89 protein-coding genes, 3 tRNA genes and 1 pseudogene (1 of these 93 running past the window's edge) are annotated in these 115343 nt (G+C 52.3%); 21 read left to right on the forward strand and 72 right to left on the reverse strand.

Annotated elements, in window-relative coordinates; genetic code table 11:
- Positions 1 to 180: 180 nt before the first annotated feature.
- The 4 genes from HMPREF3192_RS00005 to HMPREF3192_RS00020 form a co-directional block, all read right to left on the reverse strand.
- Positions 181 to 255 (reverse strand) — tRNA-Val (locus tag HMPREF3192_RS00005).
- 128 nt (positions 256 to 383) lie between these two features.
- The gene (locus tag HMPREF3192_RS00010) at positions 384 to 2051 is read right to left on the reverse strand and encodes an alpha-galactosidase (protein ID WP_066304269.1); all 1668 of its coding nucleotides are present in this window, start codon (positions 2049 to 2051) and stop codon (positions 384 to 386) included.
- A gap of 125 nt (positions 2052 to 2176) precedes the next feature.
- Positions 2177 to 2437: a hypothetical protein gene (locus tag HMPREF3192_RS00015; protein ID WP_066304271.1), complete on the reverse strand. Its 261-nt coding sequence runs from the start codon at positions 2435 to 2437 to the stop codon at positions 2177 to 2179.
- Between the two features lie 106 nt (positions 2438 to 2543).
- Positions 2544 to 3644, reverse strand: coding sequence for a glycosyltransferase family 2 protein (locus HMPREF3192_RS00020; protein ID WP_082715475.1), 1101 nt, complete (start codon positions 3642 to 3644; stop codon positions 2544 to 2546).
- A gap of 299 nt (positions 3645 to 3943) precedes the next feature.
- Here HMPREF3192_RS00020 and pfkB point away from each other — a divergent pair, with 299 nt between their 5' ends.
- The 5 genes from pfkB (at position 3944) to HMPREF3192_RS00045 (ending at position 10872) form a co-directional block, all read left to right on the forward strand.
- Positions 3944 to 4855 carry a 1-phosphofructokinase gene (pfkB, locus tag HMPREF3192_RS00025; protein ID WP_066304273.1) on the forward strand — a complete coding sequence of 304 codons (912 nt, stop codon included), beginning with the start codon at positions 3944 to 3946 and terminating at the stop codon, positions 4853 to 4855.
- Between the two features lie 320 nt (positions 4856 to 5175).
- Complete coding sequence (locus HMPREF3192_RS00030; RefSeq protein ID WP_066304274.1) at positions 5176 to 7767, forward strand: C1 family peptidase; 2592 nt, start codon at positions 5176 to 5178, stop codon at positions 7765 to 7767.
- 428 nt (positions 7768 to 8195) lie between these two features.
- On the forward strand, positions 8196 to 8435 hold the full coding sequence (locus HMPREF3192_RS00035) for a hypothetical protein (RefSeq protein ID WP_066304275.1): 240 nt from the start codon (positions 8196 to 8198) through the stop codon (positions 8433 to 8435).
- A gap of 44 nt (positions 8436 to 8479) precedes the next feature.
- Positions 8480 to 8836, forward strand: a complete 357-nt coding sequence (locus HMPREF3192_RS00040; protein ID WP_066304278.1) for an LPXTG cell wall anchor domain-containing protein — start codon at positions 8480 to 8482, stop codon at positions 8834 to 8836.
- 479 nt (positions 8837 to 9315) lie between these two features.
- Positions 9316 to 10872, forward strand: a complete 1557-nt coding sequence (locus HMPREF3192_RS00045; protein ID WP_082715476.1) for a YfcC family protein — start codon at positions 9316 to 9318, stop codon at positions 10870 to 10872.
- 160 nt (positions 10873 to 11032) lie between these two features.
- Here HMPREF3192_RS00045 and HMPREF3192_RS00050 read toward each other — a convergent pair whose 3' ends face one another.
- From HMPREF3192_RS00050 to uvrC, 16 genes are all read right to left on the reverse strand, one after another.
- Complete coding sequence (locus tag HMPREF3192_RS00050) at positions 11033 to 11782, reverse strand: ATP-binding protein (protein WP_197414510.1); 750 nt, start codon at positions 11780 to 11782, stop codon at positions 11033 to 11035.
- Positions 11783 to 11898: 116 nt separating this feature from the next.
- Positions 11899 to 14343, reverse strand: coding sequence for a GAF domain-containing SpoIIE family protein phosphatase (locus HMPREF3192_RS00055; RefSeq protein WP_197414511.1), 2445 nt, complete (start codon positions 14341 to 14343; stop codon positions 11899 to 11901).
- Positions 14344 to 14463: 120 nt separating this feature from the next.
- Positions 14464 to 14554 (reverse strand) — tRNA-Leu (locus HMPREF3192_RS00060).
- A 114-nt stretch (positions 14555 to 14668) separates the two neighbouring features.
- Positions 14669 to 15736, reverse strand: a complete 1068-nt coding sequence (locus HMPREF3192_RS00065; protein WP_066304283.1) for an ABC transporter ATP-binding protein — start codon at positions 15734 to 15736, stop codon at positions 14669 to 14671.
- Positions 15736 to 16833, reverse strand: a complete 1098-nt coding sequence (locus tag HMPREF3192_RS00070; protein ID WP_066304285.1) for an ABC transporter ATP-binding protein — start codon at positions 16831 to 16833, stop codon at positions 15736 to 15738. The genes HMPREF3192_RS00065 and HMPREF3192_RS00070 overlap by 1 nt, the downstream gene beginning before the upstream one ends.
- A 1-nt stretch (position 16834) precedes the next feature.
- Positions 16835 to 17845, reverse strand: a complete 1011-nt coding sequence (locus tag HMPREF3192_RS00075; protein ID WP_231723308.1) for an ABC transporter permease — start codon at positions 17843 to 17845, stop codon at positions 16835 to 16837.
- A gap of 11 nt (positions 17846 to 17856) precedes the next feature.
- Positions 17857 to 18897 (reverse strand): ABC transporter permease, encoded by a 1041-nt coding sequence (locus HMPREF3192_RS00080; RefSeq protein ID WP_066304286.1) that lies wholly within the window; start codon positions 18895 to 18897, stop codon positions 17857 to 17859.
- A gap of 108 nt (positions 18898 to 19005) precedes the next feature.
- The gene (locus HMPREF3192_RS00085; RefSeq protein WP_066304287.1) at positions 19006 to 20637 is read right to left on the reverse strand and encodes an ABC transporter substrate-binding protein; all 1632 of its coding nucleotides are present in this window, start codon (positions 20635 to 20637) and stop codon (positions 19006 to 19008) included.
- Between the two features lie 249 nt (positions 20638 to 20886).
- Positions 20887 to 21135: a preprotein translocase subunit SecG gene (gene secG / locus HMPREF3192_RS00090; protein WP_066304289.1), complete on the reverse strand. Its 249-nt coding sequence runs from the start codon at positions 21133 to 21135 to the stop codon at positions 20887 to 20889.
- Positions 21136 to 21272: 137 nt separating this feature from the next.
- Positions 21273 to 22832, reverse strand: coding sequence for a 2,3-bisphosphoglycerate-independent phosphoglycerate mutase (gene gpmI, locus HMPREF3192_RS00095; protein WP_066304290.1), 1560 nt, complete (start codon positions 22830 to 22832; stop codon positions 21273 to 21275).
- Positions 22832 to 23596, reverse strand: a complete 765-nt coding sequence (gene tpiA, locus HMPREF3192_RS00100) for a triose-phosphate isomerase (RefSeq protein ID WP_066304292.1) — start codon at positions 23594 to 23596, stop codon at positions 22832 to 22834. The genes gpmI and tpiA overlap by 1 nt, the downstream gene beginning before the upstream one ends.
- Complete coding sequence (locus tag HMPREF3192_RS00105; protein WP_066304294.1) at positions 23589 to 24782, reverse strand: phosphoglycerate kinase; 1194 nt, start codon at positions 24780 to 24782, stop codon at positions 23589 to 23591. The genes tpiA and HMPREF3192_RS00105 overlap by 8 nt, the downstream gene beginning before the upstream one ends.
- A 155-nt stretch (positions 24783 to 24937) precedes the next feature.
- Entirely contained in the window at positions 24938 to 25963 is a 1026-nt protein-coding gene (gene gap / locus HMPREF3192_RS00110; RefSeq protein WP_066304296.1) for a type I glyceraldehyde-3-phosphate dehydrogenase, read from the reverse strand.
- Between the two features lie 239 nt (positions 25964 to 26202).
- The gene (gene whiA / locus HMPREF3192_RS00115) at positions 26203 to 27138 is read right to left on the reverse strand and encodes a DNA-binding protein WhiA (protein WP_066304300.1); all 936 of its coding nucleotides are present in this window, start codon (positions 27136 to 27138) and stop codon (positions 26203 to 26205) included.
- Positions 27139 to 27224: 86 nt separating this feature from the next.
- Complete coding sequence (gene rapZ / locus HMPREF3192_RS00120) at positions 27225 to 28133, reverse strand: RNase adapter RapZ (protein ID WP_066304301.1); 909 nt, start codon at positions 28131 to 28133, stop codon at positions 27225 to 27227.
- 113 nt (positions 28134 to 28246) lie between these two features.
- On the reverse strand, positions 28247 to 30301 hold the full coding sequence (gene uvrC, locus HMPREF3192_RS00125) for an excinuclease ABC subunit UvrC (protein ID WP_082715477.1): 2055 nt from the start codon (positions 30299 to 30301) through the stop codon (positions 28247 to 28249).
- A 105-nt stretch (positions 30302 to 30406) separates the two neighbouring features.
- On the opposite strand from uvrC, the gene HMPREF3192_RS00130 reads away from it, so the two are divergent.
- A complete protein-coding gene (locus HMPREF3192_RS00130) occupies positions 30407 to 31762 on the forward strand; it encodes a carboxylate--amine ligase (protein ID WP_066304304.1) in 1356 nt (451 codons plus the stop codon).
- Positions 31763 to 31878: 116 nt separating this feature from the next.
- Here the strand turns inward: HMPREF3192_RS00130 and HMPREF3192_RS00135 are convergent, their stop codons facing one another.
- The 9 genes from HMPREF3192_RS00135 to HMPREF3192_RS00180 form a co-directional block, all read right to left on the reverse strand.
- Positions 31879 to 32559 (reverse strand): N-acetylmannosamine-6-phosphate 2-epimerase, encoded by a 681-nt coding sequence (locus tag HMPREF3192_RS00135; protein ID WP_066304306.1) that lies wholly within the window; start codon positions 32557 to 32559, stop codon positions 31879 to 31881.
- A gap of 29 nt (positions 32560 to 32588) precedes the next feature.
- Complete coding sequence (locus HMPREF3192_RS00140) at positions 32589 to 33563, reverse strand: ROK family protein (RefSeq protein ID WP_066304307.1); 975 nt, start codon at positions 33561 to 33563, stop codon at positions 32589 to 32591.
- 79 nt (positions 33564 to 33642) lie between these two features.
- Positions 33643 to 34563: a dihydrodipicolinate synthase family protein gene (locus HMPREF3192_RS00145; protein ID WP_066304311.1), complete on the reverse strand. Its 921-nt coding sequence runs from the start codon at positions 34561 to 34563 to the stop codon at positions 33643 to 33645.
- Positions 34556 to 35548 carry an acetylxylan esterase gene (locus HMPREF3192_RS00150; protein ID WP_066304312.1) on the reverse strand — a complete coding sequence of 331 codons (993 nt, stop codon included), beginning with the start codon at positions 35546 to 35548 and terminating at the stop codon, positions 34556 to 34558. Before HMPREF3192_RS00150 ends, HMPREF3192_RS00145 begins: the two co-directional genes overlap by 8 nt.
- Entirely contained in the window at positions 35545 to 36561 is a 1017-nt protein-coding gene (locus tag HMPREF3192_RS00155; protein ID WP_066304313.1) for an acetylxylan esterase, read from the reverse strand. The genes HMPREF3192_RS00150 and HMPREF3192_RS00155 overlap by 4 nt, the downstream gene beginning before the upstream one ends.
- Before the next feature lie 18 nt (positions 36562 to 36579).
- Entirely contained in the window at positions 36580 to 37422 is an 843-nt protein-coding gene (locus HMPREF3192_RS00160) for an ABC transporter ATP-binding protein (protein WP_066304393.1), read from the reverse strand.
- 23 nt (positions 37423 to 37445) lie between these two features.
- Positions 37446 to 39458: a dipeptide/oligopeptide/nickel ABC transporter permease/ATP-binding protein gene (locus HMPREF3192_RS00165; RefSeq protein ID WP_082715480.1), complete on the reverse strand. Its 2013-nt coding sequence runs from the start codon at positions 39456 to 39458 to the stop codon at positions 37446 to 37448.
- 1 nt (position 39459) lies between these two features.
- Positions 39460 to 40410, reverse strand: coding sequence for an ABC transporter permease (locus HMPREF3192_RS00170; RefSeq protein ID WP_066304315.1), 951 nt, complete (start codon positions 40408 to 40410; stop codon positions 39460 to 39462).
- A 232-nt stretch (positions 40411 to 40642) separates the two neighbouring features.
- On the reverse strand, positions 40643 to 42217 hold the full coding sequence (locus HMPREF3192_RS00180) for an ABC transporter substrate-binding protein (protein ID WP_066304319.1): 1575 nt from the start codon (positions 42215 to 42217) through the stop codon (positions 40643 to 40645).
- Positions 42218 to 42854: 637 nt separating this feature from the next.
- On the opposite strand from HMPREF3192_RS00180, the gene HMPREF3192_RS00185 reads away from it, so the two are divergent.
- The gene (locus HMPREF3192_RS00185) at positions 42855 to 44708 is read left to right on the forward strand and encodes an FAD-dependent oxidoreductase (protein ID WP_066304320.1); all 1854 of its coding nucleotides are present in this window, start codon (positions 42855 to 42857) and stop codon (positions 44706 to 44708) included.
- A 61-nt stretch (positions 44709 to 44769) separates the two neighbouring features.
- On the opposite strand, the gene HMPREF3192_RS00190 is transcribed toward HMPREF3192_RS00185, so the two are convergent.
- The 9 genes from HMPREF3192_RS00190 to HMPREF3192_RS00230 form a co-directional block, all read right to left on the reverse strand.
- Positions 44770 to 45477 carry an ABC transporter ATP-binding protein gene (locus tag HMPREF3192_RS00190; RefSeq protein WP_066304321.1) on the reverse strand — a complete coding sequence of 236 codons (708 nt, stop codon included), beginning with the start codon at positions 45475 to 45477 and terminating at the stop codon, positions 44770 to 44772.
- A 3-nt stretch (positions 45478 to 45480) separates the two neighbouring features.
- Positions 45481 to 46302 carry an ABC transporter ATP-binding protein gene (locus HMPREF3192_RS00195; RefSeq protein ID WP_066304399.1) on the reverse strand — a complete coding sequence of 274 codons (822 nt, stop codon included), beginning with the start codon at positions 46300 to 46302 and terminating at the stop codon, positions 45481 to 45483.
- An 82-nt stretch (positions 46303 to 46384) separates the two neighbouring features.
- On the reverse strand, positions 46385 to 47596 hold the full coding sequence (locus tag HMPREF3192_RS00200) for a branched-chain amino acid ABC transporter permease (protein ID WP_082715482.1): 1212 nt from the start codon (positions 47594 to 47596) through the stop codon (positions 46385 to 46387).
- 3 nt (positions 47597 to 47599) lie between these two features.
- Positions 47600 to 48481, reverse strand: coding sequence for a branched-chain amino acid ABC transporter permease (locus HMPREF3192_RS00205; RefSeq protein ID WP_066304322.1), 882 nt, complete (start codon positions 48479 to 48481; stop codon positions 47600 to 47602).
- Positions 48482 to 48679: 198 nt separating this feature from the next.
- On the reverse strand, positions 48680 to 49912 hold the full coding sequence (locus tag HMPREF3192_RS00210) for an ABC transporter substrate-binding protein (RefSeq protein WP_066304323.1): 1233 nt from the start codon (positions 49910 to 49912) through the stop codon (positions 48680 to 48682).
- Positions 49913 to 50150: 238 nt separating this feature from the next.
- A complete protein-coding gene (gene murJ, locus HMPREF3192_RS00215; RefSeq protein ID WP_066304325.1) occupies positions 50151 to 51911 on the reverse strand; it encodes a murein biosynthesis integral membrane protein MurJ in 1761 nt (586 codons plus the stop codon).
- A 6-nt stretch (positions 51912 to 51917) separates the two neighbouring features.
- Positions 51918 to 52424: a Cys-tRNA(Pro) deacylase gene (gene ybaK, locus HMPREF3192_RS00220; RefSeq protein ID WP_197414512.1), complete on the reverse strand. Its 507-nt coding sequence runs from the start codon at positions 52422 to 52424 to the stop codon at positions 51918 to 51920.
- Positions 52425 to 52426: 2 nt separating this feature from the next.
- Positions 52427 to 55324, reverse strand: a complete 2898-nt coding sequence (gene uvrA / locus HMPREF3192_RS00225) for an excinuclease ABC subunit UvrA (RefSeq protein WP_066304326.1) — start codon at positions 55322 to 55324, stop codon at positions 52427 to 52429.
- 134 nt (positions 55325 to 55458) lie between these two features.
- Entirely contained in the window at positions 55459 to 55920 is a 462-nt protein-coding gene (locus HMPREF3192_RS00230; RefSeq protein WP_066304327.1) for a NanQ anomerase/TabA/YiaL family protein, read from the reverse strand.
- A gap of 154 nt (positions 55921 to 56074) precedes the next feature.
- On the opposite strand from HMPREF3192_RS00230, the gene HMPREF3192_RS00235 reads away from it, so the two are divergent.
- The 3 genes from HMPREF3192_RS00235 to HMPREF3192_RS00245 are packed head-to-tail and all read left to right on the forward strand — an operon-like array spanning position 56075 to position 60309.
- A complete protein-coding gene (locus tag HMPREF3192_RS00235; protein WP_082715483.1) occupies positions 56075 to 57007 on the forward strand; it encodes an Mrp/NBP35 family ATP-binding protein in 933 nt (310 codons plus the stop codon).
- A gap of 11 nt (positions 57008 to 57018) precedes the next feature.
- Positions 57019 to 58374, forward strand: coding sequence for an NAD(P)/FAD-dependent oxidoreductase (locus tag HMPREF3192_RS00240; protein ID WP_066304328.1), 1356 nt, complete (start codon positions 57019 to 57021; stop codon positions 58372 to 58374).
- 21 nt (positions 58375 to 58395) lie between these two features.
- On the forward strand, positions 58396 to 60309 hold the full coding sequence (locus HMPREF3192_RS00245; RefSeq protein WP_231723309.1) for an NAD(P)/FAD-dependent oxidoreductase: 1914 nt from the start codon (positions 58396 to 58398) through the stop codon (positions 60307 to 60309).
- A 50-nt stretch (positions 60310 to 60359) separates the two neighbouring features.
- Here HMPREF3192_RS00245 and uvrB read toward each other — a convergent pair whose 3' ends face one another.
- The 19 genes from uvrB to polA form a co-directional block, all read right to left on the reverse strand.
- Positions 60360 to 62645, reverse strand: coding sequence for an excinuclease ABC subunit UvrB (gene uvrB, locus HMPREF3192_RS00250; protein ID WP_082715484.1), 2286 nt, complete (start codon positions 62643 to 62645; stop codon positions 60360 to 60362).
- Between the two features lie 35 nt (positions 62646 to 62680).
- Positions 62681 to 63286: a lytic transglycosylase domain-containing protein gene (locus HMPREF3192_RS00255; RefSeq protein ID WP_066304329.1), complete on the reverse strand. Its 606-nt coding sequence runs from the start codon at positions 63284 to 63286 to the stop codon at positions 62681 to 62683.
- Positions 63267 to 63923: a dephospho-CoA kinase gene (coaE, locus tag HMPREF3192_RS00260; protein ID WP_082715485.1), complete on the reverse strand. Its 657-nt coding sequence runs from the start codon at positions 63921 to 63923 to the stop codon at positions 63267 to 63269. Before coaE ends, HMPREF3192_RS00255 begins: the two co-directional genes overlap by 20 nt.
- Positions 63920 to 64696 (reverse strand): gamma-glutamyl-gamma-aminobutyrate hydrolase family protein, encoded by a 777-nt coding sequence (locus HMPREF3192_RS00265; protein ID WP_066304331.1) that lies wholly within the window; start codon positions 64694 to 64696, stop codon positions 63920 to 63922. The genes coaE and HMPREF3192_RS00265 overlap by 4 nt, the downstream gene beginning before the upstream one ends.
- Before the next feature lie 112 nt (positions 64697 to 64808).
- Positions 64809 to 65582 (reverse strand): amino acid ABC transporter ATP-binding protein, encoded by a 774-nt coding sequence (locus HMPREF3192_RS00270; protein ID WP_066304332.1) that lies wholly within the window; start codon positions 65580 to 65582, stop codon positions 64809 to 64811.
- A 75-nt stretch (positions 65583 to 65657) separates the two neighbouring features.
- On the reverse strand, positions 65658 to 66509 hold the full coding sequence (locus tag HMPREF3192_RS00275) for an amino acid ABC transporter permease (protein WP_066304334.1): 852 nt from the start codon (positions 66507 to 66509) through the stop codon (positions 65658 to 65660).
- Positions 66506 to 67165 (reverse strand): amino acid ABC transporter permease, encoded by a 660-nt coding sequence (locus HMPREF3192_RS00280; protein WP_156422799.1) that lies wholly within the window; start codon positions 67163 to 67165, stop codon positions 66506 to 66508. The genes HMPREF3192_RS00275 and HMPREF3192_RS00280 overlap by 4 nt, the downstream gene beginning before the upstream one ends.
- A 209-nt stretch (positions 67166 to 67374) precedes the next feature.
- Positions 67375 to 68352, reverse strand: a complete 978-nt coding sequence (locus HMPREF3192_RS00285; protein WP_066304336.1) for a glutamate ABC transporter substrate-binding protein — start codon at positions 68350 to 68352, stop codon at positions 67375 to 67377.
- Positions 68353 to 68646: 294 nt separating this feature from the next.
- Positions 68647 to 69759 (reverse strand): zinc-binding metallopeptidase family protein, encoded by a 1113-nt coding sequence (locus HMPREF3192_RS00290; RefSeq protein WP_082715486.1) that lies wholly within the window; start codon positions 69757 to 69759, stop codon positions 68647 to 68649.
- A gap of 99 nt (positions 69760 to 69858) precedes the next feature.
- A complete protein-coding gene (pepT, locus tag HMPREF3192_RS00295; RefSeq protein WP_082715487.1) occupies positions 69859 to 71166 on the reverse strand; it encodes a peptidase T in 1308 nt (435 codons plus the stop codon).
- Positions 71167 to 71285: 119 nt separating this feature from the next.
- Positions 71286 to 72563 (reverse strand): ABC transporter ATP-binding protein, encoded by a 1278-nt coding sequence (locus tag HMPREF3192_RS00300; protein ID WP_082715488.1) that lies wholly within the window; start codon positions 72561 to 72563, stop codon positions 71286 to 71288.
- 1 nt (position 72564) lies between these two features.
- A complete protein-coding gene (locus HMPREF3192_RS00305) occupies positions 72565 to 73728 on the reverse strand; it encodes an ABC transporter ATP-binding protein (RefSeq protein WP_231723310.1) in 1164 nt (387 codons plus the stop codon).
- A gap of 13 nt (positions 73729 to 73741) precedes the next feature.
- On the reverse strand, positions 73742 to 74695 hold the full coding sequence (locus HMPREF3192_RS00310; RefSeq protein ID WP_082715489.1) for an ABC transporter permease: 954 nt from the start codon (positions 74693 to 74695) through the stop codon (positions 73742 to 73744).
- Positions 74695 to 75630 (reverse strand): ABC transporter permease, encoded by a 936-nt coding sequence (locus tag HMPREF3192_RS00315; protein WP_066304337.1) that lies wholly within the window; start codon positions 75628 to 75630, stop codon positions 74695 to 74697. Before HMPREF3192_RS00315 ends, HMPREF3192_RS00310 begins: the two co-directional genes overlap by 1 nt.
- Before the next feature lie 174 nt (positions 75631 to 75804).
- Entirely contained in the window at positions 75805 to 77433 is a 1629-nt protein-coding gene (locus HMPREF3192_RS00320) for an ABC transporter substrate-binding protein (RefSeq protein WP_066304343.1), read from the reverse strand.
- Between the two features lie 508 nt (positions 77434 to 77941).
- Positions 77942 to 78112, reverse strand: a complete 171-nt coding sequence (locus HMPREF3192_RS06685; RefSeq protein WP_156422800.1) for a hypothetical protein — start codon at positions 78110 to 78112, stop codon at positions 77942 to 77944.
- A 481-nt stretch (positions 78113 to 78593) separates the two neighbouring features.
- Positions 78594 to 79928, reverse strand: coding sequence for a 30S ribosomal protein S1 (rpsA, locus tag HMPREF3192_RS00325; protein ID WP_066304344.1), 1335 nt, complete (start codon positions 79926 to 79928; stop codon positions 78594 to 78596).
- A 344-nt stretch (positions 79929 to 80272) separates the two neighbouring features.
- Complete coding sequence (gene rnhA / locus HMPREF3192_RS00330; protein WP_082715490.1) at positions 80273 to 80839, reverse strand: ribonuclease HI; 567 nt, start codon at positions 80837 to 80839, stop codon at positions 80273 to 80275.
- Between the two features lie 100 nt (positions 80840 to 80939).
- The gene (gene polA / locus HMPREF3192_RS00335) at positions 80940 to 83786 is read right to left on the reverse strand and encodes a DNA polymerase I (RefSeq protein ID WP_082715491.1); all 2847 of its coding nucleotides are present in this window, start codon (positions 83784 to 83786) and stop codon (positions 80940 to 80942) included.
- 419 nt (positions 83787 to 84205) lie between these two features.
- On the opposite strand from polA, the gene HMPREF3192_RS00345 reads away from it, so the two are divergent.
- The 3 genes from HMPREF3192_RS00345 to HMPREF3192_RS06690 all read left to right on the forward strand — a co-directional run bounded on the left by HMPREF3192_RS00345 (position 84206) and on the right by HMPREF3192_RS06690 (position 86861).
- Positions 84206 to 84466 (forward strand): helix-turn-helix domain-containing protein, encoded by a 261-nt coding sequence (locus HMPREF3192_RS00345; RefSeq protein ID WP_066304347.1) that lies wholly within the window; start codon positions 84206 to 84208, stop codon positions 84464 to 84466.
- A 614-nt stretch (positions 84467 to 85080) separates the two neighbouring features.
- Positions 85081 to 86319 (forward strand): glycosyltransferase family 4 protein, encoded by a 1239-nt coding sequence (locus tag HMPREF3192_RS00355; RefSeq protein ID WP_231723311.1) that lies wholly within the window; start codon positions 85081 to 85083, stop codon positions 86317 to 86319.
- Positions 86320 to 86495: 176 nt separating this feature from the next.
- Positions 86496 to 86861 carry a hypothetical protein gene (locus tag HMPREF3192_RS06690; protein ID WP_156422801.1) on the forward strand — a complete coding sequence of 122 codons (366 nt, stop codon included), beginning with the start codon at positions 86496 to 86498 and terminating at the stop codon, positions 86859 to 86861.
- A gap of 178 nt (positions 86862 to 87039) precedes the next feature.
- Here the strand turns inward: HMPREF3192_RS06690 and rplT are convergent, their stop codons facing one another.
- From rplT to infC, 3 genes are all read right to left on the reverse strand, one after another.
- Positions 87040 to 87399, reverse strand: a complete 360-nt coding sequence (gene rplT / locus HMPREF3192_RS00365; protein ID WP_066304353.1) for a 50S ribosomal protein L20 — start codon at positions 87397 to 87399, stop codon at positions 87040 to 87042.
- Positions 87400 to 87541: 142 nt separating this feature from the next.
- Positions 87542 to 87736: a 50S ribosomal protein L35 gene (gene rpmI, locus HMPREF3192_RS00370; RefSeq protein ID WP_066304354.1), complete on the reverse strand. Its 195-nt coding sequence runs from the start codon at positions 87734 to 87736 to the stop codon at positions 87542 to 87544.
- A gap of 1 nt (position 87737) precedes the next feature.
- Complete coding sequence (gene infC, locus HMPREF3192_RS00375) at positions 87738 to 88364, reverse strand: translation initiation factor IF-3 (protein ID WP_066304357.1); 627 nt, start codon at positions 88362 to 88364, stop codon at positions 87738 to 87740.
- 633 nt (positions 88365 to 88997) lie between these two features.
- Here infC and HMPREF3192_RS00380 point away from each other — a divergent pair.
- A tRNA-Leu gene (locus tag HMPREF3192_RS00380) sits at positions 88998 to 89084 on the forward strand.
- Between the two features lie 404 nt (positions 89085 to 89488).
- Here the strand turns inward: HMPREF3192_RS00380 and HMPREF3192_RS00385 are convergent.
- The 6 genes from HMPREF3192_RS00385 to HMPREF3192_RS00410 form a co-directional block, all read right to left on the reverse strand.
- Positions 89489 to 90244 carry an MBL fold metallo-hydrolase gene (locus tag HMPREF3192_RS00385; RefSeq protein ID WP_066304359.1) on the reverse strand — a complete coding sequence of 252 codons (756 nt, stop codon included), beginning with the start codon at positions 90242 to 90244 and terminating at the stop codon, positions 89489 to 89491.
- A gap of 107 nt (positions 90245 to 90351) precedes the next feature.
- Entirely contained in the window at positions 90352 to 92727 is a 2376-nt protein-coding gene (locus HMPREF3192_RS00390) for a RelA/SpoT family protein (RefSeq protein ID WP_066304363.1), read from the reverse strand.
- Between the two features lie 59 nt (positions 92728 to 92786).
- Positions 92787 to 96752: a single-stranded-DNA-specific exonuclease RecJ gene (gene recJ, locus HMPREF3192_RS00395; RefSeq protein ID WP_066304424.1), complete on the reverse strand. Its 3966-nt coding sequence runs from the start codon at positions 96750 to 96752 to the stop codon at positions 92787 to 92789.
- Between the two features lie 254 nt (positions 96753 to 97006).
- Positions 97007 to 97450: a hypothetical protein gene (locus HMPREF3192_RS00400; RefSeq protein WP_066304365.1), complete on the reverse strand. Its 444-nt coding sequence runs from the start codon at positions 97448 to 97450 to the stop codon at positions 97007 to 97009.
- 123 nt (positions 97451 to 97573) lie between these two features.
- Complete coding sequence (tgt, locus tag HMPREF3192_RS00405; protein WP_066304366.1) at positions 97574 to 98710, reverse strand: tRNA guanosine(34) transglycosylase Tgt; 1137 nt, start codon at positions 98708 to 98710, stop codon at positions 97574 to 97576.
- Positions 98711 to 98834: 124 nt separating this feature from the next.
- Positions 98835 to 99107, reverse strand: a complete 273-nt coding sequence (locus tag HMPREF3192_RS00410; RefSeq protein ID WP_066304367.1) for an HPr family phosphocarrier protein — start codon at positions 99105 to 99107, stop codon at positions 98835 to 98837.
- Between the two features lie 605 nt (positions 99108 to 99712).
- Between HMPREF3192_RS00410 and HMPREF3192_RS00415 the strand changes: the two genes are divergently transcribed.
- Entirely contained in the window at positions 99713 to 101032 is a 1320-nt protein-coding gene (locus HMPREF3192_RS00415; RefSeq protein ID WP_066304368.1) for a coiled-coil domain-containing protein, read from the forward strand.
- An 8-nt stretch (positions 101033 to 101040) separates the two neighbouring features.
- Here the strand turns inward: HMPREF3192_RS00415 and queA are convergent, their stop codons facing one another.
- From queA to pyrE, 3 genes and pseudogenes are all read right to left on the reverse strand, one after another.
- Complete coding sequence (queA, locus tag HMPREF3192_RS00420) at positions 101041 to 102204, reverse strand: tRNA preQ1(34) S-adenosylmethionine ribosyltransferase-isomerase QueA (RefSeq protein WP_066304370.1); 1164 nt, start codon at positions 102202 to 102204, stop codon at positions 101041 to 101043.
- Positions 102205 to 102427: 223 nt separating this feature from the next.
- Positions 102428 to 103006, reverse strand: a pseudogene (locus HMPREF3192_RS00425) (epoxyqueuosine reductase QueH); the annotation flags it as partial.
- 48 nt (positions 103007 to 103054) lie between these two features.
- Positions 103055 to 103696 (reverse strand): orotate phosphoribosyltransferase, encoded by a 642-nt coding sequence (pyrE, locus tag HMPREF3192_RS00430; protein WP_082715493.1) that lies wholly within the window; start codon positions 103694 to 103696, stop codon positions 103055 to 103057.
- Positions 103697 to 103943: 247 nt separating this feature from the next.
- Here pyrE and HMPREF3192_RS00435 point away from each other — a divergent pair, with 247 nt between their 5' ends.
- The 6 genes from HMPREF3192_RS00435 to HMPREF3192_RS00460 all read left to right on the forward strand — a co-directional run bounded on the left by HMPREF3192_RS00435 (position 103944) and on the right by HMPREF3192_RS00460 (position 112668).
- On the forward strand, positions 103944 to 104498 hold the full coding sequence (locus HMPREF3192_RS00435; protein ID WP_066304373.1) for a hypothetical protein: 555 nt from the start codon (positions 103944 to 103946) through the stop codon (positions 104496 to 104498).
- Positions 104499 to 104503: 5 nt separating this feature from the next.
- On the forward strand, positions 104504 to 105280 hold the full coding sequence (locus HMPREF3192_RS00440) for an HAD family hydrolase (protein ID WP_066304375.1): 777 nt from the start codon (positions 104504 to 104506) through the stop codon (positions 105278 to 105280).
- Positions 105281 to 105346: 66 nt separating this feature from the next.
- Complete coding sequence (locus HMPREF3192_RS00445) at positions 105347 to 107368, forward strand: class I tRNA ligase family protein (RefSeq protein ID WP_066304377.1); 2022 nt, start codon at positions 105347 to 105349, stop codon at positions 107366 to 107368.
- A 112-nt stretch (positions 107369 to 107480) separates the two neighbouring features.
- Positions 107481 to 109370 (forward strand): ABC transporter ATP-binding protein, encoded by a 1890-nt coding sequence (locus tag HMPREF3192_RS00450; protein ID WP_197414513.1) that lies wholly within the window; start codon positions 107481 to 107483, stop codon positions 109368 to 109370.
- Between the two features lie 4 nt (positions 109371 to 109374).
- Complete coding sequence (locus tag HMPREF3192_RS00455) at positions 109375 to 111387, forward strand: ABC transporter ATP-binding protein (RefSeq protein WP_082715494.1); 2013 nt, start codon at positions 109375 to 109377, stop codon at positions 111385 to 111387.
- A 270-nt stretch (positions 111388 to 111657) separates the two neighbouring features.
- Positions 111658 to 112668, forward strand: a complete 1011-nt coding sequence (locus HMPREF3192_RS00460; RefSeq protein WP_066304379.1) for an RlpA-like double-psi beta-barrel domain-containing protein — start codon at positions 111658 to 111660, stop codon at positions 112666 to 112668.
- 51 nt (positions 112669 to 112719) lie between these two features.
- On the opposite strand, the gene HMPREF3192_RS00465 is transcribed toward HMPREF3192_RS00460, so the two are convergent.
- From HMPREF3192_RS00465 to HMPREF3192_RS00475, 3 genes are all read right to left on the reverse strand, one after another.
- Positions 112720 to 113418 (reverse strand): HAD family hydrolase, encoded by a 699-nt coding sequence (locus HMPREF3192_RS00465; RefSeq protein ID WP_066304380.1) that lies wholly within the window; start codon positions 113416 to 113418, stop codon positions 112720 to 112722.
- A gap of 96 nt (positions 113419 to 113514) precedes the next feature.
- Positions 113515 to 113889, reverse strand: a complete 375-nt coding sequence (locus HMPREF3192_RS00470; RefSeq protein ID WP_082715496.1) for an ArsR/SmtB family transcription factor — start codon at positions 113887 to 113889, stop codon at positions 113515 to 113517.
- A 403-nt stretch (positions 113890 to 114292) separates the two neighbouring features.
- Positions 114293 to 115343, reverse strand: the 3' portion of a protein-coding gene (locus HMPREF3192_RS00475) for a Sapep family Mn(2+)-dependent dipeptidase (protein WP_066304382.1). 359 nt of this gene lie beyond the right edge of the window; 1051 of the gene's 1410 nt are visible here — the last part of the coding sequence; the start codon falls outside the window, past its right edge; its stop codon occupies positions 114293 to 114295.

A 115343-nucleotide genomic window follows, 5' to 3' on the forward strand; every position in this document is an offset into this window, starting at 1 on the left:
ATTTACAGCAAAGATGAAGATGAGGATTTGTGGCAGAAATGTGTCAGTGGAACAAAGTAAAAAACAATATTCCTCAAGTGCAGCAAACCTAAAATAAGCGAGCAGTTCCTGACCGGATTCCTGACCCATTTTTTGGTCAGGAATTTTTCAATCACGAACTACCCGCTTTACCTGCGTAAATGGTGGGCGATACAAGATTTGAACTTGTGGCCTCTTCCGTGTCAGGGAAGCGCGCTCCCCCTGCGCCAATCGCCCACATACACCACAGAAGCTTATAAAGAACTGCAGCGGGAGTAACTATACGACAATATGCGTCTTCTTGCAAGTGTACATACTGTGTACATATCCACCTCTCTGAACGCATTTGGGGGGTAGGTGCGCGCTTACCGTGCCTCAACACCTTCAACACGAATGCCGTGACGCAGAGCAAATTGCTTCAAACTTAAGCGATACGCCTCTTTTTGCTTATCGGTCCAGCGCTCAAGATTGCCCGCTATAAGCAAAGCGCTGCTCTGCGCGATAAACGCATCAATATAACTTGCGCGATTAGCATCATCAAAGCTCGCGATGGTATCAAAAAGCATGACTCCGGGATTGGCGCCAAACGCCCAGCCATCAAGTGCGCCGCGAGCGGCGATCGCCTGAATTGCCTGCTGCGTACTTTTGCGTTCGCGCGTTTTGACATGACCAAAGCGCGCGCTATCCCACGCAACAGCGCTACCCGCAGAAATCTCGCAGTACTGCGCATGGCCAATCGCCGAAGCAAGAGGCGCGCCACCAAAGTTCAAAAGCACATCTGGACCCGCAGCATCGCGAACGATCGTCAAAATCATGTCGAGCAGCTCTGCCCTATTGTGCCCCGCATGTTCGAGAAGTGCGGCCGCATAAATGTAATCGATCGTCAAAAAATCAAAGCCCCACTGCTGTGTCGCCACCTTCACCACATGCGCAATATACTGCTTGACCTCGGCGTTACACACATCCAAAGCAAATAGACCATTGTGATGCAGACTCACACATTGCGGTTTTTGAGCAATGTCTCGTAGCAGCCAATCGGGATGCTCCAGCGCCAGACGAGAATCCCGCGCGGACGCAAAGGGCGCCAACCACAGCCCCGCAAGCATATGCTGCTCATGAATCGTTTGCACCGCTTGCGCGAGCCCGCAGGGAAAACGCTTTTTCGAGACGTCCAACCAATCGCCTGGCACGCAATAGCCTTCGCCGATCTGAAAAAGCTTACTCAACCCACGCAAATGCAACCCCCGTAGCAGCTCACGATACGCGCGGAGCTGTGAGCGGACGGTCTTCTCGTCAGCCTGCGCTAAACGCTGCTCCTCGCTTACTTTTGTGGGATACATCACGCCATCATACGAGGTCGTATAGCCAATAAGCGGATCTGCCGAGAAGATCGTGTGCTTGCTGCGCTTTACCCAACGGCGCATGACGTTGGAGCGCTTTCCTGTGATGAGGCAGACGGCCATGAGATCGTGATCGACATCGGGCTGCAAGGCTGCGGCAGGAGGCTCCTTCTCGAAGAGGAAGTTATCGAGCTCGCCCTGCTGGCGAATGACGGTGAAGCCTTTTTCTTCGTTAAGCGAACCAAAGAGCGTGTACTGCGGATCACGACGGATGTATCCATACGAAAAGCCGTGCTGGTGGCCAGCGCTACTATCCTGCTTTACAAAGTGATAATCGCCCGCACGGGTGGCCGCCTCGTTGCCAAAGAGGCGCTTGGCATACCACGAAAGGCCAGGTGTGCGCCCATGCAAGGGTGTCTCGCCAGAATTAGTATCGGATTGATAGCCATTCAAAAAGATGCTTTGAGCGCCTTTAGTAGGTATTTTGAGCTGCATGCTGAGTTCATCGATGACGATCCATTTTGTTGGTACCACGTGCACATGCCATTCGTCGTGCTCAAGCTGGACGTAAAAGCCGATCTCACGCGCAAAGGCGACGGGGCGAGCTACTCTATCGGTCGCTAAGCACACTTCAAAGCGTTGGGGATTGCCAGGTATGTGATAAACCAGTCGTAACAACCGCAGCGGATTCATGCATACTCCCTACTGGTATGTGCACAAAGCACACATGCCGCACTCTCTATAGCGCTTGCAGATGTCGCAGGCGCGCTAAAAACAGTTACCTTTATTATTCCTCATGCACGGGTGCTTGCCAAGACTCATGCGGGCGAGCTTGCCAAGGCTGCGAACTTATCTGCTGCACTAAACAGCACGGGAGAGGTCTGTTTGAGAAATTCGTCGCGCCGAGCGCCGCGAGATCCGTGTTCGATAAGGACGAAACGGCCGTGATATTTTTTGAGGCGGGCGTACAGATCTTTGAGCAGGACTGCGGTGGGCTCGAAAGCCTGGTAAGCGGCATTATTTGAGGGCATGTATATAGAGGCAGCAGGTTCATATAACGATAAGGGTCCCGCTGCCATAATGCAATATCGGCTTTTTGGTAATAGCGCACCGCATCCCAATTCTGAGGATCATACATCACAGCTAGGGCATGCTGTTGATGGAAACATGCGAGTAAAACCGTCACTAATTAAATTTAACAAACTTACCAACCAGACGATATGCAGCTAACGTGATGTGTTTTCCAGCCTTGGTGGGCAAATTCGTGCTCGAGCCCACAATGCCAAAACGACAACGACGCCACAGACGTGGATCGTACTCACGTAATTCATTCCACAAAATGTCGAGCTGCTCCATAGCATCGGGTTGCTTCGAGAGTTTCGAGAAGATCGAGCAAATGGCCATCATGATGACAAAGTAATTAACCATGTAGCTGCGCAATTTAATCGATGGGATATCCTCATACAGCTTGTACGAATACATCAGGATGCGCGTAATGCGCCGCTGTTGTTCAATGCGTCCCGCCATGACAGTTTCGTTAACCGATTGATCTTCTCGGCCGATAAAGTAGCGATACAGATCAACGTCCAAATAGTACAGGCGCTTGCAACGAGGCAGAGGCACAAAGGCGTAGATATTATCGACATAAAACGTGTGGGAGGGCAACGGAGTGCCGCCACCAGCGCGCAGAATGTCAGCACGATAGCATAGCGAGTGCATAATGAGGTTTTGCCACATGTGAAAATGGCCGACCTCGTCCCAGCCAAACACGCGGCCCGTGGGCAAAATGTTGCGGTACGAAACGTAATTTTGCGTGTTGTCAGGCACGTGCTCGTAGACATAATTGCTGATAAAAAGGTCCACGTTTTCGTGGACGGCTTCGGAGGCGCGAATCGTATCGACAAGCTTTGCTAACGAAGGAGCATCAAGCCAGTCATCCGAGTCAACGACCTTGTAAAACACACCGTCCGCTGCGGCAAGACCCGCAAGTACAGCAGCGCCATGGCCGCCATTTTCCTGATGGATGGCTTTAATGATGTTGGGATAACACTCGGCCCATTCGTCGGCTTTTTGTGCCGTGGCATCCTTGGTGGAACCATCATCAACCACAATGATTTGAATGTCGGGTGCGTAGTTGGTGCCCTCCAAAATGGAGCTGATACAATGGTCCATGTACGCTGCGGAGTTGTAGCACGGAATGCCAAAGGACAAAATTTTTGATGCCGTTGACGCGACCGTGGATGTCGTGGCTGCGGTCGTCGGCTGTGCGGACAAAGTGTCTGTCATAGTATGTACCATCCCAGGGTAAGTACTCGCGCATACGCCATACATACGTCATACAAAAGGTCTTCTCGGCAGGCAACATACGCGAGCATTCATCATGTGTCATATAACTGCGCTGTTTATTTTACCTGAACGGGTAAGCGAACAAAAAATTTCACGCTATTCGTATAGATTTGCTTAGTTTCGTATTATAACGGCTAACTCTACATGCTACTTCCCTACAACTACGCTATGATTGAAACGCTCTTTGGCGAGCCGTGTTTGGTCGGCGCCCCTCTCGAAAAAGTCTGCAGGTAGAAGCAATGATTTATACCGTCACCTTTAACCCCGCCCTTGATTATGTCATTCGTCTTGACAAGCTCGTGCCCGGCACGATCAACCGCCTGACCTACGAAAACGTCATGCCTGGCGGCAAAGGTATCAACGTTTCTATCGTGCTTAAAAATCTCGATCACGACTCCTGTGCGCTGGGCTTTATTGCGAATTTTACGGGCGATGCCCTTGCAAGCCTAGTAAGTGCTCACGGGTGCAAAACTGATTTCATTCGCTCCCAGCAGGGCATGACGCGCATCAATGTCAAACTCAAGGCAGAAGAAGAAACCGAGCTCAACGGCATTGGTCCGCAGATAAGCCCAGACGAAATCGAACAGCTTTTTGCTAAGCTCGACAGGCTAGTTGCCGATGATATGCTCGTCATTTCGGGAAGCGTCCCCAAAACCTTGCCGAGCGATATGTACGAGCAAATCATGTCTCGCCTTGCGGGACGCGGCATTCGTATTGTGGTCGATGCGGAGCTTGACCTGCTGCTTAACGTGTTGCAGTATCACCCCTTCCTCATCAAACCCAACAATCATGAACTTGGGGCCATTTTTGACGTCGAACTCAAAACGCGCGAGGAAGTTATTCCGTATGCCAAAAAACTGCAGGCGCGCGGTGCGCGCAACATCTTAGTCTCGATGGCGGGCGAAGGTGCCGTGTTCGTATCCGAGAACGGTGAGGTATATACCTCCGTTGCGCCTAAGGGAACCGTCGTTAATTCCGTTGGTGCAGGCGACTCCATGGTGGCGGGCTTCATTGCTGGCTGGATCGAGAGCGGTCGCGACATGCAGCACGCCTTTAAGATGGGTATTTGCACGGGATCCGCAAGCGCCTTCTCGGCTGATTTTGCGACACGTAATGAAGTGCAGGCACTCTTAGCGAGCCTGGCCGAATAATATTCATTTTAGAATAATATTCATTTTAAGTACAAATTTATATATAGAGAAGCCCTGTGTCTTGTTCACGTGGCACCATGCAACGTAAAAATATATCGCTTATCCGCGTATACATACCACTTACCTAAATTCACGTTTTAATAAAAGGTATTTTTTTTACATTCTTCATAAAACTTAAAATAGATTTTGAAAAATTTATCCAAATTCGTGCATACCCACATGTTTTTAACTCAAAATCCACTGTGTGACCTCGCTGGCTTCTGTGGGATTTCGTGTTACAAAATGAGGTTTGTCTGTCACTATCATCTTAAGGAGGATGAATGAACGAGCGCTTTAATTTAAGAGTTCTGAATGCAAAGGCGCATATTCGTGCATGGTCACGACGCCGCACGCTTATAGCCCTTGCAAGTGCAGCCTTAGCAATGCTTTTAGCCTCTCCTTTTACTGCACAGGCTCTCCAGACAGCCACCAAGACTGTCTCCGCCCTGCCTGCTGCCACCGCAGCAGACCCCGCGAGCACCAACGCCACCGCCGATGCCACCGACTCCTACGGTACCAAGGTCATGTTTGACTTCAACGGCGACGGTAAAACGACCGAAGCAGACTGGAACGAATACCTCACCTGGATGCACAACTTTAGGCCATTTGACTTTGACCTGCAAAGTGGTGACCTTGGCGACTCCCACAACGGCGGCGTACAGATTACTGGCGCCACGCAGCTGCTCGTCAATGGACAGCAGGGGACGCTCAAGACGCTCGACAAAAATCTTGATGTCAACAAAATGCCAACCTATTACCTAAACAATATTGGCCAGATTACGCCCGTTAAAAACCAGAGTCCTTGGGGCACCTGCTGGGCCTTCGCGTCAATTTCGGCCCTCGAAAGTGCCATCTTAAAGGCGCAATATCCCAAGGCCTACAATGCTGAAGATCACAAGGAGCCTGTCCTCACCAATCTTGATGACCACGGTGTTGACCTTTCGGAGCTCTCCCTTGCGTGGAAGGCATATGATCTGCAATCTGAGGGAAGCCAAAAGGGAGAAGGTCAGGTAGACGTTCTTCCTCCTGACACCACCCCCGATCGCCTTGCCTGCGGTGGCTGGGCAACCATGGCTCAGACGCTATTCGGTGGCTGGCAAGCGCTAACAACCGAGAAGGCACAGCCCTACTGGCCTACTGGTGTGGCTATGAACTGGGACAATCGTAAGAACCTTAGAGGCTTCCACGATAAATGGGCTATGCACACCGATGCTAATGGCAAAGAGGTTTACGAGGATGCTGGCGCACGCGTCAATGGCACCTACTACCTGCCCAGCCCCAACATTCTAGTTCCCGATAAGAACGACCACCTCGTGTGGAAGGGCTACAACGAAGACGCCAACACCCTTATTAAGCAGGCCCTCGTCAAGCACGGTGGCGTACAAATTGGTTATGGTGCCGACACCTATCGCCCTGGCCAGAAAAGCAAATCTGACTTTATAAACGGCGAGCACTGGGCACAGTATTGCGACGCCACCAATGTCGAGATTACCCATGCCGTTACCATCGTTGGTTGGGATGACAACTTCGATCCCGCCAAATTCAAGGCTGGCAAAAATGACGTCACCAACCTCAAGAAGGGCGCCTGGCTGGTCAAGAACAGCTGGAACTCCGTCGATCTTCTCATGAAGCAATTTGGTCTGAGCAAAGAAGAGGCTCAAAAGCAAACCAAGTGGGGCATCGTCGATAAGGACGGCGCTCACACTGGCTTCTTCTGGCTTTCGTACTACGATCGCTCCATCAACACGCCGTCGTACTTCTCGGTAGACCTCAAGCAGGATGGCTACGACTACGATAATAACTACTCTTACGACTACCTTATTAACCAGTCGCAATCTCCGCTCGTGCTTCGTACTGCCGATAAGGGCACGCTCGTTTCGAACATTTTCACCGCCAAGGGTGACGAGGCCCTGCGCGCGGTTTCGGTCCAGACGGCTGAGCCCAATAGCAAGACATCCATTAGCATTTATATGCTGAACAATGCCGATGCCTTGAAGGACAACGACCCCACCAATGACGGCGAGCCCGTCCTGACCATGAACTACACCGCAAAAGTTCCTGGCCTGCACACCGTCAAACTTCCCCACGCCCTAAACCTGAAAAAGGGCCAGACCTTCGCAGTCGTTCAGAACGTCACAGGCGTCAATGCCGATAAGAGCATCAACTCCTACCTCAACCTCGAGACAGGTATGTCGCAGGATGCTCAGTGGCCCGATAAGAACAACGCCGAGACCAAGGGTCGCGCAATGGGCTATGTCTGGAGTACCGCGGTGGCCAATCCTGGCGAGACCTTCGTCAAGCTGATGACCAAAGACGGTTACAAGTGGGTCACTCCTGCCGAGATTGGCAAGACTTTAGGCGAGAACAAGTACTTCGAGTTTGGTAACGCCCTTATCAAGGCCTTTACCGTTAACGACTTTGCGCAGGACAGCCACTATCAGATGGTTACGAGTTCCAACGTGAAGCAGGGTGAAGAGGTGCTCTTTGCGTCCAACGCGCCGCTGAAGAGCTTTGTTGCTGTTCGCATTGACGGTGCTACTATTGATCCTTCCAACTACAGCGTAGAAGAGGGAACGACTAAGGTAACCCTGAAGGCTGCTTTCACTAAGAGTTTAAGCGCTGGTAAGCACACGATTGAGATCGTTTCTACTGATGGTATTGCTAAAGCAACGTTTACCGTTACGGCGACCGATGCTGTGGATACCCCCAACGATAACAAGACACAAACCGCCACGCAGGTAGTTGCAAAGACTTCCAAGCCTGGCAAGATGCCTCGTACGCAAGACCCCACAACCATAGCACCGATGGTGGCTATGGGTGCAGGTGCGGGACTTGCCGCTTTTGGTGCTGTTGCTCGTCGCAAGAAGAACTAAGCGTTGGCGTGCGGGCGCGTAAGTGTGAGCGCACACATAAGCTAAGCGCAGATAACGCTTAAACTACGTAAGGCCGCTCTCTTTTTGGGGGCGGCCTTTTTCATGCGACATCATTTCATTTTGACGGGCACTCTATCTGTGCCAAGTTGTGCTAAAAAATGTATATAAGTACTCTTATTCTATAAAGTTATACATATTCAAAAATATTATTCGTTAACCGTTCGTAAAAAATTATTCTTCACAAAGCATTCAATTTATTTTCATTATGAGCTAAAAAGAATTTACTTCCTTATATATTCATATTTTGCATATAGCATATATAAACAAATAAGACCAAGTGCGTTTACAAAAATCTGTGCGATTTTTCTTATCATTCGTGATACACCAAAGATGTTGTGTATGCATAACTGACCTCATAAGAAGAATCAATGAACGAGCGCTTTAACCTAAGGGTTCTCAATGCAAAAGCAGATGCCTCATCCAAAAAGCAGGCTTCTGACAAAGCCGCTAAGGCCACGCAAGCTGCAGCTCAGGCCAGTGGTTCCGTTGCTGTTAAACCCCAAGATCCACCCGTAACAACAACGACTGACAAAAAGGACGATAAGAAGGCTGACGAGACGAAGCCAGCAGACAGCAAACCTGCCGATCCTAAGCCAACTTTAGCATAAAAGCTGGAAGCACAAAGGTAACGCTGGCAGACAGCTTCACGAAGTTGCTGGCACTGGATAAGCACGCCATCGAAATCATTTCTGAAGACGGTAGTGCAAAGGCAAGCTTTGTTGTGAACAAGGCCGTTGCTTCTGTCGTTAACGGCAACAGCACCAATGGTGCGAACGCCACGACAACGGGCTCAACAACGAGTGCCACAACGGGCACCCTTGTACAAACCCCGGCTACAGGCTCCAAAGCCAGCGTCGGCACCGCCTTAGCTCCTGCCACTGCAGTAATAGCAAGCACAGCAAAACTTCCTCAAACGGGTAAAGCGAGCGGACCTGCTGGCATGCCCAGCGCATTTGGTGGTAGCGTTCTTGTTGGATTCGGCATGCTTCTTCGTCGTAAAAAGCACTAAGGATCTGCAGGTCACTCTCAGGCTTAGCTTGCACAGCTAAAACAGCCTAGCTTCAAAGCCTCCCAATTCCAAAAGAGTTGGGAGGCTTTTTGCAGCCAGAAGCCACTTATTCTGGTGTAAACACACATTTTCTGGCGCAAGCGATAGGCAATAAAAATTTTTAGCGATACGTTATAGTCGTATGCATAAAATTTTTAGCGGTAGATGCAACAATATACAATAAAAATTTCCCAGCATTGCATTTCCGCCGGCGCGGTGAACAGAATTCCTAAAAAATATTTTATGCTGGCACAAAAGAGAGATTTGCTGGTAGATGACCGAATATATGAGTGTCGTTCACCCCGAACTTCTCACCGTTCACAAAATACCACAATTCTAAACAATCTAAACGAGTATTCTATTAAAGAACCATACTTAATTGGAGCGATCAGCTGATGTGGACAGCTGATTGTCTTTGTTGTCCAGAGAAAGGAACACGTATGGCTGATACAGCTGCTTTACAAGAGCAAGGTTCCCAAGAACCTCCGCAAAAAAAGGGATTTAAGCTTAAATTCCCTAACGCGATTACCGTGTTGTTCATCGTCATGCTTTTTGCACAAGCTTTGACATGGGTCGTACCTGCTGGTAATTACTCAAAGTTTATCTATGATTCAGATAAAGAGTCTTTTGTAGTTACCCATCCCGATGGCTCAACTGAAGATCTCGAGGCCTCGCAGGATACCCTTAAGAAGCTTGGCATTTCGGGTAAGATCGAGGACTACACGAGCGGCGCTATTTCTAAGCCCGTTGCCATCCCTGGTACTTATCAAAAACTTGATGCTAAGCCACAGGGTCCTCTCGACTTTTTGAAGGCACCCGTTAAAGGTGTTTACGACACCATCGATATTATTCTGTTCGTCTTCCTTCTTGGTGGCTGCATTGGTGTTTTGAATAAAATTGGCGCACTGAACTCATCAGTCTTTGCGCTTGCACGCATTACCAAAGGTAAAGAATACATTTTGATTATTGTACTCTCGCTCATTATGATCGTTGGTGGCACCACCTTTGGTCTAGGCGAAGAGACCATTGCACTCTTCCCCATTTTGATGCCCGTCTTTATTGTTGCGGGTTATGATGCTATGACCTGCATCGCCGTTATTTATGTCGGTGCTTCCGTTGGTACCATGTATTCGACACTGAACCCCTTCAGCATCGGTGTTGCTACCAAGGCTGCTGGTATTAGCATGAGTGACCAGATGAACTGGCGCTTTATCGCATTGGTCGTCGGTAGTATTTTTGCCATTGGCTATGTCTTGTGGTATGCCCACAAAGTACACCGCGATCCTTCTAAGTCTGTCTGCTACGACATGAAAGAGCAGATCGAAGAGCGCTGGGTCGACAAAAAGAGTGGTACTCTTGCCTTTACCGGCCGCATGAAGATCTCCCTGCTTGTTTTTGCAGGCGCTATCGCAACGCTTGTCTGGGGTATCGTCACCGAGCAGTGGTGGTTCGACAGCATGACCGCAACCATTTTGTGCGCCTCCTTTATTCTGGCGCTTACCACAGGTCTTGAAGAGGATGACTACATTAGCACCTACATTGCTGGTGCTGGTGACCTCATGAGCGTTGCTCTTGTTTGTGGTGTTGCTCGTGCTGTTAATATCCTGATGGAAGATGGTTTGATTTCGGACACGATCCTGAGCTACTTCTCGGGCGTTGTACAAGGTATGAGCCCCGTCATCTTTATCATTGTTATGTTCTTCGTGTACTGCATCCTCGGCTTCTTCATCAACTCGTCCTCGGGCTTAGCTGTACTGTCCATCCCCATTATGGCCCCGTTGGGCGACGCCGTTAACGTTTCTCGTGCAGCCGTTATCTCAGCATACAACTATGGTCAGGGTCTCATTTCCTACATTACCCCGACTGGCTTGATCTTGTGCTCGCTGGCAATGGTCGATGTTCCCTTCAGCCGTTGGATGAAGTTTGTCACGCCGCTGCTGATTGGTACGGTAGGCGTAAACCTGCTTCTGCTCATAGCACAGGTTATGTTTGGATAATCTCCTGCCGAGAAGACCGACGTGGTGTACTTGCATCGCTAAAGCTGTTGCTTTACAGCTTCGATCAGATGTTGGGATGCACTGCTAAGGTCCTAAGGTAAAACAAAACGGTGGCAGTTCCACACTGTCACCGTTTTTATTGTGGCTGCACTTCCTGTTGCTAGAGCTTGCAACTACGCAAAAGCTTTACCAGGCGCACAAGTGTGCCCGAACTATTCTTTTTCTTCTTGATAGAAACTGAATCAACCAACAGACGCATGAGCTTAATGCCACGACCACGCTCCTGATCGCTTCCCGTACGTGAAACAGGGGTGCTCGTCTCGTCAATCGAATAGCCGCAACCTGTGTCACTCACCTCAATAACCACGCGGTCGGGATACGCAGCCAGGCTTATGTAGACACAATCTTCGCAGCAGGAATGGTCAATGGCATTGCCCAGCGCCTCCCCCGCGGCAAGCGTCATGTCAAAAACATCATCAGCAGAAATGTACATACGCTCGAGCATGTGCGTCGTCCACTGGCGAGCCTTCGAAAGCTCCTCAGCCGAGACAAGCATTGAGCTTTGCCAAATGGGGCGCGCAGATGGATCAAGTGCGGGAATTGAGGCGTGCTTGCCTATGAGCGAGATGGGAATCATATCGACAACGCGCGCCAAACTGAGCGCGTGATACACCCCACGCGAAACCGACTTCAGCGAAAGCAGTCCTCCGCGCGAACACATGCGACGCATTTCACAAAAAAGAAGCGCCATGCCAGCAGAGTCAATATGCTGCACCTCGGCCATGTTAATAATGATACGCTGGCATCCAGCGTCGATAAGGGCATCGATCGTGCGACGCAATTGCGGCACACGCACGACATTCAAATCCCCTTCGAGGGGCACCAGTGCAATGTTAGTTTTGACGGCCATACTCACTTTGTTCCCAAAGCAAAAACCATTCATACCGATAGCGGCGAGTTTTTATTTGCTGCCTTTGGTGTTTTGCGGGCGAGCATAAGCATTTTGCTACTGGTGGACATGAGTTTTTACTTGTCGCCTTTAAACGTCAGCGCGACCATGGCTAAATCGTCGGTCAAATTGCGGTTCGTGTAACTATCCAGTGTATCGAGCAAGCGCTTCAACAAACCACGACTTCCACGAGCAGCCTCGCGCAAGGTTACCTCGCAGAGATTCCGCTCGCCAAAAAAGGCGCCCTCGGCATTACGTGCCTCGGTCACACCATCCGTATAGAGCAGCAAGGTATCACCCGCTTCAAAGCTCACCGAACCATTGCGATAGCTCATCTCTTCGAATGCGCCCACAACCGCCGACTGAACATCAAGCATATCGAGTTTCCTGCCAGCTCCACGCACTAGAAGCGCTGGTGGATGCCCCGCAGAACAATACTGCAACTCCCCTTTTGTCAGATCGATAACCCCAACAAAAAGGCTGGCAAAGGTTTCGAGACGAGAAAATCCCAACAAAAAGCGATTAAGCGTTTGCACCATATGCGCTGGCGATAAGCCCTGCCAAGCGTACGCCGCAAGCGCCGTTTTAACAGCTGCCGAAACAGAAGCTGCCTCGACGCCATGCCCTGACACATCACCCAAAATGACACAGGCACGGCGCTGCGGCAAACGAATAAGGTCGTAAAAGTCGCCGCCAACAAAAGCATCCTCGGTCGCTGAAGAATAAATACCATCAGCGATAATACCGTCTACCTGCTGCAATTCATTACGCAGCCCCAGCTGCAATGCCTGTGCAATATGCTTATCGGCATTGCGCTGCTCGGCGCCAACCACATCTTGTCGTATTTTTGCGACTGCCGACTCTAAGAACGTAAGCTCCAAGTCATCAAGCGGCTCCTGCTGTGGGCCTCGTAACACAAAGAAGACCCAATGCTTTTGCAGCATCGTACCCGCATCAACAACAGCGCCACGGTTGTAGCTCGTATAGCGCTGTATGAGCCCAGCAAGCGTTTGTGCTTGAGGAGAGCTGCTTAATGGGATAATGTGCGCTTCAGTAGGCTGTGATGCGCTCTGCGAGGCGCCCTTCTCGTCGTGAACAGCCTGACCAGTACGGTCAACCCGCGCGGCGACCTCGTCGGTCTTCTCGTCAGCTCCGCGTAACAGTGCTTGCAGCTGCTGAATGATCTCGGCGGACAAAGACGCGTGGGTGTGGTCCGATAGATCAACCGCAACATAGTGGGCATCCAAATACGAGCAGGTCTGTGCCAAGGCCTGGTCAAGTGCAGTTGGCGTGAACTCGTCATGCGCCTGCAGCTGCTCGTGCAATTCAGACAGATGCTGGTCAAGCAGGATGCGGCGCTGGTTGCGCAGGTCGGTCAAGGCTCCCATCAGCTGCACCGATAAGTACTGAGCGATGGAATCCAAAAGGCGCGAGTCGTCGCGGCGAAGACTGCGGGAACGCTCCCAGCCCACCACAATAAGCGCGATGATATGATCCGAAAACCAAATGGGGACCAAAATGCTACTCATAAAGGGAAAGAGTGTCTCGGTGGGAACCGAAAACGTTTCGTTGGTTTCTTCGTTGCGCACGCGGCGGAAGGCGGACTGCGGATGACGCAGATCTTCTCGGTCGAACGAAAGTACCTGGATGCGTATGGCTTTACCTGCGGCAATAGCGTGCGTTTCGAGGCCCTCGCCGAGCGTGAGATAGTGCGGAAGCATCGAAGTTTGCATGGACGACGTCATGCCGCGCAGCACCAAACCATCCGCCTCGGCAAGGTAGAGCAAGGTGCCCGAGGCTTCCATGGTATCGCGCAGCTGCTCCAACACGTTTTCGAAGAGGCTGGCGACGTCGCTCCAGTTCAGCGTCTCGAGCACGATGCTGAGTACGCCCGAAAGACGGCGGTTGGCGCCTTGCAGCTCCGAAATGTGTTCAGCGTCTTCTTCGGTGGTGTGATTGGAAAGCAGAGGTGCGCTTTCCATCACAAGCAGGTAATTTTTGCCAGGAGTTGCAATTTCGTCGCAGCGGACATGCAAAAAGACGTCGCCACCATTCTTGTGCGCTGCCACAACCGTACAGCTCGAACCATCCAGCAAAAACGGCGCTGTAAATTCCATGCCCGCGCGATGACTCGTCTGGGCAAACTGGGCTTCAAAGGATTGCGTGGGATACATAATCTCGTCGATGCGACAACCTACAAGGGTGCGCTCGCCAAGCATGTGAGCTGCGCGCTCGTTGTTATAGACAATGACGCCGCTGGCGGCAAAGACCACCACACCGTTTGAAGTAATGTCCAGCAGGCGCGTGAGGGTGGCCGCGGCGGTCAGGCGCGACCCGAGTGAGTAGGCCTTTTTTATGCTCGTGCTGGGGTTAGTGGCGGCGGGATTTGCGGTCGGCGTGGGGTTAGTGATGGCAGCAGGATCGGGTTCGGACGCCACGAGGTTGGCACCAGCGTCAACAGAACCTGAGGTTGTTTCAGGCCGAGAAGACCAACGAGGCTCGTCTGACGTATGTTCGAGCATAGCACCACTCCTTATAACAAAGCGCAACAAAAGCGTGCTCGTTTTAGCATAGTCCATACGGATCCATGCGATGCATAAGAAAAAACGCGGACCCAACAAAAGGCCCGCGTATCTTTTTCGTGGTGTCGGAGGCGGGACTTGAACCCGCACGACCGTTTAGTTAGTCACTAGCACCTCAAGCTAGCGCGTCTGCCTATTCCGCCACTCCGACGTGTGCGTTACAGCAAGAGAAAATATAACACAAAAACTGCTGCGCGCCAACACCAAAAAGGAGTTTTTTGAAGAGTTCGAGAAAATCGTGCAAGCGCTGCGCACGATCTGCGCATTACAGCTCGATCGATGCCTGCTTAATGGGATTCACGTTCGCAAAGTGGCAGGCACAAAGATGCTTTTTGCCTACCTCGCTGAAGCTTGGCATATCTCCCTGGCTACACACGTCCTTCGCAATGGGGCAACGCGTATGGAAACGACAGCCACTCGGCGGATCGATTGGCGAAGGCACATCACCCTTCAAAATAATGCGTTCACGCGTCTTTTGAATGTCGGGGTCAGGCACGGGCACGGCACTGAGCAGCGACTGCGTGTACGGGTGCTGAGGAGCGTCGTAAAGCGTCTTCCAGTCGGCCGTTTCCATCATATTGCCCAAATACATAACCGCCACACGATCGGAAATGTGCTGAACAACGGACAGGTCGTGCGCAATAAACAGATAGGCAGTACCATATTCCTTTTGCAGGTCACCCAACAAATTGAGAACCTGCGCCTGAATGGATACGTCCAAGGCCGAGACAGGCTCGTCACAGATGATCAATTTTGGCTTGAGAGCAAACGCACGGGCAATACCGACGCGCTGGCGCTGACCACCCGAAAACTCGTGCGGATAACGATTGATATGCTCGGGGTTTAAGCCGACGACATCCAAAAGACTACGCACGTAATCAATGCGCTCAGTCTTATCGGGCATAACACCATGGATAAGCAGCGGCTCCGAAACAATCTCGCCAATGGTCATACGAGGGTTGAGTGAAGCGTAGGGATCCTGGAAGATGAACTGCATGTTGCGGCGCATTTCCTTCAGACCCGCTTTATTGAGCTTACCCACGTCCTTGCCATCAAAAATAACTTTTCCGCGCGTTGGCTGGATCAAGCGCATGATACAGCGACCCGTGGTGGACTTACCACAACCGGACTCGCCGACCAGACCAAAGGTCTCGCCAGGCCAAATATCAAACGAAACGTCGTTGACAGCATGAACGCGCTTTTTGTTCATACGGCTAGCAAACAAGCCCGACTCAACGGGGAATTCCTTGGTCAAATGCTCGACATGAAGGAGCGGTTCACCAGCGTGTTTTGTATCGATTGCATCGACCGTATCGACAGTAGTAACAGCCATTACTCCTCCTTATTTGACGTAGTACGGGTGCTGCGCGAAGTCACGGGCGCATTCTGTGCAACAAAATCGGGGTCGTCCGCATAGTGGCAACGAGAATAGTGGCCCGTCTCACTCACATACAGCTCGGGCTTGTGCTTGTGGCAATACTCGGTCGCAAAAGGACAACGTGGCGAGAAGGAGCAGCCTTCTGGCACGTTTACCAGCGAAGGCGGGTTACCGTCGATGGGCGTCAGCTCGCTCTTCTCGTCAATCGCAGGCTTGGGGATCGAGCGAACCAAACCCCAGGTATAGGGGTGCAGCGAGTTATAGAATATCTCGTCTGCGGTACCAAACTCCACGGGAGAACCTGCGTACATAACCATGATCTTATCGGCAACATCGGCAACGACACCGAGATCGTGCGTAATCATGATGATGGCATTACCGTTTTCGGCCTGCATCTTTTTCATGAGCTCAATAATTTGCGCCTGAATGGTTACGTCCAACGCAGTCGTCGGCTCGTCGGCGATCAAAATGTCGGGGTCGCAGGCAAGCGCCATAGCAATCATGACGCGCTGACGCATACCGCCCGAAAACTCATGCGGATAGCTCTTGATGCGCTGAGCAGCGTTGGGGATGCCCACCATTTCGAGCAGCTCAATAGCGCGCTCGGTTGCCTGCTTTTTTGTGTAGCCACGATGCAAGCGCAGACCCTCGCCAAGCTGGCGACCAATAGTGTAGACGGGGTTGAGCGAGGTCATCGGGTCTTGGAAAATCATCGCGATGTCGTTACCGCGAATATGCTCCATCTCGTGCTCGGACATCTTAAGGAGCGAGCGTCCACGATAGCGTACGTCGCCGCCTTCAATCTTTCCGGGAGGCATGTCGATAAGACCCATGATTGTGAGGTTGGTAACCGATTTACCCGAACCGGACTCACCAACAACGCCAAGAGTTTCTCCACGGTCAAGGGTGTAACTTACGCCATTGACGGCCTTGACCACACCATCCTGCGTGTGGAAATACATCTTAAGATTGTCCACCTCGAGCAGGTGCTGCCCTTCGGGAACGGGCTGCGTCTTTAAATCAACCCAGTTGTCGTGTTTTTTTCTAGCCATCTTATGCATCCTTCATCTTTACATCGAGTGCATCGCGCAGACCGTCACCTAACAAAGTAAAGGAAAGTACCGTCGTAAGAATGGCGATACCAGGCATAACCATAAGCCACGGCTGTGTTGCTAAATACGTTTGACCATCCTGAATCATAATGCCCCATGAAGGCTCGGGAGGAATAACACCCATACCCAAGTACGACAGAGCCGCCTCGGTCAGAATGGCGCCACCGATATTCATTGTGGCATAGACAACGATCGTTGCTACCGAGTTGGGGAAGATGTGGCGCGCGACAATACGCAAGTCCGATGCTCCCATGGCTCGTGCCGCGTCAACGTAGTCATTCTCTTTAACGGTGAGAATAGCGGAACGAAAAACACGGGAAATGGATGGCCAACCCAAAATACCAATAGCGATAAAGACGTTTTGGATACCAGATCCAACTACGGCGAGCAAAGCAATAACAAACAGGATGTACGGAAACGCTAAGAAAACGTCCGCCATACGCATGATGATGGTATCCCAAATGCCGCCGTAATAGGCTGCCAATGCGCCCATGACCAGGCCAATAGCGGTAGAGATCGCCGTTGCCAAAAGTCCAACCGAAAGCGAAACGCGAGCACCATAAATAACGCGGCTCAACACGTCACGACCGAGCGTATCGGTTCCAAAAGGATGCTCCAGCGACGGTGGAAGACGAGACGTCGTTGCCATGTTGGATGAATTGGATTCGGTGGGGCTTCCCAAAGTTTGAGGCACCCACAGATCGGCGGTCAGGGTAATGATCACCATAAAAATGATCCACACCATACCGAGCATAGCAAGTTTATTGCGGCGAAGACGCTTCCATGCGTCGCCCCACAAGGTACGAGTAGGCGCAGCAGGGTTGGTCGCTTTGGCAACCGCAGCCTTACGAGCAACTTCCTCCGTAAAGGAATCTGATTTTTCTTGAGCTTCTTGAGCTTCTTGTTGGGCTTCCAACTTCAAAGCAGCCATAGCTTCTACTGGATATTTCATGACAAACTCCCCTATCCTTCACTCTTACTTGAATCGAAGCGAATACGAGGATCAAGGAAGGCATAACTAATATCAACGAGTAAGTTAATGACCATAACCAACACAACAATAACGGTGACCGAACCCAAGACGAGCGGCCAGTCACGCTGCGAAATAGCGCGATAGGTTTGGAATCCAACGCCAGGCCAGTTAAAGACCGTCTCGGTAAGAATGGCGCCTGCCATCATGCCACCGAAGTCCATACCAATGTAGGTAATAACAGGAATCAAGGCATTTTTAAGGGCGTGGTGCCAAATAACATTACGACGAGACAAGCCTTTGGCGCGCGCGGTACGAATATAGTCTTGGTTCATGACCTCAAGAAGCTGCGAGCGCATAATACGGGCTGTATAAGCTGTCGAAACAGCAGCCAGCGTCAGTGCAGGCAAAATGTAGTACACCCAGCCCTGGAATTCTGCGCTCGGACCACCTGCACCCGAAATAGGCAAATAGATGGCACCGCCCGTAAGATTTTTAAGCGCAATACCAAAGGTGAGTTGCAAAAGCATACCAAACCAAAAGGCGGGCATGGCAACAAGTACGGAGGTTACCAAGGTAACCAAGATGTCCCAGAATGAGTAGCGCTTAATGGCCGAAATCATACCCGCACCAATACCAATGGCGGCTTCGAGAATAATAGCCACGATCGCCAGCCGTATGGTGTACGGATACTTCGCAACCAAAATACTCACCACCGACTGTCCACTACTCTGGTAGGAAATGCCCAAATCGCCTTTGAGCAAGTTTGTCAAATAGGTGGTATAGCGCTTCCACATTGGTGTAGGAATGGTATTGCCATTCGCGTCGAGCACCGCATGACCAGAGTCATCGGTTTCGATAAGACCAAACGAAACACGCAGATTCATTTCGGTGGTCGGGTCGAGTTTCTTCTCGCCCGCCATCAATTTAATTGGATCACCTGGAACGATATTCTCCATCGCAAATAAAATAAGCGTTACACCTAAAAACACCGGTATAAACTGAAGAATACGTTTAATGATGTACTTCCCCATACAGTAACATCCTTATTTGTCGCCAATTTTTTCTCATATAGATGTGTCAAAAGGCAGGGGCTGGAAATCCAGTCCCCGCCTTTTTTGAGCAGTTACGCTGCAAAAATGTTATGCCTTCATTTCGGCTCGAGCGAAGTCAGCGTTCTGTACTGGGCTGAAGTAAACAGAACCAACATTTGCAGAAGCCACGTGGGAGTTGGCATAGAAGAAGATAGGAATGATGGGCACGTCCTCGCCGATCATCTTGTTGATCTTGCGGTATGCCTCACGACGCTTTGCGTCATCGGTGATTTGACGTGCAGCCAAGATTTCCTTATCGACCTCAGGGTTGTTGTACTTGGAGTAGTTGTTCTCGGCCTTGGAGTAGAAGTTCGGGTAAATGAAGTTGTCCATGGTTGGATAGTCTGCATTCCAGCCCAAACGACCAAGAGAGATCGAGCCATCGCCCAGCTTACTCAGATAGGCTGCCCACTCGAGTGTGTTTTGCTTCACCTTGAAGCCAACCTTTTCGAGGTCGCCCAAGATAATGGTCATGAGGTCCTCGTGACCACCACCCGTGTTGTAGGAAAGCACAAGCTCGGTGCCCGTGAGGTTATTGTCCTTAACGATCTTCTTAGCAGCCTCGGGATCATATTTGGCGTAGGGCCAAATGTTGTCCTTGCTATCGTCAATCAGTGAGGGGAACAAACCGTCAGCGACGGTACGAGAGCCCTCGTACAGGGTATCATTGATGTTCTGGCGGTTAATAGCCAGCGAAATAGCACGGCGGACGTTGATGTCGGACATCGTCTTGTCCTGTAAGTTCATCACCAAGTAGTAAATAGAAGCGCAGGTACCCGTCAAGGTCTGCTTACCGGGCGTGGCGGTGTAGCCATCGTCAGCCTTACCATACTGCTTAATGGTCTCCCCGATGCGGCCGGTTGGAATGTGCGTGAAGTCAAGGTTACCAGCGGTGAACTCATTAAAACCAGTGTTGGGGTCTTTTTGAATCGAAAAGTGCACGCCATCCAGCTTGGCCTTCTCGCCATAGTAGTCATCAAAGCGCACGACGTCGATGTACTGACCAGACTCCCACTTGCCCTTCATCTTGAAAGGACCATTGCCGATAGGAGCAAGCAAGAATGCATCGGGGTCATCCAGTGCAGCCTGAGGAACAGGTGCAAGACCAGGGTGAGAAACGATGTAGGGGAAGTCTGCCGTAGGGGCAACCATCTTGACAACAAGGGTGAGGTCGTCGGGACACTCAACACCCGCAAGTTCAGTTGCTTTGCCTTCCTTCATCTCGGCAGCACCAACAATAGGGTCGAGGTGGTAAGCGATCTCGGAAGGAGTTTTCATCTTCGTGTCGAGGATACGCTCCCAAGCACGCTTAAAGGACTTGGAGTCAACGGGTTCGCCATTGTGGAACTTCGCGCCCTTTACCAAAGTAAAGGTGAACTCAGTCGCATCATCGTTCCCTTTCCAAGATGCGGCGGCCATGGGAACAAGTTCCTTCTTCTTCCAGTCAAAGAACGTAAGGGAATCGAAGAGGCAGTGCTCAACCTGGGTGCCCTCGGACTCCTGTACATTGTACGGGTCAATTGCGACAGGCTCGGTAATGAAGAACTTCATCGTTCCACCCTTTTTAGAGCCGCCAGCGGCGCCACCGGTATTTTTGCATGCAGCCAGTGCGGCCAAAGCACTTGCTGCAAGGGTACCTTTAATAAAGGTACGTCGACCAATCATCAACTTGTCAGCCATAGGTTCCTCCTCTTGAATCCAATACGTGGGGATAACCAATTTATCCCTACACATACTTACTGGGTCCATACCTATAATACAGAAGCTGATAAATTCTATGAATTACGATGTGTTTTATGACTCTAAAAATTAACAAACCGCCCTCTTTTGAAGGCGGTTTGTGCATATTATATGAAATTTTTCATAGAGAAGGGCTGCAACGCCACACAAATTGCTTTTTTATGTGCTTAAAACCTGCTTAAAACGTACCTAAAACGTGCCCTGCGGGAAGGTAAGCACAAAAACAACGATGGTCGTCACGAAGACAAGCGAAGCAATAATCGTCAAGCGGTCGAGGTTCTTTTCCCAAACACCAGAGGCTGCAGAAGAGTTATACATCGACGAGGCGATCATATCCGAAACGCCCGTACCCTTACCCGAGTGCATAAGCACCAAGATAACCACGGCCAAAGCAGAAATTGCCCACAGAACAAGCAATACAATATTTAATGGACTCACGCTGTACGCTCCTCTAAAAACTATGCATATACACGTCAGTAAATAACAAATAACGTCAGTACCACAAAGAGCAGCGCTGACGTTATTATAAGCGTTTGCTCACAGCAAAACAGCTTAACACACTCGATACAAAAAGACTACTGTTTTATAAGCACGCGACCAGTCATCTCGGCGGGACGCTCAATGCCCATCATAGCAAGAAGCGTCGGTGCTACATCACACAGACGAGCATCGGGTACATCGAGCAACTCGGGCTGCTTGTCATCAACAATAATCAGAGGAACGCGACTTGTCGTGTGCGACGTGACGGGCATCTTTTTGCCATCAACCTCGTTGTACATGTGATCAGCGTTGCCGTGATCGGCGGTGATAAGCGCAAAGCCACCCTTGGCCAAAATGGCGGGAATGATCTTCGACAGACCGTGGTCAACTGCCTCAGTAGCACGACGAGCTGCGTCAACGACACCCGTGTGGCCTACCATGTCGCAGTTAGCGTAATTCACGACATAAAAATCTGCCTCGTCATTGTTAATGGCCTCGGTCAAACGAGCGGTGACGCCGGGCTCGCTCATCTCGGGCTGCAAGTCATAGGTCGCAACCTTGGGCGAAGGAATCAAGACACGTGTCTCGTTTTTCTTAGGAGCCTCAATACCGCCGTTCAGGAAGAAGGTGACGTGCGCGTACTTCTCGGTCTCGGCAGTGTGGAACTGCGTGAGTCCTGCATCAGAGATCACGTCAGCCAATACATGCGGTGGCACAATTTTGCCAAAGGCAATGTCAACGTGGTTAAAGGTGGGATCATACTCGGTCATCGTGACAAAGCTTGCCAAGTTCGCAAACTTTTTGCGCTCAAAACCCGTAAATTCAGGCTCAGTAAGCGCACGTGTGATCTCGCGCGCACGGTCGGGACGGAAATTAAAGAAGATAATGGCATCGCCATCGTTTAGGCCGCCCTTATCGAGCACCACGGGCTTGACAAACTCATCGCCACGAGGATCCTCCTCGTAGTAGGACTTCAAAGCCTCGACAGGATCGGATGCCTCAACGCCTTCACCAAGAACAATCGCATTGTAGGCAAGCTCTTCGCGCTCCCAACGATTATCGCGATCCATGCCATAGTAACGACCAGCGATGGTAGCAATGGCAATGTCAGTGTTGTACCGAGCCGCAACGCCCTCAAGATACTTCACAAAGCCTTCCATAATGCCCGCGCCAGACTGAGGTGCCACGTCGCGACCATCGGTAAAGGCATCAATGCGAATGCGCTTGACGCCACGCTCGGCAGCCATGGCAACCAAAGCCTCGGCGTGCACGAGGTTGGAGTGAACGCCACCAGGTGAGACAAGACCCATGATGTGCAGGGTCTTATCGTCAGCAATAACCGCATCCATCGCACGGGTCAACACGGGGTTGTCCTTAATAGATCCGTCTTTAATAGCGTTGTTGATAAGCGATAAGGACTGATACACAATACGACCAGCGCCGATGTTCAGATGTCCTACCTCAGAGTTACCCATTTGACCTGCGGGCAGGCCAACGTCTTCACCAGAAGCACCCAGGGTTGTGTTGGGATACTTCTCAATTAAGCTATCCCAAAAAGGAATTGATGCTAACGAGATTGCATTATCTGGACCAGCAGGAGCAATTCCGCGTCCATCCATAACAACGAGCAGTGCTGGAGTACGTACATCTGTCATTACATAACCGCCTTAACCATTGCGCTAAACGAATCTGCCTTCAGGGATGCGCCGCCGACGAGTGCCCCGTCTACGTCGGGTTTCTCGACAAACGATGCCACATTTTCGGGCTTGGCCGAACCACCATACAAAATGCGAATGCCGTCCGCAATAACCGAACCAAAACGCTGAGTCAGTGCGGTACGAATGGCGCCGCACACTTCCTGCGCGTCATCTGCGGTAGCCGTTTTGCCCGTGCCGATGGCCCAAATGGGCTCATACGCAATAATGTAGCGAGAAGGATCGGTGATGGTCAGGCCCTCGGTGTCCTTGTTAATTTGATCCACGACAAAGGCAACGTGATTGCCTGCCTCGCGGACCTCAAGGGGCTCGCCGCAACAGCTGATGGGAATAATATCGTGCGCGAGAAGCGCGGCTGCTTTTTTGTTGATGTCCTCGTCGGTCTCGCCAAAGTAACCGCGACGCTCAGAGTGGCCGATGATGCAGTAGCTCGCACCAACATTGGTAAGCATCGAAGGAGCAGTCTCGCCCGTGTAGGCACCCGACTCTTCCCAGTACACATTTTGTGCGCCCAAGGCAAAGGGTGCGGACTTTTGGTCAATCACAGTCGAGACGACCTTTAAGTCAACCGTAGGAGGACAAACGACAACATCAACGTCGCGCGTGCCATCGCTCAGTTCGTCGGCCAAGTCGGAAGCAAGAAGCACGCTTTCGGTGCAATTCTTGTTCATCTTCCAGTTGCCGGCAATGACTCGTTTACGCATCAAGAAGAGCCTCCACTCCAGGAAGTTGTTTACCCTCGACGAGCTCCATTGAAGCGCCGCCGCCAGTCGAGATCCAGCTCATGTCGTCGGCAAGCTTAAATTTGTTAATAGCTGCGACCGAATCGCCGCCACCAATGATGGAAGTGCAGTCAGATGCAGCAATCGCGCGTGCGACAGCCTCGGTACCAGTGGCAAATTGATCGAACTCGAAGACGCCCATGGGGCCATTCCAAAAGACGGTTTTGGCCTCTTTGACAGCATCGCAGTACAGCTCAACCGTCTTAGGACCAATGTCCATGCCCATACGATCCTCAGGGATACTGTCGGAAGCAACTACTTTGCCCACAGCGTCCTCACCAAAGTGATCGGTTACAACGTTGTCGATAGGAAGCAAAATCTTGCAGCCTTTTTCCTCTGCCTTTTTGAGCATCTTAGCTGCAGGCTCAATCCAGTCGAGCTCCTTCAGCGAGGTGCCAACCGTCTTGTAGCCCTTTGCGAGGAAGAAGGTGTAGGCCATGCCGCCACCAATGATCAGGGTATCGGCCGAATCAATAAGGTGGTCGAGAACACCGATCTTGCTGGAAACCTTAGAGCCACCGACAATAGCAACAAAGGGGCGCTCAGGGGAAGCAAAGATGGACGTCAGAGTGTCAACTTCCTTCTCGAGCAAAAATCCTGCGACGGCAGGAAGGTAGGCGGCTGGTCCCACTACGGAACCCTGAGAACGGTGTGCGGTACCAAAGGCATCGAGGACAAAAATGTCACCGTAGGAAGCAAGCTTCTTTGCGACCTCAGGATCGTTTTTCTTCTCGGCCTTCAAGAAACGAACGTTCTCGAGAAGCAAAATGTCGCCTGGTTTAACAGAGGCGACCTCAGCAGCGGCCTTATCGCCATAGGTATCATCACAGAAGCTGACCTCATAGCCAGTAAGCTCAGCGAGCTTCTTCGCAACGGGAGCAAGCGAAAGCTCACTCTCAAAACCAGTGCCAGCAGGACGGCCCAAGTGGCTCATCAGCACGATGCCTGCGCCGTGCTCTTTGAGGTAGCTAATCGTGGGAATAGCTGCGCGAACGCGGGTGTCATCGGTGACAACGCCATCCTTTAGGGGCACATTAAAATCGACACGCATCAGGACACGCTTGCCCGCGACGTCAATGTCACGAACGGTTTTTTTCGTAAATGCCATCTCATCCTCCTTTTAAGGACTCCAAAAGAACAAAAGAAACGCGGTCGCGGCTCGAAAGCTGCAACCGCGCCTTACAAACATACTTCAGCGATTACTGAGCAATCGGTTATACCAAACGGTCATACGATACCTGAGCAACCGTTACACAAGCAATCTTATGCAAAGAACTTCTCGAAGTACTTAATCGTGCGGACCATCTGCGAGGTGTAAGAATTCTCGTTGTCGTACCAAGAGGTCACCTGTACCAAGGTCTGGCCATTGCCCAGGTCCTGAGCCATCGTCTGGGTGGCGTCAAAGATGGAACCGTGGGTGTCGCCGATGATGTCGCGCGATACGATGTCGTCGGTGTTGTAACCAAAGGTCTCGGGGATGCTGTCGGAGTATGCCTTCATAGCAGCGTTGATCTCGTCAGCAGTAACTTTCTTGTCAACAACAGCGTACAGGTTGGTCAAAGAACCAGTGGGGGTTGGAACGCGCTGAGCAGCACCAACGAGCTTGCCATTGAGCTCAGGGATTACCAGACCAATAGCCTTAGCGGCACCCGTGGAGTTAGGAACGATATTCTCGGCAGCTGCACGGGAGCGACGGAAGTTACCCTTGCGCTGAGGACCGTCCAAGGTCATCTGGTCGCCAGTGTATGCGTGAATGGTGGTCATGATACCGCTGACAATAGGAGCGAAATCATTCAGACCCTTGGCCATAGGAGCCAAGCAGTTGGTGGTGCAGGAAGCTGCAGAGATGATGTCGTCATCTGCAGTGAGTTGCTCGTGGTTTACGTTGTATACGATGGTGGGAAGATCCTTGCCTGCAGGAGCAGAGATGACAACCTTCTTTGCACCAGCATCAATGTGAGCCTGTGCTTTAGCCTTAGAGGTGTAAAAACCAGTGCACTCGAGGACAACGTCTACGCCAAGCTCGCCCCAAGGAAGCTTACTTGCGTCGGCCTCCTTGTAAATGGTAATGGTCTTGTCGTCTACAATAATTGCATCGTCAGAAGCCTTGATAGCGTGATCACGAGAATAGTTGCCCTGTGTTGAGTCGTACTTCAAAAGATAGGCAAGCATCTCGGGGGACGTAAGATCGTTGATTGCAACAATCTCTGAGTCCTCATGGCCAAACATTTGACGGAACGCCAAACGACCGATACGACCAAAACCGTTGATAGCAACCTTAACTGCCATGCTTTCTCCTTTCGAGAAACCTTCGGTATCTTGTTTTCCGAATTGGTCTCATTATTGGACTGCTGTTGTTATACTACCCTTATTTTGCTCATTCGGGTATAGCAAAACGAGGAAATTACCAAAAATTGTGGCATCTACCTGCAAGTTGACCATCATTCACTGATCAATTAATGACTGCGGCGAGGCGGGTGTGGGTGTAGCAGCGGCTGGCGAGAAGACCGTGCGAAGACGCGCGGACGCTACGAACCCTGAAGCGATTGCGCAAATTCTTGCAAGCGCAACCAACGATGATAGAGCGCCGATTTTGATAAGGGCGGCGTTACTTGTTGGCCCAAGTCGCGCAGTGACAGCTCAGGGAACTCACAACGCAGTGCACAAAATGTTTTGAGTGATGCGGGAAGTGCTTCCAAGCCCACCGTTTTTTTGATATGCGCAATGCAGGTAAGTTGGGCGGCAGCGGCATTGGTTGAGCGCGCCTGGTTAGCGATTTCGGCATTGACGCGGCGGTTGACATCATTTTTAAGCGACTTCATATGCCGGACCTTTACCAGCGCACGACTCATCTTATGCGCTCCCAACAGCGTGAGTAGCGCGACGATGTCCTCGTAACTCTTCAGGTACACAGCATAAGCCCCTCGCCTATGATGCAGCCGTGCGGGAATGCCTCGCTTGTTGACGAGCTCGACGAGTTGGTTGGCAAATTGCTCGCCCATAACCGCAATTTCCAGATGGAAGTCACCATGCGGATTGGCGATAAATCCGCCCGCTAAGAAAGCCCCGCGAATAAACGCATCACAACAGGATGCGTTAACGAGCAGCTCTTGATTGATTCCCGAGGCAAGACTGTGCTGCTTGGTGAGCACTCCCATACTCACAAGCGCTTGCGCAAGGCCTTCCTGATCGGGAATTTCGATCAGATAATTGCGCGTCTTATGCAAAATCGACTGACGAAAGGTGAGCTTCGTCTTGAGGCTAAAGACGTCATGCGTCAAGCCCAACACCATACGAGCCACCGCGCCCGTCTCGGTCGAAACACGAATGGAATAGCAGCCCGGTCCCCTAAACGACAGTGTTCCGCAAATGCGGATAAGGGCGGCGAGCTCGGCCATATCGGCATGGTGAGAAGAGCGCTTGACGCGCGAAAGCTCATCTTTGACTTCGGCGGTAAATGACATAAGCTCCTCACTTGTATGCAATGGCCTTACGGGTGCAGATGTTCGATGTTAGCGGGCAGCTGGCGGTGGGTGGTGCAAGCTACGGCTTACTTGTGTGCTGGGCGCTTCTCGGCACGAGACAAATCGCGATGCGAGGTAGTGACCTGATAGCCCTGCTCCATCAGATAGCGTGCCGTTTGCTCGGCGAGGGTCACCGAGCGATGCTGACCTCCCGTGCAGCCCACCGCAATCGTAAGGTGCGGCTTTCCTTCAGCGATGTAGCCAGGCATGATGCAATCCAACAGGCGCTCCCAGGATTGCAAAAACTTTTTTGTCTCGGGATGCTCGAGCACATACGACGAGACCTTCTCGTCAAGACCCGTCAGGTAACGCATTTCGGGATCGTAGTACGGATTTGGCAAGAAGCGCACGTCGATGAGGATATCCGCCTCAGTAGGCATGCCATATTTAAAGCCAAAAGAGCACACGTTCACTTCCATGAGTTGCGTGGGCGTAAGCTCCGAATAGCGGGCTTGAATGCGATTGCGCAGCGTGCTGGTACGCATGCGGCTGGTGTCGAGCACCAAATCGGCACGCTCGAGGGCGCGCGCCAACTGCGAGCGCTCACGGGTAATGGCATGCATGATGTCCTCCCCCTCCTGTGCAAGGGGATGACGGCGGCGGCGCTCCGAAAAACGGCGGCGCAGCACCTCATTGGAAGCGTCCAAAAATAAAAGGCTGTACGAGAGTTCGTGAGTCATTAGTTCTTCAAGAGCGTCGAGAAGTTCGTCGAACAGCCCCTGACTGCGCAGGTCACAGACCACCGCAAGGTGTCTTCCCACACCAGAATTGATGCCAATAATCTTTGCGAGGGTGAGCATGAGTTTAGGAGGAAGATTATCGATAACGTAGTAGCCCAAGTCCTCAAAAACATGCATTGCCTCGGTGCGTCCTGCACCGCTCATACCAGTAATGACCACTACATCGGGAACAGCAACGGTCGTTTTTGATGACATAGACGTCCTCCTTCATCCTTAGTGCGGTGCGCTTGCAACACTGGGGCCGCACACACGGTCCGCACACGAGAGCACAGCTCAAGTGTACACGTTTGTTCACAGCTTTTGTTTGTTCACAGCTTTGCGCGATCGCGTACCTCTTGCAGCTCTTCGTCCCAGCTCTGCAAAGTATCGTAAATCGTCGTCGCAAGCGCCGAAGAAATCCCTGGCACTTGCGCGATCTTCTCGGCGGAAGCGGCGCGAAGTTTTTTCATGCTTCCAAAATGCCTGAGAAGTGCACGTTTGCGTTTGGGACCCACGCCCTCGATTTCGTCCAAAATGGATACCGTCATAGCCTTGCCGCGCAGCTCTCGGTGGAAGGTAATCGCAAAACGGTGGGCCTCGTCGCGCACCTGCTTGACCAAATACAGCGACGCAGAACCCGAGGGCAAGACCACAGGCACGTCATCCCACAACACGAAGAGCTCCTCATCCGACTTGGCAAGACCTGCCATGGCAATGTGCACGCCAAGCTCTTCGAGCTGCTTTTGCGCGGCATGAAGTTGCGGCTTGCCGCCATCCAAAATCAGCAGATCAGGCATCGAGCCAAAGCGTGGATCTTCTCGGCGTGGGAGGCCGTAACGGCGCTCCATCACCTCAGCCATCGAGACAATGTCGTTTGCCTCCATCAGTGGCGTTTTAATTTTGAAGCGACGATACTGGTCCCTATCGGGCTTGCCTGCAGTGAACACCACCATCGAAGCGGTCGTAAAACGGCCGTGGATGGTTGAAATATCAAAGCACTCGATGCGCATGGGCGGCTTGTCAAGGGCAAGGGCGCTCTCGAGCTGCAGCAAGGCGGCGTTGGTGCGCTTATCGTCATAGCCCGTGCGCACCTGATAGCGCACCAACATGTGGTGAGCGTTGTCGGCAGCCATCGTGAGCAGACGGAGTTTCTCGCCACGCTGAGGCACATGAAAATGCACTTTATGCTGCGCTTTTGCGCTTAACCATTCGGCAAGCACGTCGTCGTCAGCAAGCGCACATGCCACGTTGATCTGATGCGGGATGTCGGAAGTCTGCTCGTAGTACTGCTTCAAAAAGCCAGCGAGCAGCTCCTGTTCGCTCACCTCGTTGCCCTTATCGAGCACAAACTCGCAGCTACGAATCACACGCCCTTCTCGGACGATAAAAACGCAGGCAGCAGCAATGGTTTCTTCTCGCCAAATGCCCACAAAATCGGCGTCGAACGATTGGTTGAAGACGACGTGCTGCTTGGCGCTTAAGTTTTGAATGACCTCGATGCGTTTTTTGATGCGCTGGGCCTTTTCGAAATCGAGTTGCGCGGCAGCCTCGTGCATTTCGTCGGTCAGCTTCGTAATAAAGTGCTTCGTGTGCCCCGACAAAAACGCCTCGACCAAAGCCACATGCTCCGCGTATGCCTCGGGCGTAATCTGCCCAACGCATACACCAGGGCCTTTGCCAACATGATAGTCAAAACACGGGCGCCCCTGATTTGCTTCAAGCAACGTAATGACGTTAGCATCTTCGGGATGCGCTTTGAGCAGCCGAGAAACCCGACGCCACTCGGCGCATTCACTCACACATAAGGGGACCAGTTTTCTGACAATTTCGATCATCTTGCGGGCGGCTTTGGCATCCGTATACGGGCCAAAATAGCGTGTGCGGGCTTTGTGCTTTTCGCGCGTATATTTGAGCGCGGGAAAGATGTCTCCTTTGGTGAGCGCCAGGTAGGGATAGCTTTTATCGTCCTTTAGGTTGACGTTGTAGGGCGGATGATATTGCTGAATCAAATTAATCTCGAGCACAAGAGCCTCATGCTCGGAGCCTACAACCACATAATCAAAGCCAGCGGTCTGCTCCATTAAAAAAGGGATTTTGACACGATCGTCGGTCCCATGGATGTACTGTCGCATGCGTGCGCGCAGATTTTTGGCTTTGCCCACATACAGCACCTGCCCGCGGGCGTCTTTCCACAGGTAGCAGCCTGGCTGTGTTGGCACCTGGTCGACCTGCTGCGCGAGGGTAAGCGCAGGCGATGCGGGTGGTGCAGCGGACGGGGCGGCGTCAGGCGCGACGGATAACGTGGCTACAGACGTGTCGGGCGGCGTGTCCAAACCTGCGGCGGGCGTGTCCTCCAAGGGTGCTTTGTCATGTGAAGTAGTCATGTCATCATCCTACCCCAGTTAACCCCCGTTATGCTTGCAGCAGTACGCCCGTGTTATAATCCGCATGAACAAACGATCTCAAAACAATCTACAAAAGGAGCGGTCATGAGCCAAGATGCGCATAAAGAACAGCGAGTTGATATCTTGCCTATCGTCATCGGTGGTGATATTGGTGCCTATGCCCTTGCGCGACAATTTCACGAGGCTTTTGACGTACTTCCCTGCGTGCTCAACACTGACTTTATTGCCGCTATTACGCATTCACGCATCCTGACAACACATGCGCTTCCAGAGCTTTCCGCCGAGGTCATTCTCGAAGCTGTGTGCGAGCTGGCGAGCGAGGCTTCGCAAAAACACGTCGTTCTTATCGGCAATACCGATCACGTCATACAACTGCTCGAAACGATTCACACCCAACTTCCTCAAAAGGTTGTCTGCGTGCTCCCCTCTCAGGAGGCCTTCAAATCCGTCTGCGATAAGGCGCGCTTTTCTGGCTTGTGCCGTGCCCATGGTCTTGCAACGCCGCAAACCGAGCGCATTAAGCTGGCAGGCACCAAGCCCATCGCGTCAACGGAGCTGCCGTTTCCTGTGGTGGCAAAACCCGCCGAGTCGGCGCAGTATTCTTCGTGGATGAAGCTGGGTCTTAAAAAGGTATATTACTTTACCGAGCAAGCTCAGCTCGACGAGTTGTGGCACAAGCTGCGTGATGTAGGCTTTGAGGGAGATTTTTTGGTGCAGCAGCTTATCGCTGGTGACGATACCTATATGGACTCCATCACTATCTATATGGGCGCCGATGGACACGCTCGCATGCTGGGCGCGGCGCAGGTGCTGCTAGAGGATCATGCACCAACTATGCTGGGCAACCCCGTTGCCATGGTGCTTCGCCAAAAGCCTGAGCTGTGGAACAAGGCCGAAGAGATGCTCGCAAGCATCGGCTGGCACGGCTTTGCCAACTTTGATATTAAGCGCGACCCACAAACGGGCGTCGAATATTTTTTGGACTGCAATCCGCGCATCGGGCGCAACTCGTATTACAACGTTGCAGGTGGCGTCAACCCCATGCGTATCATGGTGGAAGAGGCGCTTGGGCTTGGCGAGGGCGAGAAGGGTGTCGAGAAGCGCGGCGCGGGCGATAAGGACAGTGCTGGCGAGAAGAGCGATGAAGTCGCCAAGAAGACCAGCACTTATGCAAAATCTACCAGCAAGAAATCCGTGCACATCGCTGACCAAGAAGCGCTCTATACCTTGGTTCCACTCCAGCTGTTGCGTCGCTATATTCGCGATCCACAACTGCTGAGCGAAGTGAACGGTCTTATCGCCCAGAAAAAAGTGGCGAACCCGCAGCATTACAAGGCAGATCGCGGATCAAAGCGCATGATGAACGTCTTTTTGACCGAGTACAATCAACTGCGCAAATTCGCAAAATATTATCCCAAGCCGACGGATAGCTCGTTTTAAACAAGAAACTTCATTGTAAGGCACGAGCCTGCACTCCAAACAATGGTGTGCAGGCTCGTTTTAGTGTATGTGAGCTTGTTTGCCGTATGTGAGCTTGTTTAACGTACGTACTGTAATTATTTCAGCGCGTCAACAAACCAGTTTGTCAACGAAGTTGGATGCGTAATCGCTGTGCCAACAACCACGGCCCAAGCACCCGCATCAAGCGCCGCACGAGCATCGGCAGGTGTGTGCACGTGACCCTCGCAAATAACGGGAAAATCGGGAAACTCGGCAGTCGCGGCACGCAGCAATGCAATGTCGGGTCCCTCGTTTAAGATCGTGTCAATCGCAGATTTGTTGTGCGATAAGGTCGTCGAAACGATGTCACAGCCACAGGCGACCGCATGACGAATATCGTCGAGCGTCATGCAGTCAGCCATGATGAGCACGTCGGTTTGTTTGCGCAGCTCGTCAACCGTTTCTTTAAAGCTACGACCATCGGGACGAGGACGATCGGTAGCATCAAGCGCCACAACATCGCAGCCTGCCCACACGCAGGCAAGTGCATGTCGCAAGGTGGGCGTAATGTAGACGCCTTCATGTCCCTCTTTCCACAAACCGATTACGGGGACCTCAACCTGCCCTTTAATGGCAGCGATGTCGGCAAGGCCCTGGCAACGAATTGCGGCGGCACCACCCTGCTCGGCTGCCAACGCCATAGCCGCCATAATATCGGGACGACGCAGGGGCTCCGAAGGATATGCCTGCACGCTGACGATCAGTTTATGATGAATAGCTTCAAGAATGGGATTCATAGGACCCTCCAGACTTTTTTGCCAAACCTTTATTGACGATACGCAAAGCGGACGAAATTCTCGGCAGCACCAATCAACGGTGCCATACCACCTAACTCGCCAGTGAGCAGCGGAGTTGTTGCCAGAGGATCCATAGCCTGCGCCCCAAAGCCACGACGGAGCGCATCGTGCCAAAACACGCCAGACTGTACCACTGAGCCGGACAGGATAATACACGCAGGATCCACCATATTGCACGTGCTCCCCAGTACCGCGCCCAGTGCATAGCCAGCACGCGACTGCGCTTCTTGCGCGAGGCCGTCCCCTGCATCGGCGCGCTGACTAAGATCAGCGCCAGTAATGGACGTACCATCCTCGCGATGCATATTACCGCCCAGAGCTTTATAGCTGGCGAGAAGACCAGGGCCTGCTGCAATCGTCTCGACATGACCAGAGCGACCGCAGGCGCAGGGCATATCGGCAGCTTGTGGGCAGATCACATGACCAATGCTTCCCGCAACATCATGGGCGCCACGCATGATGTAGTGATCATACACGTAAGCGCCACCAATGCCCGTACCCACCGCAACGACCAAGCAGCTCGCATAGGCTTTTCCAGCACCGTAGCGCGCTTCACCCAAGGCATGTGCATGCACATCGTTGAGTGCTTTGGTCGGCAAACCACAGCGCGTTGCTACCGTTGAAGCAAGGGGCGTATTTGACCAGCCGGGCATTACATCGTTAGCAAAATGCACGTCACCGCGTATTGGATCGATAACGCCAGCACTCGAAATACCAATGCCAGCAGGTTCATAACCAGCCTGACGTGCCTGGTTGAGGAGTGCTTGCGCGGCGTCACACACACGCTCGAGCACCGCTGCACCGCCTTGTTGTGCGTCGGTGGCCACTTTGTTAAGCATTGTCAGGCGCGGCGTCGAGCGCTCGTCAAGAAAAACGAGTCCCGAAGCAATTTTGGTGCCGCCAATATCAAGGGCGATAAGCGGCTGTTTTTTTGTGTCCGACATGCGTCTCCTTACAGCAAACCTTGGCTGATACTCAAACTAGCTGATGATCGACAATCTATGTGATACCGCGAGCAAATCTTTACAGCAGTCCGCACGAAACCAAAACTTCGCGGATATTCTCGACATTCTCGCCCGTCAAACGCTTCACGGGACGAGGCATTTGATTTGTCTCAAAAATGCCCATGAGCTGCAGCGCTGTCTTAAACGCGCCAACGCCACCTGCGTAGCCCTGCACACCCGTCGTGACATCAAAGATGTGCGACAACTCGTTGAGCTTGTCTTGCTCGAGCTTAGCCGTTGCCCAGTCGCCTGCCTGCGCGGCCTTCCACATGCGAACATAACCATAGGGCTCAACGTTGGCAAGACCGGGAACGCTACCATCGGCGCCGCACAAATAAGCGCAGTCGACGACCATCTCGTGGCCCGTCAACACGGACAGTGGGTGGCCAGCCTTGGCATTTTCTTGGCACAGGTAGCGGAAATTGATGTCGTCGCCAGAGGAGTCCTTAACGCCCGCAAGCACACCCTCGTGGCCGAGCTCGATCATGAGTTTCCACGGCAGTTTGGTGTGCACGCACACGGGAATATCGTAGGCAAACACGGGAAGATCCAGCTCGCGAGCCACAATGCGAAAGTGATCGGCAATCTCGGTCAGGCCGCCCAAAGCATAAAAAGGCGCGGTGACCACCACGGCATCAGCGCCGAGCTTTTGCGCCATGCGACCATGCTCAAGCACGCGCTCGGTCTCGGTGTCGATAATACCAACCAACACGGGAACACGGTGATTGACGATGCGAACGGCCTCGGTAATCACCCGCTCGCGCATGGCATCAGTCGAAAACACAACCTCGCCGGAAGAACCCAAGAAGAACAGCCCGTCAACGCCCGCGTCAATCATGCGGTTGATGAGGTTTTCAAAGGAAGCGATATCCAATGAATGATCTTCTCGCTCGGACACTACCACCGGAGGAACGACGCCGCCAATTTTAAAATCACTCATGTTCTTTCCTTTCAAAGTGAATGAACTGCAAAATTGCATCCTCGAAGTCATTGATTCTCTCATAACCCCATCGAGGATAGCTTACAAGTTTTTTATGAGAAGTACCCAGCTTTTGGTACAACGCATCAAATGAGGACAGTTGCTCGGTTTGCCCCAGCTCGCCGACACCCATCAGAGTTGCGGCGGTCACGTCTGGCGCGAAGCTCAAGCAATCAAGGAAGTTCAGTTGAGCGAGAAGATCATCGGTGTGCGCGCCTTGCGGCTCATGGTGGCGCAAGTAGCTGTGCAGACTTTGATAGATCTGCGGTGTTGCATGGGTGCGGTAGGCCTGCGGTATATCACAGGGGTATGGATTGAGTATCGCAAGTTTTGTCACACGCGGGCCCAGTATGGACGCGGCGGCAAGAGCAAGACCTGCGCCCGTACCTTCGCCTATGCAAGCAAGGGGCTGAGGGGCAAAGGTGGCGAGATCGGCGGCGGCTTGGGTATCAGCGGCATCTTGCTGCGCAATCCCCAGCGCCACAAGCACCGTCAAAAGGCTATCTTCAATGCGCTGTGCTTGCGTTGCCCCCTCATCAGACACGAGGTCATACGGACAAAAGCGCTGATCAAGCATCACTACGCGCGCGCCCAAGGCACAATAGCGAGTCAGATACAGCCAGCTGCGCGGACCCGTGTGCATGTCATGAAAGTAAACGACCGTTGGCAACGGCGATGAGATTGACGACGCCATCGAAACAGATGGTTCTACCACACGAATCGTCAATGGTACACCATCACAAGCGTCAAGATAAATGCGCCCATAGTGCGGGACTGTCGAGAAAATCGTCGAGTTTTCCCCAAGTTTTGTCTGGTTTGATGGCAGGCTCTCCAACTCTGGAAACACGTTGTACTCAATGGTAGACGGCTGTGCTTTCCACAGTATTTGTAGGTGATGCTGCACCTGCTCAAGGCGTTGTTGCCAATAGCACTTTATATCGCTCATAACGCATCACAGCCAGACGCGGTCTTCTCACCCGCGACGGTCTTCTCGCCAAAGGCATCCTTAACAAACCATGACAGTGCCGCATTATCAAAGGCGGGTATTTCTTCATGCCCGAACTCGGGAAACAGTAGATGCTTTTTATCGCAACGCAAATTGTTGTACACCGCATACTGGGTTTCCACGGGGCAGATGTCATCAACGAGACCTGTACCAAACAGCACGCTGCAGCGCACCAAATGTGCAAACGAGACGCTATCGATGTAGCCAAGCTTATAAAAATTCGAAGCAGCCTGCGAACCGTCCGCATCAAACCAACGCGCGTAATAGCGCAGACCTTCGTAAGCCAGCTGGTCGGCACCAAGCTCATAGATCTTTTGAAAATCGGAGAGGAAGGGGTATAAAATCGCGGCGCGGCGTATAAAATCAGCATTTAAAGCGCAGGTCGCAAGGCCCACGCCGCCGCCCTGAGAATCCCCATACACATACACGCGCTGCGCGTCAAGGCCCTCAAGCGCACGTACTACGCGACACAAAATGCGAATGTTTTGATGCAAGCGCACGTAATATAGGTTCTTTTGATCGCCCGTAAGCCCCGTCACGACATGACCTGCCACCGTGGGACCGCAAAAGCCTCCCACATCTTGGCTGCGACCGCCCTGACCAGGGTTATCCATGGTGATAGTAGCAAAACCGAGGCCCGCAAAAGTGCAGTTTTCGAGCCAGCTTCTGGTCCTTCCTGGATACCCATGAAAGCGCAAAAGCACAGGGAGCGCAGGTTGTGCAGGGCGCAAAAAGCGCGCGTACAACTTCGCTTCATGCATGCCAACAAACCACAGGTTAAAAAATTGACAACTGGGATAGTCGGCAACCTCGGCGGGCTCGAGCCAAAATTTGAGTGGGCAGCTGTCAGCCTCAGCCATACGAGCTGCCCAAAAATCATCAAAGTCAGCAGGGATAGGATTGGTTCCTACGTAGGACTCCAAATACTGGCGCTGCTGTTCAAAACTAAGCATGGAAACTACAGTACTTCCTTAAGCTTGTCCCAACTTGGGATGCAGCAGCGAGGGCGCCGCACCAAGCAACAGCTTCGTGTAGTCGTCTTTCGGATGTTCGAACACCTCTTGCGCGGGTCCAAGCTCAACGACCTTGCCAGCGTTCATAACCATAATATCGTCGGAAATATAGCGCACCGTCTGAATATCGTGGCTGATAAAGACCATCGCAAGACCTAGGTCGCGCTTCAGATCCGTAAGCAAATTCAAGATCTGCGCACGAACCGAAACATCCAACGCACTCGTCGGCTCATCGGCAATAATTGCGTCGGGACCAATCGCAAGCGCGCGAGCAATAGCAACACGCTGGCGCTGACCACCCGAAAGCTGTCCTGGCAGCGCCTCGAGCGCACTCGAAGGCAGGCCCACCATGCCAATGAGATCGCGCACTCGTCGCTCACGCTCAACACTCGTCAACACGTTGTGCACGAGCATAGGATCCAGCAGCTGATCGTGTACCGTCATACGCGCATTTAAGGCGGTGGCGGGGTCTTGGAAGACAACCGAAATCACACGACCAATTTTAAGCCTGTCAGCAGCGGTACGCTTCGTAACATCGTTACCCCTAAAGAAGACTTGTCCCGACGTCGGCGCTTGCAAACCGCACATAACGTTGGCGGTTGTTGATTTGCCGCAACCAGACTCGCCCACAATGCCCAAGGTTTTACCAGGCATTAAGCGCAGGGTAACACCCTGTATCGCATGCACAAGACGCGGATTAAAGATGCCTCCCGCACGTGTCTTAAAAGTGACGTGCACATCATTCAAAAAGATAATAGGTGTAACCCCATCAACGGTACCGTCATCAAGTGTTACGGGCATGTGTTTTTCGACCGTTGTTCCGCTCATGCGGCACCTCCTTTCACTGCCGACTTCAGTCCTGCGCTTGCAAGAACCTCGTCGGGCAATTCCGCAACCTTATGGTGCGTATTGGGAATTTGCTTGAGGACGGGCAGCACGTCAAAGCCAACATCGGGATGGCTCGAACGCGCCGCAAAGCGATCGCCCGGCGCAAAGTCCACGGGAGAAGGAACGGTACCAGGCACCTGATGCAGGCGACCTGCGCCACCCTCGATCGAGATAACCGAACCCAGAAGGCCGCGGGTATATTCGTGAATGGGGTTGATGAGCAGTTCTTTGGTCGGCGCCTGTTCAATGACTTGACCTGCATACATGACGGTAATATCGGCAGCGACTTCTGCAACCAAGGCGAGGTCATGCGACACGAAGATCATGGCAAAACCGAGCTTTGCTTGCAGCTCGTTGAGCAGTTTGATGACCTGTTTTTGCACCGTCACGTCCAGAGCCGTGGTGGGTTCGTCACAAATCACAAGCTTAGGATCACGCGTCAAAGCCATAGCGATAAGAACGCGCTGACGCTGGCCGCCCGACAACTCATGCGGATAGCTTTCGAGCACGCGCACGGGGTCGAGACCAACCAAGCGAAGCAGATCCTCCGCAGAACGCGTACCACCGCGATCGGTCAGTTGCTTCATCTGAGATTTAATAAGCATCGAAGGGTTGAGCGAGCTCAATGCATCCTGATACACCATTGCAATCTCGTGACCACGCAACTCGTTGTGCTGCTTATCGCTCATCTCGAGCAGGTTTTTGCCCTCATACAGCACTTCACCAGAAATCTGGGCACGCTTATCGAGAAGACCCATGATGGTCAGCGAGGTAATGGACTTACCACAGCCTGACTCGCCTACCAGACCCATGGTCTGACCAGGGCGTACATCAAAGCTCACGTGGTCAACCACGTTGACGTCACCATGACGCGGGAATTTGATGCACAGATCTTTAACGCGAAGCAAGGGTTCCACGCTGTAGTCGGGAACATGCCGGTCATTACGCACCGACTCCACCTTGGCAAGTGCCGTCAAAGCGGCATCCAGGGATTCTGCTTGCGCAGCATAGGCAGCAACGGGGTCGGCCACCAGGCGGTCAGCCTCGCGGACAGCCTCGGGATCGTGATCCTCAACGAGACCAGAAGGCGCGGCGACAAGAGCATCGGTAATGCCTTCGGACAAAATGTTAAGACACAGACAGGTAATCATAATGGCAAGACCAGGATAGAGCGCCTGCCACCAACGACCAGCCAAAACACCCGCACGGGCGTCGGCAATGATGTTACCCCAAGTTGGCATTGGTTCTTGAATACCAGCGGCAATAAAGGTCAGCGATGCTTCGAAGATAATAGCATCGGCAACGAGAGTAACGGCATAGACCATGATGGGTGCAATGCAGTTACGCATGACGTGGCGCCACAAAATCCACGGAGCGCGAGCGCCCGACACAACTACAGCACGCACGTAATCCTCGCCATACTCGCTTACGATGTTCGCACGCACCAGACGGGCAATTTGCGGAATGTACATAAAGCCGATGGAGAAGATAATACCAGGCATGCTGTTTCCCAAAATCGAGACAAATACGGCGGCCAACGCGATGCCAGGAAATGACATGACAACGTCAATGACACGCATGATGATCTCGGAAACCCATTTGCGCGAAACGGCAGCAATAGAGCCAATGATCGAGCCAACGAAGAGCGCGACCGCTGTGGCGCTAAAGCCGATGACCAGCGAATAACGTCCACCGTACAAAATACGCGAGAAGACATCGCGGCCCTTGTCGTCAGTACCAAAGATAAAGTCAGGCGAGGGGGCCTGACGGGCAACGAAGATCTCGAAGGGATTGTGCGGAGCAATAAAGGTTGCAAAAATAGCACTCAGTGCTACCAGCACCAAGACGACAACCGAAATTTTGGAAGATGTGCTCATGTGCTTGAAGCCAGCAAATTTTGCTTTTTTGCGGACCTTCTCTTCCACGTTAAGAGCTTGATTTTTACGCATCTTACACCGTCCTTATCCTTGGATTGATAAGGATGTAGAGCATATCGACCACAATGTTAATGATGATAAACGATAGCGCTACAACAATAACAACGCCCTGTACCAGATTGGGCTCGTTGCCCTGGATTCCCGTGGTGATGGCCGTACCCATGCCAGGGATCGAGAAGACGCACTCAATAACAACGGCGCCTCCGAGTAAATAGCCGATCTTCATACCAAGGGTGGTTACGGGCGTAATAAGCGCGTTACGCAGGACATTTTTTGCAATGACGACACGCTTCGGGATACCCGCACCAATGGCGGTACGCACGTAGTCCTTATCGAGCTCTTCGACCATGGAGGTACGAATAACGCGCGTCAACTGGCCCGTAAGGGGCATGGCCAGCGCCACGGCGGGCATGATCATGCGGCGCCACCAACTCACGCTTAAGAAAACGCCAAGAGGACCCGAAGCAGGAAGGACGTGAAGATTTGCCGAGAAGAGCAAGATGAGCAAGACAGCCAACCAAAACGAGGGTGTGGCTAAGGCAAGAATCGAAATAACACGAATCAGCTGATCGGGCCACTGATCACGATACAATGCAGCAACAACACCAAGAACAAAGGACAAAATGGTGCCAATGATAAGACCAAAGAAGGTCAGCTGCATGGTAATCGGTAATGCTTCAGAAATTTTGGCATTGACGGAAGCATTGCTCACGCCGTAGGTTCCTAGGTCACCTTGCATAAAACCACCCATGTAACGCACATAGCGCACAGGTAGTGGATCATCAAGACCATGGGTTTTATGGTATTGAGCGACTGCTTCTGGTGTGACGTTTTCGCCGAGCTGCGAATAGGCAGGGTCAATCGGCGAAAATGACATGAGAACAAACACTAGAAGCGTGGCCCCGAGAACCATAAACGGCAAGGCGATAAGCCTTCGCCCAATGAGTCTCAGAAGATTACTCACCGTGTTGCTCCTCTCTCTTGCACACGTGTTTATGGTGTATACATGGTACGACGCGCCTGACGACGTACATTTTTATTGTACGCCCTGTACCAAAGGTGACATTGTTGACGGCGTACTTTTTAAGCACAAAGGGTCTCGAGCTCCTCGTGGTTCTCGAGACCCTCTTACAAACAAGCTTCTACGTTACGCCGCTATCGCGCATAAGCGTTGGGCGTAACTTCAAACCAAACGCTTATTTAGCTTTTGCGCCAACGGCGTAAACGCCCGTGGTGCTAATGCCGCCGAAGTCGGCGATCTTCTCGGCATAGTAAGCGGTGCTGACCTTCTTGTGCAGGACAGGATACAGAGGTGCGTACTCAGCGATAATATCGAAGCACTTGTTCCACAGATCCTGCTGCTCCTTGCCACCCTTCTGGACAGCCTGAGCCAAGAGGTCCTGAACTTCCTTGCACTTAGGATCGTCGGCCCACTGAGTACGGGTGGTGGTCCAGGTGTTATTACCGTAGTACCAACTCATGAGCAGGTCGGGGTCATTACCGAAGCAGGAAGCGTCACCAGGGGCAAGCGCGATGTCGTAGCTCTGAGGATTTTGGTCGATCGCAGAGTACATAGCGGAAGACTGGTTTTTCTGGATCTCTACCTTAAAGCCGATGGCCTCGAGGTCCTGCTGTACCTGAGCAGACATCGAAACGACAAAGTCGGAGTCGGTGGTCGAAAGCGTGATCTTACCAGGAGTGTAGCCCGCTTCCTTGAGCAGCGCCTTGGCCTTCTCGACATCATGCGTATAAACGGTTGAAGCCTTGTGGTAATTCGTGTGATTCTCAGGCAGGTAGCAGGTCAAACCAGCAGCCTGGCCAGCAAAGGTGTTCTTAATCATCTTGTCAACATCAAGAGCGTAACGGCAAGCCTGACGTACCTTGACGTTGTCGAATGGCTTATGCTTTGCATTCATCATCATGAAGACAAGACCAAAGCCCTGTACCTGATCAACCTTAACGCCGTCCATACCCTTGATGGTATCGACGTCCTCGGCAGGTATGGACTCCATGATCATGTCGGTACCCTCGCTGAAGGCCGTCTTACGAGCGGTTGCGTCAACCTGGACATCCCACTGCATGGTGCCAGCACCCGCAGGATAGGGGCCGTTATATTCTTTATTGGGTTTAGCAATAATTTGCGTCTCGCCGTCGACCTTCTCGTAAGCCCAAGGACCAGAACCAATAGGCATTGCAGTCAAAGTCTTATCGTCAACATCGGCAGGAACAACACGGATGATGCTCAGACGCTGCTTAAGCAGTTCAAAGGGGAACTTCGTCTTAACGGTAACCGTGTTGTCGTCCTTCTTGGTGATGGACTCGATGGGCGAAAGCATAGGAATGTAAATGTTGCCTTCGGCGGTTGCACGCTCGAACGACTTCACAACATCCTCGGGCTTAACGGGATTGCCGTTCGAGAACTTCGCGTCTTTGCGGAGTTTAATCTCGAAGGTGGTGTCATCGACTTTTGTGGGCTCATCGTCGGCAGCAAGCTCTTTGTGGACTGAATAGTCACGGAAGTCAATGCCGTATAGACCCTCAACAACATGCCAGTTGGTACCACAGGCTAATGCGGAAGAGGTGTTTGAAGGGTGGAAGTTCTTTGTCTTGTAGGCAGCGGCAATGGTAATGGTTGCATCCTTATTTGCCTTAACCTCCGAAGCCTTCTCGGCGGGTTTTCCACAGCCAACCAAGCCAAGGCCCAGCAAAGCGGCCGCAGAGGCGGTTGCACCAAGGAACGAACGACGAGTCATACCAGCATTCTGAAGCATCGGTTGATCTCCAATCTCGAGTACGACGCACGCAACACCAGTTGTCGCGTGCTTGTGTAATACCTTGCAACTCAAGATAAATACTACTGATAAACGCAAACTGATACACCAAAAAACGCTCTGTTAATCGCCGAACGGGTTAAAACGCTCGATACATGGTAGGCAGTATTGAGATTTTTTGAAAAATTACACTAAAATTAGCTTATTTTATGCACGGGCAACTGAAATATTAGTTTGTAAAAACACGGCGGTGCTGGATCAAATCGGCGTAAATTTCTGTAAATTTTCGCGCGAGCGGCAAAAATTTGACCTGTTTTGAGCAACATATATTACAAGTTTTTTGGGAATTTCCCCGTATGTCCTGCTCAAATGCAAATTTTGTAAAAACTGGTATACCGTGTTGGTGCTGGTCAGCGGCGCTGGCGAGAAGATCGGCTGGCTGCACGGTGGCGCAGTGCAGCCAGCGGCAGACGTAACATAAGTCGTCCGTGAGCACATAGACGATCTGGCAAAAATATGAAGCATATACTTTGCTATGATGCAAGATATATATCGTTTATGCGTTAATCCATATGTCTACGCATCAGAACATCCATCAGTCCACGCTTGGTCCGCATGCCAACAAGAAGGAGCACCATTGTCAGCAAAATCCTATGATGTCGTCGTTGTGGGAAGTGGCATTGCTGGCTGCGTTGCAGCCATCGCCGCAGCGCAAGCGGGAGCTCGTGTAGCGCTTTGCTGCGCAGGCAAACTCTTTGGTGGCTCGAGCTTCTTTGAAGGGACCTGGGGACTCGGCCTTATCGCTCCCGAAAATACTGCCGATGAGCAGGACTTATGTCAAACCATAACAAAGGTAGGCGAAGGCGTAGTTGACAAGGATTTGGTTTGCTGCTTCGTGCATAATATTGCGCCAACACTTGAGTGGTTGCAGCATGATTGTCACGTGAGCTTGCGTCATGCAAGCAAGGGCAAAACGCAACAGCGCGACTATCTCCCCTGCTTCGATCACAAACACCGAGCCTGGTATGGCTTGGAACACGATGTGCTAAAAACGGGGTTTGAGCAGCAATTTTCGTTGTTGTCGATCGAGTGTTATGCTCATTTGTCCCTCGTGGATATACAAACCTGCAGCAACGATGACGCAGATGACGATACTTCAGACGGCAACGGCGCTTCTGGCACTGATAACACTTCTGGTGAGAAGATCTGCGGCGTCGAGCTGTACGATCTTATCGGCAAGCGCTTTGTACACTTTGCTTGCAGCAGCGTTGTGCTCGCAACGGGAGGCTTTGGCGGGCTGTTTAGTCCTACCTTGACGCAGCCCGACGTGCTTTCGGTGGCGCACAGTATTGCGCTGATCCGCGGGGCAAACCTCGTGAACACTGAGTTTATGCAGTTTATGCCTTGTATTGTGAAGCCCGTGCGCGGCCTTATTTTTAACGAGAAGACCTTTAAATATGCACACCTCAGCGCGGGTGCAGGAGAGATACGGGACGAGTCCGAGACGCGAAGCAGCTCCGAGACACAACTCGAGCCTCAGACACAGGACGGCGAAGGTGGCAACGCTTTATACGATCCTCTGCACGATGCGCGACTGCTTGATCAGCGTTCCGAACACGGGCCCTTCTCGGCACGCTTAGATGATGCGGCTATTGATCTTGCTATCGACGGGTCGACGACACGTACGGCACAGGTGCATTATGAACTACCTGTACAGCTTCCAGAATTTATGCAGACCTATTTTTCGTGGTTGCAAACAACAGCCCAGGTCAAACCTGGTGATCCGCTCGAAATAGCCCTGTGGCCCCATGCCTCAAGCGGAGGCCTATTAATCGATACACAAGCGCGCTGTGTTGGTGGTCCTACGGGATTGTACGCGGCAGGTGAATGCTGTGGTGGCATGCATGGAGCTGATCGCTTGGGAGGACTTTCGAGCGCAAATGGCCTCGTGTTTGGACGTATTGCAGGGGCTGCAGCAGCGGCGCATGCGCGAGTCATCGCACATGCGCAGACTGCAATGCAAAAGCAGATGCAAAAGCTTCCTGATCGAGTGCTGCCTCAGCGAGCGCGGGCTCAACAATACCTGCAACAAATTCGCAAATGTATGCAACGCTACGCTGGCATACGACGTTGTGCCGAGGAACTGCAGCACGCGCAATCCACACTTGAGAAACTCAGAGCACAGATGAACGCATCACTCGTACCAGCTGATCAGGCTTCAATTGACCAAGCCTCAGTCGAGCAAACCTCAGCAGGTGAGCACCCAACAAAACACATCAATGAACTGCGATATGACACCATTCTGTGCTACAACCTCTTGCAAGAAGCACTTCTTGTGCTGCACGCCATGAGCTGGCGTGCCGAGAGCCGTGGCAGCCATTACAGAAGTGACATTCCCCATAAGCTGAAGCGTTTTGAAGGTATGCAAAAGGTTTTTCTTGACCCACGCGACCACGCAATCATACGCTCTGAACTTCTCGACAGGGCATAAAGAAGCGCGGTAACAGCCGCCACGTCAGCTGACCAGCTCATGCATCGGCCACTGGGACGAATCAGCCGCCCAGATACGCCTTTTGTACGCGCGGATCATCCAGCAGCTCGTGCGCATCACCGCTCATCGTAATGTTGCCCGTCTCGAGCACGTAGGCGCGATGCGCGACCGACAAAGCCATGCGCGCGTTTTGCTCAACGAGCAAAATCGTAGTGCCCTGCTCATTGAGCATGCGAATGATGTCAAAGATTTCCTTTACCAAAAGGGGCGCCAAACCCATGGAGGGTTCGTCCAGCATGAGTATTTTTGGACGAGACATCAACGCGCGACCCATGGCAAGCATCTGCTGCTCGCCACCCGAAAGCGTACCCGCACGCTGGCCTTTGCGCTCACGCAAACGCTCGAAGCGCTCATAGACTCGCTCCATGGTCTGCTGAGCTTCATCGGGGTTGCGTGTATACGCTCCCATCTGAAGATTTTCCTCAACGCTCAGTTGGGCAAAAATGCGACGGCCCTCGGGACACAGCGCCAAGCCCTTCGACACCATCTGATGCGTCGGTACCCCTACCAGCGACGTTTTTTCAAGCTCGATCGTGGCTTGCTGTGGACGCAAAAGTCCTGCAATGGTATTAAGCGTCGTTGATTTACCCGCACCGTTGGCGCCAATAAGGGTGACAACCTCCCCTTCATGCACGTCAAATGAGATGCCTTTAACCGCATGAATGGAGCCATAATACACATGCATATCGTGTACGTGTAACAAAACCATGATTTATGCCTCCTCCTGCTTGCCCAAGTACGCCTCAATAACGGCGGGGTTCGCTTGAATATCGGCTGGGGTTCCCTTTGCAATAATTTTGCCGTAATTCACCACGACGATGCCTTCGCAAATACCCATGACCAGATCCATATCATGCTCGATGAGCATGATCGCAATCCCAAAGCGATCGCGAATTCCGACGATCGTATCCATTAACTCGGCGGTTTCGGAAGGATTCATGCCCGCCGCTGGCTCATCAAGCAACAGCAGCTTGGGGTTTGTAGCCAACGCACGCACAATTTCCAGACGACGCTGAGCACCATAAGGCAGCGCACCTGCAGGTACATCAGCCATAGTATGCATGGCAAAAATACGAAGCAGCTCGTCAGCACGCGACGCAAACATACGCTCGCTTGACCAGTGGTGTGGTAGGCGAAAAATGCCCGAAAACATCCCGCTTTTTACCTGATTATGCAGACCCACCATGACATTCTCGGCAACGGTCATTGTCGAAAATAGGCGAATGTTCTGGAAGGTTCTTGCAATACCCAGCTTATTGACCGCCGCAGGATCCACGCCCTGGGTATCGTGTCCGTCGAGCATGATGGTGCCACGCGTGGGCTGATACACCTTGGTTAGCAGGTTAAACACCGTCGTTTTACCAGCACCATTGGGGCCAATAAGGCCAGCGATTTCGGTTTTGCCTACGGTCAGATTAAAGTCATCCACCGCCGCTAGACCGCCAAAGCTAATGCCAAGGTGGCGGCATTCAAGCGCGGGCGTCAAGTGCACATCGCGCTCAGGCACGATACTGTCGGAGGGCACGGGCACCATTTTGGTAAACAGACCATGGTTCTTGCTTGTGAGCTGTGTAGTCGTGCCGCGCTTGCTCGTATCGCGCTTGCTCGTATCGCGTTTACTCATGCGCATCACCCTCTTTCGCTTGTGACCCAGCTACCGCTGCTTGCAGCGCCGCTGCTTGCGACCCTGTCTGTGCCGCCACTGCACGGCGCCGCTCCAGCCGCAGTCGCGTAAGCATGCGTTCGCGCCAGGCCTTCAGCTGTTCGTTATTGCCAAGCAACATGGCAAAAATGAGTACGACTGCATACAGCAGCATGCGCCAGTCCGCCAAAAAACGCAGTGCCTCGGGTAACACCGTCAACACCGCCGCCGAAATTATCGACCCGCGAACATTGCCCATGCCGCCGAGTACAACAAACACCAAGATCATGATGGAAAGATTAAAGTCAAATTTCTTCGGCACAATGGACGAGAAGTTCATCGCATACAGCGCTCCCGCCATACCCGCCAACGCAGCCGAAACCGCAAATGCCATGAGGCGATACTTCGTTGTCGAAATGCCTACCGACTCGGCAGCAATGCGATTATCACGAATTGCCATAATTGCACGTCCGCTGCGCGAATGGATGAGGTTGAGCACCACAAACAAACAGAACAACACCAGTATCAAGCCCATAAAAAAGGTCGACGCCTTGGTGATACCGCTTGCTCCCTGAGGCCCATTGATAAGCAGCGCGCCTCCTTCCATACCAAGCGCCTTGGTGCTTTGCAGCGAAACGTGCAGACCGTTCTTATCGATACCAACGTATAAATTGTTCAACACATTTTTGATAATCTCACCAAAAGCCAAGGTCACAATAGCCAAATAGTCGCCACGCAGACGCATGACGGGAATGCCAACGCCCACGCCCACAAGGCCCGCAAGAACACCAGCAATGATCATCGTAAGCACCAGTCGCACACCCGTATCGGGGACCAAAGGCGCGAGTAAGGCCATCACTACCACGCCCGTAAAGGCGCCAACACTCATAAATCCTGCGTGGCCCAAGCTGAGCTCACCCGAAATACCCACGACGAGGTTAAGTGAAACAGCCATGACAATGTACACGCAAATGGGAACCATCTGTCCTGCCAGCGCAAAGGAAATCACCTTCGTGCCAATCAGAACCTGCACCACCACATAGGCAAGCACGACCATGGTGTAGGTGACAAGATTTCGTTTGGTACTGCGTGAACACGCGAGAAGACCGCGTATGCCAGACACGCGGGTCTTTTCGGCAGCGGCGGGCTTCTCGCCAGGCACCGTATTACGCTTCAATTCAGCCATACGCTACACCTTCTCGGAAACCATTTTGCCCAACAGACCTGCTGGTTTGAGCAAAAGAACGACGATCAACACGGCAAACACGATGGCGTCGGCAAGCTGCGTAGAAATATAGGCTTTCGAGAAGATCTCGATGACGCCCAGCAAAATGCCACCCAGCATCGCACCTGGAATGGAGCCAATACCCCCTAAGACCGCAGCAATAAAAGCCTTGATACCAGGCATTTGTCCCGTTGTAGGCATAAGCGTGGGATATGCCGAGCACAAAAGCACGCCCGCAATGGCTGCAAGGCCCGAACCAATGGCAAACACCATCGAAATGCTGCCGTTAACATTAATGCCCATGAGCTGCGCGGCATCCTTATCTTCTGACACGGCACGCATGGCTTTGCCGAGCTTCGTCTTTTGAGTAAAGAGTGTCAGTGCCGCCATAATCACCAGGTTGGCCACCACGGTCACCAAGCTCACCATATTGATGGAAACCTGCCCACCAAAGAGCATGAGGGGCGGACCCTCTACCACCGAGCTAAAGGTCTTGGGGTCGGATTTCCACACGAGCAGGGCAAAATTTTGCAGCAAGTAGCTCACGCCAATAGCGGTGATAAGGACATCGAGCGATGAAGCATTACGCAGGGGTTTATAGGCGAGTTTCTCGATAACAATGCCCAAAAGCGTACAGACCACGACCGACGCCACCACCGCGCCCGCAGGGTGTACACCTAGGTAAGCCATCAAACAATAGCAGGTATATGCACCGATCATGATGACATCGCCGTGGGCAAAATTAAGCATTTTAGCGATGCCGTAGACCATGGTATAGCCCAGGGCGATAATGGCATACACGCTGCCCAGCGAGATACCATTGATCATATGAGATATAAGTCCCATGGACACTCCTCTCCAAAGTACGTCAAAGTAGCGTTTGTCAATATTTGTATAGAGTTTGCTTTTCGTATAAGGAATGATTGGCGTTAGGAATGATGATTGCGGCAGCTCACGCACGCGTTTGTTTGTGAGCCACCGCAACAAATTACAAATTGTCATTCCTCACAAAGGGGTTAGTGCGTAAAACTACAGGCCGTAAGACTACATGCCAACGTATGCGCCGTTTTTAATGACCATACCCTTTGGCTTTTTGGAGACTTCGCCCGTATCTGACCAGGTCATACCCGTGCCCGTCAGGCCGTCGTAGCTAAAATCGGAAGCGGTAATGGCCCCGATGAGCTTATCGCAAATCGTTTTGGCATCCATGTCGGGCGTGACGCCGGACTTCTCGATGGCCTTTTTCACGACGTAGACGGCATCGTAGGCGTCCGCCGCAAACTGCGTGGGAACGCTGCCGTACTGCTCCTTATAAGTTTTGACAAAAGTCTTGGTCTTCTCGTCAGTCGCATCGGCCGTAAAGAGAGTCAAAAGCATGACGCCCTCGGCGAGACTGGTGTCGAAACCCTCGAGCGTCAGAAGGCCATCCAAGCCGTCGACGCCAAAGAACTGCGGTGCGTAGCCCATGGTTTTTGCCTGCGTCAACACCAACGAGGCTGGCTGATAATACATGGGCATGAAGAGAAAATCGGCGCCCGCGTCCTTGGCCTTGTTGAGCTGGACCGAAAAATCGGTGGCTGAATCATCAGTAAAACTCGTTTCGACAACGACGGTCAAACCGAGCTCCTTGGCCTTCACCATAAACTTTTTGTAAACGCCCGTAGAGTAGACGTCGGAGTTGTTGTAGAGCACCGCAATTTTAGTAGCGAGCTTTTTGTCGGCAATATATTGGGCCGAAGCGCTTCCCTGGTTGGGGTCAGTAAAGCACATCTGGAAGACATTTTTCTTGCGCTGCACCGAAACGTTGCCATCTGCGTCGGGCTGACCTCCAATGACGTCAGTACCCGATGACGAGGGGGTTAACATAAACATGTTGTCCGAATTGGCCTCGGAGCTAACAGCAATGGACGAGGTCGTGGTGGTGGCACCAACAAAAATTTGCATGCCCCAATCCTTCAGATTGTTGTAGGCATTCACCGTTTTTTCGGCATCGTTTTCGTCGTCCTGATAATTCAAATCAAACTTGATGCTACCTGCGGCTTTGTTGATCTCGTCGATAGCCACCAAGGCGCCCTGCTTGGTTGAGGCACCATAGATAGCTGCAGCCCCCGTGATGGGACCCGTCGAGCCGAGCTTAAAGGCACCTGTTTGCGAAGAGTTGGATTTTGTGGATGCGCACCCCGCTAGATTTAGTCCCGATAGACCCAAAATGCTAATGACGCCCGAAGTTCCAAAAAGTTTGATGCAATTTCTTCTCGAAATGTAAGTACCATTCATCGTTCTTTCCTCCTTCGAACGTCGACAATAAGGTGCGCGTACGGCGTAAGCGCACATACAACCATGCGCCTGCGTGAAGCGTTGCCCCTGCTTGCAAAGAGGCACGCAAATGTCTACAAAACGCATAAAAGATATTCTCTAGTTTTTAGCGAGAAGATGCATCAAAAATGAGTAAAAAGAAACAATAAAGAAACGAAGCTGCATAGAAACTGTCATTCATGAGGGGATTTTATATGTTTTAACGCATACGCCTTGGCTTTATGAAGCGCTCAAGCATGGCGCGCAAAAAGTGTGCCTCGGGGAAGTTGCGCAAATACGCAAAGCCAAAACTCACAATAAGCGTCGGGATGCCCGCGACGGCCAGGGTCGCCAAAGCCGTTAGCGTAGTGTTGCCAAAGCCTATTGCCTGCAATATCCACAGCAGTGCAGCTCCCACCATACTACCAACGCAGCCAATCAGCACAGCGCGTCCAAAACCAACTACAATGCTCGTAAGACCGATGCCCGACAGACGCTGGCGCAAATACCAAAATACAACAGCATCAACGATAATAAAGAAGATGAGCGAGCTAATGGCAACATTCGCCAAGCCAAATTGCTCGGTTAAGAACAGACACTGCAGCACCTGTATGATGCTCGCAGCAACAGACGCCCACATTAACACACCCATCGCGCGCAAAGACGAACATACTTTTTGCAAATAGGTGCACACCCCATAAAAAGGTAGCGATAGGCCCAAAAAGATGATGTATTGCGTTAGATACAGTGAGTCAGCAGCACCAAAGTGACTTGCACCCAAAGCTAACGACAAGGGCCGTGCAAACACCACCAAATACATCATGCACGGCACCAAAAAGAACAGAATCTGACTCGTACCTGCACATACACCGTGCTTGTACTTTTTCATGTCATTATGAGCAACCGCGTCCGACAACTCCGTAAACATGGCGACCGTAATGGGAATCGCAAAAATGGAATACGGCAGCGTAAACCACAGGCGCGCGTAATATGCAATGGAGGCGCCCGCTGCCGTGACCGAAAGCGAGCTTGAGGTTTGCACCGACGTGGTTACAAAATTACCAGCCGTAAGTAGCAGAGAAGGAACGCCAATTGCAAGCGTTTCTTTGAGAGCTGGGTCGTGTAAATTAATGCGCAAATGCAGGCGTACACCTATCTTGTGCAACGCAGGCACCTGCACCAATACTTGCACGGCAACACCTAAGGGATTGCCAATAGCAAGTATGAGCAGCGCAATAAAAGGCTCCGACTGTTGCAACAGCGCATAGAGCACAAAGGATGCTGTACAAATAAAGTTATTAAAGATGGGAGCAGCGTTACTCCATAGGTATTCTCGCTCAGCATTAAGCATGCCCGATAAGAGCGACGAAAGGCCATAGAGCACAATTTCGATAACGAAGAATCTGAAGAAGAGCGTCGTTAGCGGCGCATTAAAATCTTGTCGCGCGCTAAATGATTGCGTCCAAATCACATGCCCCGCAAAAACAAAGCCGATAAGGGCAACGAGGCCCATCAACAGCAGGATGAGTGAGCATAGGTTGGAGGCGTACTCGTTGGCACCTTTACGACCACGTTTTTCTTTTACGGACATATAGACGGGCAAGAAGGCCGTAATAAGCATGCCGCCCATGACCAGTTCATAAAGCTGATTGGGTAAATTATTCGCAACGGTATAGGCGCTTGATACTACTGTGACGCCTAAGGCATAAGCCTGTCCCCAGGTTCTAAAAAATCCCGTAATACGGCTCAGAATGACAAGACCGCTCATGAGTGCCGCAGAAGCACCCACGCTGGCATGTAGCGTTTTGGGAGCGCTCGGATTGGTGGCATCTAGAGCAGCGGTGGGCGCGGCCTCGCGGGATGCGCTGGAGGCAAATTCGTTGGTGACGGCAAGTTCGGCTTTGTCGTAAGAGCTCCTCAGGTGCCTAGGCGCCTTGCGCGGGCGTGTAGCTGCAGTATGTGCTAAATGTTTTCCAGCCATCGTCGCTTACGCTTTCTCTTGTGTAAGATCAGCAAAGTGCCCACCCAAAAACTGCGCCAGCTCCTCGGGATTGAGCTCCAACGAAATGCCACGCTTACCGCCCGAAACGCCAATGCGTTCAAACTGGAGAGCGCTTTGATCAAAACAGGTATAAAACTGCTTCTTCATGCCTATGGGAGAGCAGCCTCCTCTGACATAACCTGTAGTTGCCTCAAGATCGTTCATGGGCAGCATGTGTAATGATTTTTCCTGCACGCTTGCAGCCGCTTTTTTAAGGTCGAGTTCGGCATCGACGGGAATGCAGCAAACCACGTAGCGTTTTGAGGGACTGACAGTCACCAAGGTCTTAAACGCCGCGGCGGGATTTCGTCCCAGTGATTGCGCAATACGCACCCCCACGCCTGTGGATAAGTCTTCGTGTTCAGCATCATAGGTCAAAACGTTATATGTTACGTGCACTCGATCGAGCTCACGCATAGCATTCGTTTTTGCCAACTTTGCTTTTTTTGACACGCTTAACTCCTCATATCCATGCGTGCGCGGTCACGCTCCAGAATGGGTGCCAGATAGCGACCCGTCTGACTGTTGGGCAGTTTTGCGATCTGCTCGGGCGTCCCATATCCAACAATGCTACCACCCGCAGCGCCGCCTTCGGGGCCTAAATCAATAATACGATCGGCAACCTTAATAACATCAAGGTTGTGCTCGATGACAAGCACGGTATTTTTGGCATCGACCAGCTTTTGCAGCACTAAAATGAGCTGGCGTACGTCCTCAAAATGCAGGCCCGTCGTGGGCTCGTCCAAAATGTAGAGCGTTTTACCTGTTTGCTGACGGTGTAGTTCCTTGGCAAGTTTGACGCGCTGCGCTTCTCCTCCCGATAAGGTCGTCGCAGGTTGCCCTAGGTGAATATAGCCAAGACCGACGTCATACAGCGTTTGCAACTTGTTTTTGATGCGCGGAATGTTCGCAAAAAAGGCCAGCGCCTCATGCACAGTCATCTCGAGCACATCCGAAATAGACTTGCCGTGGTAGAGCACCTCAAGGGTTTCTCGATTGTAGCGTTTGCCGTGACACACTTCGCAAGGCACGTAAATGTCGGGCAGAAAGTTCATCTCGATTTTGATTTGTCCATCGCCTTTGCAGGCTTCACAGCGACCGCCCGAAACATTAAACGAGAAGCGCCCTGGGTTGTAGCCACGAGCACGCGATTCTGGCGTCGAGGCATACAGGGAGCGCAGGTCATCCCACAGGCCAATATAGGTTGCGGGGTTGGAACGCGGCGTGCGCCCAATGGGTGCCTGATTAATGTCGATGACCTTATCGATAAGGGCATGGTCCTGCTCGTCATACAGACCTTGTATTGTTTTGTAAGGACCCGTTTGGCGCGACGAATGATGCACGATATTGGTAAGCGCGGGAGCAAGCGTGTCGCTTATGAGGGACGACTTGCCCGAGCCCGAAACGCCCGTCACCACGGTAAAGGTTCCATACTCCACCGAGACACTCACGTTTTTGAGGTTATTGGCGCTCGCTCCCGTGAGCTTCAGCGCACCGCGATGCGGACGGCGGCGCGTTTTGGGAAGCTCGATCATGCGCTCGCCTGTCAAGTACTTGGCTGTTAGCGATTTGTTTTGCTTGATGATTTGCTCTGGCGTGCCGCAGGTGACGATTTTGCCGCCCAACTCGCCCGCGTCAGGGCCCATGTCAATCACGTAATCGGCTGCACGGATGGTGTCTTCATCGTGCTCAACCACAATGACGGTATTGCCTTGATCGCGCAGGGCTTTGAGCGTTTGGATCAGACGGTCGTTATCCCGCTGATGCAAACCAATGGAAGGTTCATCCAAGATGTAGAGAACCCCCATAAGACCAGCACCAATCTGCGTCGCTAAGCGAATACGCTGGGCTTCTCCGCCCGAAAGCGTGTTGGCCGAGCGGCTAAGCGTCAAATAGTCGAGGCCGACATTAACCATAAACTGCAAGCGAGCACGAATTTCGCGAACGATAGCAGCGCCAATAAGCTTTTGGCGCTCGCTGAGCTCAAGGTCATTAAAGAATTGCAGGGCCTGCGTGCAGGACATGTCACAGACCTCTTGAATGTTCTTCTCGCCCACGGTGACCGCCAGATATGCTGGCTTCAAGCGCGCACCATGGCAGCTGGGACATTGCGCTTCCAAAATGTATTTCTCAAAATGGGCGCGCATCGTTTTGGAGCTCGTATCCTGGTATTTTTCGAAGAGAATAGCACGCACCCCTTCGAATTTGGTGAACCACTGCGTATCGCGTCCGTCTTTGGTATGGTAGTCAACCTTGATTTTTTCATCGCCCGTGCCTTCAAGCAGGGCTTGGCGTGTTTTTTTCTTCAGTTTGTTCCACGGCGTGGTGTCCTTCTCGCCTAGGTGCTTGCACACCGCACGCAGAATTTGCGGATAGTAATTGGAGTGCGCAAAGATTGAGCCAAACACGCCTTCTGCAAGCGAGAGCTTGGGATCCTCGATAAGAGCTTCGGCATTGACGATGCGTCTGCTTCCCAAACCGTCGCAGTCGGGGCAGGCGCCATAGGGGGCATTAAAGGAAAAATCACGCGGCTGCAAATCGTCGATGGAGCAACCATGCTCAGGACAGGCCAGTGCGAGCGAATATTGTAATTGCTCCTCGGGGAGCTTCTCGCCAAGCTGCGGATCTTCGCCGGGCAGTAGGTAAAAACTCACACGACCAGCAGCCAAGCGGCACGCTAATTCGGTGGCTTCCACGATACGCCTCAGGGATTTTTCGCGAATGACAATGCGATCAACCACGAGCTCAATGGTGTGCTTATATTTTTTGTCGAGCTTGATTGCTTCGTCGAGCTCAAGAACCTCACCATCGACGCGCACGCGCGAAAAGCCTTCGGCGCGCAGGTCGGCAAACAGTTTGGTGTATTCCCCTTTTCTGCCCAAGACGATAGGGGCGAGTACCAGGGCTTTTCGACTTTGTCCCAAGGCGAGGACCTTATCGGCAACCTGATCGGTCGTTTGCCGTTCGATCACGCGACCGCACACGGAGCAATGCGGAATGCCCACGCGTGCAAAAAGCAGGCGCAAATAATCGTAAATTTCGGTCACGGTACCCACAGTCGAGCGCGGGTTATGACTGGTCGTTTTTTGGTCGATCGAAACCGCGGGCGACAAGCCATCGATGGAATCCAGATCGGGCTTATCCATCTGGCCCAAAAACATGCGCGCGTAGCTCGATAAAGACTCGACGTAGCGGCGCTGCCCCTCGGCGTAAATGGTGTCAAAAGCAAGACTTGATTTGCCCGAACCCGAAAGCCCCGTGATGACGACAAGCTTATCGCGCGGGATGGTCACGTCGATATTGCACAGATTATGTTCACGGGCACCACGAATAACAATCGAGTTTGACGACATACTACTTCCTTACCTGTTGTGCATGCAGTGGAGGTCGCCGAGTCACTGTCGAGAAAACCAGCGACGCCGAGAAGGCCGTCAGGACGACGGCATGGGCATGCTAAGTATGTAGTCTACCCAACAAGGGTCGCAGACTAATCGCTGACCAGTACCTTTATGCAAACCTTGCGAATATGACTTGGTGCTGTGAGAGCGCAACCAGGCTTGTGGGCATCTTCGGGATAGGCAACCACAAATTCATCTGCTTGAAGAGGAACAAGCATGCAGGAAGCGGGCTCGCTGTACAGGCAAAAGTCGGCTTGCTCATCAAATGCCTGTAAGGGCTGGACCTGACTTATATGCGCAATACTTACCAGCTCTTCACCAGCAATCACGTAGTGAATATCGGCATAGCGACGATGAGCTTCATATGCTTTTTCGCTACTCGAAACCGTATCAAATTCTTGAATATTGGCGGTGATGCGATCGCCATCAATGATGTGTACACCCAAAGGCAAACTCGCAAGATCTGCTGTGCGAAGCCAAGTAAACGCTTTCTCAAAACGCGTAGTATAGGCAAGATATTTATGGACATCTTCAAGTCGAGAAACAAGCATGCAATCATCCCTTACAAACAGTTCACGATAGCTACTATAGCAAAAGGAGCCGTAAGGGTCGTGGTAAAAGATGTCACAACGGGTAGAATACAAACTGCACAATACGTTACTACACAGCGCAGATGCTGTTGTTTGTATAAAGTGGGTGTACGTTATGGCTTTATGTAATCACGACCGTCCCATTAGCATGGGGCCGGCCACAGCGCTTGGACAACCAGGTCCAGCAGCTGCAAACGTCACCAATGACTTGTCGGGTGTTCGACATGTCATCGCCGTTGTTTCGGGCAAGGGTGGCGTAGGAAAATCCCTCGTCAGTGGTATCATTGCTACCAATTTGATGCGAGCGCATCAACGGGTTGGTATTCTCGATGCCGATATTACGGGGCCGTCCATTCCAAAAATGTTTGGTCTTACGGGCAAACATGCCACGGGTCTTGGCAATATCATGTTGCCGCAGGTATCTAAACATTCCATCAAAATTATGAGTGCAAATCTGATCCTGAAGGATGAGTCGGATCCCGTTATTTGGCGTGGACCTATTTTGGCGGGTGCCATTCGACAATTTTGGGAAGAGACGAGCTGGGGTGCGCTTGACTGGCTTGTTGTCGACATGCCCCCAGGGACGGGCGACATTGCGCTGACCGTGTTTAAAACGCTTCCTATCGAAGGTGTTGTCGTCGTAAGCACGCCACAAGATTTAAGCCGCATGATCGTGGGTAAGGCCCTCAAGATGGCTGAGCTCATGAAAATTCCTGTGCTGGGGCTGGTAGAAAACATGAGCTTTATCACCTGCCCTTGTTGCGGAACTGCCATTGAGCTTTTTGGTAAGAGCCACAGCGATCAAAATGCGCAGCACTTTGACATCCCTGTGCTGGGTCGTTTGGGCATTGATCCGCGTATTACGCAAGTAGCTGATAAGGGTAAACTGGAAGAAGAGCTTCCTGATGGCTTGCTGCAGGGCGTAATCGATAGGCTGCAAGCACTTGATGAAGCGCCGCAGCAGTCTCGCACGACGCAGGCGCAACAGCCTGCTGAAGCGGCGTCGCATGCAAACCAACATCCGACACAACCCCCTACGCAAGCGTAAGGAGTCCAACCGTGAACGCTACAAAGTCCAGCGTACAAGCAAAACCGCGTGTCCTAAACAAGAGGCGACTGCGCCTTCAGGCCCAGGCAAAAGCTGCAATGCTTGCTCTTGCCCCCTCATACGACCTCGTCATTATTGGCGGAGGTGCTGCAGGGCTTGCGAGTGCTATTTATACCGCAGAACACCAGGTAAAGACCCTCGTTCTCGAAAAGGATTACGAAGTTGGCCGCAGCATCTTAGCAACGGGCAATGGACGTTGTAATTTTTCGAACCTCTACCTCGAGGGTAAGTGCTTCAATGATCCCGACTTTGCAAGCATCACGCTAGGGGCTACTCCTTTGCAAGATATTCTTAGCTTCTTCCGCGAAAGTGGTCTGTTGTGGGCACAAAAAGAAGGACGCCTGTATCCGCGGAGTTTATCGGCAGCCTCTGTGCGCAATGTGTTGGTGCAGCGAGCACAACGCGCTGGCGTTACCTTTGGATGCTGTCGAGAAGTTCGTCGGGTGGCACCGAGTGTCCAGGCGAAACACGGCGCAGATAGACAAGCTGCCACAAACAAGCTCTGGAATTTGGATATCGTATTCACCGTGGACGAAGTTGTGGGAGAGAAGAACAAAACCGCAGTTGCGATATCCAACGACGCAGCCACAAAACAAGTGCAAACCATCCAAGCTAAGCAGCTTATCATTGCGGCGGGAAGAGGTGCGACACAGACAAATCTGTTAGAAAATCTTGCGATTCCCCACATCGCTGCCTCCCCCGTTTTATGCCCCTTGTACTGCGAAGATACGCCACTGATGCAGCTTGACGGAAAACGTTGCACCGCAAAGCTTTCGCTGTATAAAAGCGAGTTCCCTTCAGTTGTGGAAACGGGAGAGCTGCTCTTCCGCTCATACGGTCTTTCGGGTATCGCTATTTTTAATCTCTCACGCCATGCCAGCGAGGGCGATACCATTGAGCTGGATCTTATCCCCGAATATTCAGCGGGCGAAATTAATCAGCGTTTCTTTGAACTAAAACCAGCAGCCATCAGTTTTGATGGCATGCTCGACCCCGCTATTGCACAGGTCGTACAACACATGGCCTCAGAAGCACACGAAACCGATCTTGTGAACTTTGTTAAGCACTTGCGCGTCAAGATTTTGGGCAGAGCTGACTTACAATCCGCGCAGGTCACGCGCGGCGGTTTTGCGACCGATGCCTTTGATCCACAAACACTCGAGGCACACAACTACCCTGGCCTTCATTGCGTAGGTGAGGCGCTCAACATCGATGGTGCATGCGGCGGGTTTAACTTGTCATGGGCTTGGAAGAGCGGACTGGTCGCAGCACAACATGTGTGTAATGCGCTGAAAACGCGCGAGTAGGCATAAGCGAGTGGCACATCTATGATACAAATTGTAAATCTACACCTTGATCCATTCGCGTTTCGAGCTGTGCAGCACAACAGTAACGCATACAACGATGCATCATCTGGACGCACTGAGGAGCACACTGATGGACACGCAGGCGAGCGCGCTGAACTAGCACAACTCAAACGTGCAGCGCTTGCGCATGCTGAGGCGTCTGCCCTACTTGACATACTCGCAGATAAACTCAAGCTTGATCCTCATGAAATCCAACACTTCAAGCTCCATCGTCGCTCGATTGATGCGCGCAAGCGCAACTCGGTTAAACTGCTGTATACGGTGCGTTTTTGCTTGGCCGCAGGTGAAGCTGCCGAGAAGACCCTCGTCGAGCACTATACAAGCGGAGCGCGGGGCGATTCACGACAAAAATCACGACATAAGTCGCAGTCAAAATCGCGATACAATTCACGGCAAAGCTGGCAACTAAGCTGGATGCCGCAGCCACAAGCGCCTAGTTTCGAGAAACTCATTACAACACAAGCTGCGACAGACAAAGTTGTCGAGCCTGCGACCTTCTCGTCAGTCACACCAATACTGGCACCCGAGCTCTCAGACGAGCGCATCGTTGTTGTTGGCGCAGGTTGTGCGGGTCTTTTTTGTGCGCTCACCCTCGCGCATGCAGGCCTAAAACCCATTCTTATCGAACGCGGGAACAACGCCGCGCGACGCACGCTTGACATCAAACACTTTAATCAGACGGGCCAGCTCGACCTCGAAAGTAACATTCAATTTGGTGTCGGTGGTGCGGGGACATTCTCGGACGGCAAGTTGGCAACAGGCACCAAAAGCGCTCTGCATGCGCTTATCACCAAAACCTTTATTGACGCGGGTGCGCCGCACGACATTTCCTGGAACGCGCATCCCCACATTGGAAGCGACATTTTGCCCAACGTCGTGGACACCATCTGCGATCAGATACGCGCGCATGGCGGTGAGATCTATTGCAGTACTAAGGTGACGGAGCTGCTCATCAATCACGGATCCGTGCGTGGCGTGCGTGTGATACACACAAACCCACAGGTAAATGGCACTGTCGAGAAGACCATCGCGACAAGCAAGGTTATCCTTGCCAGCGGGCACTCGGCACGAGACGTGTTCAAAATGCTGGCGCAGCGCAAGGTGTTTCTCGAACGAAAAACCTTTGCTATGGGTGTGCGGATCGAACATCTGCAACAGCACATCAACGAGGCACAATATGGGCGCTTTGCCGATGCGGCCATCCTAGGAGCGGCGCCGTATAAACTCGTTGCACACTTGGATACAAAGCGCAGCGCTTTTTCGTTTTGCATGTGCCCTGGTGGCTATGTCGTCGCTGCTACCAGCGAGAAGAACGCTGTGGTCACCAATGGCATGAGCCTTGCAGCGCGTGCGGGAACCAATGCCAACGCAGGCTTTTTAGCTAATGTCTACCCTGATGATTTACCTGGTGACAGCCCTCTTGAGGGACTGTATTTACAACGCCGATGTGAGCAAGCAGCCTACGAGCGTGGTGGCGGCAGTTATGTTGCACCCGCACAACTTGTCGGCGATTTTATGCAAAAGGTTGCCTCAAGTGCAGCAGGATCCATTGTGCCTACCTATAGCCGTGGGGTGAGCTGGACTTCGTTGGAAGGGTGTTTGCCGACCTACATCACCGATACCCTGCGTAAAAGCCTTCCCCTTATGGAGAAGCGCTTGCATGGTTTTGCCGTGGCAGATGCCGTGCTCACGGGTGTAGAAACCAGATCAAGCAGCCCCATACGCATCACGCGTGATGCCAGCAGTTTCCAAAGCATAAACTGCAAAGGACTCTATCCTTGCGGAGAAGGAGCAGGGTATGCAGGGGGCATTATGAGTGCTGCTACCGATGGTGTTCGTGTAGCGCGGGCCGTCATTCAGGCCGCGCGCGCTTAACGGAGTCGCGACGCAGCGGGCGCTTAACAGAGTTGCGGCGCAGCGGGCGCTTAATGTTTTTTGCGACGACGAGCGTGACTGCGGCGCGTGGCATACTGACTTCCCGAACGCGCGCTCGCACGTAAGCGCTGCAATACATGTTCGGAGCTCGTGCCTTCAAGATACGATTTCACGCGCACCAACTGATCACGCATACCAGCCGCACGTTCAAAGTCCATAGCTTGTGACGCTTCTTGCATTTGCGCCTCGAGCGCAACAAGATATGCTTTTTGCTCATCGGGTGCCAAACTAGCAAATTCCTGCAAGAAGTCATCAAAGGCCTCATCGGTCTTCTCGGCATACGAGGTGTGCGGCACATCGCTCGCAGGCGTAAAGAACTCGCCATTTTTGCGCGAGCGCTGCGACAGATTTTTATCAGCATCGGTAATAAAGCCCGTGACATCCGTGATGGACTTTTTGACCGTTTTTGGCACAATGTGGTGCTCTTTGTTGAATTGCTCCTGCAAGCTGCGACGACGATGCGTTTCGTCAATCGCGACGCGCATGGAGTCGGTGATAACGTCAGCATACATGATCACATGGCCGTTTGCGTTACGCGCAGCACGGCCAATCGTCTGAATGAGCGAACGACGGTTGCGCAAGAAGCCTTCCTTATCGGCATCGAGAATCGCAACCAGCCCGACCTCGGGGATGTCGAGACCCTCACGCAAAAGGTTAATGCCGACCAGCACGTCAATGGTTCCGCGGCGTAGGTCGCCGATAATTTCGACGCGCTTGAGAGTATCGGTGTCGGAGTGCATGTAATTCACCTTAATACCCGCGTCGAGCAGGTGTTCGGTTAAGTCTTCTGCCATGCGCTTGGTAAGGGTGGTAACCAGCACGCGCATGCCCGACGCCACTACGCTGGCAATCTCGGCCTGCAAATCGTCAATTTGACCGCGGATGGGGCGCACGTCAATTTTGGGATCGAGCAGGCCCGTGGGACGAATGATTTGCTCGACCGTTTGCTCGCTGACCGCCTGCTCGTAGTCGCCAGGCGTGGCCGACACATAAATAAACTGGTTAATACGCTGCTCAAACTCATCAAAGCGCAAAGGACGGTTATCCAGTGCGGAGGGCAAACGAAATCCGTGCTCAACAAGGGTGGTTTTTCGCGAGCGGTCGCCTTCGTGCATGCCGCGAATTTGCGGAATGGTGGCATGGCTTTCGTCGATAATGCACACCATGTCCTCGGGAAAATAATCGATAAGCGTGTAGGGCGGCTCACCTGGCCTGCGACCATCCAAGTGACGTGAATAATTCTCGATGCCGTTACAATAACCCATGTTCTCGAGCATCTCGAGATCAAAGGCACAACGCTGCTGAAGGCGCTGCGCTTCGAGCAGACGATTTTCTCGGCGGAGCTCCGCGAGGCGCTGTTGCAATTCCTCGTTGATGCTCGTAAGGGCGTGGTTGATTTTGGGGCGCTCAGTCACGTAGTGCGATGCAGGCCAAATGGGCACCGCATCAAATTCGCGCAGGATGGACCCCGTCGTATTGTCGATCTCGGCGATAAGTTCGATCTCGTCGCCAAAAAAACTGATGCGCAGGGGGTTCTCGGCATAAGGCGGAAAGACATCCACGCTATCGCCACGGACGCGAAACGTACCACGTAGCAGCTCAAAGTCGTTGCGATCGTACTGGATGTCAATGAGATTGCGGATAAAATCGTCGCGCTCGAGAGGTACTTTTTTGTCGACCGTGGGCGCAAGGCCCGCGTAATCCTCGGGGCTTCCGATACCGTAAATGCACGAAACGGAGGCCACAACGATAACATCGCGACGACTCAAGAGATTAGCAGTTGCTTGGTGACGGAGCTTCTCGACCTCTTCGTTAACGGAAGAGTCTTTTTCGATGTAGGTGTCCGAAGCGGGAACATAGGCTTCGGGCTGGTAATAGTCGTAGTACGAAACAAAGTAGACGACCGCGTTGTGCGGGAAGAGCTCCTTCATCTCGCTAGCAACCTGTGCCGCAAGCGTTTTATTGGGCTCCATAATAAGCGTGGGGCGATTGATGCGCTCGATAGTTTTTGCCATCGTAAAGGTTTTGCCCGAGCCCGTCACGCCCAACAGCGTTTGATAGCACATGTGATGGTTAATGCCGTCGGCAAGTTTTTGAATGGCTTGCGGTTGATCGCCAGCAGGTTCGTATTTCGAGACGACCTCAAATTTTGCATCGGAATGCGTGACGCCAAAGCGCCTCAGCTGCGCTCCCAAGTGCTGGCGGCGCGTATGTTCAAAGTCGGCGCGATGCTGCTGGTCGGCGGCGCTATACTGCTCGTCCTTGTGTTGTTCCATAGCAGCACCTCCCCTCACGCTACACAAAGCTGTGGCTACGCAATGCCCTGCGGCCACAAACGTTTATACTCCGCATATGAGAGTTCTACCCGTTTTACGTACAGTGCCGTTTCGGGATACGAAATCGTCTCTTTAAAACGCTCATCATCAATAAGATTGGCAGACCACCTTTTGACTCTGCCGATACCCGCATTGTATGCCGCGATGACCTTATCGGTCTTTTTAAGGCGTTTTTGCAGGTAGGAAAGGTAAGCACAGCCGTATTCAATATTGGTTTTTGGATCGAACAAATTTTTTGGGTCGTAGGCTTTGCCGTCCACCAGACGAAGATCGGCAAGCTCTTGCGCGGTTTTAGGCATGAGCTGCATGAGCCCCTTTGCCCCGACGCTCGACTGCGCTTGCGGATTCCAATTAGACTCGCAACGAATTACAGCGCAGGCTAAATACGGATCAACATTATGGCGCGCCGCAGACGCTACAACGGCGTCGTTGTACTTCACGGGTGCGACCCACGGACGCGCAACCGCTGCAGGAATCATCTCGAAAGCGTAGGCAAAACTTGCCAGCACAACAAGCACCAACAGCGGAAGTATTCGGAACCACCGAAAGAATCGTAATTTTTTACGACCAAAGATCCTCATGAGACTCCCACCATGCCTGCACCTGTAAAGCAAGCGCGTCAACGCTTCGCGTGTTGATAATTATAGTATCAGCATGGTCGGCAAGCCACGCGGCAGAAGCTTGATGCTGCGAGCGGCCGATAAAATCGTCGCGTGACATACCGCGCTCTTGAGCGCGCTCAAGTCGCAGGCCAAAGGGTGCGTCAATAACGAGAATTTCATCGGGTGTGTCCAGTAGATCTTCAACTTTATGCAAGAGTGGAACTTCGACTACACAAATACGACAGGAGGAGATGTCCAGCGTCTTGAGCTTATCGAGAAGGGCAGCTTTAATGGCAGGAAGCATGATGGCTTCAAGCTGCGCAAGGCGCGCTGCTGCCGCTTCATCTGGTCCAAAAACCTTGTCCGCAAGCACGTCACGCTTGATGCTTTGACTTGCGCGATCATAGACCTCATCACCAAACTGTGCCACGATCTGGGTTTTTACCTTATCGTCTTTATGCAGCAAGTCATGACCAATATCGTCGAGACTCAGACAATTCGCGCCAAGATCAGAAAGCATCCTTCGGACACTCGATTTGCCCGAAGCGATGCTTCCCGCTAAAAATACCAGATACGGTGTGCGATCAAGGACTCTGTCAAAGTTGACGCGCGTCATGAGGCGTCCCGAGCGGCAACTACCGCTGCAATAAAGCCATCCCAGATGCGCTTATCGGCGGGGAACTGTTCCCAGGTGTACTCGGGATGCCACTGCAGGCCGAGGCAAAAGCGCTTGGTTGGAACCTCAATGGCTTCGACAATGCCGTCCGTCGCCTCTGCTACCAGCACCGCTTCTTGCCCAAGATACTTCGCGGCGCAGTGATGGCAAGAATTGACCTGGGCAGTCTTTTGACCCACGATGCGCCCCAAAAGCGAGTTCTCGTCGATCACCACGGGATGGGCAGCGGCGCGCAAAATGCCAGTATGGCGCCAGTGTACCATGCCGTCAGGGGTATCGAGCTCCTTATAATTCATGCTCAAGGTTCCACCAAGGCAGACGTTGAGCAACTGCATGCCACGGCAGATCGCAATGAGGGGCTTATCTTCATCGAGCGCTAAATGCATAAGCGCAAGCTCGTACTTGTCACGCTGCGGACACAAGAGCCCCTTATCGTAGTCGGGGTCACCCCCAAAGAGCGCTGGCTCAACATCCTGTCCACCCTGAAACGCAATACCATCGCACAGATCAAAATACTGACGAATGAGTGCGGGGTCCTCCGTTAAGGGCAACAGCAGCGGCGCACCACCAGCGGCGATAATGGCATTGGCAAAAACGCTATCGATGTACTCACGCGGAGAAATATTTTCGCAGGTTTCGTGATCAAAACCGGGGTCAATAAAGCGAGCGGGAACGCCAATCACCGGCCGGCGGGAAACTGCGACGTCGGACATAGAGCTACCTACCCTTTCATGTTTGTGTGTCAACGGACTTAGGCGACGGCGCTGTGCAAGAAGCGCATCTGAGCGCTGCGTCGAGAAGTCCTGCGGTTAGCGTCAATTGTGTTTAGTGTCCTTTAATGGATTGCAAAAATTCGCATGCGCGCTCGGATTGCGGGTGCTCGAAGAATTGCTCAGGGGTCCCCTGCTCAACAATGCATCCGTCTGCCATAAATACGACGCGATTTGCAACACGGCGCGCGAAGTTCATTTCGTGAGTCACGACCAGCATCGTCATGCCATCATGGGCAAGCTCAACCATGACTTCCAACACCTCGTTGATCATTTCGGGATCAAGTGCACTGGTTGGCTCATCAAAAAGCATGACCTTTGGATGCATGGCTAGCGAACGAGCGATGGCCACACGCTGCTGCTGTCCGCCCGAAAGCTGTGCGGGAACCTTGGATGCCTGCTCGGCAACACCAACGCGACGCAGTAGATCGAGCGCTTCGGCTTTAGCTTGCTCGCGATCCTTTTTGAGCACCTCAATGGGACCCATGGTCACATTTTGCAAAATGGTTTTGTGAGCAAAAAGGTTAAACGACTGAAACACCATGCCAACTTCGGCACGAATGCGTGCCAAATCCTTACCTTCGAGTGGCAAAGGCTCGCCATCAATAAAAATCTGGCCAGCATCAATGGTTTCGAGGCGGTTGATGGTGCGGCACAGCGTTGATTTACCGCTGCCCGAGGGGCCGATAATAACAACAACCTCGCCCTTCTCGACCGACAGATTAATGTCCTGCAATACGTGCAGCTTACCGAAATATTTTTGCACGTCACACATCTCGATGACGGGAGTCGAGGCATGCGAGGTATGTGTAGCAATATCGTGAGTCATGATAATCCAATCCAATACAGCAAAAACGGGCTTAGCGCGCAGAAGGCGATCAAGGCGCTCGTACGGCTCGGAGCGCTAGAGCGGCTCTTCATTCGAGCGGCCCAAAACCTGCGTGCCACTACGATGCGCCAAGTACACCGAGAACTGGTTAATGGTGTAATTCAACAAGATATAGATAAGCGCAATCACAAAATAGGTCGAAACCAGCGCATCATAACTGCTGATAAGCACGCGTGCGTTTTGCAACAAATCTGGATAGCTGACAATATAGGCAACCGTCGTATCCTTTACCACCACGACGAGCTGCGAGATCAACGAAGGCACGACATAGCGGATGGCCTGCGGCAACACAATCTTAAAGGTCGTCTGCATGCGACTCATGCCCAACGAAATCGCTGCTTCGCGCTGGCCTTGCGGTACGGCGTTCATACCTGCACGTAGCACTTCCGCCAAAACTCCCGAGGCAGCAAAGGCAATGGGCAAGGTCAGCATCCAAAAAGTCGGAAGCTTAATGCCGTATTGCGGCACCACCAAAAAGAAGAAGTAAATCAGCAACAGACTGGGCACACCTCTAAAGAAGTTAATAATGATGCGCGCCACAAAACGCAGGGGCGCTACTTTGCTGCAGCGTGCAAGCATTAAGAATAGCGCCAAAAACAGCGACAAAATGCCCGCTGTGATCGAAACTTCAAGAGTGCCGATAAACCCTTCGCCTAAAAAGCGCCAGGTTGTCCACTGTCCAAAAAAGCTCCAGTAGCGCGCCGAAAGTTGACCCGTAATGTAAAAACGCCACACAATAGCTGCGGCTGCTGCCGTCACCAGCACTAAAGCAATTGCGGTACCAATATACATTGCGCGCTTCGTTTTTGGCCCTGGCTGCTCGTAGAGGACGTCGCGCATGGATGTGGAAGCACTTGACGTGTTCATCGCAAAATCCTCACTTTCTTATCGAGCCTATCACCAGCAAAACCAATGACAAACGCCGTTAAGGCATAGCCCAAAGCCGAAACCACAAAGGGCAAAATGCCACCCACCGAGCGCGTATTAATGTACGAAACCAAACCCGTTAACTCATTGGGCAACAGCGGTACCTGAGACCCTAAGGCCGTGGTGAGCATAACGGCAATAAACAGATTGGTCATGGGCAGGATGGACGAACGCAGCGCCTGCGGAATCACCACCAGACGAAGCATTTGCATGAAGGATAAACCCAACGAGCGCGCCGCTTCTATCTGCCCAACACCAATGGTGTTAATACCACTCATAAAATTCGCCGAGCCAAAGGCGGACGCAATTAAAATCGTGGTAATGATGACGCATTCGCGATAATCAATAATAATTTTGAGATTCGGTAAGGCGTAAACGCAAATAATGAGCAGCGACACGCCAGGGATGTTACGAAAAATTTGAACGTACAAATCCCCTACCATACGCAACGGCTTAAGAGGGCTAACTCGCAAAACGGTTATGACCATCGATACGACCATGACGCCAGCAAACGAAACAAGCGTCATATGCCAGGTGGTCAAGAGCGCTTGTACATATAAATCACCATAAGTTGCGAGTAGTTCTGACAGACTCAACGTGCACCTCCCTCTTATACATTTGTACATAACGAGTTGTATACATGACGAGTCCTCCGTGCGATGACAAACACGAAGGACTCGCATGTCGTAAACAACAATCGTAGGCGTAAAAATAAAGAATGATAACGATGTTCGTACCCTTTAAAGAGTGCTCTTTATTTTATCGTATTACGCCTGTGCAGAGAAGATCTTTAAGCCTGAAATCCTTAAGCCTTAATGGTGGGGTGCTCGGGAGCCTTCTTAATGCCCGCGCGGTCACCGATGGCGATCTTCCACAGTTTATCCCAGGTACCTTCCTCAATAAGCTTCTTGAGGAAGGCATTGACAAAGGCAACGCCGTCGGAGTCCAAAGGCAGACCAATACCATAGTCATCCTTAGGCCCAAAGGCATCGCCCGCAAGACGATACTTGCCAGGATTCTTGACCATGGAACCTGTCTGCATGGTGATGTCAATGACGTAAGCATCTACACGGCCCTGCTCAAGCGCCGTACGTGCCTCTTCATCGGTGGTGAACTCTTGCATCTTTGCCTTGGGAGCAATGTCGGCAACGATCTTAGGACCAGTGGAGCCAGACTGTACCGCTACGGTCTTACCAGCCAAGTCGTCAGCACCCTTGATGTCCTTGTTGTCGGCCTTGACCAAAATGCCCTGCTGAGACGTGTAGTACGGTCCTGCAAAGGAAATGACCTTCTTGCGGTCATCAGTGATGGAATAGGTTGCAAATACGGCATCAACCTGGTTGTTTTGCAATACCGACTCACGGGTATCGGACGTAACTTGCGTGACTTGATTTTTATTCTCATCACCCAAAATGTAGCGGGTCAGCAGCTGATACAGACCAGCGTCGAAGCCGCGAACCTTGTTGTCCTTCTCGTTGAGAAGGGCGAACAACATGGAAGTCTTTACACCACCGACGCGGAAGGTGCCCGCATCCTTAATCTTCTTTGCCCAGGCAGAGGCTTTAATATCATCGTCAGAAGCGACGGCACCCTTGGCGATAAGTTCGTCGTAGGCAGCAACATCAAGTTGAGGAGAAGCAGCTTGGCTTTGTTTTGCAGGTTGTGGAGTTTTGTCTTCAGGGCTGCAACCAGCCAGATTGAATAACGCTGCTGCTGTCGCACCACCTAAACCGACAGCAAGAACTTGACGCCTGCTCATCATGAGGTCAGAAAACTTTTTCATGCCATTCCTCTCAAAAAAGTAAGCATAGCTTACTACCTGCAATTACACGAAGCTGTGCGTACAAGCATTATATTCCCTATTTTTGTAGGTATTTACATTTGTTAACAAAAGCAAGGCCGCAATTTAGGATTCCCTTACGTTACAAATATTCTATTTACACAGGAAAATGGGGTTGTTTTATCGCAGGCAGGACGAGGCAAGCGCAGCGAAACCGCGCTTGCCTGTAACAAAATAGCTCATAAAGCTTATACAAATCTACAGAAGCTCCACGGGTAACCTTGGCTTACTTTAAACTTACGCCAGATGCAAACCCTCCACATAGGCGCGAGTCAGACGCGCCGTCTGCACAAGTGCATCCACATGGCAGCGCTCGCGACCGTGCGTATTGGTGCACGACATGCCAAATGCTGCGCTTTTAATGTCGTTACCCAAACAGTAGGCCGCGTTCGCGTCGGTTGAATAGTGGAAACAAACCTGCGTATTGAACTTGTCGGGATCGCACACTTTGTGCGCCGCAGCAATGAGCTGGTTGGTCAGATCCCAATCGTAGGGGCCCTTAAAATCGGAGGCAATAATGCCCACCGAGTGCTCGTTGCTATCGTAATCGGGGCCAATAAGCGTGATGTCCAGCGCGACATACTCGCTCACCTCGGCAGGCACGAAGGACGCACCATGTCCGATCTCCTCGTAAATGGGAAACGCAAACAGGGTGTCAAAAGCGGGCGTGATCTTCTCGTCAGCAATCCACTGCAGAGTATCCAGCAGCACCGCCACCGCGGCCTTATCGTCAAGAAAACGACTGACAATAAACCCGTTGTCATAGGCGACAAAATGCGGATCAACAGCCACAATTGCTCCAGGCGTGATGCCCAGGTCGCGCGCATCGTCGGCAGTTTTGACGTCGCCGATGATCGAAATGCTCATGGTATTCTCGTCACGAGGCTCGACCTTAGCGTCTTCAAACACGTGCACCGAATGTTTGTTGCAAATTACCTGCCCGTCAACCACACGCCCGTCGCGGCAATGAATGCGCACCGTCTCACCCTCGATGGAGTGGTAGTTGATACCACCGAGCTGGCGCACACGCAGGGTGCCATCGTTGTTAAAGCCGCGGACGATAAGACCGATGGTGTCTAAGTGGGCACCGACGCACACAGTTTTTGACGAATCGGCACCCGCCACGCGAACGTAGACGGTGGCCTTGTTGTCGGTGTAGCTGTCGTAGCCCAGCTCAGCAAGGCACTGCTTGAGATAGGCGTGAATTTCGGGGTAGTAGCCAACGGGGCTATCGTAGGACACGAGCGTTCGTACGCTGGTAATGAGGCCGTTTTTATCAACCGCATAGGTTTTGTCGAGCGCCTGTGCTGTGTCCGCATCTATGAGCGTACCTTTAACCGTATCTGTCATAAAGCTTCCTTTTGAGTCGTGTGTGACGCGTATTGCTGGGCGTGGGTACCCAGATGTTGTGAGTGCTGCCGATAAGATCAGCGAAGACTGAGCTTACTTTTATGGTTGTGCGTACAGCCCAACAAGGTACTGCAGCATATCAACCATGGCCTCAAGCTCCGAAACGGGTACGAACTCGCGCACGCCGTGACCGTTGTAGTAGCACGCCGAAAGGTTTGCACAGGCAAAACCCCTAAAGGAAAGCTGACTTCCGTCGGTACCGCCGCGCATGGGGATGCACTTCATCTCGCTTCCGACCGACGCATAAGCCTTGCGGGCATTCTCGATAAGGTGAGCATACTCGGGCTTGGTAATAACATCAGCAAGGTTGTAATACTGATCGTGATCGCTCACGGTCAAAACCTCTTCGCCGTACTGGAGGTTTAAGAACGCCGCAGCATCGCGCATGGTTTGTTTGCGCTTCTCGATAAGAGCTTTATCGTGATCGCGGATGATGTAATCAGCTGCGGCCTTCTCGCATTCTCCGCTCATGCGTTCCAAATAGTAGAAGCCGTCGTAGCCTTCGGTGTATTCGGGACGCTCCTGAGCAGGGATCATCTGGTGGAACTTCATGATGGCCTCAGCGGCGTTAATCATCGCACCCTTCGCCGTGCCCGTGTGAACCGAAAGACCCTTGGCGCGCACAAAGACTTCCGCAGCGTTGAAGGTCTCGTAGCAAAACTCGCCCAGCGGGCCACCGTCGATGGTGTAGCCAAAATCAGCGCCGAATTTTTCAAGATCCAAAAGCGCTGCACCGTGACCAATTTCCTCATCGGGCACAAAGGCCAAGGCAAGGCGTGGATGCGGCAAGCTGGGATTATCCTTCAAGCGTTTGAGAAGAGCGATGAGCATGGCCACGCCGGCCTTATCGTCACCACCGAGCAAGCTACTACCGTCGGAGCAGACAATGTCTTGCCCCACCATGTGCTTGAGCTGCGGATTCGTCTTGTTCGAAACATAGACTTCTTTACCGTCGGGGTCGGAGCCGATCACCAGTTTACCACCCTCGTAGCGCTTGATTTGCGGGCGCGTAGGATTGCCCCAGCTTTGCCAAGCGGTATCGACGTGGCAGCAAAAGCCTAGGGTCGGCAAATCCTCGGCACCTTCGGACGCAGGCCAAAAAGCAGTCAGGTAGCAGTGGTCATCAAGGACTACCTCGTGTGCGCCAAGGCTGCGCAGGTCATCGGCCACGAGGCGTGCAACCTCAAACTGTGTCTTGGTCGAAGGAACGTTTTCGGCCGTCAGTGGGTTGGATTGTGAAGAGATCTCGCAGTATTTCATGAAGCGGTCGACCACGTAGCTGCGCGCGGTGTCGGTGGTGGTGTTGGGCGCGGCGGCGGTTTGGGTGTCAGTTTGTGGAGTACTCATACAACAACCTTTCTGTACTCAAAATTGCTTGCTCTTTGGCATGTTCTTAATGCGTTTTGATGATGCTTCCGTACGCGAAACGCGCCCATAACCGCAGGTGCGGCATGGGCACATTGCTTTTATGCTTCTTGTGCTTGTAAGGTGCTACATGCTGTTGTGACTTGAGCGCGACACGGTGCGACGTGTTTGGTGCTACACAGTGCAGCATATGCGGTCTTCTCGCCATACGCGGTCTTCTCGTCAGCAGCAGCCGAACGAAGCTGCGCATCGTGTGCACGCTGTGCCAACAGACTTTCGTGCAGCGAGAGCTTGCGCTGCGCCTCCGTCAGATTCTTATCGTATAGGTGACAGGCACACATATGCCCTGGCTCGACCTCCACAAGCTCGGGAATCTTCTCTTTACATATTGCCATACATTGACCGCAGCGGGTGCTAAAGACACAACCCGCGGGCGGATTGGTGGGACTGGGAACGTCGCCCTGCAAGATGCGCTTGTCAGCGATGCGCTCGTGCGCAATGCGCGGAATGACGTCGAGAAGGGCCTGCGTGTACGGATGTAAGGGCTTATCGAAGAGTGCCATTTTGCTCGCGAGCTCCATCTCGTGACCCAGATACATCACCATGACGGTGTCGGAAATATGTTTGACGACCGACAGATCGTGGCTAATAAAAATGTACGAGAGGCCAAGCTTAGCCTGCAGGTCCTTAAGCAGATTGATGACTTTTGCCTGTACCGATACGTCCAGTGCCGAGACGGGCTCGTCGCAGACGATAATTTCGGGAAGCAGCGCGATGGCACGAGCAATACCAATGCGCTGGCGCTGACCGCCCGAAAACTCATGCGGGTAGCGATACTTATACGAAAGGTCGAGGTTAACGGCCTGCATAACCTCTTCGATGCGTGCTTCGCGCTCCTGTCTTGTTTTGCACACGCCCGCGATGTCGATGGGCTCGGCGATAATATCGGCAACCGTCATGCGCGGGTTCAACGAACTGTAGGGGTCCTGAAAAATGAGCTTGAGCTTTTGGCGTGCTTGGGTCAGCATTTTGCCACGCAGGCTTGTAAATTCCTGGTCACCCACGTAAACCTTGCCAGACGTTGGTTCGGTCAGGCGCAAAATGCATTTTCCAGTAGTGGACTTACCGCAGCCAGATTCGCCAACGATGGCAAAGGTCTCACCGCGGCGCAGCTCAAAGGATACGCCCTCCAGCGCATGCACGACCTGGGCAGCCTTGGCAAAAAAGCCCTTCTTGATGGGGTACTGTTTTTGCAGGTTTTCCACGCGCAGAACAACATCGGCGCCTTCAAGATTTTTCTCGCCTGTACTGGGTGCGGCGGAGGTTGGCTCAACCTGCTGTGGAGTTTGTTTCACCTGTTCGTTTTGTCTTCTCGTCATGTTACTCACCCCACGCTTCGGTATACATCCAGCACGCAACACGGTGGTTCTTATCACCATCGACGGGTGCAAACTCGGGCGCGTGCTTCGAACAAATCGTTTTGGCAAGTGGGCAACGCGGATGGAAGGGGCAACCACTCGGCATCTCGAAAAGCATGGGGACGCTTCCCGGAATGGCATACAGGGCATCAACCGATGAGTCCAAGGAAGGAATCGAGTCGATAAGGCCCTTGGAATACGGATGCAAGGGGTTGTTAAACAGCTCGGGGGCAACCGTATATTCCACCTTGTGACCAGCGTACATGACCAACACCCAGTCGGCCATTTCGGACACGACGCCCATATCATGCGTAATAAGCATAACGGCAGTGCCAAGCTCTTCTCGCATACAGTCAATGAGCTGCAGAATCTGTGCTTGAATAGTGACGTCAAGTGCCGTGGTGGGCTCATCGCAGATCAACAGTTCTGGCTGGCAAGCAAGAGCAATGGCAATCATGATGCGCTGACGCATGCCACCCGAAAGTTCGTGCGGATAACTCTTGAAGACCTTCTCGGGAGCGGGAATGCCCACAAGTTTGATCATTTTGAGCGCGCGGGCATCAGCCTCTTTTTTGCTCATCTTGGGATTGTGAACCAAGATACCCTCGCGGATCTGTTTGCCCACTGTCATGACGGGGTTAAGCGAGGTCATGGGCTCCTGAAAAATCATGCCCAATTTGTTGCCACGATACTGGCGCATTTCCTCGTCGTTGAGCTTGACCATATCAACGCCCGAAAGCTCAATGGAACCGTTGGTAACTTTCGCGGGAGGCGTGGGCAAAAGGCCCATGACCGATAAGGCCGTCATGGACTTACCGCAACCAGACTCACCAACCACGGCCAAGGTTTCGCCTTTGCGCATAATAAATGAGAGGTCGGTAATGGCAGGTAGCGCCCCTTCTTCGGTGAAGAGCGTGACGCTTAAGTCCTTGACGCGCAGCAAAACTTCACGTTGTTGTCCGCGCTTCAAGCTTTCGTCGACCAGCTCGCCCGCGATGTCCTTATATTTTTGTGCGACAACCTCGGAGGTTGTGGCGTGATGCCGCGCGTTGGGCGCCGCGGACTGCGGGCCGTGCGCCGTCTGCTCGCGCTGCATTTGCTCGCGCTGCATTGTTTGTTGTTGCATGAATTCCCCTCCCCTACGAACGCATCTTGGGATCGAGCGCATCGCGCAGCGCATCACCCAACAGGTTAAAGACCATAACGGTAATGATTGCCATCACACCAGGCACAATGGAATAGTTCATGTTGGTCTGAATGTACGGCTGAGAAGCCGCAATCATCTGTCCCCAACTTGCCATCGGCGGTTGCACACCAAGTCCTAAAAACGACAGCGATGCCTCCGACAAAATGGCGTTGGGAATGCCTAGGGTCGACACAATAATGAGCGTCGAAATACAGTTAGGAAGCAGGTGCTTCATGATGATGCGCCAACTTTTGCCACCTGACAAAATACAGGACTGAATGTACTCAGAATTTTTGAGGCGCATCACATCACCACGTATCAAACGCGCCGTGGTCGTCCACATCAATAGTCCCAGCGCAATATACAGGTTAGTCAAACCTGGTCCCATCACAAACATCACGACGATGGCGAAGAGCAAAAATGGAAATGACGAGAAGACTTGGATAATAAACGAGATGGTTGCATCTACCCAGCCACCAAAATAGCCCGCAAACACACCTGCAAAAAAGCCGATGAACAGTGCAAGAAGCTGAGAAACAATGCCGACCGACAGCGAGACGCGGCAGCCAAAAATGATACGCGACAAAATATCACGACCATACTCGTCGGTGCCCAAAAAATTCTGCGCAGACGGGTTTTGCAACATGTTAGTCAACGACTGCTCATCGGGATTGTGCGGCGCCAACAGTGGTGCAAACAGCGCAATTACCACCAGCAATACAACAACCGCCAAGCAAAACATGCCCAATTTATTCTTCTTAAAAATGTTCCAGCTCACAGCCCAATAGCTTTCGGCACGCTTCTTTTTGTTGATCTTCTCGTCAAACAACTGCTCAGAAGCGTTTTGCGCCGCAGCCGTAGCGGCCTGCACTTTTTTGCTGTGCTTATCTGTCGATAACAAAGCCATTACGATGACGCCTCCCCTCCGAGTCGAATGCGTGGGTCGACCATGGCATAGAGCACGTCAACCAAGACATACATAATTACGCATATAAATGCGATGTACATGACACCGCCCTCGATCAGCGGAAGGTCGCGAGCCTGAATGGCATCAAGCAGCAGTTTGCCCATGCCAGGGATCGAAAACACCGTCTCGACGAGCAGCGAACCCGTCAGGATGTTGCCGAGCTGCGTACCCGCAATGGTAATGATGGGAATCAAGGCGTTGCGCAGGCCGTGTCCCAAAATAATCACGCGAGGATCGAGGCCCTTAGCGTGCGCGGTGCGCATGAAGTCCTGATTCAACACATCCATCATGGCGGTACGCGTCACACGCGCAATGCTGGCCGCATATTGCACACCCAGCGCGATGATGGGAAGCACGTAGCTCACGGGAGTTTTAATGCCCGACAACGGGAACCACTTCAGCGTCAGGGCAAAAATAATTTGTAAGATAATAGCCAACCAAAACGATGGCGCCGAAATGCCCAAAATGGAAAGCGACATGAGCCCGCGGTCGATCAACGAGCCGTGAAAAACAGCCGCAAGCACACCTACGGTTATGCCGCAGATAAGCGCAAAAATATAAGCGCCACCAGCAAGCGTTCCCGTCACTGCAATGGCCCGGCCGAGAAGGACGACGACAGGCTTCTTTTGCGCATATGAAACGCCAAAATCTCCCTGAATCATGGCCGTAAACCAGCGGGTATACTGCTCTGGAATCGGCCGGTCCAGTCCCATCATATGGCGCACTTGCGCGACCGTCTGCTCGTCGGCCATATCGCCCATCATAATGCGCACGGGGTCTCCCGGAACAATGTTGAGTGCCAAAAAGGTAATGAGCGAAATGCAAAAAATAACGCCAATGGCCTGGAGCACTCGTTTTGTAAGAAAACTCCTCACCTGTCCCCTCCTATCCTTCCAAAAACAGGTTTCACAATATTCGAGTTACGCTTCGAAGCCTCGAGATATAGCAAGACGTACGAAGGCGCCGCATGGGGACGGCGATACCTTCGTACGGTATTGCATGAGGTAAAAGTTGTGACGCGAGAACTGCTCTACGCGGTCTTTTAAGAACTATCCCTTGTAGTCGTCCTTCGTCGTATCGATATCAATATCGATCGTGTGGTAAATAAGGTTGCCGACCTTGACATTCAAGACATAGTCCTTGGCTACAAACGAACCCTTAGGCCAGTACAGAGGAAGCGTTGCGTAGTCCTCACGAGTCAACAGGTTATCGGCTTGCTTGTAGAGCTCAGCGCGCTTCTTCTCGTCAAGATTGACGCGCGCCTCACTGACGAGCTTGTCGAACTCGGGGTTGTTGTAGAACGAAGACTTCTTTGTAGCACTCCTGCTGTAGAAGTAGGAATACAGGTGGTTGTCACCATCGGCATACAGGGGGAACCAACCCAAAGCGGTGACCTGGAGGTTTCCAGCAGCCCAGTCGGAGGCCCAAACGCCCGCATCCTGCTTTTGGATGTCCAGGGTAACGCCAATGGTCTTCCAGTAGGACTGAACAGCAATGAGCTGCTTCTCGTTGATGCCACTACGAACCTTGGCGGAAAGCTTCAGATTCGAAACGCCCGCTTCCTTCAACAGCGCCTTGGCCTTCTCGGGATTGTACTCAAAGGCGGGAGCGCTCTTATCGTAACCAGGCGTTTGAGGGGCCAACCAGCCCGAAGCAATGGTGGCGTTACCCGACAGGAGGGTGTCGATAAGTTCTTGGCGGTTGATGGCCAACGAGAGTGCCTGGCGGACGCGCTTATCGGTCAGGCCGAAGCCGTCCTTAAGATTGAGGTTGATGAACTGAACACCGAGCTGGCTGAAGTTCTTGATAAGGTCCTTGACCTCGGGATCCTTCGAGTACTGCGCATACTGCGTGGCATCGAGCTCGCACATATCGATGTCGCCATTCTTGAAAGCGAGCATCTTGGTATTGAGGTCATCGTAAAAGACGTAGTGAACCTCGTCAAGAGCAGGTGTGCCGTCGTGATAATCGGCGAACTTCTCGAGCACGACCTCGGTGGTGTCGTCGTTCGATTTCACTTTGTACTTACCCGTACCAATGAGGTTGGTACCCGTGCCCCACTTCTCGGCGGCCTTCTCGCACGCGTCCTTGGGGAAGATGTGGCCGTAGCTAATGCCCAAGTTGCTGACAAAGGCAACCATCGGAGAGGAAAGGGTGAAGGTGAAGTGCGTATCGTCCTGAATGGTTAGACCCTCAAGCTCAGTAGCCTTGCCAGCGAGCATCTCGGGAGCACCCTTGATGATGTCATACATATAGGTAGACTTTGCACCAGTCTTGGGGGTAAACATACGCTCGAAGGTGTACTTGACATCCTTTGCCGTAAGCTTAGAACCGTCATGGAATTTGACGTTAGGCTTGAGCTCGCACTTGAGCGTGACGCCATCAGACTCGAAGGTTGGCACCTTGGTGAGAAGAACGGGAACAAGCTTGTTCTCTTCTGTCCAGCGGAGCAAGGACTCGCAGACGGAGTCAGCGATGGAAGAACTTCCTGAAGACGTGGATTTTTGCATGTCCAGACCAAGCTTTGCATTAGCTTGACCAAACTTCAGAATTTTTTTCTTAGCAGCATTGTTGGATCCGCCGCCTGCGCATCCAACGGTGTTGACTGCGGTGGCCGTGGCGGCTGTCGCAGCGGCGACTTTAAAAAAGTCACGACGACTAAAAGACTTCTTGAACATGCGAACACCCCTTCGGTTGGAACATAGAGCCGCGTGAACCTTTGAGCACTTGCTTGCCTGTCGCGCCGTAACATGCGGTTAGGCGCAGCGAGTGGCTTTTGGGCTCACGTTTGTTACAAGGACTATGAAGCATGCGGGTGTATAAAACAAGTATTTTTACGCATCAAGAAATATGAATGTTACATTATAAGCCCAAATTCATTGTATTTTTTTGCATCCGATAAGCAGATATCGCTCACGGCGATAACCGCATGGGCGCGCACAAAATTCCTTCACATCTTGTCACACACTGTTATGCACAGCGACAAAGCACATCAAAAACGATCTTCATTCCTATCTGAAATGATGCACAGTACTTTGGAGAATTTAAGATAGAACGTAGCTGAAATCTGCGTAAAAGGAAGGAACCCGTTCCACAAAAAAGGACCCGCCAGAAGAAGCAGGTCCTTGCGATACACCAATTAAAATCGATTAAAGCAACTATCAAACTTGATGGCGGAGCTGGCTGCTATCCCCTTTTTTGCCTACCGCATAAGCGCTCAACAGAGCTCCCATGCCGAGAAGACCAAGCGAAGCAGCCTATGCCACTGTGACCGCATCGGCCGTCTTCGGAAGCCTTGATGATCTTCTCGGTCTTTGTTTCTTTGCGAACACCATCGACCACGGCACTGATGTTCATGGGATTCTTTGTAATAGGCTTCGTAGGAATCACCCTATAGGTTGCGGGCAGAGTTGCGTCTTCCTCTATGAACCTTTGCGCGTGGCTCTTCTATGAGCTTGTATGAACTTTCTTACGCTAGTTCCCTAAAAGGTGCTTTTTTGTGAATCCAAGCGAGGCATTTCAACGAGTATAAAAAGTACGAGCATTACGATAAAAGAGGTTCAAATAATTTAATACGAGGTTGAGGCGGAAGCGCCCATCCACTGGAATATATGGACTCCCAAAAATAGAACAATCGCTACCATAAGCACCCGCGTGGCATACCATATGTATCTATAGGTGTTACTCATGCCCCCACGGTACGCGCTCGTCTGAATTTCTAGTCACAGCAAGCTCTTTCAGAATTCGAAAAGAACCCGCCTGATAGCAGACGGGTTCTTACGTAAGCAATGTTACAACGTCAGACACGACCCAGCGCGTCAGGGTGCTTCAGACGCTTTTATGCCTCAGTCTTCTCGGCATCGGTGGCGGGCTCAGCGTCAGCAGTGGACTCAACCTCGGTAGCCTCAGCCGCAGGAGCTGCAGCCTCGTCGGTCTTCTCGGCAGCGGCGTCGGTTGCGGCGGCCTCAGTGGTGTCGGCAGCCTCGTCGATCTTCTCGGCAGCGGCAACGTCAGCATCAGCCTTGTCGGAGGCCTTATCGCCCTCAAGAGGCTCAACGGCAATGTCGATGCCCAAAGTCTCGGCAGCAGCCTTCATGGACAAAGAAATGCGGCGGCGGTCGAGATCGATCTCCATGACCTTAACCTGTACGACGTCGCCCACCTTGCACACCTGTGCAGGAGCGTCAACGTGCTGCTTGGCCATCTCGGAGATGTGAACCAGACCTTCAATACCCTCGCCCAGGTCAACAAAGACACCAAAGCTCACGAGCTTGGTAACGGCACCCTCGATAATGGCGCCCACAGGATACTTCTTCACCAGGACGTGCCAAGGATCCTCGGTGGTCTGCTTGAGGCCCAAAGAAATGCGCTCGCGCTTGAGGTCGACGTCCAAGACCTGGACCTCGACTTCCTGACCAACCTTGACGACCTCGTTGGGGTGATTGACGTGGTTCCACGAAAGCTCAGAGATGTGGATAAGACCGTCGATACCGCCCAGGTCAACAAAGGCACCAAAGTCAACGATGGAAGAAACGTTGCCCTTCAGGCGCATGCCAGGCTGCAACTGAGTAAGGATCTCGGAGCGCTCGGCCTTGCGAGCTTCTTCAAGAACAACACGACGCGAAAGTACGACGTTGTTGCGGTTACGATCCATCTCGATGACACGGGCCTCGATGCGCGTACCCATGTAAGCGCTCAGATCTTTGACACGACGAAGATCAACGAGCGATGCAGGAAGGAAGCCGCGCAGGCCAATGTCAAGAATCAAGCCGCCCTTGACAACCTCAATGACTTCACCCTCGACATTCTCGGATGCGTTGAACTTCTCTTCAATAGCGTTCCATGCACGCTCGTACTCAGCGCGTTTCTTCGAAAGAATGAGGCGACCGTCCTTGTCCTCTTTTTGGAGGACCAAAGCCTCAATCGTGTCACCCAAGCTGACAAGCTCGGAAGGATCGGCATCCTTGCGAATAGACAGCTCACGCACAGGAATAACGCCTTCAGACTTAAAGCCGATGTCCAGCAAAACCTCATCATGCTCAATCTTAACGATAGTACCAGTTACCAGATCGTTTTCGTCAAAATCGGTAATAGTACCGTCGATGAGGCTGTTCATCTCCTCGTCAGAAATATCGTCGAGAGAAAAGATGGACGAATTCTGAATCTCACTCAAAGGTGGACCCCTTTCAAAAGCGGGGCCCCGATTGCCATGGTCATCGCCTGCAGTGTGGAGCAAACTTGTGATACCAACTACGGAAAATTACATGTTCGGGGGCCAACAGATACGGATGCATGTCGTCTTGACATACGCTTGAAAGAATACACATTTTGTGGGGGTCATTTCAAGCCATTTACGTGCTTTGTTAAAGAAAAATCATGTATTTTTTGCAATCTTCAAACTTTGCATATAAAACACACAAAAGTGGTGTTGTGGGCGGTGTCACGGACGAGAAGTGCGTGCGAGCGGAGTGACGCAAGACCTTATGGCGCTGGCGAGAAGACCGCGCAGCACGACCATCAGCCTTCAAAGCCCGTGTCGATAAGGACGGCGTTGGTATCGGCGGCTTGCGTTGCAAGCTCATCGCAACGCTCGTTGTAAACATGGCCCGCATGACCCTTAACCCAAACCCACGAGACATCATGCTTTTGGGTAAGGCGCAACAGACGCTGCCACAGATCAACATTTTTGACGGGCTGCTTGGCAGAGGTTTGCCAGCCGCGTTTGATCCAACCATAAATCCAGTGCTGCTTAAAGGCATTAACCACGTACTGAGAATCGCTGTGAAGCTCAACAACGCAAGGCTTTTTAAGCGTTTCGAGCGCCACAATAACGGCAAGCAATTCCATGCGATTGTTGGTCGTCTTTTGATAGCCCGCACTCAACTCGCGCGTATGCAGCTGCCCGTCGGCAGCGGTGTATTGCAAAACCGCACCATACCCACCAGGACCTGGATTTCCTCGAGAAGAGCCGTCTGTGTAGATACGTACCTGCGGTTTTGTAGCATCAGCTGGGGCAGAGACGGCATGCTCACCTGCAGGGCCGCCGATCTTCTCGGTATGTGAAAAATCATCAAAACTTGCCATAACGTTCCTGTCGTGTCCTCGAGGCTCGTGTGTGCCTTCTTGTACGTGCGTGCCGGCTGTGTGTACGTGCCAGCGGTGCCTACGCCTGCGCCCGCGACGCTTACTTTGCTTGCGCCCAGGTCGGGCCGTACGAAATGTCGGCGATGAGCGGCACGCGCAGCTCGCAAGCCTGTTGCATGGTGGTCTTTACTAGCTCAGATACCTCGTCAAGCTCGTCTTGTGGCACTTCAAGATCCAACTCGTCGTGGATTTGCAGGATGAGCTTCGAGCGCAGATGATGCTGCGTCAAGGCCTGCTGCACGCGAATCATTGCGATTTTGATGATGTCGGCCGCACTGCCCTGCATGGGGTGGTTCATCGCGGTGCGCTCGGCAAAGGAACGCTTCTGGAAATTACTCGAATTGATATCGGCGGCATAGCGGCGACGACCATACATCGTGGTCACATAGCCCTGCTCGCGTGCAAGACGAATCTGTTGCTTGAGGTAAGCATTCACTCCTGGATACGCCTCAAAGTAGCGGTCGATCATGGCTTGCGCCTCTTTACGAGAAATGCCCAGCGAGGTTGACAGGCCGTAGGCTTGCTGCCCGTACACAATGCCAAAGTTAACGGCCTTGGCACGACTTCTGAGCTGTGGCGTTACTTCGTCAAGCGCAACGCCAAAGACGCGCGCTGCCGTGGCCGCATGAAAATCAGCACCGCTTCTAAAGGCAGCAATCAGATGTTCGTCATTCGAAAGATGCGCCAGCAAGCGAAGCTCGATTTGCGAGTAATCGCAAGCAAGAAACACGCAGCCCGCAGGAACGGTAAAAGCCATGCGCACGCGGTGACCCAAGTCAGAACGCGTAGGAATGTTTTGCAAATTGGGATCCGAACTCGACAGGCGCCCCGTGGCTGCCACCGTCTGGTTAAAGCTCGTATGAATGCGCCCGTCGTCGGCAATAAGGTCTGGTAGCGCATCAAGATAGGTCGATTTTATCTTCGTGCGCTCGCGATATTCCAGCACCTCCGCCACACGCTCGTCCACCTGCGCAAGCTCGCTCAGCACGCCCGCGTTGGTCGAATAAAAGCCGCGCTTCGTCTTCTTAAGGCCACGCGTAGGCAGCCCCCAAGTGTCAAACAGCACGTGCGACAGCTGCTCGGGCGAGGCGATGTTAAACGCTTTTCCAGCCTTGGCGTGAATGTCGCTCACGAGTTGATCGATCTCTTTGCCCAGCTCATAGGACTGTTGACGTAGCTTAAGCACGTCGGCGTGCACCCCCTGCTGCTCCATAATAAACAGCACGAGCAACAGCGGCATTTCGATATCGACAAACAGCTTCCAGAGCTGGTCGGCCTGCAGTTTTTTGACAAGAAGATTGTGCAGATTACGTACGATGTACACCTCGATGGCGGCGGAATTGGCCGCGTCGACTGCGTCCGTGCTCTTCTCACCCGCGGTGTCCGCGCCCTTCTCGGCAGCAGCGCTGCCCTTCTCGGTCGCACTCGTACCCGAGTCATCAGCGCCAGGCAGTGTGAGCTTCAAATAGCACTGTGCCAGAGCCGCATACGAGAAGTCCGACTGATCGGAATCCAACAAATAGCCCGCAACCGAAGTGTCAAAGATGCGCCGCGGATCAAGCAGCGACGTGATTTCGCGCACGTCGGCAACACCAAGCGCCTCGAGCATCTGATTGTTCGCAAGATCATGCAGCAGCTGCTTGGTGTCCGAGCACACGATATTGCCCTCGTGCAACAGGCGGCACAAGGCGTCCACTACAGCGTCGTGCTCAAACAAACCAACACCATCAGTGGTAGCAATCCACAGCTCAGCGGCGCTGGTATTCTCGAAAGCAAGCGTCAACTGCCCTGTCGGCGCGACCTGTTTGTACGAAAGTGCAATCCATTGGCTCCGGCGAAGCGCATCGTCCAAAAGTCGTACCGCTGCCTCACCTTTTTGCAGCTCACCCAGCTTCATACTGGGCGCAGTCGGCACGGCGGGCATCTGCTTTGCGCCCACCAAATTGCACAGGCGCTGCAGCGTGGACATCATACCCAGTGCCGAAAATGCAGCCGATACATCCTGCAAAGCATCCGCCGAGGTAAACGCAGGAAAAATCGCATCGGCAAAGTCAAGCGAAATTGGTGCGTCACGACGGATCGTTGCCACCCTGCGACTCAAAAGTGCATCGTCAACATGCGCGCGGATATTCTCGCCCATCTTGCCCTTGATCTCGTCGGCATGCGCGAGCACCTCATCAAGGTTGCCGTATTGCGTGATGAGCGCCGCCGCTTTTTTTGGACCAATGCCGGGCACGCCAGGAATGTTGTCCGAGCTATCCCCCTTCAGGCCGTAAAAATCGACCACCAGATCAGGCGTGATGCCGCCGTACAAATCACTGACCGACTCGGGCGTCATGATGGCCACATCGCTCATGCCCTTGCGAGTCGACACAACGCGCACGCGTTCGGTGGAAAGCTGATACATATCGCGGTCGCCCGTCACCAAAAGCATCGAGTGACCGGCCTTCTCGCCAGCTGTTGCCAACGTACCGAGAATATCGTCGCCTTCCCACCCCTCGCATTCCACAACGGGGACGCGCAGCGCCTCAAGCAGCGCCTTAACCATAGGAAATTGCTCGTGCAAGTTGGGGTCCATAGGCGGGCGCTGAGCCTTGTACTGCGGGAGCATCTCCATGCGCACACGAGGCTTGCCCTTATCAAAGGCGCAGATAATACCATCGGGGTTGAAACGCTCATAAAACTTCAAGAACATGTTGAAGAAGCCGTAGATGGCATTGGTGGGGCGTCCATCGGGTGCAAACATGGGCTGTGAAAGCGCGTGAAACGCACGATGCATAAGCGAGTTGCCATCAATGACTGAAAATGTTTTGCCAGAACTGCCAGACCCTGTGAAAACCTCGCCGCTACCGTTGACGCGTGATGAACTTGAATTTTCTGTGAACATAAAACCTCTTTTATGTAAAATTTCGCATAATATAATGACTTGATAAAGCTTATAATCTATACTAAATACCCACAAAAGATTTGACCTATGTGGCAACCTGAAACAGGCGGCGCTCAAGACAACATTGCGAGCACTTCGTACATCATTGTACCCGTCGCACGCAACAAGAGCGGCGCCGCAACTAAGAAGTATTCGAACTGTGTACAATGTGCACACCTTATACTTTTTCATAAAGACGTCATGAAGTTGAATTTTTTGTTACAAAATCTTATAGGAAAGCTAAATTTTCTTATAGGAAAGCTGGATATAGACCATAGCTCAACAATGAGCTATGGTCTAGGGCGTCTACAGCTTATGTGTTCTAAGTCAGCAAGCTGATTGGCGACAAGCCGCTAGTTTAGAGATAGAAAGGCATTTGAATGGCTAAACAGAAACAAACTCTTATTTCCGATGCACTTCGTTCCATCATCTCGGAAAAAGGCACCACCCAGTCCGAGCTCGCAAAGGCACTTGGCGTAAGCCAGCCTGCCATTGCATCCGTTTTGGCTGTAGGCAATCCACAGATGCGCGTTCTTTCCAAGATTTTGACCGTCTTGGGTTACCGCCTTGTCATTCAGTCCAAGGAGCAGGCTTTGCCCGAGGGTGCGCTCGAGATCGTTCCAAAAGATGACGAGAAATAAGTCAGGCATAGCAATACGCGTAAAACACTAAAGTACACGAAGGTATAACGACAGCAGCCGAAGCGAGGTCACGCGAAGGTTACGCAGCTTCACGTCACACGACATCGCGCACGCGGCTTCATTAATTTTTGTTCGCAAGGGTGCTGTATCGCAATGGCGCTGTCGTACTAAATTTATGCAGATAAAAGTAGGGGTTTGGCAAAGGTAACGTGCATGCAAGCGCACAAAAATCACGCCGAACTCCTGCTTGCATTTATGAACCCACCTCTCAAAGGTGGGTGTCCTACTTGCCTGTTCCGGCTTCCTCAACATCGAAGGATACCCGTACTAGGTACAAGAAACAGACTCCCTCAAAAAACTTGTCGGTTCACCCAGTTAGCTTACAGGAGTTCGACACCTTCACTATACCCAAACATAGTTTGAATACCAGTCTTGACTTACAAAGATTTATATCGTGTACTTAAATATAGTGCGTGTTGGCACCTGCGCTATCTGTGCTGACGAGCGTGTTGACGTGTGTTGATGTGTGTTGATGTGTGTTGACGTATGCCCATGTATGCATTGACGCACCTTGTATTGACACAGCTGTCCGGTGCGCAAGAGGGGTTCTCTTTGTGATTCGATACATGCCATATATTTTGATCTTCTTGGTAGCCCTTATCGCAACGGTTATCACCACGCCTGTTGCCGCACGGATTGCCCGCTCACTCAATGCTATCGATAACCCCAGTAAACGACGCATCAACAAACGACCCGTACCTCGTATGGGTGGCATTGCCATTTTTGTTGGTCTTATCTGCGCTGCAATCACACAGTATATTGGCACGACCTTCTATTTGTGGCCTGTGGTATTGATCCCGCATATTGGCATGACGGTCAATTACTACTATTTAGCTTCGGCGTTCTTATGCATTTTTGCCGTGGGTGTGCTGGATGACATCTTCTCGTTGCAGCCGCTTGTTAAATTTGCAGGACAAGTCATCGCTGCAGTGGTGGCTGTGGCGGGCGGTCTCGTAATTGGTAACATCCTCAACCCACTCACCGAGACCGAGCTGATGCTTGGCTGGCTTGCTTACCCCATTACCGTTGTCTACCTCGTTGCCTACTGCAATATTATTAACCTCATCGACGGGCTCGATGGCCTAGCTTCGGGCATCACCGGTATCGCAAGTCTAACCATGTTTGTGCTTGGTGCGGCGGCGGGGCGGCTCGATGCAGCGGCACTGTCAATCGCACTCACGGGTACGACGCTGGGATTTTTGCGCTATAACTTCCACCCCGCGAGCATCTTTTTGGGCGACTCGGGGTCACTTGTGTTGGGCTTTGCACTGGGCAGTGTTTCGCTGTTAAACGTCACACGCATTGCGGGCTTGACCACTATTATTGTCCCTCTGCTCGTCTCGAGCATTCCTATTATCGATACCTTCTCGGCTGTTATTCGTCGCAAGCGCGCACATGTGAGCATCGGGCAGGCCGATAAGGGCCACATTCACCATCGTCTTATTCAGAGTGGCTTTGACCAGCGCCAGGCCGTGCTTTTTATTTATGCTTGGACAGGCATGCTGTGCCTGGGTTCTTATGTGATGACCAAGGTCACGCTCTGGCCGCGCATGGCTATTTTTGCCATCCTGATCGTTGCTTCTGGAAGCTTTATTTCGAAGCTTCATCTGTTTGATCCCGTGCTCCTGCACCACTATGATTCCAAAACCAACAACGATGTGTTGATTACTCCCGATGATCCCAATTTTGAGCGCGAGAAAAAAGCTCAGAACCTCGAGAAGACCGCCGCGTGGAAACGAAGCGCTCGGCGCGTCAAACGATCCTACGCCAAGCACTTCCGTCATCACAAATGAGGGAGTTGATGAGCCCTCGTCTTAAGTAGCGACGCTACGTAAGACGCCACACTACTTGATGACCCTCCTACGGCGAGAAATAAGCCATCCTGTTCCACCAAGCTTGAGCCAGCCAACACTCCAACAAGACTTCAACAAGACTTGTCAACAACGCTGTTGAATCTCCCATACGCGGCATGACACGTCCCGCTGAAAAACCACTTGTCGAGGTCGAGGCACTACCACCTGATGCATTACCAGCATTTGGTTTGCTATCTGCAGCACCCGAACCTGCGTCAGAAGTCGGCGTTGGATTAAGAGTTGGTAGAGTTGGCTCAGACGGCGGTGGTGGCGTGGGCTGCGGAGGTGCAGGCGTATCCTTCACGAGGTGCGATGTATCCCGTAAGTGGCAAAACACCGTAATCGATATCCGCTGGATTTGGTGCTACATCAACAGCGGAAAGATCGTAGGCTCCAACGAAGCTCACGCGGTATGGCTTACGCACTGCACCATTCACGTGGCGCATGCTTCATTTCTCACACACATTTATCATAGGAAATAGTAAGGGCAATAAGACCAAAATGAATAAGACAAAAAACAACTTTGCAATACTAGGTTTGGAAACCACCGCTCACTTTGAGATACTGGCTCGCAAATAATAAACCCCGTGCGGCACTCTGGGGCGCGACACGAGGTTTTATCATCTCAAAATATTGTGCTGTTATGCACTGTGGATGCTCTTATGCACTCAAAGCCTTCTTAGCGACTTCAGCGAGGTCAGCAAAGGCAGCGGCGTCTTCGTAGGCAATCTGAGCCAGAACCTTGCGGTCAAGCTCAACGCCAGCGAGCTTCAAGCCGTGCATGAAGACCGAGTAGCTCAAATCATTGACGCGAGCCGCAGCGTTGATGCGCTGAATCCAAAGACGACGAATCTCGCGCTTCTTGTTGCGACGATCACGATACTGATACTGCAAAGAGTGCTGCATTTGCTCTTTCATACCGCGGAGGGTACGAGAACCCGCACCATAGTAACCTTTGGTACGCTCTTGCAGGGTATGACGCTTCTTTTTGGCATTAACTGCGCGCTTTACACGTGCCATATGTAATCAACTCCTTATGAGGAAATACTCTTCTTGACATTCAAGTGTGTGTTCAAATGGGTATTCAAGTGGGCATTCAAGCGACCGCCCAAGTAATGCTCAAATGAACGCTCAAACGATCCTTTACCGAGGCGTTGCTCGCCTACTGACCCATGCGTACCGAGACAGTCTTGACATCGGCGGGTGCAATCTCGGTTTCCTTGCGGAAGCCACGAATACGCTTCTGAGACTTCTTGGTAAGAATGTGGCTCTTGAATGCTTTGGCACGCATAATTTTGCCCGTACCAGTCTTGCGGAAACGCTTGGCGGTTCCCTTGTGAGTCTTCATCTTTGGCATACTAGTTCTCCTTCGTGTTTACAGCTTCGTCGCTTTGTGCGGGCTTGCCCTGCTCGGTCTTCTCGGCAGCAGGCTTTGTCTTCGCGGGCTTCTCGTCAAACGCACCCTTGATCGGAGCGACGAGCATATGCATGTTACGACCTTCCATCTTGGGCTGGGACTCAACCGTTGCAACGGGCTTCAAGTCGTCGGCAAGACGCTCAAGCACGTTAAGACCCTGCTCGGGATGGGCCATTTCGCGTCCGCGGAACATGATCGTGATTTTTACGCGAGCGCCCTTTTTAAGAAAACGAAGCACATGGTTCTTCTTGGTTTCGTAGTCGCCCACATCGATCTTGGGACGGAATTTCATCTCTTTGACCTCGACCTTAGCCTGATTCTTGCGGGCGGCCTTGGCCTTGCGGTCCTGTTCGTACTTAAACTTTCGATAATCCATCACCTTGCAAACAGGTGGCTCGGCATGGGGCGCGATCTCGACCAGATCAAATCCGCGGTCGTATGCCAGGCGCAACGCGTCAGAAACACCAAAAAGGCCGAGCTGAGACCCATCTTCGCCAATCAGGCGGCAAGTACGAGCATGAATTGCCTCGTTAATGCGAGGCTCTTGGGGCTTGGCTATCTTGTTCACCTACCTTTCTTTGCGCTTGACCGCGTCGTGTGGCCAAGGCGCATTCGTCGTTTGCGCGCTCGGTGTGCAAGTTGCATTCCTGAAGCGCATTTGTTACGTCGTTACAGTTGCACGATTTTGTGCGGCGCAGCGGTTTTACCCGTTACAGACACATAAAAATACCCAGACGACGCTTAAGCATCCATCTGGGGCAAAAAGCTCTTGAGGCGTTGCGTGTTAAGCCTTGTACATCTCCTGACGAGAAGACCGTCAGCTTGCGAGCCGCACATCATGCGCAATCACATCTTGTGCAATTACATCTTGTGCAGTCGCATCACGCACGTACGAGCTTCGAAAAACAGTTCGTTTTTCTTACCAGACAGCTACCACATGGCGCCATACAGGTGGGAATCCACGTACTTGATTCCGCTTCTTCAATACGCACTTTGTAGTATAGCAGTCATGTAAGCTGCAATGTCCTACGCTGTGCGAACGTGACTTATAATACTGATATTCTTCGCATAATGCAAGCGCTTCTAGCGTTTCTTAGCATTTACATATGAGGTGTTCTAGGGGGCGTTTTGTATGACTTGGAAAATTCTGTTCCTCTTGCCAGCGTTTTCTGTTATAGTTTGTAAAGCACGTCCACAGTAAGCCTGAGTGGTGGAATTGGCAGACGCGATGGACTCAAAATCCATTGTTCGCAAGAACGTGTGAGTTCGAGTCTCACCTCAGGCACCAGCACATTCAAGAGCCCTTGTTGCGCAAGGGCTCTTTTTATTTTGCGAGCTCGTAGAGTGCGTCGAGATGCCTGCAGAATAGCCAATTCGTGTGAGTAAGAAGCAAGTTGGGCTGAGCTCAAAAAGAGGTGGCGCACATACGCTAGTGCCTTTTCATGGCGCTCTCCTTACTTACCAGACGATCATGAGCGAACATTCTATTTCCAAAAATTGTCAAAATATAAAATTTTAAATATAGTGCGGGAATCAAAACCCTGTTATGAATTTTCAGAAATCTAAGTTTTTTGGGGCGCAGAGGGATTGTATAGATATTTCTGCAAAGGCCTGTAAAAGAGCTTGTAGCTATGTTTGACAAGACGGTTTGTAGATAACCCCCCGAAAACTTAAAATTTACTTGATTGCATCTTAAAAATTAAGATAGAACGGATTGGATGCAAGCTCGCGTTCCATGGTCGTTATATCATCATGTCCAGGGCACACAATAGTCACAGGTGGAAGCTCTTGCTTAAGGCGATTAAGCGAAGACATAAGGACATCAAAATTGCCGTCTTCAAAATCTGTACGACCAGCTGATCCAGCAAACAGGGTATCACCCGTAAAAACAATACCACCAGCCGTGCGTTGGCCCGCAAAACAGACGGCGCCAGAACTGTGACCTGGTGTTTCTATTACACGAAATTGAGCAGTTCCCACCGATAAGACATCACCATCGGCAATGGTTGCACTGGGTAGAGGTGCCAGCGTGTCCTCAGGAAAATAGCCAGGTGCCGTGGGTTTCTGAGCCAAATGAATATCATTTTTATGCATGAGAAATGGGATTTTACCAGCTCGCGCGGTCTTTTCGGCTGCGGTGGCGCCATCAGCAGGAGCGATTTTCTCGGCAAACGCTGGTACTGCAGTGGCATCATCGACAGGCGCAAGCTGATCGTCACCCAAAAAATCAACAAGGCCACTTACATGGTCGCCATGACCATGCGTAGCAACAACAGCCTTAATGCTCACGTCACAAAGCTGGTCGCGCACCTCGGCACCCGCGGCGCCAACGTCAATCACGAGGCACTCTCCTCGCGATATGTACGCATAGCAATTCGTAAAAATGCGTCCAACCACAAAAAGTCGGATCTCGTCTGGACCACACGAAAACGTTTTGACCGTAAGCATAATAGCTCCCTTGCTGTTGCATACTTTAAGGTGGCGGTAGTCGCAGTGGCGGTAGGCGCAGTGGGCGCCAGCCGTCGTGCGACCGCTCCGTAGCGCACATAAGCTCCCTACAGGTGACGCTTTAACTGATTTGCACCCTCACCAGGCAAAATGCGGCGCGCATCGTAGACGCTCGGCACGCGCTTTACCATTTCGAACAACGACGACAAAATGCTTGCATCCGAAATCGAAATCAAGAAGCGAAGACGTGCCGCACCCATGGGGCTCGTTTGCGTTGCCGCCGAAATAATATCGGCACCCGCGTCGCTCAATGCAATGGTAATGTCCTTGAGCAGCCCCATACGATCGGTTGCCGAAATAACGATCTCGACCTGGAATTCCGTTGCGCCCGAAGCATCCCATTGCACATCAATCAAGCGCTCGGGATTGCGCATCAGGTTTGTCACATTGGGACAATTCGCCCGATGAACCGAAACACCGCGACCACGCGTAATAAAACCGATGATCTTATCGCCAGCCACAGGATTACAGCACTTCGACAGGTGTGCCAGCAGTCCAGGGTCGCCTTTGACAACCACACCACAATGCGAGCGCTTTTTGCGATCCGCCCGTGTGCGCGGCTTAGGAGCCTTGAGGGGCAGATTTTCTTCGATGGCCTGCTGTTTGCGCGCTGCGTCCTGGGCGGCCTTCTCGGAAGCTGCTTGCGCTTCGGGACTACCCTGCTGCAAAATGTCCAAAATACGGTGAATGACCTGCTTAAACGCAAGCTTGCCCGTCGCGACAGCGGCAAAAAAGTCGTCAGTAGACGCCAGATTGTACTGCGAAACCACCTGGCTGATCGCCTTGGTCGTACGGCTGTTGGAAATACCAAAGCCCTGCTTGCGCAACTCGCGCGCCACTTCAGAGCGACCCTGCTCGGAATCGTCCGACTTGGACGCCACTGCAAAATACTTGCGGATTTTTGCGCGCGCCGACGGGGTGCGCACCAGCGAAATCCAGTCGCGCGAAGGCTTGGCGTTGTTGTTCGTCAGAATTTCGACGCGATCACCCATCTCGAGCGCATAGGTGAGCGGCACAACGCTGCCGTTTACCTTGGCACCGACGCAGTGGTTGCCAACCTCGGAGTGCACCGCGTAAGCAAAATCAAGTGGCGTCGCACCCGCGCGCAGGTTCATGACCTCGCCTTTTGGGGTAAAAATAAAAATTTCGTCCTCGTACAAGTCGACGCGCAGGTTATCCAGGTACTCGTGGGCATCGTCAATGTCGGCCTCCGCAGCCCAAGTTAGACTGCGGCGGATCCAGGAGATTTGCGAGTCGATGCTCTTATCGGCAGCAGACATTTCGCCCGAGGAATTGCCCGACTTTTTGTACAGCCAGTGCGCCGCAATACCGTATTCAGCCTGTTCATGCATCTCGTAGGTGCGGATCTGAATCTCGATGGGTCGCGCGTCCGGACCCACAACGGTGGTATGCAAGGAGCTGTAGCCGTTAGGCTTAGGCGTGGCGATATAGTCCTTAAAACGACCAGGTAGCGGATGCCACAGCGAGTGCAAAGTGCCCAGAATGGAGTAGCAATCACCCACGGTCGGCGCAATGACGCGCAGGGCGATAAGATCGTAAATGTCCGAGAAGCGCTTGTCCTTACGCTTCATTTTTTGATAAATCGACCAAAGATGCTTGGGGCGACCTTTGATTTGCAGGCCCTGCAGCCCTGCTTTTTCGAGCTCACGCGAAATCACTTCGATGATCTGCTTTGTCTCGCTCGCGCGCTCTTCTCGCGAGTCCTGTACCAGACGCGCGATGCGCGCATACTCGTCGGTGTCTAGGTAAAAGAAAGCCAGGTCCTCAAGCTCCCATTTGAAGGACGAGATACCCAGGCGGTCGGCCAAAGGCGCGTACACGTCCATCGTTTCGTGCGCTTTAAAGCTGCGGCGCTCGGGTGGCAACGATGCCAGCGTACGCATATTGTGCAGGCGGTCGGCCAACTTAATAATAACGACGCGAATATCCTTCGACATAGCCAAAAACATTTTGCGCAGGTTAAGCGCTTGTTTTTCGTCCATCGAGCCGACTTCAATGGAGGTCAGCTTGGTCACGCCATCCACAAGCGTCGCAACCGTCTCACCAAAGGTTTTGGTGATAATATCGAGCGTGGCGGTGGTATCTTCCACGGTGTCGTGCAGCAAAGCCGCACAGATGACATCACGATCCATATGGAGGTTATCGGCCAGAATAAAGGCTACCTCGACGGGATGGTTAATGTAGGGTTCACCGCTGCGACGGCGCTGATTTCCATGAAAGCGCGCGGCAAGCTCGTATGCGCATCTCACGTCCTGTACATCGTCATCGTTCATGTACTGCGTACAAGTGGTAACGAGGCGCTCGTAGTTATCTGCCTGCGGAATGTCCTTCGCCGCGGGAACAAACAAGCCCTTCTCGTTTACCAGAGCATTGTCGTGTGTTTGCGCAGATGCGTTATCCATATATTCCGATATCATGTGTGCCGCCTCCCTTCTTAGGTAAATCCTATACCAATTTTCCTCTATACGTGATACCCAAAATCGGGAATAATCGGTCGATTAATCCTATCGAGAAGATCAGCGGTACTGGCGCGCAGTACCCAATCCCGAAATTCCTCAAAGCTACCGTGCGCATGCAAACCTTCAAGATAGCGGCTCGACTGCTGTAAGTCTACCAACGACGGATGCATGTCCATAAAAATCTGGCGGGCCGAACCATAGCCGGCGATCTTTAAAAGCTGCAGTTCGCTAAAGATGGCGACACCTGCGGAAACGCTGCGCTCGTCAATGTCGATGCGGGGGTTGCGCTGGCGCGCGGCCTCCGCGAGTTCGGCGTTGCTTAGGCGGATGGGTGCTGCGCTGTTGGCGGGCGCGACCACATCGCTGCTAGCGACCACATCGCCGCTGGCCGCGGGCGCTGACGTCGAGTCGCTGACCGCTTGCGCAAGTGCCACGCTACTGGCCGACGAACTTCTCGCTAGGGCCTTCAGGGTTTTGTACAGCTCAACGAGCAAATCACGCTGCGGCATACCCGCCGCAAGCAGGCGCTCGTTAATGCGCGCATCGCGATCGCCAAACACGAGGTGAATCGACGCGGGTTTGCCATCGCGACCGGCGCGGCCCGACATCTGATTAAATTCGGTAGCACCAAAGGGCATGTGATACAGCACGATGTGACGGACGTCGGGAAGGTTGACGCCCTCTCCAAAGGCACTCGTTGCAACGATGCAGCTAATCTCTGCATTGCGGAAAGCTTCTTCCACGCGCAAGCGCTCGGAGCGCGTCAGACCCGCATTGTAGAACAAAATTTTGTGGCCCAGATCGGGCAGCGCGTGGCGCAACATGCGCGCCAAAAGTACCGACTGCTCACGGGAATTCACATACACAATGGTCTTCTCGCCAGGCGAAACGATGTGCACCAAGGCGGCGTCGCGATCCTTTGCATCGCGACCATCGCGCAGTTGCAGGTTTGTGCGCACCGAATCGTCGATAAGAACGTCGGAAGCGTCTATCGAAAGCAGATGGCAAATCTCCTGCGCGTCATCGGTGTGGGCCGTTGCGCTAAGCGCTAGACAGGTGGGGTTCCCAAGTTGCTGCAACACACGTGGGAGCTGCGTATAGGCGCTACGGTGACCGCCCTTTGCATGCGCAGCATGATGCGCCTCGTCGATCACGACAAAACCAATGTTGTTAAGCTGCGCAAAGCGACGGGCGTGGATGGCCAAAAATTCAGGCGTGGTAAGCACGATGTCGATAAGTCCATTGATGGCGGCCGCAAAAATATCGTCGCGCTCCTCTTTGCGCGTCTCGCCCGTTAAAATGCGCACATGTAAACCGAAGGTCTCGGTCAAAACGCGCAAGTGATACAGCTGATCAGCCACCAGTGCGCGCAGAGGATACACAAACACGCTTATCGTATGGTGGGCAAGAGCTTCCCGGACGGCATGTATATGAAATATGAGCGACTTGCCGCGCCCCGTCGCCATGACGCACAAGGTTGAACGATGCTGCGCAAGCTTGCTGAGCGCCTGCTGTTGTGCAGGTAGCAACTTTGATGAACCTATCATCGCTTGGCGAATCGCGTCCGTGAGCGGCTCGTAGTCCAGATGCTCGCAGCGGCTTCGTTGTGCTTCTTGCTGATCTTCGCAGGGCTGTATGCCGCAGGTTGTGGGTTGCAATAGTATCGGTGTTGGTACCTCAGACTGTCTTGCACCTGCACTGTTATTGTCGGGCTGCGACAGATCTATCTGCGACTGTGGCCGCGGCGCAGGACAATAGCGACGGATGGTAAGACTCACGCTAAAATCTTGACCAGGATGCTGGTCTGCGCCCTGCTCGTCAGCTGCAGCAGCGTGCTGCTCACCAGGCTCCGTAATCTGCAAAACACTTGCATCGTAATGCGCACCTGCTGCAAGCAGTGGTGCAAACGCAAGCCCCACATGGCGCTTCAGGCTACCGAGAAGTTCGCCCTCTTCGTCATACACCTCAACCGTACTGTGCTCGTCGCAACGAAGCTGCAGAACCTGCCCTTCGGCAAGCTCACGCAAGGCAACGCGCGCAGCAGGCGTTGTGGCGCAGCTCAGATGCGTCACAAAACTTGTTGCTTCTGCAATGCCAGCATATGTTTTGCGGGCCAAAATATTTTGTGTTTCAGAGAAGAGTTCGTCGACGATACTGACGGGCTTCTCGGCATCGCTCTTCTCGGCGATGGGCTTCTCGACGGCGGTATTCTCGCCCGTATCGGCGGCCTTTGATGGCGCCACATGGTACACAATGTCGCGCACCATAAGCTTGGGCTTGGTGTGCCCCTGCCAAGTCTCGTTGACCGCATCAAACACCAGGTCAACAGCCTCATCGCAATCGAGCGCTTTTTGCACACGCGGCGTCCTAAACATAATCGCGGGCAGCGCGCTCAAGCCGTCGGTTGCATAAAAACGCAGGTGCTCGCCTTGGGCTCCCACGCGACAGCGACCGCGCATACACACCGCGCGAAGCGCAAAAAGCGGACGTGTATTGCCGCGACCAAAAGGCTGCAGCGTTTCGAGCGACGCAATCGACGGCATGGTAAGCTCCTCGAGCGAAACAAAAGCGCAGACCTCTCCCGTCGAAACAAAATCCTGAGCATCGAGCTTGCTAAGCTCCTGCTCCAGGCGCACACGCAACGCATCGATGTTTACCGCTTCGAGCGTAACGCCCACCGCACCTGCATGACCACCAAAACGCAACAGCAAATCGGAGCAGGCATTCACCGCCGCAAACAGATCGACCGAACCCACACTTCTGCCGCTACCACGCGCAACGCCATCCGAAATGCTAAACAGCAGCGTCGGCACGTGATAGCACGCAACAATGCGGCTGGCTACGATGCCTTTGACGCCCTCATGCCAACCCTCACCTGCAATAACAATCACGCGGCTCGAAGCTGTGTACATCGCCTCGGCCATGGCCATCGCTTCTTCCGTAAAGCTTTGCTCGATCTCGCGGCGGCGAGTGTTGATGTCCTCGAGCTCGTGGGCAAGCGCGAAAGCTGTGGCCAGATCATTCGTCAAAAGCAGGTCGAGCGCCACGTCGGTGTTGCCCATGCGTCCCGCTGCATTAAGGCGCGGAATTAACGAGAAGGGCAACGAATCTGCTGTTATGTCCTGCATCTTTACGCTGCAGACCTCACATAAGGCCACGATGCCAGGCCAGCCTGTCGTGCGTAAGCGGCGAATACCCTCAGCAACAAGACTGCGGTTCTCGCCCTGCAAAAGCATCATGTCCGAAATGGTTCCCAAGCAGGCTACCTCGACATATTCACGCCACAGATTCGGCATGCCAAAAAAAGCTCCCAGCACATCGACGAGTTTAAGCGCAACTCCTACACCCGCGAGCTCACGCGAAGGGTTGTCAGGCTGCATTTTTGGATCAATAACAGGCACACCCACGGGAATCAAATCAGCGGGCTCGTGATGGTCAGTAATAACCACGTCAATCCCATGCTCGAGCAGCCATGCAACCTCTGGAGCTGCGGCAATACCATTATCAACCGTAATGATAAGATCGGGCTTTTGATCCTCAATAACGCGCTGAAGCGCCGCCTGCGAAAGACCGTAGCCCTCATCAAAGCGATGCGGAATGTAGGCGCGCACATGCTGAGCACCCAAACGTCGCAACGCAAGCGTCAACAGACAGGTGGCTGACATGCCATCCACATCAAAATCGCCAAAAATTGCAATGTTCTTATCGGCACGAATAGCGTCCGCAACAACCTGCGCACCACGGCGCATGTTAGGAATAATAAACGGATCGAGCCAATCTCGCGCAAGATCGGGATGTAAAAAATGCTCAGCACGCTTACACGCATCGCTGTCGTTGGCATCAAAACCATTGGCAGCCATCACGTGCGCCACTAATGGATCAAGCGAAAAGCTCGATTGCAAGCGCTTCTCGGCATCCTTGTGCTCGGCTAATACTTCCCACTGCTTACTCCCGCAAAGCTTCACCATAACGTCACCATACACGCCTTCTCGTCTTGTTTTTCATGTTTTATTATAGGCGTCTTGTTGAGAAGGTCGTCTGGCAGGCGCAATTTGTACTTCAAGAATTAACAGTGATCTTACACAGATCCAACAGGGTTGCTACAACAAGAAATATCACAGAGATCACGTATCCGGTCTCTACCCATGTAGGCCAGTGTTTTTAATTTTCAAGGGTGTCTATCGAGTGCATCTCAATATCAGATGTTTCTATACTTCCGGCATCATCTTGATTTTATGGTTAGTTTGCCACATGGTACATCTTTCTGTTTTGCGTAATTAAACCATTTCATGCCGTATTCACGACACATAAAGCAATGTAAGTCATCCCACATGTCTGGCTTGCGTTTAGCAGGGAGCAGAACCCTTGTAAAAATAGCTTCGTTATATTGATCATCTTCATCTAAAAAATCACGATACATACCTTCAACGCAGGAGAACTTACCTTCTTCAAGCAAATCTAGGCACCCGCGGATATGGTTAGCGATGTTATAGCTATGACCTTCTTTTCCAGGTACGTGAACTTTTGATTCACCACTACGCTCAATTCCCCAGTCACCAAAAATTGAGTCCTTTGTATCATGCAGCTTGAGTTTAGACCAATTCATACCTGATATGTGCCAATCACCAGTTGCACCTAAAGAACAGTCTAAATTAAGGGCAAACATACCCCAGATATGTACTTCATACTAAAACACCAGCCGAATACAATGCCGTCCGCTGCAGCTAGCATCATTATAAATCATCTGGAGATGCGCACGTAAAGACAGTTAAAAAGGGGTTGCGAGGGCTTAAAAATCTTGCGCCGCGGGGCTTGCCATCCAATCCGCCATAAACTGTGCATAGCGACCGTCGAGAATTGCTTGACGGGCTCGCCTCATAAGCTCAAGCAGATAATACAGATTGTGGGTCGACAGCAAAATACCACCCAAAATTTCTTTTTGACGCACGAGATGATTCAGGTACGCACGCGTATACCCACTCGTGCAAACAGGACAATCGCAGGCATGATCCAACGGCGTCCCATCAGCGCTGAAACGCGCATTCTTTAGATTCATGCGTCCTTCACTCGAAAAGGCCGTCCCCATGCGAGCAGTGCGCGTTGGAAGCACACAATCAAACATGTCAACGCCACAGCCAACAGCGCGTACAAGCGTGGTTGGATTACCAACGCCCATAAGATACCGAGGCTTGTGAGAAGGCATATGCTCGCTTACCAAAGGCTCCAGGGTCTCGAACATCGTTTCGTGATCTTCTCCGACGGAATATCCCCCGATGCCGTAACCAGGAAAGTTTCCCACCTCTTCCAAATGGTGCAGCGAACGCAAGCGTAGATCAAGATGCATGCCTCCCTGCACAATACCAAACAGGGCTTGATCAGGGCGAGTATGCGCTTTCCAGCAACGCTCAGCCCACATGCTCGAAAGCTCAACAGCACGCTCAACAAAAGCGCGTGTAGCAGGATAGCCTGGACATTGATCAAGCTGCATGCATATATCGGAGCCCAAGCGCTGGGCAATGGCCATATTGTCTTCGGGAGTCCAACTCACCCAGCGACCATCATAGTCAACGGCCCTAAAACGAACGCCCTCGTCCGAGAGCTTAAAAAACTCACCGTGGCTAAATACCTGAAACCCGCCCGAGTCAGTAAGAATGGGTTTGTGCCACTGCATGAATTCATGCAGACCACCAAGCTCGCAGATGCGCTCCGACGAAGGACGCATTTCCAGATGATAGGTGTTGGCTAACACAACCTGTGCGCCGATTTGCTCCAACGTTTGCGGGAGAATGCCTTTGACCGTACCTTTAGTGCCAACTGGCATAAACAAAGGTGTCTGCACATCGCCGTGGGCCGTATGAAACACGCCCGCACGCGCATGCGTATTGGGATCTTGTGCCACAACATCATAGCTAAACAGTTCGGACATACACAACTCTTCTCGTTGGGCTTCTCGGTAGACAAAAACGCTTGGCACCTAAGCACAAAGCCGATGCCAAGCTTTTACATACGTAGTTTTACATACGTAACGAGCGCGTACTCGCAGACGCAAATTACTCGCCAAAACCGCTGTCGATAAGGGCAATCAAAGCGTCGCAAGCATCCTGCTCATCAGGACCGTCACAGCTGATTTCTACGGTTGCGCCCGTACCAAGGCCAGCAGCGAGGATCATCATGATAGACTTTGCATTCGCGGGAGCGGTGCCCTTGTCAATATCAGCAATGGTAATGTTAGACTGGTACTTTTTTGCCTCCATAACAAAGGCGGATGCGGGACGTGCGTGAAGACCGGTTGCGTTCTTGATAGTGGTCTGCTTAGAAACCATCGGAATCTCCTTTTATCCATATTCATTCGTAGTGGCCGCTTCATCGCTTACGCTTTATGCGGCGGGCTTTATGCGCGTTGTACGAACAAATCCTAACTTCGATTCAACATCGTAACAGAAAATGACGGAAAATTTGCATATTTTTATGCTTCTTATTGGAAGCCGTAACAAAAATGACGAGAAGACCGACGAGCTTAAAGCTTTTCGAGGGCCGAAAGCCAGCTTTCGGGAGTGGCAACCTCATCAAATGCTTCCACTAATGTTTTTGGATACGCCTCGTGCAGTTTTACTTGTTCCGCAAGCCATGGTCGTAGTTTTATAAGCTCCAGGTAAAATGCAAGTAAAACTTATTCAAAACCTGCGGCGATGCGCCGAAGCGCAAAAAGCTGATGAGAAGACAAGCGCTTCTGGCCCTCGGACAAAAGCAACGCCTGCCAAACCTAAACGTCAACCGTAAGTAGCAACCATGAAGAGTGCACTCATCAGCCGCAAACGCTGGCTCGACGCTTTTCTCGTCAGCCGTAAACAAAAGTGTCAGGATTTCGTTATACAATAGGGGCAAGCACTTTGTTTTTAACCCCTATATGGCATCAAGGACTATCGTTATGGACGACAAACTCCCCGACAAAGCAGATCAAAAGACGAATCACGCGGTGGATCAGGCGAACCAAAAAACGCATCGCAAAACGGATCTCGACGCGACTAAAGATACGCATACTCAGACGCCTGCTGCTACCGAAGACACGTTCTCTCAGGTAGCGGCCAGCGCGGCCGATACCATTATCAAGGGCACACAACAAACGGCGACCACCGTTATGGAAGGCTTCGAAGCCGTCAAGCAGGTGCGTCATGCCTCAAAGCAAACGCAATTTGCTCGCGAGCGCTATAAGCAAATCAAAGCTGAATTAAACGAACAGCAACAGTATTTGCAGCACCGAGAGTACATCGAGGAATCCTACGACGAGATCGTTCGCGATCAAACAACGGCGCTCAACGAAGCGCAGAACGTCATTGAGCGCCTCACGCAGCGCCTCGAAGACGAGCAAGAAGCGACCCACGATATCGAAACAGAATTTCAGGAGCTCCAAAATACCAATACGGAAGACCTACGCCCCTACAAAAAGCTCATGGAGACTTCCCGCGAGCAGCTCGAAGCTGCCGAGAAAAACCTCAGTGAGATCAAGCGTGTAAAAAAGCTCGCGCAAGAGCAGTATGACGACGCCGTTACCCGCCGCGACGAACAAGCACAGAGTGCGCAGCGCAGCGCACAGCGTACGAGCCGCCGTTTGGATGAGTACAACGATAAGCTGGCAAAACTCATCTCCTCTCCCAAAAAGGACGAGAAGACCATCGCGCAGTTGCAAAAATCAATTAGCAAAGAAGAGCAAACATTCAGGCAAATGCAGCAAGAAATTGACGCCATCATCCAGCAAAATCGCCGTGCGGTAGAAAACGCACAGACGCATCTGTACACGCAAAACAATTCGCTCGAACTTGCCCAACAACGCTGTGATGAGGCAAAACAAGCGTTTGACGAGCACAAAAAATCGCACGACGATCTCGCTGGTCAAAAGAGAAAGGGTGAATCCAAAGTACAAAAGCGCCTCAATGAGGCCGCTCAACAAGTGCAACAAACGCAGAAAGAGCTCGACGATTGGCGTGCTCAGAAAAAAGATGCACAAGCCCTTCTTGACGAGGCCGAAGACATTCACAACACGCCCGAGAAGACCGAGGAACTGCGTGAAGAAATTGCCGACATTCAGGCTGCCTTTACAGTTCAAGAACGCCAGCTCAAAATACTTGAACAGCGCGAACTAAAGCTGCGCGAAAAGACGCGTCAGCAGCGTGGTGTGTTTATCGGTGTCAGTGTTGCAGCAGCCGTCATCATCGTGCTTATTCTGTTGTTCCTTTTCCGCATTATTTAGCTGCTGCGCTACTCAATAAACATAGCGTCGCCGAAGCTCAGCATGCGATAGCGCTTCTCGACAGCCTGCTCGTAGGCAGTCATGATTTGATCGCGGGTTGCCAACGCCGAGACAAGCATCATCAAAGTCGAGCGTGGCACATGAAAATTGGTGATAAGCGCATCGACCACATGATAGGTGGAACCAGGCATCAAAAAGAGCTTCGTTGTAGCGTTTTCGCGCGCCACCACGTCGCCTTTGCCCGTTTGTGTCGCCGCATCAGCGCACTGCTCAAAATGGCGTGCACTCACAGGATGCGCTGCTACAGGCGCTTGCGGATCCCAAGCAGATTCAAGCGAGCGCACGGCTGTCGTACCCACCGCAATGACGCGGTGTCCCGCTTGCTTGGTCACATGAACAGCATCAATGACCTGCTGTGATACATGATAGCGCTCCGTATGCATCGCATGTTTGGTGGGATCATCTTCGGTAACCAAGCGAAAGGTATCGATGCCAACTTCCAGTTCGACCGTTTGCCATGCAATGCCTTTTTGCTTGATCTTCTCGATAAGTTCGCTCGTAAAATGCAAACCCGCCGTCGGCGCCGCCGCTGAATGCTCTTCGTGCATAGCGTATACGGTTTGATACTTTTCGGGATCGCCCTGATAATCCGTGATATAAGGTGGCAGAGGCACGTGACCTGCACTGTGAATCGCCTGATCGAGCGTCAAACCTTGTGCGGGTGTGAACTTGACGAGGCGACCACCGCGGTTCTCGTCCAGAAAATCGAGGATCTCGCCCGTGAGCACCACCGCTGCCTGCTCAGGAGCATGCAGGCCTCCCGCACGATACTCAATAACTGCCGATGGCTTCAGGCGTTTGCCAGGATTGACCAGGCATTCCCATATAGAGCCCATCGCGTCAAGGTCTTCTCGGCGGCGCAAAAGCAGCGTCTCGGCCACGCCACCCGTTTGCTTTTTGCGGCCAACCAAGCGCGCAGGCATGACGCGCGTTTTATTTGCGACAAGCAGGTCACCTGGCTCGAGAAAATCGATGATGTCACGGAAAATTTTATGCTTGACCGACCCGTCATGGCGGTGCAGTATCAGAAGACGGCAGGAGTCGCGTGGCTCAACGGGGGCCTGGGCGATAAGTTCGTCGGGCAGATCATAATCAAAATCATCAGTGCGCATGAAAGGTATCTCTCTTAGATAAGGTATATCGTTTTATGCAACGCAGGTCGCCTCGTAGCTACTGGCATGGTTACACGGCTTGGGCAGAACTCGCTGGCTCGGCAAGCGCTGCAGACGAGGGTCCTTCAGCAGGAATAACGTGCGCTGCAACCAACTGCGCTGTCCGTGCGGCGGGTGCGGCTTGCGCGGCAGGAGCAATGCTTGCGGCGGGCGTAAGCTGTGCAGCCTTGGCAGCTTTACGCTCATCACGCAGCACCTGGCGATCGTAGGCAGCCTCGGCAGCCGAAAAACGGCAGCCACAATAATTTTGTCTATACATATGGGCTTCTCGAGACAGCTGCGTTGCCTCGGGATAATAGGGCCTAAAATCACGCCATACCATGGTCAGACCATAGGCGCGGGTGAGCTTTTGCAAAACGTCGTGGCATTCATCAAACAGCTGATACGGCGATACAACCAAGGTTGTCGAAACGTGGTCAAAACCATAGTAGCGAGCTTGCAAGCACAACTCCTGTAGGCGCTGTGCATAGCAGGAACGACAACGTGCAACGCGATCAAAACCATGGGGCGCAACACGACGCTCCCACTTGTCGCGATCATCCTCGGCAATAATAACGGTCAAACCCAAATGCTGAGCGTAATTCTTCATCGTGTTTAAGCGAAGCATGTGCTCAGAGACGGGCTGAATATTGGGGTTGGTCCAACAAATGGTTGGCTCAAATCCCTCTTCCCGCAAATGTTTAATCGGCTCGATTGAGCATGGTGCACAGCAAGCGTGAAGTAATAGTGATGTACGTTGCATGATAGCCCCTTTGATCGCCTCTTGTGTGCGTAGCTTAAAGCTCCGCCTTTATGCGCACGTCATCCAACTTTCGTCAGATGGATTGTCCCTAAATGCCAAAAGACGGCGTTTATCTTCCGCCTTAATGTAGTTCTTTGCAACCGCGACATCCACAAGCGCATCCAAGTCACACAAACTGGTATTCGTGATCTTCTCGGCAGCAAGACGATCAAGGCCTTTTTGCATACCATAGGTAAAAATCGAGACGATGCCCACAACCTCGGCGCCAGCTTCGCGCAAAGGATGCACACAATCAAGCACCGAACCTGCCGTGGAGATAAGATCCTCCACCACGACGATCTTATCGCCAGGCTCTATGCGACCTTCAATTTGATTTTTGCGGCCGTGATCCTTGGCAGAACCGCGCACGTAACCCATGGGCAAACCAAGGCGCTCGGCGACCAGGGCAGCGTGAGCAATACCAGCAGTTGCGGTACCCATTATGCGCTTCGTGGCGGGATAGCGCTGCGCAATAGTATCGGCGATGGCCTGCTCAATGAGCTGGCGCGTCTCGGGATAGCTCAAAATCAAACGATTGTCGCAATAAATGGGGCTTTTAATGCCGCTTGCCCAGGTAAAAGGCTCATTTGGACGCAAAAAAACAGCCTTTATGGACAGAAGTGCCTCAGCGATTTGTGCAGAACTTGCCATGACCATGCCTTTCGAAGTTGTGCTTTCTCAAACGAGATCTGCGCAGGTTTACGCCAACGGGCTTCGTGCCAACGGGCTTCTCGCTAACGCGGACCGCGCGCACGAGATCTCATCTTTTAAGTTTAGCTTACTCTTTCTAAGAATACTGCACGAATACTGCACGCCAAGCGACCTTGACAGTGCCTCGTGCGAGCATATAGCGTACACTATGAATGTTACAAAGCGACAATGACAGGATTGGTATACCATGTCAAAAAAATCAGCGAAATCTTTTGCGAACCATGCCTCTTCTTCGGAGGCCCCTATCACCGAGACAACCCCGAAGTTCGTTCGTCTAAAAAAGCGTTTTCACCATGCACTTATTATCTTTGGCGTCTGCGTTATTGCCTTAGCCTGCATGAATGTTGCACGACGCGTTCTTGATATCGGCTTTACAAGCTGCAAATCAATCATGGTGGAGAAAAAAATTGACAAGAATACCGGCAGCATGAAGGCAGTAGTCTATTACAACAAAAAGTTTTATATGCTCGTCGATGCTGACCTTGCCCTTAAGGGAAAGGTCAAGGACACCGTCATAACCTATCTCAAAGATGGTCAGATGTATTACAACCGCGAAAAAGTGCTCGACGGAACCCCGCTTAACACCGTTCGCGGCGTGGGCATTGCTGTGGTAGGTTGCTCGGTGTTGTGGCTGGTCTTCGCATATAAGACATTCCACAAGCTTGAGGTGCAGCTTCCAGGTTATGTAGAAAGAACCAGAACAAAGCGCGTACTCAACATGGGCAAAAAGACGAGTAGGTAGTAGCCATGGCTTTTCGCATTGCTCTATTTGATATGGATGGCACGCTGCTCGACACCCTGCGTGATCTTGCACAAGCCATCAACACAAGCCTTACCAACTGCGGCTACACCGACGCCAATTGCACGCCTCAAGAAGCGGCTCAGTATTTTGGCAGCGGTGCGCGTGCTGCCTTTATGCGCGTTTTGGCCAAGCGGCAAGGCGTGGACACCGCACAGCTTCTGCAGATCAAACAAAGCAGCCAGCCCGACGATCTTCTCATCGATATGGACGCTGTCGAGAAACTCAATCGCGAGTTTGAGCGCTACTATACCCGCCATAGCAATGATTACAGCCGTCCCTATCCGGGTATTATCGATATGTTGCAAACGCTGACTGAGCGGCAGGTGCAATGCGCAATCGTCTCGAACAAAATTGACTCTGAGGTTAAGCGTCTTGCAGCGCATTACTTTGGGGATTACGTACAAGCCGCTTTTGGTTTGACGTCAAGCGTTGCCCCAAAGCCAGCACCAGACCTTGTGCACGCGGCGCTTGAAGCGCTAAGCAGCGACGGGGTGCTGAGTAGCAGCGACGGAACGACAAGCAACCCTGCAAACCAAGCCATATCACTCGATGACGTCGTATATATCGGCGACACCGAGATTGATCTTCTCTGCGCACGCAATGCTGGCATCGCGTGCATTTCGGTTGATTGGGGCTTCCGAAGCAAGGACTCTCTGCTGCAGCAGGGAGCATCTTGCATTGTTTCGAATATGCAACAACTTACGGACGCCATTCTTTCGTAATCGTGCAGAAAGCGTATAGTACGCATATAAGTAATATATGAAGGGATACATGAAGGGATACCTGTTATGTCAGTCGATATGAGCAAACGTCCAAGCTTTCCGAAGCGTGCCGTGATTACCGCTGGCATGCCCTACGGAAACAAAAATTTGCACTTCGGCCATATTGGCGGCGTCTTTGTTCCCGCCGATTTTTTTGCGCGCTTTTTGCGTGATCGCATTGGTGCGAGCAACGTGGTCTTTGTCTCGGGTACCGACTGCTACGGCTCCCCCATTATGGAGGGCTATCGCAAGCTCAAGGAGCAGCAAAACTACGAGGGCAGTATCCTCGATTATGTCCAAGAAAATCACGATGCACAAAAACATGCCTTGAATGCTTATCACATCTCGCTTGATCTGTATTCAGGATCTGGCCTTGAACCCGCGAAGTCGTTCCATAACAAGATGAGCCAGCGTGTTATTACGCGCTTGTACGAGCGTGGCTACCTTCACAAGCTCAGCACCATGCAATTTTATGATCCGCAGGCGGAGCAATTTTTAAATGGCCGCCAGGTTATGGGGCGCTGCCCCATCCGCGGCTGCAAGAGCGAAAAAGCCTATGCCGACGAATGCGATTTGGGACACCAATTCGATCCCGAAGAACTTATCGCCCCCGTCTCGCAGCTCACGGGCGCGACACCCGAGCTGAGACCTGTTGCAAACTGGTATTTTGATCTGCCTAAGTTTCACGCAGATCTCGAGAAGGTCATGCGCGATTGGGACGCAGATCCACAGGTCAGAAGCGTCGTAACCAAAACGGCACGTGAGTCGCTGGCGCAACCGTGCATCTATATTCAAACGCGTTACCGCGACGAGTTCGAAGCCATTCGCGAGCAATTGCCGTCGCACAGCTTGACGGAAGCTACACAAAATCAGTCGTCCTTCTCGGTATCGTTTGCCGACTGGGAAGCGCGCGATACCGCACGCAGCGTGTTGGAAGAGAAGAGCATTCGTTTTCGCACGGGCAAAACGCTGCTTCCTTTCCGCATTACGGGCAACATCGATTGGGGTATCCCCGCACCCGAGCTAGAGGGCTTACGCGACCTCACCGTCTGGTGCTGGCCCGAAAGCCTGTGGGCGCCGATCAGCTTTACGCAAACCGCGCTTGCCTGCGATACAAACGGCCACTTTAGCTCGCACGACTGGAGCGACTGGTGGCGCGCGGACGATGCCGCCGTGTATCAGTTTATTGGCCAAGACAATATTTACTTTTACTGCGTCGTGCAGCCAGCCCTGTGGAACGCGCTTGCCTGGGATTGGTTCCAGGACACGCCTGTTGCTAACTACCACATCTTGTTTATGAACAAAAAGGCTTCCAGTTCGGGCGCCATCAAGCCGCCTATGGCCGAGGAGCTTCTGGAAAATTACACCGCTGAGCAGCTTCGTTGTCACTGGCTCAGCTTGGCGCTCGATCAAAAGGCCGTCAGCTTTGCACCAAAAACCTACGACATCAGCGTCAGCCACGTTGACAAAAAAACGGGTGAGGAAATCCTCGTCAAGGACGACCCACGCGTTGTGGATCCTGCCCTTAAAGAGAGCGCGTTTCTCACCAACATCTTTAACCGCCTTGCGCGCAGCTGCTTCTATGGTGCGCAAAATGCCTGCGGTGGCATGTTGCCCGACGCGACGCCTTCGCAGGAGGTGCTCGATGAGTGCACGAGTGCGCTCCTCGACTTTGAGCAAGCGGCGTCAGTGTTTGATGCACACACAGCCCTTTCGATTGCCGAGAAGTTCACACGTGATGCAAATAAGCGCTGGGACAGTGCGTCTAAGGCGGGACGAGAAGATCAAGCCCTGTATGTACAGGCGCTCGCCGATGCCTTTGCGCAGCTTCGTTGCGCAACCCTACTGATGCATCCTGCAGCTCCCGATGGTTGCGAGCTGATCTGCCAGTATTTGAACTTTGATCCTGAGCAGTTCTTCTCATGGGACAACGCCTTTAAGACGCCACAGGAATTGGCACAGCTTGCAGGTCAAAATCCTGCAGAGCATGTGCTGCGAACCTTGCGTGCGCGCTTTGACTTTTTCTCGAAGCACAAAACGCAAAAGTAGCATCTGCCGCACGCGGCAGTAGCGTCAATCGCGGCAGCAACTGCGCTCGATCGCAGCGTCGCACCACACAAATCCATATACGACACAACACACGACACGCAAGGGAGTATGCATGCACACGGATACTCATACACAAGCACAAACCATACTTCCCGTGTGCCGCATCGTATCGCTCGTGCTCAAAAGCTTAAAACAATACCGACTGTACGCAGCAGTAACGCCCTTTTTAGTGCTGATCGAAATCGTCGTCGAAGTGTGCATTCCCTTCGTGACTGCGGGCATTATTAACGCGATCGCCCAGGGAAGCCAGCTTGGCGACCTTATGCAATCAGCGGCGTTGCTCATCACACTTTCGATCATGTCGCTGATAGCGGGAACGCTTGCTGGCTACACGGGCTCCATCGCGGCAGCGGGCCTTGCCAAAAATCTGCGCTACGACCTGTTTGCCGCGATACAGGAATTTTCGTTTTCCAATATTGATCGCTTCTCGACCAGCTCACTTGTTACGCGTCTGACCAGCGACGTCGTGAACGTGCAGATGGCATTTATGATGATCATTCGCATGGCCGTGCGCAGCCCCCTTATGGCAGTATTTGCCATCATCATGGCCTTTTTGGCGGGCGGGCGGCTCGGGCTACTCTACATCGTGCTCGCTTTCGTGTTGATCTTCGTGCTCGTTGGGTTTATCCACCACGTCATGCCCGTGTTTCATCGCATGTTTAAGCAGTACGACAAGCTCAACGCCCTTATCGAAGAAAACGTCTCGGGCATTCGCGTTGTTAAGGCCTACGTGCGTGAGCGCTTTGAAGAGCATCGTTTTGTTGAGAAGACCAAGCAGCTGTTCGACGAACTTCTCCACATCGAACGCTGCTTTGCCTGGACGTCACCTCTGTTTGGATTTTCGATCAACATCATCTACCTCTTTATTGTGTACTACGGCTCCCAGCTCGTCGTTCAGTCGCAGGGCCAGGCGCTGGGCATCGGCAGCATGAGTGCGCTTATTACCTACGGCTTTTCGATGCTCATGGCGCTGATGATGTTCTCGATGGTCATCGTCATGATTAGCATGTCCAAAGAAAGCGCCCAACGCATTTGCGAGGTGTTGCTCGAGAAGAGCGACCTAGTCGCGCCCGGCGATCCCGTCTTTGAACTGGCGGATGCATCGATTGATTTTTGCAACGTGAGTTTTGAATACGAAAAACACGCTCAGCGCATGGCGCTGCAAGATATTAACCTGCATATTGCCTCGGGCGAGACGATTGGTATCGTGGGTGGCACGGGCTCGTCAAAGTCGACGCTCGTGCAGCTCATTAATCGGCTGTATGACGTCAGCAAAGGTGAGTTGTATGTCGGTGGCGTTAATGTGCGTAACTACGATCTTGCGAGCCTGCGCGATCAGGTGGCGGTCGTGCTGCAGCGCAACGTACTATTTTCGGGCACGATTGCACAAAACCTGCGTTGGGGTAATCCACAAGCAACTGACGAAGAGCTGGTGGAGGTATGCAAACTTGCACAAGCGGACGATTTTATCCAGAAGCTTGAGCAAAGCTACGACAGCTACGTTGAGCAAGGGGGCGCAAACTTTTCGGGCGGGCAGCGCCAGCGTTTGTGCATTGCCCGCGCCCTGCTCAAGAAGCCAAAAATTCTTATTTTTGATGACTCTACGAGCGCTGTTGATACCAAGACCGATAAACTCATTCGCCGCGGTCTGGCGAGTGCGTTTCCTCACACAACCAAGCTCATTATTGCTTCACGCACAAGCTGCATTGAAGATGCTACACGCATTATTGTGATGCGCGACGGGCGCATTGACGCCATCGGCACCCATGAGCAGCTCTTGCGCGGCAACGACATCTATCGCGAAATGTACACCTCGCAAAACAAGCTCTCGCACGACCAAAAGATGCATGCGTTGGAAGCGCCGGAGCACGAGCATGAGGAAGACCGCGCAGCAGAGAAGCCCACACAACAAGCAGCAAACACGAGCGCGCAGGAGGACTAGAACTATGAAAGAACAAGCAACTCCGCGCACGGACGAGAAGGGCGCTGGCAAAACGCACGAAAAACATCGCATGAATGCGCAAACCTTCGCAGGATTGTTCCGCCTGATTAAGCTCTTATTCTCGTTTTATCCCGTGCAGCTCAGCTTTATAGGCATCTGCATCGTGATCTTCTCGATAGCAACCGCACTACCTGCTGTTTGTATGCAACAGGCTATCCAGGTGGTGTCCGAGCACTTTGTTGAGGGCAACTGGGCCGCAGCAGCCCCACGCATCACGCAGATTACCATCGTGCTTGCGTGCATTTATGTCACCGCCATTATTGCGTCGATTATTCGCTCGCAGCTCATCGCCCAGGTAACGCAGGGCTCACTGATGAAACTGCGCACGCTCATGTTTAAGCGCATGCAAAAGCTGCCGCTGCAGTTTTTTGATACCACCAAACACGGTGACATCATGTCGCACTACACCAACGACGTTGACTCGCTGCGCCAATTTATTAGTCAGGCGCTGCCCAGCCTGGTCACGACCTGTATTTCGATGCTCAGTATTTTGTGCATTATGCTGTGGTATTCGCCGCTGCTTACCGCTGTTGTATTGACCGTCGTGTTCATCATGATACGACTGGTGCAGGTCTTCGGCGGCAAGGCAGCGCATTTCTTTGTGGCGCGCCAAGAGGCGTTGGCATCGCTGGAAGGTTTCGCGCAAGAAACCCTGCAGGGTCAAAAAGTCATTCAGGTGTTTACGCACGAAAAAGCCATCAAGGAGGCATTTAGTGCCTATAACGAGCGCATGTTCGAGGCGGCTAAATCTGCCAATATTTTTGGCATTACGCTGATGCCCATTCTCTTCAACCTAAGCAATATCGCCTACGCCTTGGTTGCGCTTATCGGCGGGGTTGGCATTATAATGACGGTGCCTGCGTTTTCTTTTGCGGCAACGACCTTACGCATTGACATTGTCGTGTCATTCTTGTCGCTAACCAAGGGCTTTGCCTCGTCCATCGGAGAGGTATCGAGCCAAATTAACCCCATCGTGATGGGTCTTGCGGGTGCGCGACGTATTTTTGCGTTGCTCGATCAGCACGTCGAAGACGATAAGGGCGACGTCAGCCTTGTGATGCAACAGCAAGCGCAAGATGAAGCACAGGGTTATACCCACTGCCACACCACATCATGCAGCTTCTGGAAGTGCCCCACAGCGCACCACGATGGCACAGAAGATAGCAGCAACAACGCGAGCAACGGCAGCTCAAACGTCACGGCCGAAGAACAGCTTGTGCCCGTGCGCGGTGATATCCGTTTTGACAAAGTCTTCTTTGGCTATACGCCCGACAAAAACGTGCTGCACGACATCTCGTTGCACGCAACACCAGGGCAAAAGCTTGCCTTTGTAGGTGCGACGGGTGCAGGAAAAACGACCATTACTAACCTCATCAATCGCTTCTACGAGATTAACCAGGGCAGCATTTACTACGACGGCATCGACATCCGTCGCATCAAAAAGCACGATTTGCGCAGGTGCTTAGGTATGGTGTTGCAGCAGACCAACCTGTTCACGGGCACAGTTATGGAAAACATTCGCTACGGCAAGCTCGATGCCTCCGATGCCGAATGCATTGGTGCGGCAAAGCTCGCAGGTGCGGACTCCTTTATTCAGCGCTTACCCGAGGGCTACAACACGTGGCTCAGCGATAATGCCACGCAGCTCTCGGAGGGTCAGCGCCAGTTGCTTTCCATCACCCGCGCAGCCATTGCCGACCCTGCCGTCATGATTTTGGATGAAGCGACCAGCTCGATTGACACACGTACCGAGTTCATTGTCCAAAAAGGCATGGATGCGCTTATGCAGGGCCGCACCACCTTTGTGATCGCACACCGTCTCTCAACGGTTCGCAATGCCGATACCATCATCGTCTTGGAGCACGGACGTATTATTGAGTCGGGCAGCCACGATGAACTTATCGCCCAGCATGGCAAATATTACCAGCTCTACACGGGTGCCTTTGAGCTGGAGTAGCGCGCGGCGGCGCCAGAGTGGCATCGTTGCGATATATGTTTTTGCTAGGTATCTTTCATTAAGAAATGCTTTTTCCGCTACCATAAATATGCTACATACTGTTGTGAGATGCTTACATGTACGACATGTCGCACATGTAAGCATCTCACCTCGGTCGCAGGTGCCAATCGCAGCGCGCGCTATACGCCAATCAAGCGTTTGCACGCAGCGCTAGAGCGCCGAGGCGTACCACGTACTCGTAGTGCATCTGTACCCGATCCAAGGAGCCTAATGAGGGTTTTCCCACATAAACGCCCTTTGTCCATTCTTCTAAGCCTCGTGCTTTGTGGCATACTTCTTACAAGTATGGGGCTTCCTGTCGCACACGCTGATGAGCCATCAGTGGAAGTATTCGAGGAAGCCGCCATTAAAGCGGGAGAGGTTTATCAACAAGCAAACGATGAACTAACAGCGCTTGAAGAAAAAATCCAAAAAAATAACGATAAACTCAACGAGCTCAACACCCGCCTTCCGCAGGCGAAGCAATCCTCCGCAAAGGCCATTCGCCGCAGCTACAAAATCATGAAAAGCCGCAATCAGCTCATTGAGTTGATCTTATCGATGGACGATTTTAATTCGTTTTTAGGCATGCTGACCTATATCAATAACAGCAATGCTGCAAATACCGATAAGATCAACGAGCTCGGACAAATCCATGCGCAACTGACCGCCACCCACAAGCAACTCGCTACCCAAAAAGCGCAGCTTGACGACAAAATCAAAAAGGCGCAGACCGCCCTTGAGGCCGCACAAAAAGCCGCACAAGCGGCGCGTCAAAAAGCACTTGAACGTGCTGCTGAGGCGCGTGCAAAATGGGAAGCTGAGCAAAAAGCACTGCAAGAGCAAAAGGCTGCACAATCTGCGAGCGTGGCTAAACAAAACCCCAGCTCGAAGGCAGAATCTCTTGGTAAGAACGCTTCCGCACAAACCTCGCAAATCTCCCAAGAGGGTGGCTGGAAAAAAGTTGTTGCTTCTCACTACGGTATTAATGATGGCTTTTTGTGGGGCACGACCGCCTCGGGCGATATTGTCACCCCGACCTCTATGGGTGTCGCTATGAAGACAGTCCCTCTGGGAACAGTCATCGAAATCAGTTATAAGGGATATACCGTACGCGCGGTTGTCAACGACCGCGGACCCTTTGTTGCAGGACGCGAAATTGATATGCAGCCAGCCGTGGCTTATGCCTTAGGTTTCGAGAATGTCGGCGTGGGTGCAGTGTACTACCGCATTGTGTCGTAAACTACGCGCCTAGTTACACGCCAGCTACGCATCGGCTCTACGCGCCTGACCTTAAACGCCCAGCAAAACCTGCATTAATTCCTCAACAGAATCCACGATGACATCTGCACCAGCGTCGATAAGCTCTTGCCTGGTAGTGGTACCAAAACAAACGGCAACACAGGGAATGCCGTGCTCGTGAGCACCCTGAATGTCGTAGCTTCTATCCCCCACCATCACCACGCGAGAGGCCGCTTGCTCACTTGTCATACCAAAGCGATCGAGCGCTCGTTGAATAACGTAGCTTTTAAGGCCACAGCCATCAGAAGGCTTGCCAACAATGGCATCAAAATATTGATCAATATCTTTGGCCACAAGCATGCGTGCAAGCAAATCTTCAAGCTTGGAGCTTGCGGTTCCTAATATTTTGTGCTGATGTTTAAGGGTGGCAAGCATTTGAGGAACGCCTGGATACAGCGGGCTCTGAAAAGCTACACCCGTGTTATAAATCTTTCTATAGGCGTCGGTTATGCGCTGAGCTTCCTCGCTGCTTACGCCATAGATCATCGAAAAAGCCACAGGAAACGGTGGTCCTACCAGCCGAGAAGCATCGCCTATGCGCTCATCCGAAAAGCCAAATTCACGCAGCACCCGACACGCGGTCTGCGTGATACCCTCCAGAGTATCGGCAAGGGTTCCATCAAAGTCAAAAAGAATGTGGGTGCGCTTCGCGATGTCTGCACGTGATACTGTTGACGAATGTATATCCATACCTGCACTAACCTGCACTAACCTGCACTAACCTGCGTTAAATTGCGTTAAATTGCGTTAACCGCGCTATTTCTTGCATCGTACAATACGGATTTATTATAACGAACTGTGGGTATGGCTCCGCCTGCTGATCTTCTCGTCAGGAAGATACTCTTCAGCGGCGTGCTCCAAACCAACGCGCAAAAGCGTCAACACGTGGCTGTCGGCGATCGAATACATCATGCGCTGACCATCGCGACGCGCCGCGACCACGCCACGATCGCGCAAGAGGCGCAGCTGATGCGAAATAGCAGATTGCGTCACATTACAGATTTCTTGCAGCTCCGATACCGAACGCTCCTCAACTCCAAGCGCCGATAAAATCTGAAAACGCGTGGCGTCGGACAACGCAGCAAAAATTTGCGTTGTGGCGTAAACTATGTCCCTATTTGCAGCATATCGAGAAAGTCGTTTGGCGTCATCTTCACTCATGCGTAATCACTTTCAAAAAATCGTAGCGGCTATAAGCATTGTAGGTGTAGTGTATTCTTACTTCAAGGTAGTCCACGTATCAATATGACCGTCTTTGTCAAATTCACTTCATAGCCAGTATAAACCTCATACTATAGATTGAGAAAACAAACTTATAGAATAATGAAGAATCTACATAGTAGAATTTTTTCATATGTACAGATAATCACATGTGTATATACGCATGCATTGGCGAGAAGATCGTCGGGTTGTTACGCAAGATCGTCGGCTTGCCGTCCGCAGCCCCTTCAGCAAAAAACGGTGTGCCATTACTGACACACCGTTTCCTTACGCTTATGTTGCGCTCATCGCACGCCTGCACTTATCGCACTGGCGCACGAGCGCTACCGTGCATTGCGCTTGCTTATGCACGCAAATCAGACTGCATCAAGCGAGAAACTGCCAGAATGTAGATGCCCAAAGACTTCTTGAGCTGCTCTTCCGAAACGCCTTCGTCAGCACTGTGCTCGCCGCCTACCCAGTCGGGGTTCTTCAGCTCGGGGTCGTTAGGACCAAAGCTGGCTGCGCGCTCAAAGTGACGCGCGTAGGTGCCGCCACCCATGGTGAAGGGCTTGGCGTTCTTGCCCGTGGCCTCGTTGTACGTATTGATCAGGGTCTGAATCGGCGAAGACTCAGGATCAGTCACGAAAGGAACCAGGTCAATGTAGCACTCAACGGTGGCATTGTATTTAGCCGCGAGCTTACCGACGCGCTCAGTGATCTCGTCACTGGTAATGGAGGTCGGATAGCGAGCGTCAATGGTCTGCTCAAAGTGCTTATCAACGGTACGCATGGTACCACCAATGCAGGTCAGCGGATCGAAGTACGGATCAGCGGTGTCAATGCCCAAAGAGGAACCGTCAGTCGTAGACAAAACGATGCGATCGAGCTCGAGAAACTCACGCTCACCCTCGTCACACAGGTCATTGTCGAGCAGGTAGTCGACGAGAAGACCAATAGCGTTGATGGTGCCAGCAGGCTTGGAAGCGTGGCCCTCAATACCGTGGGCGGTAAGCTTCACGAGGCCGTCACCAGCGTCCTCAACCTCAATGCGGTCCGTTGGCTTGAGGTCAGCGGCGTTGGCGCGTACGGTTGCGGTTGCCAGGTTAGGAATAGCGTTGTCAGCAATGCCGCCATCAAAGTTAACAATCTTGCCACCAGCAACATCAGCCGAACGAATAACAGCCGTGTAGCCGCCCTTCTCGCCATAGCAAATCGGGAAGTACGCATCAGGCGTAAAGACAAATGCAGGCTGCGGATAGTGCTCGTTGTACCACTCGACGTCGGCCATCTCGGTCTCTTCGTTGCAGCCAACAATGATGCGCAGGGTGTACGGAAGCTTGATGCCCTTCTCGGCAAAGAACTTAGCCGTATAGAACGACAGCACCAGTGGTCCCTTGTCGTCCAGCACGCCG

It is taken from the genome of Atopobium deltae (genome assembly GCF_001552785.1).
Lineage (GTDB): Bacteria > Actinomycetota > Coriobacteriia > Coriobacteriales > Atopobiaceae > Atopobium > Atopobium deltae.

Excerpts from the sequence above, each read along its gene's own strand:
- HMPREF3192_RS00010 (WP_066304269.1), bottom strand. The coding sequence starts at position 2,051 with ATGAATCCGCTGCGGTTGTTACGACTGGTTTATCACATACCTGGCAAT.
- HMPREF3192_RS00015 (WP_066304271.1), bottom strand. The coding sequence starts at position 2,437 with ATGGCAGCGGGACCCTTATCGTTATATGAACCTGCTGCCTCTATATAC.
- HMPREF3192_RS00020 (WP_082715475.1), bottom strand. The coding sequence starts at position 3,644 with ATGACAGACACTTTGTCCGCACAGCCGACGACCGCAGCCACGACATCC.
- pfkB (WP_066304273.1), top strand. The coding sequence starts at position 3,944 with ATGATTTATACCGTCACCTTTAACCCCGCCCTTGATTATGTCATTCGT.
- HMPREF3192_RS00030 (WP_066304274.1), top strand. The coding sequence starts at position 5,176 with ATGAACGAGCGCTTTAATTTAAGAGTTCTGAATGCAAAGGCGCATATT.
- HMPREF3192_RS00035 (WP_066304275.1), top strand. The coding sequence starts at position 8,196 with ATGAACGAGCGCTTTAACCTAAGGGTTCTCAATGCAAAAGCAGATGCC.
- HMPREF3192_RS00045 (WP_082715476.1), top strand. The coding sequence starts at position 9,316 with ATGGCTGATACAGCTGCTTTACAAGAGCAAGGTTCCCAAGAACCTCCG.
- HMPREF3192_RS00050 (WP_197414510.1), bottom strand. The coding sequence starts at position 11,782 with ATGGCCGTCAAAACTAACATTGCACTGGTGCCCCTCGAAGGGGATTTG.
- HMPREF3192_RS00055 (WP_197414511.1), bottom strand. The coding sequence starts at position 14,343 with ATGCTCGAACATACGTCAGACGAGCCTCGTTGGTCTTCTCGGCCTGAA.
- HMPREF3192_RS00065 (WP_066304283.1), bottom strand. The coding sequence starts at position 15,736 with ATGGCTGTTACTACTGTCGATACGGTCGATGCAATCGATACAAAACAC.
- HMPREF3192_RS00070 (WP_066304285.1), bottom strand. The coding sequence starts at position 16,833 with ATGGCTAGAAAAAAACACGACAACTGGGTTGATTTAAAGACGCAGCCC.
- HMPREF3192_RS00075 (WP_231723308.1), bottom strand. The coding sequence starts at position 17,845 with ATGAAATATCCAGTAGAAGCTATGGCTGCTTTGAAGTTGGAAGCCCAA.
- HMPREF3192_RS00080 (WP_066304286.1), bottom strand. The coding sequence starts at position 18,897 with ATGGGGAAGTACATCATTAAACGTATTCTTCAGTTTATACCGGTGTTT.
- HMPREF3192_RS00085 (WP_066304287.1), bottom strand. The coding sequence starts at position 20,637 with ATGGCTGACAAGTTGATGATTGGTCGACGTACCTTTATTAAAGGTACC.
- gpmI (WP_066304290.1), bottom strand. The coding sequence starts at position 22,832 with ATGACAGATGTACGTACTCCAGCACTGCTCGTTGTTATGGATGGACGC.
- tpiA (WP_066304292.1), bottom strand. The coding sequence starts at position 23,596 with ATGCGTAAACGAGTCATTGCCGGCAACTGGAAGATGAACAAGAATTGC.
- HMPREF3192_RS00105 (WP_066304294.1), bottom strand. The coding sequence starts at position 24,782 with ATGGCATTTACGAAAAAAACCGTTCGTGACATTGACGTCGCGGGCAAG.
- gap (WP_066304296.1), bottom strand. The coding sequence starts at position 25,963 with ATGGCAGTTAAGGTTGCTATCAACGGTTTTGGTCGTATCGGTCGTTTG.
- whiA (WP_066304300.1), bottom strand. The coding sequence starts at position 27,138 with ATGTCATTTACCGCCGAAGTCAAAGATGAGCTTTCGCGCGTCAAGCGC.
- rapZ (WP_066304301.1), bottom strand. The coding sequence starts at position 28,133 with ATGTCATCAAAAACGACCGTTGCTGTTCCCGATGTAGTGGTCATTACT.
- uvrC (WP_082715477.1), bottom strand. The coding sequence starts at position 30,301 with ATGACTACTTCACATGACAAAGCACCCTTGGAGGACACGCCCGCCGCA.
- HMPREF3192_RS00130 (WP_066304304.1), top strand. The coding sequence starts at position 30,407 with ATGAGCCAAGATGCGCATAAAGAACAGCGAGTTGATATCTTGCCTATC.
- HMPREF3192_RS00135 (WP_066304306.1), bottom strand. The coding sequence starts at position 32,559 with ATGAATCCCATTCTTGAAGCTATTCATCATAAACTGATCGTCAGCGTG.
- HMPREF3192_RS00140 (WP_066304307.1), bottom strand. The coding sequence starts at position 33,563 with ATGTCGGACACAAAAAAACAGCCGCTTATCGCCCTTGATATTGGCGGC.
- HMPREF3192_RS00145 (WP_066304311.1), bottom strand. The coding sequence starts at position 34,563 with ATGAGTGATTTTAAAATTGGCGGCGTCGTTCCTCCGGTGGTAGTGTCC.
- HMPREF3192_RS00150 (WP_066304312.1), bottom strand. The coding sequence starts at position 35,548 with ATGAGCGATATAAAGTGCTATTGGCAACAACGCCTTGAGCAGGTGCAG.
- HMPREF3192_RS00155 (WP_066304313.1), bottom strand. The coding sequence starts at position 36,561 with ATGCTTAGTTTTGAACAGCAGCGCCAGTATTTGGAGTCCTACGTAGGA.
- HMPREF3192_RS00160 (WP_066304393.1), bottom strand. The coding sequence starts at position 37,422 with ATGCCCGTAACACTTGATGACGGTACCGTTGATGGGGTTACACCTATT.
- HMPREF3192_RS00165 (WP_082715480.1), bottom strand. The coding sequence starts at position 39,458 with ATGCGTAAAAATCAAGCTCTTAACGTGGAAGAGAAGGTCCGCAAAAAA.
- HMPREF3192_RS00180 (WP_066304319.1), bottom strand. The coding sequence starts at position 42,217 with ATGCTTCAGAATGCTGGTATGACTCGTCGTTCGTTCCTTGGTGCAACC.
- HMPREF3192_RS00190 (WP_066304321.1), bottom strand. The coding sequence starts at position 45,477 with ATGGTTTTGTTACACGTACACGATATGCATGTGTATTATGGCTCCATT.
- HMPREF3192_RS00195 (WP_066304399.1), bottom strand. The coding sequence starts at position 46,302 with ATGGTGCCCGTGCCCTCCGACAGTATCGTGCCTGAGCGCGATGTGCAC.
- HMPREF3192_RS00200 (WP_082715482.1), bottom strand. The coding sequence starts at position 47,596 with ATGGCTGAATTGAAGCGTAATACGGTGCCTGGCGAGAAGCCCGCCGCT.
- HMPREF3192_RS00205 (WP_066304322.1), bottom strand. The coding sequence starts at position 48,481 with ATGGGACTTATATCTCATATGATCAATGGTATCTCGCTGGGCAGCGTG.
- HMPREF3192_RS00210 (WP_066304323.1), bottom strand. The coding sequence starts at position 49,912 with ATGAATGGTACTTACATTTCGAGAAGAAATTGCATCAAACTTTTTGGA.
- murJ (WP_066304325.1), bottom strand. The coding sequence starts at position 51,911 with ATGGCTGGAAAACATTTAGCACATACTGCAGCTACACGCCCGCGCAAG.
- uvrA (WP_066304326.1), bottom strand. The coding sequence starts at position 55,324 with ATGTCGTCAAACTCGATTGTTATTCGTGGTGCCCGTGAACATAATCTG.
- HMPREF3192_RS00230 (WP_066304327.1), bottom strand. The coding sequence starts at position 55,920 with ATGCTTGTTTCTCGACTTGAAGATGTCCATAAATATCTTGCCTATACT.
- HMPREF3192_RS00235 (WP_082715483.1), top strand. The coding sequence starts at position 56,075 with ATGGCTTTATGTAATCACGACCGTCCCATTAGCATGGGGCCGGCCACA.
- HMPREF3192_RS00245 (WP_231723309.1), top strand. The coding sequence starts at position 58,396 with ATGATACAAATTGTAAATCTACACCTTGATCCATTCGCGTTTCGAGCT.
- uvrB (WP_082715484.1), bottom strand. The coding sequence starts at position 62,645 with ATGGAACAACACAAGGACGAGCAGTATAGCGCCGCCGACCAGCAGCAT.
- HMPREF3192_RS00255 (WP_066304329.1), bottom strand. The coding sequence starts at position 63,286 with ATGAGGATCTTTGGTCGTAAAAAATTACGATTCTTTCGGTGGTTCCGA.
- coaE (WP_082715485.1), bottom strand. The coding sequence starts at position 63,923 with ATGACGCGCGTCAACTTTGACAGAGTCCTTGATCGCACACCGTATCTG.
- HMPREF3192_RS00265 (WP_066304331.1), bottom strand. The coding sequence starts at position 64,696 with ATGTCCGACGTCGCAGTTTCCCGCCGGCCGGTGATTGGCGTTCCCGCT.
- HMPREF3192_RS00270 (WP_066304332.1), bottom strand. The coding sequence starts at position 65,582 with ATGACTCACGATATTGCTACACATACCTCGCATGCCTCGACTCCCGTC.
- HMPREF3192_RS00275 (WP_066304334.1), bottom strand. The coding sequence starts at position 66,509 with ATGAACACGTCAAGTGCTTCCACATCCATGCGCGACGTCCTCTACGAG.
- HMPREF3192_RS00285 (WP_066304336.1), bottom strand. The coding sequence starts at position 68,352 with ATGAAAAAGTTTTCTGACCTCATGATGAGCAGGCGTCAAGTTCTTGCT.
- HMPREF3192_RS00290 (WP_082715486.1), bottom strand. The coding sequence starts at position 69,759 with ATGACAGATACGGTTAAAGGTACGCTCATAGATGCGGACACAGCACAG.
- pepT (WP_082715487.1), bottom strand. The coding sequence starts at position 71,166 with ATGAGTACTCCACAAACTGACACCCAAACCGCCGCCGCGCCCAACACC.
- HMPREF3192_RS00300 (WP_082715488.1), bottom strand. The coding sequence starts at position 72,563 with ATGACGAGAAGACAAAACGAACAGGTGAAACAAACTCCACAGCAGGTT.
- HMPREF3192_RS00305 (WP_231723310.1), bottom strand. The coding sequence starts at position 73,728 with ATGCAACAACAAACAATGCAGCGCGAGCAAATGCAGCGCGAGCAGACG.
- HMPREF3192_RS00310 (WP_082715489.1), bottom strand. The coding sequence starts at position 74,695 with ATGGCTTTGTTATCGACAGATAAGCACAGCAAAAAAGTGCAGGCCGCT.
- HMPREF3192_RS00320 (WP_066304343.1), bottom strand. The coding sequence starts at position 77,433 with ATGTTCAAGAAGTCTTTTAGTCGTCGTGACTTTTTTAAAGTCGCCGCT.
- HMPREF3192_RS06685 (WP_156422800.1), bottom strand. The coding sequence starts at position 78,112 with ATGAACATCAGTGCCGTGGTCGATGGTGTTCGCAAAGAAACAAAGACC.
- rnhA (WP_082715490.1), bottom strand. The coding sequence starts at position 80,839 with ATGGCAAGTTTTGATGATTTTTCACATACCGAGAAGATCGGCGGCCCT.
- polA (WP_082715491.1), bottom strand. The coding sequence starts at position 83,786 with ATGTTCACAGAAAATTCAAGTTCATCACGCGTCAACGGTAGCGGCGAG.
- HMPREF3192_RS00345 (WP_066304347.1), top strand. The coding sequence starts at position 84,206 with ATGGCTAAACAGAAACAAACTCTTATTTCCGATGCACTTCGTTCCATC.
- HMPREF3192_RS06690 (WP_156422801.1), top strand. The coding sequence starts at position 86,496 with ATGACACGTCCCGCTGAAAAACCACTTGTCGAGGTCGAGGCACTACCA.
- rplT (WP_066304353.1), bottom strand. The coding sequence starts at position 87,399 with ATGGCACGTGTAAAGCGCGCAGTTAATGCCAAAAAGAAGCGTCATACC.
- rpmI (WP_066304354.1), bottom strand. The coding sequence starts at position 87,736 with ATGCCAAAGATGAAGACTCACAAGGGAACCGCCAAGCGTTTCCGCAAG.
- HMPREF3192_RS00385 (WP_066304359.1), bottom strand. The coding sequence starts at position 90,244 with ATGCTTACGGTCAAAACGTTTTCGTGTGGTCCAGACGAGATCCGACTT.
- HMPREF3192_RS00390 (WP_066304363.1), bottom strand. The coding sequence starts at position 92,727 with ATGGATAACGCATCTGCGCAAACACACGACAATGCTCTGGTAAACGAG.
- recJ (WP_066304424.1), bottom strand. The coding sequence starts at position 96,752 with ATGGTGAAGCTTTGCGGGAGTAAGCAGTGGGAAGTATTAGCCGAGCAC.
- HMPREF3192_RS00400 (WP_066304365.1), bottom strand. The coding sequence starts at position 97,450 with ATGTTTGCCCTTAATTTAGACTGTTCTTTAGGTGCAACTGGTGATTGG.
- tgt (WP_066304366.1), bottom strand. The coding sequence starts at position 98,710 with ATGTCCGAACTGTTTAGCTATGATGTTGTGGCACAAGATCCCAATACG.
- HMPREF3192_RS00410 (WP_066304367.1), bottom strand. The coding sequence starts at position 99,107 with ATGGTTTCTAAGCAGACCACTATCAAGAACGCAACCGGTCTTCACGCA.
- HMPREF3192_RS00415 (WP_066304368.1), top strand. The coding sequence starts at position 99,713 with ATGGACGACAAACTCCCCGACAAAGCAGATCAAAAGACGAATCACGCG.
- queA (WP_066304370.1), bottom strand. The coding sequence starts at position 102,204 with ATGCGCACTGATGATTTTGATTATGATCTGCCCGACGAACTTATCGCC.
- pyrE (WP_082715493.1), bottom strand. The coding sequence starts at position 103,696 with ATGGCAAGTTCTGCACAAATCGCTGAGGCACTTCTGTCCATAAAGGCT.
- HMPREF3192_RS00435 (WP_066304373.1), top strand. The coding sequence starts at position 103,944 with ATGTCAAAAAAATCAGCGAAATCTTTTGCGAACCATGCCTCTTCTTCG.
- HMPREF3192_RS00440 (WP_066304375.1), top strand. The coding sequence starts at position 104,504 with ATGGCTTTTCGCATTGCTCTATTTGATATGGATGGCACGCTGCTCGAC.
- HMPREF3192_RS00445 (WP_066304377.1), top strand. The coding sequence starts at position 105,347 with ATGTCAGTCGATATGAGCAAACGTCCAAGCTTTCCGAAGCGTGCCGTG.
- HMPREF3192_RS00450 (WP_197414513.1), top strand. The coding sequence starts at position 107,481 with ATGCACACGGATACTCATACACAAGCACAAACCATACTTCCCGTGTGC.
- HMPREF3192_RS00455 (WP_082715494.1), top strand. The coding sequence starts at position 109,375 with ATGAAAGAACAAGCAACTCCGCGCACGGACGAGAAGGGCGCTGGCAAA.
- HMPREF3192_RS00460 (WP_066304379.1), top strand. The coding sequence starts at position 111,658 with ATGAGGGTTTTCCCACATAAACGCCCTTTGTCCATTCTTCTAAGCCTC.
- HMPREF3192_RS00465 (WP_066304380.1), bottom strand. The coding sequence starts at position 113,418 with ATGGATATACATTCGTCAACAGTATCACGTGCAGACATCGCGAAGCGC.
- HMPREF3192_RS00470 (WP_082715496.1), bottom strand. The coding sequence starts at position 113,889 with ATGAGTGAAGATGACGCCAAACGACTTTCTCGATATGCTGCAAATAGG.